This is a genomic window from Streptococcus sp. V919 (genome assembly GCF_054353475.1).
In genome coordinates this window covers 939,549-1,054,891 of the sequence record NZ_JBTHHY010000001.1, presented here as the reverse complement: position 1 = coordinate 1,054,891, position 115,343 = coordinate 939,549, and the positions used below count along the sequence as shown (strand labels likewise).

At 40.1% G+C, this 115,343-nt stretch carries 110 protein-coding genes, 1 other RNA gene, 1 pseudogene and 2 riboswitches (1 of these 114 only partly in view); of the genes and pseudogenes, 82 read left to right on the top strand and 30 right to left on the bottom strand.

The window, feature by feature from the left end; all coding sequences use genetic code 11:
* The first annotated feature begins 93 nt into the window (after nucleotides 1-93).
* Nucleotides 94-378: a co-chaperone GroES gene (groES, locus tag ACXYSK_RS05450; protein ID WP_458625324.1), complete on the top strand. Its 285-nt coding sequence runs from the start codon at nucleotides 94-96 to the stop codon at nucleotides 376-378.
* Between the two features lie 15 nt (nucleotides 379-393).
* The gene (gene groL / locus ACXYSK_RS05445) at nucleotides 394-2,013 is read left to right on the top strand and encodes a chaperonin GroEL (protein WP_458625323.1); all 1,620 of its coding nucleotides are present in this window, start codon (nucleotides 394-396) and stop codon (nucleotides 2,011-2,013) included.
* Between the two features lie 100 nt (nucleotides 2,014-2,113).
* Here the strand turns inward: groL and serS are convergent, their stop codons facing one another.
* From serS to ACXYSK_RS05430, 3 genes are all read right to left on the bottom strand, one after another.
* Nucleotides 2,114-3,388, bottom strand: coding sequence for a serine--tRNA ligase (gene serS, locus ACXYSK_RS05440; protein WP_441348541.1), 1,275 nt, complete (start codon nucleotides 3,386-3,388; stop codon nucleotides 2,114-2,116).
* A 213-nt stretch (nucleotides 3,389-3,601) separates the two neighbouring features.
* On the bottom strand, nucleotides 3,602-3,973 hold the full coding sequence (locus ACXYSK_RS05435; protein WP_458625322.1) for a DUF956 family protein: 372 nt from the start codon (nucleotides 3,971-3,973) through the stop codon (nucleotides 3,602-3,604).
* Nucleotides 3,974-3,975: 2 nt separating this feature from the next.
* Nucleotides 3,976-5,340 carry an aspartate kinase gene (locus ACXYSK_RS05430; protein WP_458625321.1) on the bottom strand — a complete coding sequence of 455 codons (1,365 nt, stop codon included), beginning with the start codon at nucleotides 5,338-5,340 and terminating at the stop codon, nucleotides 3,976-3,978.
* Between the two features lie 253 nt (nucleotides 5,341-5,593).
* Between ACXYSK_RS05430 and ACXYSK_RS05425 the strand changes: the two genes are divergently transcribed.
* The 13 genes from ACXYSK_RS05425 to ACXYSK_RS05365 all read left to right on the top strand — a co-directional run bounded on the left by ACXYSK_RS05425 (nucleotide 5,594) and on the right by ACXYSK_RS05365 (nucleotide 16,138).
* Nucleotides 5,594-6,379 (top strand): enoyl-CoA hydratase, encoded by a 786-nt coding sequence (locus ACXYSK_RS05425; RefSeq protein WP_458625320.1) that lies wholly within the window; start codon nucleotides 5,594-5,596, stop codon nucleotides 6,377-6,379.
* An 89-nt stretch (nucleotides 6,380-6,468) separates the two neighbouring features.
* Nucleotides 6,469-6,903, top strand: a complete 435-nt coding sequence (gene fabT / locus ACXYSK_RS05420) for a fatty acid biosynthesis transcriptional regulator FabT (protein WP_006150311.1) — start codon at nucleotides 6,469-6,471, stop codon at nucleotides 6,901-6,903.
* A complete protein-coding gene (locus ACXYSK_RS05415) occupies nucleotides 6,903-7,877 on the top strand; it encodes a beta-ketoacyl-ACP synthase III (RefSeq protein ID WP_458625319.1) in 975 nt (324 codons plus the stop codon). The genes fabT and ACXYSK_RS05415 overlap by 1 nt, the downstream gene beginning before the upstream one ends.
* A gap of 59 nt (nucleotides 7,878-7,936) precedes the next feature.
* The gene (locus ACXYSK_RS05410; protein ID WP_000257840.1) at nucleotides 7,937-8,161 is read left to right on the top strand and encodes an acyl carrier protein; all 225 of its coding nucleotides are present in this window, start codon (nucleotides 7,937-7,939) and stop codon (nucleotides 8,159-8,161) included.
* Between the two features lie 116 nt (nucleotides 8,162-8,277).
* The gene (fabK, locus tag ACXYSK_RS05405) at nucleotides 8,278-9,252 is read left to right on the top strand and encodes an enoyl-[acyl-carrier-protein] reductase FabK (protein WP_006150194.1); all 975 of its coding nucleotides are present in this window, start codon (nucleotides 8,278-8,280) and stop codon (nucleotides 9,250-9,252) included.
* Nucleotides 9,245-10,165: an ACP S-malonyltransferase gene (gene fabD / locus ACXYSK_RS05400; RefSeq protein WP_458625318.1), complete on the top strand. Its 921-nt coding sequence runs from the start codon at nucleotides 9,245-9,247 to the stop codon at nucleotides 10,163-10,165. The genes fabK and fabD overlap by 8 nt, the downstream gene beginning before the upstream one ends.
* A gap of 32 nt (nucleotides 10,166-10,197) precedes the next feature.
* Nucleotides 10,198-10,932, top strand: a complete 735-nt coding sequence (gene fabG / locus ACXYSK_RS05395; RefSeq protein ID WP_235083807.1) for a 3-oxoacyl-[acyl-carrier-protein] reductase — start codon at nucleotides 10,198-10,200, stop codon at nucleotides 10,930-10,932.
* A gap of 22 nt (nucleotides 10,933-10,954) precedes the next feature.
* Entirely contained in the window at nucleotides 10,955-12,190 is a 1,236-nt protein-coding gene (gene fabF / locus ACXYSK_RS05390) for a beta-ketoacyl-ACP synthase II (protein ID WP_006150427.1), read from the top strand.
* A gap of 2 nt (nucleotides 12,191-12,192) precedes the next feature.
* A complete protein-coding gene (gene accB / locus ACXYSK_RS05385) occupies nucleotides 12,193-12,675 on the top strand; it encodes an acetyl-CoA carboxylase biotin carboxyl carrier protein (RefSeq protein ID WP_235083809.1) in 483 nt (160 codons plus the stop codon).
* Nucleotides 12,672-13,094, top strand: coding sequence for a 3-hydroxyacyl-ACP dehydratase FabZ (gene fabZ, locus ACXYSK_RS05380; RefSeq protein ID WP_006145014.1), 423 nt, complete (start codon nucleotides 12,672-12,674; stop codon nucleotides 13,092-13,094). Before accB ends, fabZ begins: the two co-directional genes overlap by 4 nt.
* Before the next feature lie 11 nt (nucleotides 13,095-13,105).
* Nucleotides 13,106-14,473, top strand: coding sequence for an acetyl-CoA carboxylase biotin carboxylase subunit (gene accC / locus ACXYSK_RS05375; protein ID WP_458625317.1), 1,368 nt, complete (start codon nucleotides 13,106-13,108; stop codon nucleotides 14,471-14,473).
* A gap of 34 nt (nucleotides 14,474-14,507) precedes the next feature.
* On the top strand, nucleotides 14,508-15,371 hold the full coding sequence (accD, locus tag ACXYSK_RS05370) for an acetyl-CoA carboxylase, carboxyltransferase subunit beta (RefSeq protein ID WP_458625316.1): 864 nt from the start codon (nucleotides 14,508-14,510) through the stop codon (nucleotides 15,369-15,371).
* Complete coding sequence (locus ACXYSK_RS05365; protein WP_414254355.1) at nucleotides 15,371-16,138, top strand: acetyl-CoA carboxylase carboxyl transferase subunit alpha; 768 nt, start codon at nucleotides 15,371-15,373, stop codon at nucleotides 16,136-16,138. Before accD ends, ACXYSK_RS05365 begins: the two co-directional genes overlap by 1 nt.
* Before the next feature lie 117 nt (nucleotides 16,139-16,255).
* Here the strand turns inward: ACXYSK_RS05365 and nusB are convergent, their stop codons facing one another.
* The 9 genes from nusB to gatC form a co-directional block, all read right to left on the bottom strand.
* The gene (gene nusB, locus ACXYSK_RS05360) at nucleotides 16,256-16,678 is read right to left on the bottom strand and encodes a transcription antitermination factor NusB (protein ID WP_004251901.1); all 423 of its coding nucleotides are present in this window, start codon (nucleotides 16,676-16,678) and stop codon (nucleotides 16,256-16,258) included.
* Entirely contained in the window at nucleotides 16,671-17,060 is a 390-nt protein-coding gene (locus ACXYSK_RS05355; RefSeq protein ID WP_458625315.1) for an Asp23/Gls24 family envelope stress response protein, read from the bottom strand. The genes nusB and ACXYSK_RS05355 overlap by 8 nt, the downstream gene beginning before the upstream one ends.
* A gap of 21 nt (nucleotides 17,061-17,081) precedes the next feature.
* Complete coding sequence (gene efp / locus ACXYSK_RS05350) at nucleotides 17,082-17,642, bottom strand: elongation factor P (protein ID WP_006150235.1); 561 nt, start codon at nucleotides 17,640-17,642, stop codon at nucleotides 17,082-17,084.
* An 80-nt stretch (nucleotides 17,643-17,722) separates the two neighbouring features.
* Nucleotides 17,723-19,087: an SPFH domain-containing protein gene (locus tag ACXYSK_RS05345; protein WP_458625314.1), complete on the bottom strand. Its 1,365-nt coding sequence runs from the start codon at nucleotides 19,085-19,087 to the stop codon at nucleotides 17,723-17,725.
* Between the two features lie 9 nt (nucleotides 19,088-19,096).
* Complete coding sequence (locus tag ACXYSK_RS05340) at nucleotides 19,097-20,092, bottom strand: zinc-ribbon domain-containing transport protein (protein WP_006150150.1); 996 nt, start codon at nucleotides 20,090-20,092, stop codon at nucleotides 19,097-19,099.
* Nucleotides 20,093-20,142: 50 nt separating this feature from the next.
* Nucleotides 20,143-20,535 carry a hypothetical protein gene (locus tag ACXYSK_RS05335; RefSeq protein WP_006150318.1) on the bottom strand — a complete coding sequence of 131 codons (393 nt, stop codon included), beginning with the start codon at nucleotides 20,533-20,535 and terminating at the stop codon, nucleotides 20,143-20,145.
* 52 nt (nucleotides 20,536-20,587) lie between these two features.
* Nucleotides 20,588-22,033 (bottom strand): Asp-tRNA(Asn)/Glu-tRNA(Gln) amidotransferase subunit GatB, encoded by a 1,446-nt coding sequence (gatB, locus tag ACXYSK_RS05330; protein WP_458625313.1) that lies wholly within the window; start codon nucleotides 22,031-22,033, stop codon nucleotides 20,588-20,590.
* On the bottom strand, nucleotides 22,033-23,499 hold the full coding sequence (gene gatA / locus ACXYSK_RS05325; RefSeq protein ID WP_458625312.1) for an Asp-tRNA(Asn)/Glu-tRNA(Gln) amidotransferase subunit GatA: 1,467 nt from the start codon (nucleotides 23,497-23,499) through the stop codon (nucleotides 22,033-22,035). The genes gatB and gatA overlap by 1 nt, the downstream gene beginning before the upstream one ends.
* Complete coding sequence (gene gatC, locus ACXYSK_RS05320) at nucleotides 23,499-23,801, bottom strand: Asp-tRNA(Asn)/Glu-tRNA(Gln) amidotransferase subunit GatC (RefSeq protein WP_178895400.1); 303 nt, start codon at nucleotides 23,799-23,801, stop codon at nucleotides 23,499-23,501. Before gatC ends, gatA begins: the two co-directional genes overlap by 1 nt.
* Nucleotides 23,802-24,013: 212 nt before the next feature.
* On the opposite strand from gatC, the gene ACXYSK_RS05315 reads away from it, so the two are divergent.
* From ACXYSK_RS05315 to ACXYSK_RS05300, 4 genes are all read left to right on the top strand, one after another.
* Entirely contained in the window at nucleotides 24,014-24,688 is a 675-nt protein-coding gene (locus ACXYSK_RS05315) for a YwaF family protein (RefSeq protein WP_458625311.1), read from the top strand.
* Between the two features lie 34 nt (nucleotides 24,689-24,722).
* Nucleotides 24,723-25,415, top strand: a complete 693-nt coding sequence (locus tag ACXYSK_RS05310; RefSeq protein WP_458625310.1) for a YwaF family protein — start codon at nucleotides 24,723-24,725, stop codon at nucleotides 25,413-25,415.
* 229 nt (nucleotides 25,416-25,644) lie between these two features.
* Nucleotides 25,645-27,189, top strand: coding sequence for a peptide chain release factor 3 (locus tag ACXYSK_RS05305; RefSeq protein ID WP_458625309.1), 1,545 nt, complete (start codon nucleotides 25,645-25,647; stop codon nucleotides 27,187-27,189).
* 10 nt (nucleotides 27,190-27,199) lie between these two features.
* Nucleotides 27,200-27,334, top strand: a complete 135-nt coding sequence (locus ACXYSK_RS05300; protein ID WP_458625308.1) for a hypothetical protein — start codon at nucleotides 27,200-27,202, stop codon at nucleotides 27,332-27,334.
* 375 nt (nucleotides 27,335-27,709) lie between these two features.
* On the opposite strand, the gene ACXYSK_RS05295 is transcribed toward ACXYSK_RS05300, so the two are convergent.
* From ACXYSK_RS05295 to trkA, 3 genes are all read right to left on the bottom strand, one after another.
* Nucleotides 27,710-28,414 (bottom strand): CPBP family intramembrane glutamic endopeptidase, encoded by a 705-nt coding sequence (locus ACXYSK_RS05295; protein WP_303943494.1) that lies wholly within the window; start codon nucleotides 28,412-28,414, stop codon nucleotides 27,710-27,712.
* Nucleotides 28,415-29,268: 854 nt separating this feature from the next.
* Entirely contained in the window at nucleotides 29,269-30,708 is a 1,440-nt protein-coding gene (locus tag ACXYSK_RS05290; RefSeq protein ID WP_458625307.1) for a TrkH family potassium uptake protein, read from the bottom strand.
* A 3-nt stretch (nucleotides 30,709-30,711) separates the two neighbouring features.
* Nucleotides 30,712-32,061 (bottom strand): Trk system potassium transporter TrkA, encoded by a 1,350-nt coding sequence (gene trkA / locus ACXYSK_RS05285; protein WP_458625306.1) that lies wholly within the window; start codon nucleotides 32,059-32,061, stop codon nucleotides 30,712-30,714.
* Nucleotides 32,062-32,475: 414 nt separating this feature from the next.
* Between trkA and ACXYSK_RS05280 the strand changes: the two genes are divergently transcribed.
* From ACXYSK_RS05280 to ACXYSK_RS05220, 13 genes are all read left to right on the top strand, one after another.
* Nucleotides 32,476-32,979 carry a tRNA (cytidine(34)-2'-O)-methyltransferase gene (locus ACXYSK_RS05280; RefSeq protein ID WP_458625305.1) on the top strand — a complete coding sequence of 168 codons (504 nt, stop codon included), beginning with the start codon at nucleotides 32,476-32,478 and terminating at the stop codon, nucleotides 32,977-32,979.
* A gap of 54 nt (nucleotides 32,980-33,033) precedes the next feature.
* Nucleotides 33,034-33,251, top strand: a riboswitch (FMN riboswitch).
* Nucleotides 33,252-33,396: 145 nt separating this feature from the next.
* Nucleotides 33,397-33,960 carry an ECF transporter S component gene (locus ACXYSK_RS05275; protein WP_458625304.1) on the top strand — a complete coding sequence of 188 codons (564 nt, stop codon included), beginning with the start codon at nucleotides 33,397-33,399 and terminating at the stop codon, nucleotides 33,958-33,960.
* Nucleotides 33,950-34,600: a phosphatase PAP2 family protein gene (locus ACXYSK_RS05270; RefSeq protein WP_458625303.1), complete on the top strand. Its 651-nt coding sequence runs from the start codon at nucleotides 33,950-33,952 to the stop codon at nucleotides 34,598-34,600. Before ACXYSK_RS05275 ends, ACXYSK_RS05270 begins: the two co-directional genes overlap by 11 nt.
* Nucleotides 34,601-34,627: 27 nt before the next feature.
* On the top strand, nucleotides 34,628-35,047 hold the full coding sequence (locus ACXYSK_RS05265; protein ID WP_458625302.1) for a chromosome partitioning protein ParB: 420 nt from the start codon (nucleotides 34,628-34,630) through the stop codon (nucleotides 35,045-35,047).
* Nucleotides 35,022-35,507 (top strand): GNAT family N-acetyltransferase, encoded by a 486-nt coding sequence (locus tag ACXYSK_RS05260; protein WP_458625410.1) that lies wholly within the window; start codon nucleotides 35,022-35,024, stop codon nucleotides 35,505-35,507. The genes ACXYSK_RS05265 and ACXYSK_RS05260 overlap by 26 nt, the downstream gene beginning before the upstream one ends.
* 234 nt (nucleotides 35,508-35,741) lie before the next feature.
* Complete coding sequence (rplK, locus tag ACXYSK_RS05255; protein ID WP_458625301.1) at nucleotides 35,742-36,167, top strand: 50S ribosomal protein L11; 426 nt, start codon at nucleotides 35,742-35,744, stop codon at nucleotides 36,165-36,167.
* A gap of 97 nt (nucleotides 36,168-36,264) precedes the next feature.
* Nucleotides 36,265-36,954 (top strand): 50S ribosomal protein L1, encoded by a 690-nt coding sequence (rplA, locus tag ACXYSK_RS05250; RefSeq protein WP_458625300.1) that lies wholly within the window; start codon nucleotides 36,265-36,267, stop codon nucleotides 36,952-36,954.
* 206 nt (nucleotides 36,955-37,160) lie between these two features.
* Nucleotides 37,161-38,861, top strand: coding sequence for an acetolactate synthase large subunit (locus ACXYSK_RS05245; protein ID WP_458625299.1), 1,701 nt, complete (start codon nucleotides 37,161-37,163; stop codon nucleotides 38,859-38,861).
* Entirely contained in the window at nucleotides 38,854-39,330 is a 477-nt protein-coding gene (gene ilvN, locus ACXYSK_RS05240) for an acetolactate synthase small subunit (protein ID WP_006150351.1), read from the top strand. Before ACXYSK_RS05245 ends, ilvN begins: the two co-directional genes overlap by 8 nt.
* 65 nt (nucleotides 39,331-39,395) lie before the next feature.
* Complete coding sequence (ilvC, locus tag ACXYSK_RS05235) at nucleotides 39,396-40,418, top strand: ketol-acid reductoisomerase (RefSeq protein ID WP_441348523.1); 1,023 nt, start codon at nucleotides 39,396-39,398, stop codon at nucleotides 40,416-40,418.
* Between the two features lie 79 nt (nucleotides 40,419-40,497).
* A complete protein-coding gene (gene ilvA / locus ACXYSK_RS05230; RefSeq protein WP_458625298.1) occupies nucleotides 40,498-41,748 on the top strand; it encodes a threonine ammonia-lyase IlvA in 1,251 nt (416 codons plus the stop codon).
* Nucleotides 41,749-41,830: 82 nt separating this feature from the next.
* On the top strand, nucleotides 41,831-42,736 hold the full coding sequence (locus tag ACXYSK_RS05225) for an SPFH domain-containing protein (protein WP_458625297.1): 906 nt from the start codon (nucleotides 41,831-41,833) through the stop codon (nucleotides 42,734-42,736).
* Between the two features lie 105 nt (nucleotides 42,737-42,841).
* Nucleotides 42,842-43,057, top strand: coding sequence for a capsule biosynthesis transcriptional regulator (locus ACXYSK_RS05220; RefSeq protein WP_002893653.1), 216 nt, complete (start codon nucleotides 42,842-42,844; stop codon nucleotides 43,055-43,057).
* Nucleotides 43,058-43,141: 84 nt separating this feature from the next.
* On the opposite strand, the gene ACXYSK_RS05215 is transcribed toward ACXYSK_RS05220, so the two are convergent.
* Nucleotides 43,142-43,882, bottom strand: coding sequence for an amino acid ABC transporter ATP-binding protein (locus ACXYSK_RS05215; protein WP_235083828.1), 741 nt, complete (start codon nucleotides 43,880-43,882; stop codon nucleotides 43,142-43,144).
* A complete protein-coding gene (locus ACXYSK_RS05210) occupies nucleotides 43,882-45,447 on the bottom strand; it encodes an ABC transporter substrate-binding protein/permease (protein ID WP_458625296.1) in 1,566 nt (521 codons plus the stop codon). Before ACXYSK_RS05210 ends, ACXYSK_RS05215 begins: the two co-directional genes overlap by 1 nt.
* A 130-nt stretch (nucleotides 45,448-45,577) precedes the next feature.
* On the opposite strand from ACXYSK_RS05210, the gene ACXYSK_RS05205 reads away from it, so the two are divergent.
* Nucleotides 45,578-47,473 carry a DUF2207 family protein gene (locus ACXYSK_RS05205; RefSeq protein ID WP_458625295.1) on the top strand — a complete coding sequence of 632 codons (1,896 nt, stop codon included), beginning with the start codon at nucleotides 45,578-45,580 and terminating at the stop codon, nucleotides 47,471-47,473.
* A 61-nt stretch (nucleotides 47,474-47,534) separates the two neighbouring features.
* Nucleotides 47,535-48,380 (top strand): undecaprenyl-diphosphate phosphatase, encoded by an 846-nt coding sequence (locus ACXYSK_RS05200; RefSeq protein WP_458625294.1) that lies wholly within the window; start codon nucleotides 47,535-47,537, stop codon nucleotides 48,378-48,380.
* Between the two features lie 34 nt (nucleotides 48,381-48,414).
* Here ACXYSK_RS05200 and dinB read toward each other — a convergent pair whose 3' ends face one another.
* Complete coding sequence (dinB, locus tag ACXYSK_RS05195; protein WP_458625293.1) at nucleotides 48,415-49,476, bottom strand: DNA polymerase IV; 1,062 nt, start codon at nucleotides 49,474-49,476, stop codon at nucleotides 48,415-48,417.
* A 239-nt stretch (nucleotides 49,477-49,715) separates the two neighbouring features.
* On the opposite strand from dinB, the gene pflB reads away from it, so the two are divergent.
* Complete coding sequence (pflB, locus tag ACXYSK_RS05190; protein ID WP_006150108.1) at nucleotides 49,716-52,031, top strand: formate C-acetyltransferase; 2,316 nt, start codon at nucleotides 49,716-49,718, stop codon at nucleotides 52,029-52,031.
* Between the two features lie 401 nt (nucleotides 52,032-52,432).
* Nucleotides 52,433-54,535, top strand: coding sequence for an AAA family ATPase (locus tag ACXYSK_RS05185; protein ID WP_458625292.1), 2,103 nt, complete (start codon nucleotides 52,433-52,435; stop codon nucleotides 54,533-54,535).
* Between the two features lie 56 nt (nucleotides 54,536-54,591).
* Here ACXYSK_RS05185 and ACXYSK_RS05180 read toward each other — a convergent pair whose 3' ends face one another.
* Nucleotides 54,592-55,074 (bottom strand): S-ribosylhomocysteine lyase, encoded by a 483-nt coding sequence (locus ACXYSK_RS05180; RefSeq protein ID WP_004251981.1) that lies wholly within the window; start codon nucleotides 55,072-55,074, stop codon nucleotides 54,592-54,594.
* 205 nt (nucleotides 55,075-55,279) lie between these two features.
* Here ACXYSK_RS05180 and ACXYSK_RS05175 point away from each other — a divergent pair, with 205 nt between their 5' ends.
* Nucleotides 55,280-57,262 (top strand): peptide ABC transporter substrate-binding protein, encoded by a 1,983-nt coding sequence (locus tag ACXYSK_RS05175; RefSeq protein WP_458625291.1) that lies wholly within the window; start codon nucleotides 55,280-55,282, stop codon nucleotides 57,260-57,262.
* A 77-nt stretch (nucleotides 57,263-57,339) separates the two neighbouring features.
* Here ACXYSK_RS05175 and pbp1a read toward each other — a convergent pair whose 3' ends face one another.
* Together pbp1a and recU are read right to left on the bottom strand one after the other, a co-directional pair.
* Nucleotides 57,340-59,481, bottom strand: coding sequence for a penicillin-binding protein PBP1A (gene pbp1a / locus ACXYSK_RS05170; RefSeq protein WP_458625290.1), 2,142 nt, complete (start codon nucleotides 59,479-59,481; stop codon nucleotides 57,340-57,342).
* Complete coding sequence (gene recU / locus ACXYSK_RS05165) at nucleotides 59,478-60,074, bottom strand: Holliday junction resolvase RecU (protein WP_458625289.1); 597 nt, start codon at nucleotides 60,072-60,074, stop codon at nucleotides 59,478-59,480. Before recU ends, pbp1a begins: the two co-directional genes overlap by 4 nt.
* Nucleotides 60,075-60,141: 67 nt before the next feature.
* Between recU and ACXYSK_RS05160 the strand changes: the two genes are divergently transcribed.
* The 15 genes from ACXYSK_RS05160 to tig all read left to right on the top strand — a co-directional run bounded on the left by ACXYSK_RS05160 (nucleotide 60,142) and on the right by tig (nucleotide 74,196).
* Nucleotides 60,142-60,669, top strand: a complete 528-nt coding sequence (locus ACXYSK_RS05160; RefSeq protein ID WP_458625288.1) for a DUF1273 domain-containing protein — start codon at nucleotides 60,142-60,144, stop codon at nucleotides 60,667-60,669.
* A gap of 69 nt (nucleotides 60,670-60,738) precedes the next feature.
* Nucleotides 60,739-61,074 carry a cell division regulator GpsB gene (gene gpsB / locus ACXYSK_RS05155; RefSeq protein ID WP_006150353.1) on the top strand — a complete coding sequence of 112 codons (336 nt, stop codon included), beginning with the start codon at nucleotides 60,739-60,741 and terminating at the stop codon, nucleotides 61,072-61,074.
* A gap of 18 nt (nucleotides 61,075-61,092) precedes the next feature.
* Nucleotides 61,093-61,474, top strand: an RNA gene (gene rnpB, locus ACXYSK_RS05150) — RNase P RNA component class B.
* 82 nt (nucleotides 61,475-61,556) lie between these two features.
* A complete protein-coding gene (locus ACXYSK_RS05145) occupies nucleotides 61,557-62,735 on the top strand; it encodes a THUMP domain-containing class I SAM-dependent RNA methyltransferase (protein ID WP_458625287.1) in 1,179 nt (392 codons plus the stop codon).
* Nucleotides 62,728-64,167 carry a cell division site-positioning protein MapZ gene (mapZ, locus tag ACXYSK_RS05140; RefSeq protein ID WP_006150220.1) on the top strand — a complete coding sequence of 480 codons (1,440 nt, stop codon included), beginning with the start codon at nucleotides 62,728-62,730 and terminating at the stop codon, nucleotides 64,165-64,167. Before ACXYSK_RS05145 ends, mapZ begins: the two co-directional genes overlap by 8 nt.
* A gap of 76 nt (nucleotides 64,168-64,243) precedes the next feature.
* Nucleotides 64,244-65,668: an NADP-dependent phosphogluconate dehydrogenase gene (gene gndA, locus ACXYSK_RS05135; protein ID WP_458625286.1), complete on the top strand. Its 1,425-nt coding sequence runs from the start codon at nucleotides 64,244-64,246 to the stop codon at nucleotides 65,666-65,668.
* A gap of 11 nt (nucleotides 65,669-65,679) precedes the next feature.
* Complete coding sequence (locus tag ACXYSK_RS05130; protein WP_458625285.1) at nucleotides 65,680-66,369, top strand: response regulator transcription factor; 690 nt, start codon at nucleotides 65,680-65,682, stop codon at nucleotides 66,367-66,369.
* A gap of 206 nt (nucleotides 66,370-66,575) precedes the next feature.
* A complete protein-coding gene (gene mvk, locus ACXYSK_RS05125; protein WP_458625284.1) occupies nucleotides 66,576-67,454 on the top strand; it encodes a mevalonate kinase in 879 nt (292 codons plus the stop codon).
* The gene (mvaD, locus tag ACXYSK_RS05120; RefSeq protein ID WP_441348510.1) at nucleotides 67,436-68,389 is read left to right on the top strand and encodes a diphosphomevalonate decarboxylase; all 954 of its coding nucleotides are present in this window, start codon (nucleotides 67,436-67,438) and stop codon (nucleotides 68,387-68,389) included. The genes mvk and mvaD overlap by 19 nt, the downstream gene beginning before the upstream one ends.
* Complete coding sequence (locus tag ACXYSK_RS05115) at nucleotides 68,376-69,389, top strand: phosphomevalonate kinase (protein ID WP_458625283.1); 1,014 nt, start codon at nucleotides 68,376-68,378, stop codon at nucleotides 69,387-69,389. The genes mvaD and ACXYSK_RS05115 overlap by 14 nt, the downstream gene beginning before the upstream one ends.
* A complete protein-coding gene (gene fni, locus ACXYSK_RS05110) occupies nucleotides 69,367-70,368 on the top strand; it encodes a type 2 isopentenyl-diphosphate Delta-isomerase (RefSeq protein ID WP_458625282.1) in 1,002 nt (333 codons plus the stop codon). Before ACXYSK_RS05115 ends, fni begins: the two co-directional genes overlap by 23 nt.
* A 94-nt stretch (nucleotides 70,369-70,462) precedes the next feature.
* On the top strand, nucleotides 70,463-71,161 hold the full coding sequence (gene liaF, locus ACXYSK_RS05105; protein WP_458625281.1) for a cell wall-active antibiotics response protein LiaF: 699 nt from the start codon (nucleotides 70,463-70,465) through the stop codon (nucleotides 71,159-71,161).
* A complete protein-coding gene (locus ACXYSK_RS05100; RefSeq protein WP_458625280.1) occupies nucleotides 71,158-72,156 on the top strand; it encodes an envelope stress sensor histidine kinase LiaS in 999 nt (332 codons plus the stop codon). The genes liaF and ACXYSK_RS05100 overlap by 4 nt, the downstream gene beginning before the upstream one ends.
* 11 nt (nucleotides 72,157-72,167) lie before the next feature.
* Nucleotides 72,168-72,800 carry a response regulator gene (locus ACXYSK_RS05095; RefSeq protein WP_414254389.1) on the top strand — a complete coding sequence of 211 codons (633 nt, stop codon included), beginning with the start codon at nucleotides 72,168-72,170 and terminating at the stop codon, nucleotides 72,798-72,800.
* A gap of 112 nt (nucleotides 72,801-72,912) precedes the next feature.
* Nucleotides 72,913-74,196, top strand: coding sequence for a trigger factor (gene tig, locus ACXYSK_RS05090; RefSeq protein ID WP_235083854.1), 1,284 nt, complete (start codon nucleotides 72,913-72,915; stop codon nucleotides 74,194-74,196).
* 47 nt (nucleotides 74,197-74,243) lie between these two features.
* Here tig and recD2 read toward each other — a convergent pair whose 3' ends face one another.
* The 3 genes from recD2 to rnhC form a co-directional block, all read right to left on the bottom strand.
* Nucleotides 74,244-76,610 (bottom strand): SF1B family DNA helicase RecD2, encoded by a 2,367-nt coding sequence (gene recD2, locus ACXYSK_RS05085; RefSeq protein ID WP_458625279.1) that lies wholly within the window; start codon nucleotides 76,608-76,610, stop codon nucleotides 74,244-74,246.
* A gap of 90 nt (nucleotides 76,611-76,700) precedes the next feature.
* Nucleotides 76,701-77,315 (bottom strand): signal peptidase I, encoded by a 615-nt coding sequence (gene lepB / locus ACXYSK_RS05080; RefSeq protein WP_458625278.1) that lies wholly within the window; start codon nucleotides 77,313-77,315, stop codon nucleotides 76,701-76,703.
* A gap of 3 nt (nucleotides 77,316-77,318) precedes the next feature.
* Entirely contained in the window at nucleotides 77,319-78,200 is an 882-nt protein-coding gene (gene rnhC, locus ACXYSK_RS05075) for a ribonuclease HIII (RefSeq protein WP_458625277.1), read from the bottom strand.
* 86 nt (nucleotides 78,201-78,286) lie between these two features.
* Between rnhC and zapA the strand changes: the two genes are divergently transcribed.
* The 7 genes from zapA (at nucleotide 78,287) to ACXYSK_RS05040 (ending at nucleotide 85,844) form a co-directional block, all read left to right on the top strand.
* Nucleotides 78,287-78,589 (top strand): cell division protein ZapA, encoded by a 303-nt coding sequence (gene zapA, locus ACXYSK_RS05070; protein WP_314943483.1) that lies wholly within the window; start codon nucleotides 78,287-78,289, stop codon nucleotides 78,587-78,589.
* A complete protein-coding gene (locus ACXYSK_RS05065; protein ID WP_458625276.1) occupies nucleotides 78,586-79,134 on the top strand; it encodes a CvpA family protein in 549 nt (182 codons plus the stop codon). The genes zapA and ACXYSK_RS05065 overlap by 4 nt, the downstream gene beginning before the upstream one ends.
* A 109-nt stretch (nucleotides 79,135-79,243) precedes the next feature.
* The gene (locus ACXYSK_RS05060) at nucleotides 79,244-81,580 is read left to right on the top strand and encodes an endonuclease MutS2 (protein WP_458625275.1); all 2,337 of its coding nucleotides are present in this window, start codon (nucleotides 79,244-79,246) and stop codon (nucleotides 81,578-81,580) included.
* Between the two features lie 146 nt (nucleotides 81,581-81,726).
* Nucleotides 81,727-81,815: riboswitch (glycine riboswitch) on the top strand.
* 91 nt (nucleotides 81,816-81,906) lie between these two features.
* A complete protein-coding gene (locus ACXYSK_RS05055; protein ID WP_458625274.1) occupies nucleotides 81,907-83,229 on the top strand; it encodes an alanine/glycine:cation symporter family protein in 1,323 nt (440 codons plus the stop codon).
* 130 nt (nucleotides 83,230-83,359) lie between these two features.
* On the top strand, nucleotides 83,360-83,908 hold the full coding sequence (locus ACXYSK_RS05050; RefSeq protein WP_458625273.1) for a carboxymuconolactone decarboxylase family protein: 549 nt from the start codon (nucleotides 83,360-83,362) through the stop codon (nucleotides 83,906-83,908).
* A 103-nt stretch (nucleotides 83,909-84,011) separates the two neighbouring features.
* Nucleotides 84,012-84,908, top strand: a complete 897-nt coding sequence (locus ACXYSK_RS05045) for a TDT family transporter (RefSeq protein ID WP_458625272.1) — start codon at nucleotides 84,012-84,014, stop codon at nucleotides 84,906-84,908.
* Between the two features lie 102 nt (nucleotides 84,909-85,010).
* The gene (locus tag ACXYSK_RS05040) at nucleotides 85,011-85,844 is read left to right on the top strand and encodes a metallophosphoesterase family protein (RefSeq protein WP_458625271.1); all 834 of its coding nucleotides are present in this window, start codon (nucleotides 85,011-85,013) and stop codon (nucleotides 85,842-85,844) included.
* A gap of 63 nt (nucleotides 85,845-85,907) precedes the next feature.
* Here the strand turns inward: ACXYSK_RS05040 and ACXYSK_RS05035 are convergent.
* Nucleotides 85,908-86,132, bottom strand: a pseudogene (locus ACXYSK_RS05035) (amino acid ABC transporter substrate-binding protein); the annotation flags it as partial.
* Nucleotides 86,133-86,269: 137 nt separating this feature from the next.
* On the opposite strand from ACXYSK_RS05035, the gene ACXYSK_RS05030 reads away from it, so the two are divergent.
* The 6 genes from ACXYSK_RS05030 to brnQ all read left to right on the top strand — a co-directional run bounded on the left by ACXYSK_RS05030 (nucleotide 86,270) and on the right by brnQ (nucleotide 91,397).
* Nucleotides 86,270-86,770, top strand: coding sequence for a hypothetical protein (locus tag ACXYSK_RS05030; RefSeq protein WP_458625270.1), 501 nt, complete (start codon nucleotides 86,270-86,272; stop codon nucleotides 86,768-86,770).
* Nucleotides 86,771-86,972: 202 nt separating this feature from the next.
* On the top strand, nucleotides 86,973-87,578 hold the full coding sequence (locus tag ACXYSK_RS05025; protein WP_235083860.1) for a nitroreductase family protein: 606 nt from the start codon (nucleotides 86,973-86,975) through the stop codon (nucleotides 87,576-87,578).
* A 9-nt stretch (nucleotides 87,579-87,587) separates the two neighbouring features.
* Complete coding sequence (gene pepV, locus ACXYSK_RS05020; protein ID WP_458625269.1) at nucleotides 87,588-88,988, top strand: dipeptidase PepV; 1,401 nt, start codon at nucleotides 87,588-87,590, stop codon at nucleotides 88,986-88,988.
* Nucleotides 88,989-89,040: 52 nt separating this feature from the next.
* Nucleotides 89,041-89,631 carry a uracil-DNA glycosylase family protein gene (locus ACXYSK_RS05015; RefSeq protein ID WP_458625268.1) on the top strand — a complete coding sequence of 197 codons (591 nt, stop codon included), beginning with the start codon at nucleotides 89,041-89,043 and terminating at the stop codon, nucleotides 89,629-89,631.
* On the top strand, nucleotides 89,628-89,909 hold the full coding sequence (locus tag ACXYSK_RS05010) for a rhodanese-like domain-containing protein (protein ID WP_458625267.1): 282 nt from the start codon (nucleotides 89,628-89,630) through the stop codon (nucleotides 89,907-89,909). The genes ACXYSK_RS05015 and ACXYSK_RS05010 overlap by 4 nt, the downstream gene beginning before the upstream one ends.
* Before the next feature lie 162 nt (nucleotides 89,910-90,071).
* A complete protein-coding gene (gene brnQ / locus ACXYSK_RS05005; protein WP_458625266.1) occupies nucleotides 90,072-91,397 on the top strand; it encodes a branched-chain amino acid transport system II carrier protein in 1,326 nt (441 codons plus the stop codon).
* Between the two features lie 48 nt (nucleotides 91,398-91,445).
* Here brnQ and ACXYSK_RS05000 read toward each other — a convergent pair whose 3' ends face one another.
* Nucleotides 91,446-91,982 (bottom strand): DUF1307 domain-containing protein, encoded by a 537-nt coding sequence (locus ACXYSK_RS05000; RefSeq protein ID WP_458625265.1) that lies wholly within the window; start codon nucleotides 91,980-91,982, stop codon nucleotides 91,446-91,448.
* Between the two features lie 132 nt (nucleotides 91,983-92,114).
* Here ACXYSK_RS05000 and ACXYSK_RS04995 point away from each other — a divergent pair, with 132 nt between their 5' ends.
* The 11 genes from ACXYSK_RS04995 to ACXYSK_RS04945 all read left to right on the top strand — a co-directional run bounded on the left by ACXYSK_RS04995 (nucleotide 92,115) and on the right by ACXYSK_RS04945 (nucleotide 105,420).
* Nucleotides 92,115-93,152 carry a M42 family metallopeptidase gene (locus tag ACXYSK_RS04995; RefSeq protein WP_235083866.1) on the top strand — a complete coding sequence of 346 codons (1,038 nt, stop codon included), beginning with the start codon at nucleotides 92,115-92,117 and terminating at the stop codon, nucleotides 93,150-93,152.
* Nucleotide 93,153: 1 nt separating this feature from the next.
* Entirely contained in the window at nucleotides 93,154-93,615 is a 462-nt protein-coding gene (locus ACXYSK_RS04990) for an HIT family protein (RefSeq protein ID WP_441348499.1), read from the top strand.
* An 11-nt stretch (nucleotides 93,616-93,626) separates the two neighbouring features.
* Nucleotides 93,627-94,343 carry an LD-carboxypeptidase LdcB/DacB gene (ldcB, locus tag ACXYSK_RS04985; RefSeq protein ID WP_303943459.1) on the top strand — a complete coding sequence of 239 codons (717 nt, stop codon included), beginning with the start codon at nucleotides 93,627-93,629 and terminating at the stop codon, nucleotides 94,341-94,343.
* A 277-nt stretch (nucleotides 94,344-94,620) separates the two neighbouring features.
* On the top strand, nucleotides 94,621-95,667 hold the full coding sequence (gene pheS / locus ACXYSK_RS04980) for a phenylalanine--tRNA ligase subunit alpha (protein ID WP_458625264.1): 1,047 nt from the start codon (nucleotides 94,621-94,623) through the stop codon (nucleotides 95,665-95,667).
* A gap of 130 nt (nucleotides 95,668-95,797) precedes the next feature.
* On the top strand, nucleotides 95,798-98,203 hold the full coding sequence (pheT, locus tag ACXYSK_RS04975; RefSeq protein ID WP_458625263.1) for a phenylalanine--tRNA ligase subunit beta: 2,406 nt from the start codon (nucleotides 95,798-95,800) through the stop codon (nucleotides 98,201-98,203).
* Nucleotides 98,204-98,398: 195 nt separating this feature from the next.
* Complete coding sequence (locus ACXYSK_RS04970; protein WP_458625262.1) at nucleotides 98,399-99,292, top strand: ABC transporter ATP-binding protein; 894 nt, start codon at nucleotides 98,399-98,401, stop codon at nucleotides 99,290-99,292.
* Nucleotides 99,289-100,488: an ABC transporter permease gene (locus tag ACXYSK_RS04965; protein ID WP_458625261.1), complete on the top strand. Its 1,200-nt coding sequence runs from the start codon at nucleotides 99,289-99,291 to the stop codon at nucleotides 100,486-100,488. The genes ACXYSK_RS04970 and ACXYSK_RS04965 overlap by 4 nt, the downstream gene beginning before the upstream one ends.
* Nucleotides 100,489-100,665: 177 nt before the next feature.
* Nucleotides 100,666-101,241: a DNA-directed RNA polymerase subunit delta gene (gene rpoE / locus ACXYSK_RS04960; RefSeq protein ID WP_006150244.1), complete on the top strand. Its 576-nt coding sequence runs from the start codon at nucleotides 100,666-100,668 to the stop codon at nucleotides 101,239-101,241.
* A 280-nt stretch (nucleotides 101,242-101,521) separates the two neighbouring features.
* On the top strand, nucleotides 101,522-103,129 hold the full coding sequence (locus ACXYSK_RS04955) for a CTP synthase (RefSeq protein ID WP_303943455.1): 1,608 nt from the start codon (nucleotides 101,522-101,524) through the stop codon (nucleotides 103,127-103,129).
* 96 nt (nucleotides 103,130-103,225) lie between these two features.
* Nucleotides 103,226-104,173, top strand: coding sequence for a class I SAM-dependent methyltransferase (locus ACXYSK_RS04950; protein WP_458625260.1), 948 nt, complete (start codon nucleotides 103,226-103,228; stop codon nucleotides 104,171-104,173).
* A gap of 56 nt (nucleotides 104,174-104,229) precedes the next feature.
* Entirely contained in the window at nucleotides 104,230-105,420 is a 1,191-nt protein-coding gene (locus tag ACXYSK_RS04945; protein ID WP_458625259.1) for an acetate kinase, read from the top strand.
* A gap of 63 nt (nucleotides 105,421-105,483) precedes the next feature.
* Here the strand turns inward: ACXYSK_RS04945 and birA are convergent, their stop codons facing one another.
* Complete coding sequence (gene birA, locus ACXYSK_RS04940; RefSeq protein ID WP_458625258.1) at nucleotides 105,484-106,416, bottom strand: bifunctional biotin--[acetyl-CoA-carboxylase] ligase/biotin operon repressor BirA; 933 nt, start codon at nucleotides 106,414-106,416, stop codon at nucleotides 105,484-105,486.
* Nucleotides 106,417-106,630: 214 nt separating this feature from the next.
* Between birA and ACXYSK_RS04935 the strand changes: the two genes are divergently transcribed.
* Nucleotides 106,631-107,821: an O-antigen ligase family protein gene (locus ACXYSK_RS04935; protein ID WP_458625257.1), complete on the top strand. Its 1,191-nt coding sequence runs from the start codon at nucleotides 106,631-106,633 to the stop codon at nucleotides 107,819-107,821.
* Nucleotides 107,822-107,875: 54 nt separating this feature from the next.
* On the opposite strand, the gene ACXYSK_RS04930 is transcribed toward ACXYSK_RS04935, so the two are convergent.
* Nucleotides 107,876-108,424, bottom strand: coding sequence for an NADPH-dependent FMN reductase (locus tag ACXYSK_RS04930; RefSeq protein WP_303943450.1), 549 nt, complete (start codon nucleotides 108,422-108,424; stop codon nucleotides 107,876-107,878).
* Nucleotides 108,425-108,686: 262 nt separating this feature from the next.
* Between ACXYSK_RS04930 and ACXYSK_RS04925 the strand changes: the two genes are divergently transcribed.
* The 5 genes from ACXYSK_RS04925 (at nucleotide 108,687) to ACXYSK_RS04905 (ending at nucleotide 114,103) form a co-directional block, all read left to right on the top strand.
* On the top strand, nucleotides 108,687-109,175 hold the full coding sequence (locus tag ACXYSK_RS04925) for a cell wall elongation regulator TseB-like domain-containing protein (RefSeq protein ID WP_458625256.1): 489 nt from the start codon (nucleotides 108,687-108,689) through the stop codon (nucleotides 109,173-109,175).
* Entirely contained in the window at nucleotides 109,172-110,350 is a 1,179-nt protein-coding gene (locus tag ACXYSK_RS04920) for a pyridoxal phosphate-dependent aminotransferase (protein WP_458625255.1), read from the top strand. Before ACXYSK_RS04925 ends, ACXYSK_RS04920 begins: the two co-directional genes overlap by 4 nt.
* 150 nt (nucleotides 110,351-110,500) lie before the next feature.
* Nucleotides 110,501-111,844 carry an asparagine--tRNA ligase gene (asnS, locus tag ACXYSK_RS04915; protein ID WP_441348619.1) on the top strand — a complete coding sequence of 448 codons (1,344 nt, stop codon included), beginning with the start codon at nucleotides 110,501-110,503 and terminating at the stop codon, nucleotides 111,842-111,844.
* 224 nt (nucleotides 111,845-112,068) lie between these two features.
* On the top strand, nucleotides 112,069-113,268 hold the full coding sequence (locus ACXYSK_RS04910; RefSeq protein ID WP_458625254.1) for an MFS transporter: 1,200 nt from the start codon (nucleotides 112,069-112,071) through the stop codon (nucleotides 113,266-113,268).
* A gap of 67 nt (nucleotides 113,269-113,335) precedes the next feature.
* The gene (locus ACXYSK_RS04905; protein ID WP_458625253.1) at nucleotides 113,336-114,103 is read left to right on the top strand and encodes an epoxyqueuosine reductase QueH; all 768 of its coding nucleotides are present in this window, start codon (nucleotides 113,336-113,338) and stop codon (nucleotides 114,101-114,103) included.
* Nucleotides 114,104-114,179: 76 nt separating this feature from the next.
* On the opposite strand, the gene ntdP is transcribed toward ACXYSK_RS04905, so the two are convergent.
* Both ntdP and recX read right to left on the bottom strand, forming a co-directional pair.
* A complete protein-coding gene (gene ntdP, locus ACXYSK_RS04900; protein WP_004252157.1) occupies nucleotides 114,180-114,713 on the bottom strand; it encodes a nucleoside tri-diphosphate phosphatase in 534 nt (177 codons plus the stop codon).
* Between the two features lie 88 nt (nucleotides 114,714-114,801).
* On the bottom strand, nucleotides 114,802-115,343 hold the 3' portion of the coding sequence (gene recX, locus ACXYSK_RS04895; RefSeq protein ID WP_458625252.1) for a recombination regulator RecX. Its footprint extends 235 nt past the window's final position; the window shows 542 of its 777 coding nt (coding positions 236-777); the start codon falls outside the window, past its right edge — the gene reads right to left on this strand; the stop codon is at nucleotides 114,802-114,804.

The window sequence follows — 115,343 nt, the reverse complement described above, 5'->3', positions numbered from 1 at the left end:
GACTATTTTTGACCAAGTGATACAATAGAACTATGGTTTAGCACTCGTGTATAAAGAGTGCTAAAAATATGATTGGATTATGGAGGAAAGCAGATGTTGAAACCATTAGGAGACCGCGTGGTCTTGAAAATTGAAGAAAAAGAACAAACTGTTGGAGGCTTTGTCCTTGCAGGTTCAGCCCAAGAAAAAACAAAAACAGCTAAAGTTGTAGCTACTGGACAAGGTGTTCGTACCTTGAGTGGTGAACTTGTTGCTCCAAGTGTAAAAGTTGGAGATCAAGTTTTAGTTGAAGCTCATGCAGGTATTGATGTCAAAGATGGTGATGAAAAATATATCATCGTGGGTGAAGCTAATATTTTAGCAATCGTTGAAGAATAATAGGAGGAAGTAAGTATGTCAAAAGAAATTAAATTTTCATCTGATGCACGTTCAGCAATGGTACGTGGGGTTGATATCCTAGCTGATACAGTTAAAGTAACCTTAGGCCCTAAAGGACGTAATGTCGTTCTTGAAAAATCATTTGGTTCACCATTGATTACCAATGACGGGGTGACAATCGCTAAAGAAATTGAACTAGAAGACCATTTTGAAAATATGGGTGCCAAATTGGTATCAGAAGTAGCTTCTAAAACTAACGATATTGCTGGTGACGGGACAACTACTGCAACTGTCTTGACCCAAGCCATCGTTCGTGAAGGAATCAAAAATGTTACGGCTGGCGCAAACCCAATCGGTATCCGTCGTGGGATTGAAACTGCGGTTGCTGCAGCTGTTGAAGCCTTGAAGAACAATGCCATTCCAGTATCAAGCAAGGAAGCAATCGCACAAGTAGCTGCCGTATCCTCTCGCTCTGAAAAAGTTGGTGAGTACATCTCTGAAGCCATGGAAAAAGTTGGCAAAGATGGAGTTATCACTATTGAAGAATCACGTGGTATGGAAACAGAGCTAGAAGTTGTAGAAGGAATGCAGTTTGATCGTGGTTATCTATCACAGTACATGGTCACTGACAATGAAAAAATGGTTGCAGACCTTGAAAATCCATACATTTTAATCACTGACAAGAAAATCTCAAATATCCAAGAAATCTTGCCACTTCTAGAAAGCATTCTTCAAAGTAGCCGTCCACTCTTGATTATTGCAGATGATGTTGACGGTGAAGCCCTCCCAACGCTTGTCTTGAACAAGATTCGAGGAACTTTCAACGTAGTTGCTGTTAAAGCGCCTGGATTTGGGGACCGTCGTAAGGCTATGTTGGAAGATATCGCTATCTTGACAGGCGGAACTGTTATCACAGAAGATCTTGGTCTTGAATTGAAAGATGCTACTATTGAAGCGCTTGGTCAAGCAGCGAGAGTGACTGTAGATAAAGATAGTACTGTTATTGTAGAAGGTGCGGGAAATCCTGAAGCAATTGCTAACCGTGTCGCTGTTATCAAATCACAAATTGAAACAACAACTTCAGAATTCGACCGTGAAAAACTCCAAGAACGCTTGGCCAAATTGTCAGGTGGGGTAGCAGTTATCAAGGTTGGTGCTGCAACTGAAACTGAGTTGAAAGAAATGAAACTCCGCATCGAAGACGCCCTTAATGCGACTCGTGCAGCTGTTGAAGAAGGTATCGTTGCAGGTGGTGGTACTGCCCTTGTTAATGTTATCTCAGCTGTCGCTGCCTTGGAATTAGAAGGCGATGAAGCAACAGGTCGCAATATTGTTCTTCGTGCCTTGGAAGAGCCTGTACGTCAAATTGCCCACAACGCAGGTTATGAAGGTTCAATTGTTATTGATCGTTTGAAAAATGCAGAGCTTGGGACTGGCTTCAACGCTGCAACAGGTGAATGGGTCAATATGATTGAAGCGGGAATCATTGATCCTGTTAAGGTAAGCCGTTCAGCCCTTCAGAACGCAGCTTCAGTAGCAAGTCTCATCTTGACTACCGAAGCAGTTGTAGCTAACAAACCAGAACCAGTAGCCCCAGCTCCAGCAATGGATCCATCTATGATGGGTGGTTACTAAGAAATATAAAAAAACAGGTAGAAATCTTTATTTCTACCTGTTTTTCTTTCTTGTAAATTCTAAAGAGGAAGTTCAGCTTCCTCTTTTTGCATTCAATTAGTTATGGTTTGATAACTTCAGCTCCACCCATGTATGGACGAAGAACTTCTGGAATGGTCACAGAACCATCTTCATTTTGATAGTTTTCAAGAATAGCAGCAACGGTACGTCCAACAGCAAGTCCAGAACCGTTCAAAGTGTGAAGGAGTTTCACTTTTCCATCTGCTTCATCACGGTAACGGATTTGGGCACGACGAGCTTGGAAATCTTCTGTATTTGAACAGCTTGAGATTTCACGATAAGTATTTTGTGCAGGAATCCACACTTCCAAGTCGTAAGTTTTTGCTGCTGAGAAGCCCATATCTCCTGTAGAGAGAGCTACCACACGGTATGGAAGGTTGAGTTTTTGAAGGATGTTTTCAGCGTTAGCTGTCATCTTTTCCAATTCTTCGTATGATTCTTCAGGTTTAGCAAATTTCACCATTTCAACCTTGTGGAATTGGTGCAAACGGATCAAACCGCGAGTATCGCGACCAGCTGAACCAGCTTCAGAACGGAAAGATGGACTCATCGCGGTAAAGTAGATTGGCAAGTCTTTTCCGTCAAGAATTTCATCACGGTAGTAGTTGGTCAGAGGAACCTCAGCTGTAGGAATGAGGACATAGTTTGTGTCTTTCAATTCAAACGTATCTTCCTTGAATTTTGGATATTGACCAGTACCAAACATAGAATCATGGTTGACCATGTAAGGTGTGATAACTTCAGTGTAACCTTCTTTTCCGTGCTCATCCAACATAAAGTTGTAGATAGCACGTTCCAAACGAGCTCCAAGTCCTTTATAGAAGAGGAAACGAGCTCCAGTGACTTTTCCACCACGTTCCCAGTCAAGAATACCAAGGTCTTCTCCAAGATCCCAGTGAGCTTTTGGTTCAAAGCCAAACTCGCGAGGAGTTCCCCAACGGCGAACTTCTACGTTATCGTCTTCGTCAGCACCGATAGGAACACTATCAGCAGGGATGTTGGGAAGAGTTGTGGTAAATTCTGTCAATTTCGCATCGATCTCTGCCAATTCTGCATCCAGAGCTTTGACCTCGGCAGAGAGAGCTTGCATGGCAGCAATTTTATCGTCTGCATTTTCTTTGTTGCGTTTAGCTTGAGCAATCTCAGCAGAAACTGTATTACGTTCCGCTTTAAGCGTTTCAACCTTGACCAAGATATCACGACGTTTTGTATCGATCTCTTTCATCTCGTTCAAGATAGCAGCGTCTACACCACGTGTAGCGAGTTTTTTAGCGACAGCATCAAAGTCTGTACGTATTCGTTTAATATCTAGCATATAAACTCCTTTATGAAAAAAGCACACCTGACAAAGCGTTGGAGTGGCAGGGCCACGGTTCCATCCAACTTCACAGGTGTGCACTTGATTATGTATTTAGTTTGCAACAACGGTAGAATTTCACTTAAGTTTTCTATCTGCTCACAGCACCCGCAGACTTTCTGAAAGATCAACTTAACCTACTTATCCGTTTCTATGATTATACTAAAGTTTCTATTTTTTTGCAAATAGATTTTTAATTTTACGTCCAATGATTTGAAGTAAGGTAGGTAGCTTAACAACCTTGTCATTGCCTAGCTTTTCACGAGCAATTTTAAGGATTTTTCCAGAGTCTTTTGAGGCAAAGAGGAATTTTCCTTGGTCTGTAAAGACTTCAAAATGACGACTGACCTTACGTCCCGAGACGTTGGCTCCGATTTGATTAACGCTAGACCATGGGATTTGAATATAATCCTCGACATTTCGGTCTGCGTAAAATTCTAGTGCTTGATCTCCAACAAGGAATTTTCCGACCTTTCCTGAAATGGAAAGATAGGAAGTTCCAGTTGTTTGTAGGTCAATGACTTTGTTGAGAGATTGTGCCATGTTTAGTCTTCCTTACTTTCACCGAAAAATGCTTGGTAGAGAGCCTTGATGGCAGCTTTTTCTTGGTCTTTTTGAACAACGAACATGATAGAAACTTCGCTAGACCCTTGGGACATCATTTGGATGTTGATATTATTTTCAGACAAGGCGCGAGTAGCAGTAGCAGTTACCCCGATATGACGCTTCATCTTTTCACCAACAATCATAATGATAGAGAGGTCGTGTTCAATTTCAGCATGATCGACTTCTGCTTTTTGCACAAGTTGACGAAGGATTTCTTCTTCTTTAATAGGTGTCAATTCACGTGAACGCAAAATGACAGAAAGGTCATCGATACCAGTCGGCATATGTTCCCAACCGATATTTAAGTCTTCAAGAATTTGAAGTACCTTGCGACCAAAACCAATTTCGCGGTTCATAAGGTACTTAGACATATTGATGCTGACAAAGCCAGAGTCACCAGCAATTCCCACTACTGGGAATTTATCACTGCTATGTTGTAGTACGATACGAGTTCCTGGATGGTCAGGGTTATTGGTGTTCTTGATAACCAAAGGAATTTTCCCGCGGTAGGCTGGCAAGAGAGCTTCGTCATGGAGCACAGAAAATCCAGCATAAGCCAATTCGCGCATTTCACGGTAAGTCAATTCAGGGATTGAGTGTGGTTTGTGAATAATACCAGGGTGAGCCGCAAAAATCCCATTAACATCAGTAAAGTTCTCGTAAAGGTCTGCTTTGACACCGGCAGCAATGATAGAACCTGTGATATCAGATCCTCCACGGGAGAAGGTACAGATTTGGTTTTCTTTTGTGACACCGAAGAATCCAGGAATAACAAGGACTTCTGTGCCGTTATTGAGTTCCTCGATTTTATCATAGCTTGAAGGAATGATACGAGCGTTACCAGGTTCGCTTGTTACAACAATACCGGCTTCTCGTGGATGAACATAGCGTGCATCTAATCCATTTTGGTTGAAGTAAGCTGCGATTAGTTTAGCGTTATTATTTTCCCCTGCAGCGAGGAAAGTATCGTAAAGAAATTCGTTGTTTTCAATTGGAAGAGTAGCGAGTGCTCGGATACTTTTAGAGATTCGTTCTAAAACAGCTGGTTTAAGTCCTAGTTCGCTAACCATTGCAGCGTAACGGTCGATAATCCAGTTTTGACTAGTACTGATATCGTTTCCTGCCACATAGTCACGATAATATTTAATCAAAGCATCTGTAACCTTGGTATCTTCAGCATCACGCTTTCCTGGTGCAGATACAACTACAAAACGACGTTCAGGATCACTTTTTACAATGTCTAAAACCTTTTTCAACTGGCTTGCAGAGGCAAGTGAACTTCCTCCAAATTTTACAACTTTCATAAGAACTCCTAAGATAGTATTTTATACGATTATAGCAGAAAGGAGGTCTTTTTTCAATCTGCAATAGGAAAGCCAGCTTCTTGTAAGAGGTCTGGACATGATTATATCAACCAAACTATTTTAAAGATAGAAAATATATTTACAAAATCGGCTGATACACTTTTTATCGATTTTTGCTTGTGAAAATAGAAATAAAAAGATATACTTTGAAGATAAAATAATTTAATCAGCTTTTTAAATTAAAGGAGTAGCTATGAATCATATTATCTTTCAAATTCAAGACGATTTAGCAACAATTACTTTAAATCGTCCCGAAGTGGCAAATGGTTTCCATATTCCTATGTGTGAAGAAATTTTAGAAGCACTGGAATTGGCTGAAAAAGACGATTCCGTTTCATTTATTCTTATCAATGCAGCAGGAAAGGTATTTTCTGTCGGTGGAGACTTGGTTGAGATGAAACGTGCTGTCGATGAGGATGATATTGCTTCACTTGCACGAATTGCTGAATTGGTTAATACAATTTCTTATAAGATTAAACAGATTCCTAAGCCAGTCATCATGGAAGTTGACGGAGCAGTTGCTGGAGCCACAGCAAATATGGCCTTAGCAGTTGATTTCTGTATTGCATCTGACAAAGCTAAATTCATCCAGGCTTTTGTAGGTGTGGGCTTAGCTCCTGATGCAGGTGGCTTATTCTTGCTTACACGATCTCTAGGTGCAACTCGAGCAACTCAATTAGCAATGACAGGCGAAGCCTTTACCGCTGAAAAAGCCTTTGAAGCAGGAGCTTTGTATCGCCTATGCACTAGTGAACAATTAGAAAAAACTAGAGAACAATTGTTGAAGAAGTTGAGACGCGGTTCTTCAAATTCCTATGCTGCGATTAAGAAACTTGTTTGGGAAAGTGAGTTTAAACAGTGGCATGAATACGCTAAACTTGAATTAGAATTGCAAGAATCACTATCCTACACAGAAGATTTTAAAGAAGGTGTACGTGCACATTCTGAGAGAAGACGTCCAAAATTTGTCGGGAAATAAAAAATGCTTGCACAATTCTTTGAAGTTTGATATACTTTTCTAGTCAAATGTTTTGATTATAAAACTTTTTTTGTAAGGAGGGAAGAGAAATGGACTACCAACAAGTCAATGACTATTTAACATCAATTTTTAACAACGTCCTAGTGATCGAGGAAGTAAGTTTGCGAGGTAGTCGTTTCAAAGATATCTCTATCAAAGAAATGCATACGATTGATGTTATCGGTAAGTATCCAGAAGTGACTCCTAGTCAAGTTTCCAAAGAGTTGATGGTAACACTAGGGACTGTGACAACGAGCTTAAACAATCTGGAGCGAAAAGGATACATCGAACGGATTCGTTCAGATCAGGATCGTCGTGTAGTACATCTACATTTGACAAAGAAAGGTCGCCTTGTACATCGTCTCCATAAACGTTTCCATAAGGCCATGGTCGAAAGAATTATCGAAGGAATGAGCCCTGAGGAAATGGATGTTATGGGTAGAGGGTTGACTAATCTTTATCACTTTTTGGAGGATTTGAAATAATGGCTTTTGCAAAAATAAGCCAGGTCGCTCATTATGCTCCAGAGCAGATTGTCACAAACGAGGACTTGGCTCAGGTCATGGATACGAGTGATGAATGGATTTCAAGTCGGACAGGGATTAAAGAACGTCATATTTCTAAGACAGAATCAACAGGAGATTTAGCGACAGAGGTTGCAAGGCAACTTCTAGAGAAGGCAGGGATTTCTGCTGAAGAGCTAGATTTCATTATTCTGGCTACTATGACACCTGACTCGATGATGCCTTCAACAGCTGCTCGTGTTCAGGCCAAAATCGGCGCTCATAAGGCTTTTGCTTATGATTTAACAGCCGCTTGTAGTGGATTTGTCTTCGCCTTATCAACTGCAGAAAAGTTCATTTCTTCAGGAACATATCGAAAAGGTCTTGTTATCGGTAGTGAGACCATGTCAAAATCTTTGGACTGGTCTGACCGCTCAACAGCTGTCTTGTTTGGAGATGGAGCTGGCGGAGTGCTACTTGAGGCAAGTGATCAAGAACATTTCTTAGCAGAAAGTCTCAATAGCGATGGTTCTCGTGGTGAGTGTCTCACCTATGGAAAGACAGGATTGATTTCACCATTTTCGATTCAAGAAGAACCAGATGTTTTCTTAAAAATGGATGGGAGAGCAGTTTTTGACTTTGCAATTCGAGACGTGGCTAAATCTATTAAACAGACCATCGAAAAAAGTCCAATATCAGCAGATGAACTCGATTATCTCTTGCTTCATCAAGCTAATATTCGTATTTTGGAAAAGATGGCTAGAAAAATCGGTGTCGATCGTGACAAACTTCCTGCTAATATGATGAAGTATGGAAATACCAGTGCGGCAAGTATCCCGATTTTACTTTCTGAGTGTGTAGAAGAAGGGCTCATCAATTTAGATGGTAGCCAAAAAATTCTCTTGTCAGGTTTCGGTGGAGGTTTGACATGGGGCACACTTATTGTTACAATTTAGGTAATCATGTGGTGATCACATTGTTATAAAAAAAACTATTTATTTTAAAGGAGTCTATCATGGCAGTATTTGAAAAAGTACAAGAAATTATCGTTGAAGAACTTGGAAAAGATGCATCAGAAGTAACACTTGAATCTACTTTTGATGATTTGGATGCAGATTCATTGGACTTGTTCCAAGTAATCTCAGAAATCGAAGACGCTTTTGATATCCAAATCGAAGCTGAAGACAACTTGAAAACAGTTGGCGACTTGGTTGCTTACGTTGAAGAGCAAACAAAATAATTAGAATAAATAAAGAAGGAGTAGGGGAGACCCGCTCCCTCTTGTTTAGGTAATAGTTTGATCGTCAAATTATAATAAGGTCGAACTATTACGTAAGCAAGACTTATGGAGGCAATATGAAAACACGTATCACTGAACTATTAAATATTAAATATCCTATCTTCCAAGGTGGAATGGCCTGGGTGGCAGATGGCGATTTGGCTGGAGCTGTTTCAAAAGCTGGTGGTCTCGGAATCATTGGTGGAGGAAACGCACCTAAAGAAGTTGTTAAAGCTAATATCGATAAGATTAAATCTTTAACAGATAAACCTTTTGGTGTCAACATCATGCTCTTATCTCCATTTGTAGATGATATTGTTGACCTCGTTATTGAAGAAGGGGTTAAGGTAGTCACAACTGGTGCAGGAAATCCAAGCAAATACATGGAGCGATTCCATGATGCTGGAATTACCGTTATTCCTGTAGTTCCTAGTGTTGCATTGGCGAAACGCATGGAAAAAATCGGTGCAGATGCCGTCATTGCTGAAGGTATGGAAGCCGGCGGACATATTGGTAAATTAACAACCATGACCTTGGTACGTCAAGTTGCAGCGGCAGTCTCAATTCCTGTAATTGCTGCAGGTGGTATTGCAGACGGCGAGGGAGCTGCAGCTGGATTTATGCTTGGTGCAGAAGCTGTTCAAGTGGGAACTCGTTTTGTAGTTGCTAAAGAATCTAATGCTCATCCAAACTATAAAGCTAAAATTTTAAAAGCCCGAGATATTGATACAACGATTTCAGCACAACATTTTGGACACGCAGTTCGTGCCATCAAAAACCAATTGACTCGTGATTTCGAGCAAGCTGAAAAAGATGCCTTTAAACAAGAAAATCCAGATTTGGAAATTTTTGAGCAAATGGGTGCTGGAGCCTTAGCTAAGGCTGTTGTCCATGGTGATGTGGATGGCGGTTCAGTAATGGCCGGCCAGATTGCAGGTTTGGTTTCTAAAGAAGAAACTGTTGAAGAAATCTTAAAAGATATCTACTACGGTGCAGCTGAAAAGATTCAATCAGAAGCTGCTCGTTGGGCAGGAGTTACAAGAAATGACTAAAACAGCCTTTCTATTTGCAGGTCAAGGAGCTCAATACCTAGGAATGGGTCGCGAGCTCTATGACCAATATGCTATCGTCAAGGAAACAATCGATCAAGCTAGCCAAGTCTTGGGTTATGATCTCCGTGATTTGATTGACAATGATGAAGCAAAGTTAAATCAGACTCGCTACACACAACCAGCTATTTTGGCTACTTCAGTTGCGATTTACCGACTTCTAGAGGAAAAAGGTTACCAGCCTGATATGGTGGCAGGTTTGTCGCTTGGAGAATATTCAGCCCTTGTAGCTAGTGGCGCTTTGAATTTTGAGGATGCAGTGGCACTAGTTGCTAAGCGTGGATCTTATATGGAAGAAGCGGCACCTGCTGGGTCTGGTAAAATGGTAGCCGTACTCAATACTCCAGTTGAAGTTATTGAACAAGCTTGTCAAGATGCTTCTCAATTTGGCGTTGTGACTCCAGCTAACTACAATACTCCAAGCCAGATTGTTATCGGTGGTGAGGTAGCTGCAGTAGATTGTGCAGTTGAACTTTTGCAGGAAGCGGGAGCAAAACGCTTGATTCCTCTAAATGTTTCTGGACCTTTCCATACAGCTTTATTGGAGCCTGCAAGTCAAAAATTAGCACAAGCCCTGACAGCAGTTGAATTTTCTGATTTTGCTTGTCCTCTTGTTGGTAATACAGAAGCAAAGGTCATGGAAAAAGAACGAATTGCAGAACTCTTGACTCGTCAAGTTAAGGAACCTGTTCGTTTTTATGAGAGCATTGCAGTCATGAAAGAAGCGGGAGTCACTTGTTTTATCGAGATTGGTCCTGGAAAAGTCTTGTCAGGATTCGTCAAAAAGATTGATAAAACTGCTCAACTTGCAAATGTTGAAGATCAAGCAAGTTTACAAGCACTCTTAGAAAATTAGATCAAAATAGTAGAAGTTCTGAAAGGAGAAAAATGAAACTAGAACAGAAAAATGTCTTTATTACAGGCTCAAGTCGAGGAATTGGTCTCGCCATTGCTCATAAATTTGCCAGCTTGGGAGCCAACGTTGTCTTGAATAGTCGTGGTGAAATCTCCGAGGAGCTTCTAAACGAGTTTAAACCATATGGTGTGAAGGTACTTGCTATTTCTGGTGATGTCTCAGACTTCACAGATGCAAAACGCATGGTGGATCAAGCGATTGAAGAACTAGGTTCAGTTGATGTCCTAGTGAATAATGCTGGGATTACTCAAGACACCCTCATGCTGAAGATGACAGAAGAAGATTTTGAGAAGGTCTTGAAAATCAATTTGACAGGTGCCTTCAATATGACACAAGCTGTTTTGAAACAGATGATAAAAGCACGTGAAGGTGCCATTATCAACATGTCGAGTGTTGTCGGTTTGATGGGAAATATCGGTCAAGCAAACTACGCTGCTTCTAAAGCTGGTCTGATTGGATTTACTAAATCAGTAGCACGTGAAGTTGCCAATCGAAATGTTCGCGTCAATGCCATTGCTCCAGGAATGATCGAATCAGACATGACTGCGGTTCTATCTGATAAGGTGAAAGATGCTATGTTAGCACAAATTCCGATGAAACAATTTGGCCAAGCTGAGCAAGTCGCAGAGGTCACAGCCTTTCTTGCAAGTCAAGATTATCTAACGGGACAAGTCATTGCAATTGATGGTGGACTAACCATGCAATAAGAGTTAAAATAGAGGTATGAAAATGAAACTAAATCGAGTAGTAGTAACAGGTTATGGATTAACATCTCCAATCGGGAACACACCAGAAGAATTTTGGAACAATCTAAAAGATGGAAACATTGGAATTGGTGAAATCACTAAGTTTGATCACAGCGCTTTTGATGTTCATAATGCAGCAGAAATTAACGATTTTCCGTTTGACAAATACTTTGTAAAAAAGGATACCAATCGTTTCGATGATTATTCTTTATATGCCTTGTATGCAGCTCAAGAAGCGGTGAACAATGCAAATCTTGACGTAGAAGCGCTTGATAAAGATCGCTTTGGTGTCATTGTTGCATCAGGTATCGGTGGAATCAGAGAAATCGAAGATCAAGTCCTTCGACTTCACGAAAAAGGACCAAAACGTGTAAAACCATTGACACTTCCAAAAGCCTTGCCAAATATGGCAGCAGGAAATGTTGCTATGCGCTTTGGTGCAAATGGTATCTGTAAATCTATCAATACAGCTTGTGCTTCATCAAATGATGCTATCGGAGATGCCTTCCGTTCTATCAAGTTTGGTTTCCAAGATATCATGTTGGTTGGTGGTTCAGAATCATCTATTACTCCATTTGCGATTGCAGGTTTCCAAGCCTTAACAGCTCTTTCAACAACAGAAGATCCAACTCGTGCTTCTATTCCATTTGACAAAGACCGTAATGGATTTGTCATGGGTGAAGGATCAGGTATGTTGGTTCTTGAAAGCTTAGAGCACGCAGAAAAACGTGGAGCAACTATCCTTGCCGAAGTTGTTGGTTATGGTAACACTTGTGATGCTTACCACATGACTTCACCACATCCAGAAGGTCAAGGGGCTATTAAAGCTATCAAACTTGCCTTGGATGAAGCTGAGATTACACCAGACCAAGTAGCCTATGTCAATGCCCACGGTACATCAACTCCAGCTAATGAAAAAGGAGAAAGTGGAGCGATTGTAGCGGTTCTTGGTAAGGAAGTACCTGTATCTTCAACCAAGTCATTTACAGGACACTTGCTCGGTGCGGCAGGTGCAGTTGAAGCCATTGCAACAATTGAAGCAATTCGTAACAACTATGTTCCAATGACAGCTGGAACAACAGAATTATCAGACTACATTGAAGCAAACGTAATTTATGGGCAAGGAGTGGAACGTGAAATTCCTTATGCTATCTCAAATACCTTTGGATTTGGTGGACATAATGCAGTTCTTGCTTTCAAACGTTGGGAGAATAAGTAAAGATGAATTTAAATGAAATCAAAGACTTGATGGCACAATTTGACCAGTCAAGCTTGAAAGAATTTTCTTATAAAAATGGAACGGATGAGTTGGTCTTCAGTAAGAATGAAGCAAAACTTGTTGCAGAAACAAGTCCAACACCTCAACCTGTGGTTCCAGCAACTACACCTACAGTTGCACCACAAGTTCCAACTACAACGCCAGCTGCAGAAGCAGCTTCAGAATCAAGTGTTACTGAGTCTGTAGCTGAAGGAGACCTTGTAGAAAGTCCACTTGTCGGAGTTGCTTACTTGGCTGCCGGACCTGATAAACCTAATTTTGTTTCAGTTGGTGATACTGTTAAAAAAGGCCAAACCTTGGTCATCATCGAAGCTATGAAGGTCATGAACGAAATTCCAGCACCTAAAGATGGTGTCGTAACAGAAATTCTTGTTGCCAATGAAGAAATGGTTGAGTTCGGGAAAGGCTTGGTACGTATCAAATGATTGATATTCAAGGAATTAAAGAAGCTTTGCCCCACCGCTATCCGATGCTCTTAGTGGATCGTGTCTTGGAAGTCAGTGAAGATACAATCGTTGCTATTAAAAATGTAACGATTAATGAACCTTTCTTCAACGGACACTTTCCAGCCTATCCTGTAATGCCAGGTGTCTTGATCATGGAAGCTTTGGCACAAACAGCAGGTGTCTTGGAATTATCAAAACCTGAAAACAAAGGGAAGCTTGTTTTCTATGCTGGTATGGACAAAGTGAAATTTAAGAAACAAGTTGTTCCTGGTGATCAGCTTGTCATGACAGCAACTTTTGTCAAGCGTCGTGGCACAATCGCCGTAGTAGAAGCGAAGGCAGAAGTAGATGGTAAGCTTGCAGCAAGCGGTACTCTAACCTTTGCTATTGGAAACTAGGGAGGTTTTCCATGTTTCGTAAGATTTTAATTGCCAATCGTGGTGAAATCGCTGTTCGTATTATTCGTGCGGCACGAGAATTAGGAATTGCAACAGTCGCTGTCTATTCGACTGCTGACAAGGAAGCTCTCCACACGCTTTTGGCTGATGAGGCTATCTGTATCGGCCCTGGGAAGGCTACAGAATCTTATCTGAACATCAATGCCATCCTATCAGCTGCAGTCTTGACTGAAGCTGAAGCTATTCACCCTGGATTTGGTTTTTTAAGTGAAAATTCCAAATTTGCAACCATGTGTGAAGAAGTTGGGATCAAATTTATCGGACCATCAGCCCGTGTCATGGATGTCATGGGAGATAAAATTAACGCCCTTGCTCAAATGATTAAGGCAAACGTGCCTGTCATTCCAGGATCAGATGGAGAGGTCCATACAGCAGAAGAGGCTCTTGCTATTGCTGAAAAAATTGGTTATCCAGTTATGTTGAAAGCTTCAGCTGGAGGTGGTGGAAAAGGGATTCGTAAGGTTGAAAAAGCAGAAGATCTTGTGTCAGCCTTTGAAACAGCCTCTAGTGAAGCCAAAGCCAACTTTGGTAATGGAGCTATGTACCTTGAGCGTGTGATTTATCCTGCTCGCCATATTGAAGTACAGATTCTTGCTGACCAAATGGGACATGTTATTCACCTTGGTGAGCGTGACTGTTCGCTTCAACGGAATAACCAAAAGGTTTTAGAAGAAAGTCCTTCGATTGCTATTGGAAAAACCCTTCGTAATGAAATTGGTGCTGCGGCAGTTCGTGCAGCGGAGTCTGTAGGCTACGAAAATGCTGGTACGATTGAATTCCTACTAGATGAAGCAAGTGGCAAATTCTACTTTATGGAGATGAATACGCGTGTCCAAGTGGAACACCCGGTAACCGAATTTGTTTCAGGTGTAGATATTGTCAAGGAACAAATCCGTATCGCAGCGGGTCAATCATTGACTTTGAAACAAGAAGACATTGTTCTAAAAGGACATGCCATTGAGTGCCGTATCAATGCAGAAAACCCAGCCTTTAATTTTGCACCAAGCCCAGGGAAGATTACCAATCTTTATCTACCAAGTGGTGGTGTGGGCTTGCGTGTTGACTCTGCAGTTTATCCTGGTTATAGCATTCCGCCATACTATGATAGTATGATTGCTAAAATTATTGTTCATGGTGAAAATCGATTTGATGCACTTATGAAAATGCAACGAGCTCTTTATGAACTCGAAATTGAAGGGGTTGTCACCAATGCTGATTTTCAGCTCGATTTGATTTCTGATCGTCGAGTGATAGCAGGAGACTACGATACTTCATTCTTGATGGAAACTTTCTTACCACACTATCAAGAAAAAGAATAATATAAAAAGAGTATGAGACTGAAAAGGGGGATGTATGGCTCTATTTAGTAAAAAAGATAAATATATACGAATTAATCCCAATCGTTCACTTAGAGAAAAGCCCCAAGCTAAACCTGAGGTTCCAGACGAACTCTTCTCAAAATGTCCAGGTTGTAAACACACCATTTACCAAAAAGATTTAGGGAGTGAGCGTATTTGTCCTCACTGTGGCTATACCTTCCGTATCTCAGCACAAGAGCGTCTTTCTTTAACCATTGATATGGGAAGCTTCTTAGAGATGTTTACAGGAATTGAGACGCAGGATCCATTGGAATTTCCAGGCTACCAGAAAAAATTAGCCTCTATGCGTGAAAAAACAGGGCTTGATGAGGCTGTTGTTATAGGAACTGCTTTGATCAAGGGGGAAAAGGTAGCCCTCGGAATCATGGACTCCAACTTTATCATGGCGTCTATGGGAACGGTCGTTGGTGAGAAAATCACTCGCTTGTTCGAATACGCGACAGCTGAAAAATTACCAGTCGTCCTGTTTACAGCATCTGGTGGAGCACGTATGCAAGAAGGAATCATGAGTTTGATGCAGATGGCTAAAATCTCTGCAGCAGTTAAACGTCATTCTAATGCAGGTCTCTTTTACCTAACAATCCTTACTGATCCAACAACTGGTGGTGTTACAGCTTCCTTTGCTATGGAGGGTGATATCATCTTGGCAGAGCCTCAAAGTTTGGTAGGATTTGCTGGACGCCGTGTCATTGAAAATACCGTAAGGGAAGATTTGCCAGAGGATTTCCAGAAGGCAGAGTTTTTGTTAGAACATGGCTTTGTGGATGCGATTGTTAAACGGAGAGAATTGCCAGATATGATTGCTCGATTAGTAAGGTTACATAAGGGGGATTGTTGATGAATATTGCAAAAATCGTCAGAGAAGCACGTGAACAAACCCGCTTAACTGCCTTGGACTTCGCAACAGGAATATTTGATGACTTTGTAGAGCTCCATGGTGATCGCTCTTTCCGAGATGATGGTGCTGTTATTGGTGGTATCGGTTGGTTGGGAGACCAAGCAGTAACTGTTGTTGGAATTCAAAAAGGTAAAAGCTTACAAGATAATCTTAACCGTAACTTTGGACAACCTCATCCTGAAGGTTATCGAAAAGCCCTTCGCTTGATGAAGCAGGCTGAAAAATTTGGCCGTCCTGTTGTAACCTTTATCAACACTGCAGGTGCCTATCCTGGTGTTGGAGCAGAGGAGCGTGGTCAAGGTGAAGCTATTGCTCGTAACCTTATGGAGATGAGCGACCTCAAGGTGCCGATTATTGCCATTATTATCGGTGAAGGTGGTTCTGGTGGAGCCCTAGCTCTAGCAGTAGCAGACCGTGTTTGGATGTTAGAAAACTCGATCTATGCAGTTCTCAGTCCTGAAGGCTTTGCTTCTATTCTTTGGAAGGATGGCAGTCGTGCCATGGAAGCTGCAGAGTTGATGAAAATTACTTCTTTCGAATTGCTAGATATGAAGATTGTAGATAAGGTTATTTCTGAGGTGGGCCTATCAAGTAAAGATCTGATCAAGCAAGTCAAAGAACAACTCCGAGCAGAACTTGATGAACTTGGTAAACTGCCACTAGATCAACTCATTGAAGATCGTTACCAACGCTTTAGAAAATATTAAAAACATAAAAAAGCTAGAACTATTATAAGTTCTAGCTTTTTTGTTAACCTGGACTCCAAGTTTCGATGGAAGTGTAGTAAAAAAGTGTTTGATAATAGTCAAACACTTTTTCTATAGTTAGTTTTCTTCAGTTACAAACTGGCTGAGCAGTCCGTTGATGAAACGGGCTGATTTTTGATCTGAAAAGCTTTTTGCAAGTTCAATAGCTTCGTTCACAGCTACGAGTTGAGGAGTATCAAATGAAGTGATTTCGAAAACTCCCAAACGCAATAAATTCTTTTCAACTAAGGTTAAACGTTCAATCGTCCAACCAGACTTTAAATGCTGAGTGATTTGTTTGTCTAGTTCCTCTTTTTGAGCTTGAACACCAGATACAAGATCGATTAGGAAGCTAGGGAGTTTTACCTCGTCGTCTTCTCGATCATGAGTATAAGCGAAGCGACAAGCTGTTTCAATATCAGAACCATATTCAAGACTCATCAGTGCTTGGAAGGCACATTTTCGTAGTTCGCGTCTAGATTCTAATAATGGACTAGTCATTGAGGAAGTCCTCATCAAACAAATCTTTTAATGCTGGTTTTGGTGTCTTATCTGGTGCAATACCAGCAACGTGAATATTCACAGCATTGAGTTCAACATCAGCCATATTACGAACGGCATCTTTTACAGCTTTTTGAATAGCCATTGCAACCTTAGGAACCTTGACACCATACTCAAGATAGAGATAGATATCAGCTGTTAGCTCTTCTTCAGATTCTTTTAGATAGACACCACGGCCGAGTGAAAGTTTTGAAAGGGTGTCAGATACTGATTTGTTTGAAAAAGAGTGGACACCATCAACTTTAACTGTAGCGATTGCAATGATTTTTTCAAGTACACGTGGGGCGATAACGATTTCGCCTAATTGTTCTTCAATTCCCATAGAATGACCTCTTTCTAGAGATTAGGCACGAGAAACGTAAGTTCCTTCTGCAGTGTTGATAACGAGTTTTTGTCCTGCTTCGATGAAGTCTGGAACGTTAACGACAAGTCCAGTTTCCATTGTAGCTGGTTTACCAGAACCTGTAACAGTAGCACCTTTAATAGATGGTTGTGTTTCAGCAACTGTCAATTCAACAGTTGTAGGTACTGTTACACCGATGACTTCAGTTCCGTAAAATTGAATTTTAACTTCAGAATTTTCAAGGATGTAAAGCAATTCGTTTTCAACATTTACAACAGGAATTTCGTATTGGTCGTAAGTTTCAGTGTTCATGAAATAAGCTGTTTCATCCATTTTGTACAAGTATTGTGCTGGTACAGTTTCAATAATCGCTTGTTCAAATTTTTCCTCTGGACGGTAGCTAGTTTCAAATGTTGAACCAGTACGGACATCACGCAATTTCATACGCATGATAGTGTTTCCTTTACCTGGTTTGTGGTGGCTAGCTTCCAAAACGCGGATTAATTTTCCGTCAGCTGTTTCAAAGGTCATACCAGCCTTTAATTTACTTGCTTCGATCATGTTTTTACCTCTTTAATAAAATAGTTTACTCTTTATTGTATCATAATAGCCCAGAATTCTCAAATGTCAGAGAAGAAGAACTAGTTGACGGGTACAATATCCCCATTTTCATTTCTGGTTACCAAGACATACTTACCATCTACTTCGATGTAAAAGTTTTTATTTGCAGTTTGTTCTGAATTGGTTGATTGTTCAGGTTTAGTGGTTTCTTCTGCAGGACTTGTTACTTCTTGATGAGTAGGTTCCACTGAGTTACTTGCTTGTTCGGGGCTAATAGTCTGTTCAGGATTAACAGATTGTACTGGGCTAGCAACTTGTTCAGGATTTGCAGTTTGTACCGGAGTAAATGCTTGGTTTGGATCAGCGGGTTGTACTGGGGGAACGGTTTGATTTGGGCTAGTAGGTTGAGCTTGTTGGGTGAGTTGGCCACCGAGAGTTTGACCGAGATTCATACCCATAAACATGTTCATACCATTGCCATTACCTTCGTTATTGGCTGCCGCAATGAGAGCTTCGTTACGAGCACGACGTTCTTCAATTTCGATGGTATTGTATTTCATAGCAACGAGTTCGCTATCAAGTTTACGAACAAGTTCCAAGCTTTCTTGGTCGTAGCTCAAATCCTCAAGAAGGATATTGGTTGCTTCAATACCGTAAAGACCAGTCCATACCTTGTTAACTTCTTGTTTAGCGATTTCATTAAAAGTATCTTGATTAGCATTTAGGCTATAGATATCAACTCGGTACTCATTAGTAAATTTGGAAATTGCGATAGCAATTTTAGGAGAGATATTTTGTCGAAGAGTTCCTTGAGCAATATCTTGGAGTGTAAATGGTTTATGTTCTTCAATTTGTTGACTGATCGAGCTAACGTAGAAAAGGACTGGATCAGAAATCTTGATATCAAACAAACCATAGAAACGGATATTGAGCAATTGTTGGTAACGTTCACTGAAGTATTCTACAGCGTTTTGGGTACCAAATTTATTACCCGCAATCGGTTGGATACGGACAAAGATGATTTCTTGTTGAGTTACGACTTGACCAGCGAATGAGAAGCGGTGCTTGAAGTTTTCCCAAGTTCCTCTTATTCCGCCTTTTTCTAGAAGCCAAGCGTTGTCGCCAGAGCGCCATTCATGGCTACCAGCTTCTAAAACATCACCAAGGAAAGTACCGTTATTTACAAGGATAGCAACATACCCTTGTGGCACAATTACGACAGAGCCATCTGTTAAAAGTCCTGTATGTTGATTACTTTGTCTAGAAACTCCGTCAGGGTCTTTTGTAAGAAGAGTTCCTTTAACAGCTAATGCATCTGATGATACGTGGTCTGGAAGCACAACGGCTTCCTTAAATTTACTGTCATTAAGACTATTAATTCCAGCAGATTTGGCAACATCAACAACTCCCTTAATTTGCTCTTTGGCCATACGAATAAATCCCATAATTTCCTCCTAATTATATAATTCGTCTTCATCCACAACGTCATAGGTGTCAAGAACCCATTGGTTTGGACTACGGGTGATATCAGATCCGCAATAGTCACATTTGCTGATTGCTGATATTTTCAGTGGAGCGCCACAGTTTGGACAGCGGTCGCTAACGGCTTCATCTTGAACAGAACTTTCAGTTTGACTGCCATGTTTGCGGATGAAGTTCATTTGATAAACTGTAAATAGATCTTTTTGAGGGTCTCCCTCAATAACCTTACGAGTCTTATCTTCGATGACATAATCTCTCAAGGTAGATGATAAGATAACCACTAAAGTATCGTTTCCATCTGGATTACTATTAAAATCTTTGATTCGAACATTTTCAACACAAACTCGTTCTAAGACATTGGTTGTTTGGGATTGGATATGTTCTTCTAGTTGAGAACTGTGTTGAGAATAGAGACTGGCGCTTTCAAGAGAACGCACCAAGTTCCAATCTTTCTTAGTCCAGGCTGCCTGTAACTGGATGTAGACTTCTTTAACCCATGAAGTGAAAGCAGAGGCATCAAAGTTTGGATCGTAATATCTGAGTCGGTCGATAGCTTGGTTATTATTTTCAACTCTACGATGGCTAATTGGCTCTGGTTCGTAGCTAGTAGTATGTCTTCTATACGGTGTTTCAGATGGAGTATTTTGGTCGTTAAGGTACTTGATGAGCATGAAGAGTAGGAAAGCCCCGACACCAAACATGATAAGAATAGTCATCCCGGTACCTAAAGATCCACCTGAACTTGAGTAACTACCGCCAGAACGATAGCTGCTTCTAGAAGAAGAGCTACCACTTGAACGACTAGAACTACTACTTCGTGAACTGCTGCGACTAGAACTACTACTTCGTGAACTGCTACGGCTAGAGCTACCACTTCGAGAATGTCCAACACCCGCATCGATTGATTGAAGAGGTGTCACAAATAGAAGAAGCAAGAAGGTAGCGATAAGAGTATATAACTTTTTCATATGTCTCCTAACTATGTGAGTACAAAAATAGTTTTTGCTAAATTTTATGTCTATAAGGAGTTTTGGAGTTTTATTGTTTTATTTTCAATAAACCACCCTATAATCCAACCAAATACGAGTAAATAATTCTCGATAGCACCAATCGCATTAACAGGAGAATGATATTCAATAAAATTTAACAAATGATTTGTTCCTATTCCTATACCACCAATAATAAGGGCAAGAAGGGCAATTCTCAGGTAAAACCAATCGTACTTAATATTAACGGCAAGAATAATAATTAAGACAGCTAGATTCCAAATTCCAATTTCTCTTTGCCATCCTGCAGAAATACCGTAACCAGAATGCTCTCCCATATAGGATGGGAGAAAGATTTGTAGAATAGAAGCACCCAACATTGCGATAATAACTAAAATAAATAGTACTCGTAAAAATTTGTTCATTTATTCTCCTTATTCTATTTTTTTGTAGAAAAGGCTATTAACGAAAGTATATTTACTCGTTCTCTTTCAACTTAGCCAATTCTTGGGCAAGTAGTTTAAGAGCAACTTGTGGATTTGCTTGGCCCTTGGTCGCTTTCATGAGGAATCCTGTGAAGGCCTTGTCAGCGTTACGTTTTCCTGACTTGAAGTCGGCAACAGCAACTTCGTTATCAGCAAAGACTTGATGGATGATTGGAATCAAGATATCTGGATCTGAGATCTGAACCAAACCGGCTTTTTCAACGTATTCACGAGCGCCACCGCCATTTTTAGCAAGGTGAACGAAAACTTTCTTAGCAATCTTAGATGAAATAGTTCCATCTTCGATGATGGCAATCATTTCTACCAAGTTTTCTGGAGTCAACTCGATTTGTTCCAGTGTCTTACCTTCAGCATTCAAGAACTGAGCGACTTCACCTTGGAGCCAGTTAGAGACTTGCTTAGCGTCAGCGCCAAGGGCAACAGCTTTCTCAAAGAAGTCAGAAGTGACTTTATTGGCAGTCAACTGACTAGCATCGTAGTCTGATAGGCCAAGGTCAGATACGTAGCGAGCACGGCGTTCTTTTGGAAACTCTGGCAACTCAGTGCGCATTTCCTCAATCCACTCATCTGAGATTTCAAAGAGTGGTAGGTCTGGTTCTGGGAAGTAGCGGTAGTCTGCAGCACCTTCTTTAACACGCATGAGGATGGTTGCTTTGTTCGCTTCATCGTAACGACGTGTTTCTTGGCGAATTTGACCACCAGAGCGAAGAATTTCAGCCTGACGTTGCACTTCGTATTCAAGACCCTTGCGGACATTTGAGAAGGAGTTGAGGTTTTTCAACTCAGTCTTGGTACCGAATTTCTCTTGACCATAAGGACGAAGGGAGATGTTGGCATCCACACGCATAGAACCTTCTTCCATCTTAACGTCGGAAATACCAGCATATTGGATCACTTCCTTGAGGGCTGTTAGATAAGCGTAAGCTTCTTCAGGAGAACGCATGTCGGCTTCAGATACAATCTCAATCAATGGCACTCCTTGACGGTTGAGGTCGACATAAGAGAAACCATCTGTTCCGTGAGTGTTCTTACCGGCATCTTCTTCCAAGTGGGCACGTTCGATACCGATTTTCTTAGTTGTACCGTCCTCAAGTTCTACTTCAATCCAACCGTTGTAACCGATTGGCTCATCAAATTGAGAAATTTGGTAGGCTTTTGGATTATCAGGGTAGAAATAGTTCTTGCGGTCAAAGTGCATCTTTTTGTGGATATCCATGTTGAGGGCAAGAGCGGCCTTGATACCGGCATCAACAACACCTTTATTGAGAACAGGTAGTACCCCAGGAAAAGACCAGTCAATCACGTTTGTATTGGCATTTTGGTCATTTCCAAAGTGGGCAGAAGTAGGTGAGAAGATTTTTGAATTGGTGTTGAGCTCTACGTGGACTTCAAGTCCAATGACTGTTTCAAAGTTCATTAGTTATCACCTCCAAAAATCACGGGTTGTTGTTTGTGGTAGTCTGTTGTTGCTTCAAAAGCAGCAGCAGCTTGGTAAATGGTCTCTTCAGAGTATTTTGGACCAATCAATTGCAAACCTACTGGTAGACCTTGAGCAAATCCTGCAGGAATTGAAATCCCTGGGAGACCTGCCAAGTTGACTGGAATGGTCAAGAGGTCCGCCAAGTACATGGCAACTGGATCGTGGTTGAGCGAATCCAAGTCAAAGGCCACACTTGGAGCTGTTGGACCAAGGATGAGGTCATAATCTGCAAATACTTTTTCGAAATCTTGGATAATAAGGGTACGAACTTGACCAGCTTTCTTGTAGTAGGCATCGTAGTAACCTGATGAAAGACTGAAAGTACCAAGCATGATACGACGTTTGACCTCATCACCAAATCCTTGGCTACGAGTGTTAACGTAAATCTCATCCAAGTTCTTAGCATCTTCAGCACGGAAACCATAGCGGATACCGTCAAATCGTTGCAAGTTTGATGAAGCTTCAGATGAAGCAATGATGTAGTAAACTGCAACACCGTATTTAGAGTGTGGAAGGCTAACTTCTTCTACAACTGCACCTAGTTTTTCAAAGTGTTTGGCTGCGTTGAGGATGGTTTCTTTAACTTCTGGATCAATCCCTTCACCAAGGTATTCCTTAGGAAGGGCAATCTTCATTCCCTTGATGTCTTGGTCGATTTTTGAAGTAAAGTCAGCAATGCGGACAGGAGCAGAAGTAGAGTCTTTGGCATCTTCGCTAGCAATCGCATTGAGCAATAGGGCGTTTTCCTTAACGGTTGGAGCAAAAGGACCAATCTGGTCTAGCGAGCTACCAAAGGCAATCAGACCAAAACGTGAAACTGTTCCGTAGGTTGGTTTGAGACCAACGATCCCGTTAAAGGCAGCCGGTTGGCGGATAGAACCACCAGTATCAGACCCAAGTGACAAGCGGACTTGTCCTGAAGCTACAGAAGCAGCAGAACCGCTAGATGAACCACCGGGAACCTTGCTGTGGTCCCAAGCATTTTTAGTTGCACCGTAGTATGATGTTTCACCAGAACCACCCATGGCAAACTCGTCCATATTAGTTTTTCCGACAACAATCATGCCCTTAGATTTTGCATTGGCAACTGCTGTTGCATCAAAGATTGGCTCGTAGTTATAAAGCATTTTTGACGCTGCAGTTGTCAGAATGCCGTCTGTAGAGATATTATCCTTAACAGCTAGTGGAATTCCTGAAAGGACATTGTCAGCATCGATTCCAGCCTCGTCAATAGCTTTAGCTTGAGCAAGGGCTTGGTCTTCAGCAATCGTAACGAAGGCATTGATTGCCTTTTCACGCGCTTTGATATCTTCAAGAGTCGCTTGGGTTAGTTCCGTTGCAGAAATTTCCTTAGAGACAAGGAGGTTGTGCAACTCTTCAATCGTTTTATTGTTAAAAGTCATTAGGCATCTCCTCCGTCATCTAGGATAGCTGGTACCTTGATATAGTAGTTTTCTTTTTCAGGTACATTTTTAAACAAGCGGTCACGGTCAGTTCCTTTTTCAGCAACATCCGGTCGCAATACGGTCTTACGATCAGCCATGGTAGTCGTTGGTTCAACACCAGTTGTATCAACTTCACTGAGCAACTCAACCATATCAACAATTTTAGACAAGGTTGTCGCAAACTCAGCTGTTTCATTTTCAGTGAATTTTAATTTAGAAAGATTGGCAACGTGAGTCACCTCTTCTTGCGTAATTTTCATCTTTTATCCTTTCGTGAAATGATGATTCTTTATCTGTTCTATTTTACCATATTTTCCTATAAATAAGGCAAGTCAAACTGAAAAGAAATAGAAATTGAAAAATACTTTTTAATTCGATATAATTGAGGAAACTAGAAGAAAGAACAACAGTCGTACTTAGTTGGTAAAAAGAATGTATCATTAACCCAACTAGAACACGTTAAGGATGGCACATGAAGCTTTGGGAGTTACTTTTTACCAGTAAAAAGACAGTCCCTCCTCATTTGGGAGCATTCTACTTTTTACTACCTACTTCTTTGGTAATCATAGCTTTTTTATCGATTCGCTATGCAAGCTCTAAACGTTACCGAGAATTTTGGTATTGGGGACAATTGATTCAGTTGCTCATTATCAACGCTTGGTATATTGCTGCACGCCTGCCCCTATCTGAGGCTCTCCCTTTTTACCATAGTCGCATGGCTATGTGGATTATTCTTTTTGCCCCTAATAAGACCTTTTTCAAGCAATATTTTGCCTTAGTGGGAGTTTTTGGTTCTATCATGGCCTTGGTTTATCCAGTCTTTTATCCTTTTCCCTTCCCTCATGTTTCGTCTGTGAACAATGTTTTCGGACATTGGGCCCTCTTGGCTAACTGCTTGATTTATCTTGTTAGATATTATAAAGTTGAAAAAGGGGATACTTGGAAAATATGCCAGATGACTTTTGGGCTCAATGCCATTATCTTTCTAGCCAACCTCTTGACAGGAGGAAATTATGGCTTTATGAGTAACCCCCCTGTGATTGGGGATCATGGCGCTTTGGTTAACTATCTCATAGTGACCAGTATGATGATAGGAGTTATCATACTCATCAATCAACTTGTTAAATACAAACATAAGAAAAGTTAATGTACAACTGAATTCGTTGCCTTAAGGAGATTTTATGCATCATTTTATCACAAGAACCCAAACCACACCGCCTCCCATTTCCATTTTTTGGTATGGAGTTATGATAGGCCTTCTTGCTTTGTCTATTTATGCTTCTCTTACTTACTACAAAAATCCCAAATTTGTTCGATTGTTTAAGTGGATTCAAATAGCGCAACTGCTAGCTCTTTATACTTGGTATATTGGTTTTAGCATTCCATTTTCAAATAGTCTGCCTCTTTACCATTGTCGTTTAGCTATGTTCGCGGTTGTCTTCCTACCAGACAGATGGAAAACCAAGCAGTATTTTGCCCTTATGGGAGCTAGTGGAGCAGTATTTGCCTTGGGCTACCCTGTTTTCGACCCCTATGATTTTCCACATATTACCAGCTTTTCTTTCTTGATTGGTCATTATGCCCTTTTGGTTAATTCCTTGGTTTATCTCATGAATCACTACGATAAGACCTTGCTGAAAAAGTATCGCATCATCGCTTACACTTTTGTTCTTAATCTTTTTCTAGTCGGAGTTAATCATGTAACGGGTGGGAATTACGGGCTTTTGAATACCACGCCTTTTATCCCAGATGCTCCTATTTGGATCAAGTATCTTTTGGTTTCAATCATTCTTTCTTCAGCCTTGGTGCTCTTTGATATCTTGTTTAAGAAACGCTGGCAAAAGAAAATGGCTTTAGAATCAGCTCTTTCGTAAAACCAATGTAAGTTAAAAAAATACAGATTCGATTGTAAAGCATAAATTGAGACATCCATTATTTAAAAGCAAGTCTAGTATATAGGCCTGCTTTTTCTGATATCAGCAATTGAAAAACTCCCTAAAATCCGATATAATGGAGTGTTGAAAGGAATTTAAGAGTCCAATGTAACAAAGAGTGATTATATATTGAAATCTTTGAAAATAAAAAGAAAAAGAAAGAGAAGTTATGAGTATTCAAGAAGAAATTAAAAGACGCCGTACCTTTGCCATTATCTCCCACCCGGACGCGGGGAAAACGACGATTACAGAGCAGTTGCTCTACTTTGGGGGAGAAATTCGAGAAGCTGGTACCGTAAAAGGGAAGAAAACAGGAAACTTTGCTAAATCCGACTGGATGGATATCGAGAAACAACGTGGGATTTCGGTAACCTCATCTGTCATGCAGTTTGACTACGATGGAAAACGGGTCAATATCCTAGATACACCAGGGCACGAGGACTTCTCAGAAGATACTTACCGTACCTTGATGGCGGTAGACGCTGCCGTCATGGTTGTGGACTCAGCCAAGGGTATCGAGGCCCAAACCAAGAAATTGTTTGAGGTTGTCAAACACCGTGGTATTCCAGTCTTCACTTTTATGAATAAGCTGGACCGTGACGGTCGAGAGCCGCTGGACCTCTTGCAAGAATTGGAAGAAGTATTGGGCATTGCAAGTTATCCAATGAACTGGCCAATCGGGATGGGGAAAGCCTTTGAAGGACTCTATGACCTTTATAACCAACGCTTGGAACTCTACAAAGGGGATGAACGCTTTGCCAGTCTAGAAGATGGAGACAAGCTCTTTGCTAGCAACCCATTCTACGAACAAGTGAAAGAGGATATCGAACTCTTGCAAGAAGCTGGAAATGAATTTTCAGAAGAAGCTATTTTAGCTGGTGGATTAACTCCAGTATTCTTCGGTTCAGCTCTTACTAACTTTGGGGTACAGACTTTCCTTGAGAATTTCCTCAAATTTGCTCCGGAGCCACATGGCCACAAGAAAACAGACGGTGAACTTGTCGATCCTTATGATAAGGATTTCTCAGGCTTTGTCTTTAAAATCCAAGCCAACATGGATCCTCGTCACCGTGACCGCATCGCCTTTGTCCGTATCGTCTCTGGTGAATTCGAGCGTGGTATGAGTGTTAATCTCCCTCGTACCGGTAAGAGTGCTAAACTATCAAATGTTACTCAGTTTATGGCGGAAAGCCGTGAGAATGTCACCAATGCTGTAGCGGGAGATATTATCGGAGTTTATGATACTGGTACTTATCAGGTTGGAGATACCTTGACAGTTGGTAAAAACAAGTTCGAATTTGAACCACTGCCAACCTTTACACCTGAAATTTTCATGAAAGTTTCTGCTAAGAACGTCATGAAGCAAAAATCCTTCCACAAGGGAATCGAGCAATTAGTACAAGAAGGAGCTATTCAGCTCTATACCAACTACCAAACAGGTGAATACATGCTAGGTGCCGTTGGTCAATTGCAGTTTGAAGTTTTCAAACACCGGATGGAAAATGAGTATAATGCAGAAGTCGTTATGAGCCCAATGGGTAAAAAGACCGTTCGCTGGATCAAACCAGAAGACTTAGATGAGCGCATGTCTTCAAGTCGAAATATCTTGGCGAAGGATCGCTTTGACCAGCCTGTCTTCCTCTTTGAAAACGACTTTGCCCTCCGCTGGTTTGCGGACAAGTATCCAGATGTGGAGTTGGAAGAAAAGATGTAAATCGTTACAAATGACTAGCAACACAAAGTTGCTGTCATTTGACGGTAACCGCTATGGCGGTTTACCTAAACGCTTCACTAGGCAAAACCCACGAATGGTATCGATTCGTGGGTTTTATCGTCGTAACAGAAAGGAAGTGGACTAGCTAACTTCCTTACTAACTCGTTGGCGAAAAATAATAGTTTTCGCTTCTTCGTGTCGTAACATTTAGGAGTGGTCTAACTGACTACCTCACTAACTTCGTTTTACAAATAGAATCGATTTGTAAAACTAAGTGTCGTAATCTAATAAACGGCAACCACTATAGCAGTTTACCTAAACGATTCACTAGGCAAAACCCACGAATAGTATTGATTCGTGGGTTTTACCGTCGTAACAGAAAGAAAGTGGTCTAGCTTACTGTCGCTATCTCCGTGTTGCAACTTCTCACACCTAATTCGTGTTTCGATCTTAAATAGACAAAAAAGACTAGAAATTAAATAGATTTCTAGTCTTTTTATTAGTAGTGGTACACCTTCAGTTAGTGAATAACATCTATACCAACAACCTTGATAAGAATTGTCAGAAGGATAAGCATGAGTATGCTCATTCCATTAATTACTAAATGGAGGAAAATAGACATTTCTAGACGTTTGGTGCGATATGCAGTCCAAGTTAGGACGGCAGACATCCAGCCGTAGATCAAGAAAGAAGGTGGATTTGTTGGGATATGGGCCATTGTAAAGAGGAGCCAACCAAAAATGTAACCAATTTTTTCATATCCTTCAAAAAGTTTAGTAGGTATAATACCACGGCAGATAATTTCCTCGCAAATAGGAGCTACCAAGACAACTACGAAAAAGCTTGAAATGATGGAAGTTTCTGACATGAGGCTATTAATAGTTTCTTGATTTGAAGTAGTTGTTTGATTTAGAAGTCTTAGCCAAATTCCACCAACCATATTTACAGCGATAATGGCTGCATAGCTGAGTGCGATTCGAGGGGCATCATTAATGCTAAAGAGTTTCGATTTTAGATTTAAGAGTTTGCTTTTGTGAGCACCATATAAAAAGAGTGTAACAACAGTAGTAGAGACAATCCCTACTATTAAAGATGCCCAAATAGATTCCAGTTGAGTTCTTTGTAGCAATACCCAAGTCAAAATAGGAACTTGAGATAGAAACATTGCTACAAAAAAGATTCCTAACCAAAGCAGTCTTTTACGATAATCTTTAAAAAAATTCATCCAAATATCTCCTAAAAAATTTATTTCATTATAGCATACTTTGGATAGGAATTCTATAAACTACCAAAACATGAGTGTAGAGACAATTAGTAAGATATTTCGTATTAAATGACTGTAGAAGGATAAATCGTGTCTTAATTTTTTGGGGAATAAAAAGCTGAGAAAGCTAACTCCTAATAGGATATAAAAGCTGACAGAAAGTATAGTTCTAGGATTATGCAGAAAAAATAAACTAAAGATCATTAGACTAATTAGTTTTCTTGTCTTATTATGAGTTGGTAAGTTCTTCCATTTCTTGAGCGGTAAAAAAGTTGCAATATCTATTCCAAGCAAGAAAAAGAAAGAGACAAGCATCAAATCCACCACTTCTTTTTGAAGTAGAGTGCCACTACTAGGATTGTCAAATAGGATAAGAGTGACTCCCGCAACATTAATGACAATTATAGTACTATATAATAAAAAGAAAGAACGGCTGCAATTTCGTAGCTGATTGTTGACAGGATCATGGCCCGAAAGATAGTGGATAAAAGTACACATAGCAGCTAGTGCCAGTAATAATAGTAACAAGTAAAAGTATGATTGTTTGAGAGTTAGAGAAATTCCAGGCCAAAATACACAGCTGCAGAGTCCAAGATAGGCTACGGATCCCAATAAGAGAAACTGGATTGATTTTCTAATTTTTTCCATAAATAAACCCCTACGTTTTTTAAAAATTATAACGAAATGGATTCACAAAAAATCAACTTTTTCCCAAGTGTTCGTTTTTGTCTCTCAACTGTCTTTTTCTATTTTTAGATAAAAAAACACACCCTGCAGCTATTTCGTGCAAGATGTGATTTTTGTTAATAAAATTTCTAACGTTTAGACCAGGTTCGTTTCATAAAGAGTAATATGATAGGATAAATTTCAAGACGTCCTGCAATCATTGCAAAGGATAGGAGGAGTTTTGAGAATGGACTAAATATTGAAAAACTTGAAGTCGTTCCTAGAATTGGACCGATATTGTTAAAACAACTGAAAACAGCACTCGTAACAACCATTAAATTGTTAGTATCTAAACTGACGATGAAGATTAAACTTAGTAGAATCATGATGTAAACTACAAAATACTTCAAAATCTTGTGTTGGGTATCCTTGTCGATGACCGTTTTATTAACATGAAGAGTTAAGACACGGTGAGGGGATATAGTAGACAAGAATTGGTTTTTTGCAATTTTAGCGAGGATGACTCCACGGATAACCTTGAGACCCCCAGCAGTAGATCCAGCAGAACCACCAATTGCCATTAACATTAGTAAGATGTATTGAGAAAACAAAGGCCAGTTCGTGATGTCTCCATAACCAAAACCAGTAGTGGTAATGATATTAGAAACTTGGAAGAAGGCCATCTCAAAACTTTGTGAAACGCCACTATAAAGGTGCAGTGTGTTGAGTGTGATTAAGCCGGTAGATATAGCAACAATCAAGAGATAAGCTCGAAGTTCCTCATCGAAAAAGAATTCCTTAAATCGACGAAGCATGAGATAGTAGTAGAGGTTGAAATTGACACCGAACATCAAAACCCCAATACTTGTCAAATAAGTGATGAGAGAACTATGATAGTGGGCAATACCATCGTTATAAACAGTGAATCCCCCAGTTCCAGCTGTTCCCATTGCGATAACAAAGCTATCGTAGAGTGGCATCCCTGCAATATAATAAATAACTACAAAGATGGCGAACATAGCTAAGTAGAGGATGTAGAGGATTTGGGCTGTATTTTTTAGTTTAGACACAACCTTACCAAATACTGGTCCTGGGACCTCAGCCTTCATAACCTCTAAGTGACTGTTTTTTGCATTGTCCATAATAGCGAGGGCGAAAACTAGCACCCCCATCCCTCCAATGAGATGGGTAAAACTCCGCCAAAATAGAAGTGAACGGCTTAAGACCGATACGTCATTTAGGATGGTTGCACCCGTTGTTGTGAAACCAGAACTAACTTCGAAGAAGGCATCTATCATATTGGGGATTTGTCCTGAAAAGACAAAGGGAAGGGCGCCAAAGAAAGACCAGAGAATCCAACATAGAGCAACGATCAAGACCCCTTCTTTTGCATAAATTCGTTGTTTTTTTGGCTTGCTGATGATACCAAGAAGACCCAGGACGACAAGAATACCAATGGTAGAGAAAAGAGCTGTAAACACTTGACTAGATTCTCGATAGTAAAGAGCGATACTGACTGGTACCAAGAGAAGGGCAGCCTCGATTAAGAGTAGCTTTGCAAGAAGAAAGCGTACCATACTTCTATTCATAGCTTACCTCTCTAACAAATCATAAATCTTGGTGATGTTTGATAGCAAAGTGATGACCACTAGCTTATCACCGACTTGGAGCGTATCTTCTCCAGTTGGGAAGATTGTTTTTCCGTTCCGAATAATGGCGGCAATCAAGACATCTTTTTTGAGCTTCAATTGAGACAAGGGTTTGCCAGTCATCTTGTTTGCTTCCTTAATTAGGAACTGAAGGGTTTCTACCTGGCCATTTGCAAGGTGGTGCATAGCTTGAAGGTCAGAATATTGCGCATTTACACGACCGTGAATAAAGTGCATGATAGTATCAACAGCGATTGTCTTAGGCGTGATGATGCTTGAGAAATCCGTCGCGTGGATAATTTCCAAGAGACTAGTACGGTTAACTTTGGTAATGTTTTTTTGAACACCAATACTATCCAAGAACATAGATGTAATGATGTTTTCCTCGTCGACTCCAGTCAAAGTAGCAACAGCATCGTAGTTTTGGGCACTTTCTTCTAAGAGAATATCTTTAGTTGTTCCATCCCCTTGAACGATATAGAGTTTAGGGAATTTTTCACTAAAGAAGGCAGCTCTTTCTTGGTTGACCTCTATCACTTTCGTATCGATTCGACTATCTTTTAAAATACCTAGTAGGTAGTATGCAATCTTACCAGCCCCAATGATGAGCAAGCTCTTGACGACTCTGGACTTGAGATAGTTGTGGAAGAGCATCATATCGACACGATGTCCTGTTACAAAGATGCGGTCTTTATCTTGTAAAATAACATCGCCACTAGGAATCATCAGTTTATGATCGCGTTCAATAGCACAGACGATAACGTTACCGAACTTTTTACGAAAATCAGCAATGGACATCTGACAAATATTGCTATCTTCTCGAACGACGAATTCCATTAGGCTAACCAAGCCACCCACGAAACGTTCAACGGATAGAGCGTTTGGGAAGTCAATGATGTTTGCGATAGCACGAGCAGCTAAGAGTTCTGGGTTAACAATCAGTGAAAATCCGAGAATATTTTTTTCTTTAAAGTAAGGATTAGAATATTCAGGATTTCGAACACGAACGATGGTTTCTTTGGCCCCCATTTTTTTAGCGAGAACGGCTGAAACCATGTTAACTTCATCATACTGCGTCATGGCGATGAAAATATCACAGTCTTGAACATTGGCTGCCTCTAACATAGCAAAGTCAGCACCGTTTCCTGCGATACCGATAATATCAAAGCGACTTGTCATGTAATTTAAAACAGTTTCGTTCTGTTCAATCAAGACAACGTCATGGTTGTCAGCAACAAGCGAACGACAAAGGGCAGAACCGACTTTTCCCCCTCCAACAAGAATAATTTTCATAGTTATATAACCTACTTTTTCATTATGTCTCTATCATACCTTTTTTTCGGAAAAAATGCACTCAACAACCGATTTCTTGCCCCTTTTGAAGAATCAGATTGGCACCCAAAGTAAAATCCGTATTCTATTAGGGATGAGTTCCTATTTTCCAGATTCTAAATACAAGCCAATCCCATGATATAATTGGTTTGATGAACCTTATTTAACTTTTGTAAATATGTTTGTAAAAAAATGAAAAAAATCAAGTCATTTCTATTGACAATCAGGCTGAAAGTGATATACTAAAAAAGTAGTTTCGCTGATTTACTTCAAACCTGTTGTGAGGTAAGTTAACGACGCCTTAACCACGCTGTTTGCTGAGCTTGACTCCGGGCAGTGTGGCTATTTTTTTGCACTAGTGAGAGGAAGCAAGGCATGACCAATCATATTGTATTGTTTGAACCACAAATTCCACAAAATACGGGAAATATTGCACGTACCTGTGCAGCGACGAATGCGCCCCTTCATATTATCAAACCTATGGGCTTTCCTATTGACGATCGTAAAATGAAGCGAGCTGGGCTTGACTATTGGGACAAACTTGATATTTATTTCTATGATAGTCTAGATGAATTTATGGGAAAAATGAATGGACAACTCTACTTGATTTCCAAGTTTGCAGAAAAGGTCTATTCAGATGCTGATTTTACTATTGAAGGAAATCATTATTTTCTCTTTGGTCGTGAAGATAAGGGCTTGCCTGAGGCATTTATGCGTGAACATCCAGAAAAGGCACTTCGAATACCTATGAATGATGAACATGTCCGCAGTCTCAATGTTTCGAATACTGTTTGTATGATCGTATACGAAGCTCTACGTCAACAGAATTTTGCTGGCTTGGACTTGGTTCATATCTATGAGACGGACAAGTTGAAATAATCATGAAAACGAATACTTAATGCTTGCACTTGCAAGCGTTTTTTGTTATGATAAAAGGGTCTTCAGGGCTGGGTGTAATTCCCGACCGGCGGTGACTTTAACTAGCTATTTCGGCTTACTCGTCGTTGTCTTGTCTCGATATACTTTAGTATTATCTTCGACTGCAACGCCTAGATTAATCCCAAATATCTTAGTTAAAGAAGTCCGCGAGCGCAAGCTGATGTGGTGTGATTCCACAACCGACAGTATAGTCTGGATGGGAGAAGACGAAAGAATAATTTTATCTATTCCACTTAAATATATAGGAAGTTCTTTTGGTGTTTTTGACCAATAGATTGTTTTTGATATAGTGAGTTGATAGATAGAGTGGGACTTTCCAACTTCTTCTGATTTTATAGAAAATTGGAGGAACCTGTTATGACAAAAACACGTCGACTTTCGACCATTGCAATTTTATCAGCACTTTCATTTGTGTTGATGTACTTTGACTTTCCACTCTTGCCTGCGGCGTCCTTTTTGAGGATTGAGTTCAGCATCTTACCGGTTTTGGTAGGGTTAATAGTACTCGATTTACCCGCAGCTTTTGTGATAATTTTACTTCGTTCCTTGCTTAAGTTGATTTTAAATAATCAAGGAGTCAGCACCTATATCGGTTTGCCGATGAATATTGTGGCTTTAGGAGTTTTTGTTCTTGCATTTGGTTTGATTTGGAAAAAAGATCGGACGCCAATTCGTTTTGCTCTAGCTTCTCTTTCTGGTACGATTGGTTTGACCTTGGCTATGCTAGTTCTTAACTATGTTTATGCTGTCCCATTATATGCTAAATTTGCTAATTTTGATATTGAGAAAATACTAGGACTAAGCAACTATCTGTTGACAATGGTTTTACCTTTTAACTTAATTGAGGGTATTATCTTTGCACTAGCATTTTGGTTGATTTATGTCTTCCTAAAAGTAACTTTAAAACGTTATGAAAGATAAACAAACATATTTAACAAAGGGCTCTTTTGCCCTTTTACTATTTGTAATTCTGGGTTATGTCGTTAAGTTTTATCCAGAACAATTGATACCATTTGATTCGTCTATCCAGACAGCAATCCGTGGAGATTTACCAGCTATATTGACAACTATCTTTCGTGGGATTACTCGCCTGATTGACTTGCCAATCGTTATTTCTTGGGCAATTCTATTGACTGCAATCTTTTATCTAAAAAAGTGGAAGTCCGAAAGTCTTTTAGTAGCTGGCAATCTTAGCTTGGCTGGAATTTTAATTGTGTCCTTAAAACACCTCTATCAACGTCCCCGACCAGATATTTTACATTTAGTGGAGGAGAAAGGATTTTCTTTCCCAAGTGGGCATTCACTGGCGGTGACCTTACTCATTGGTTCCTTGATTATTATCCTAGGTCAGAGAGTGAAAAACACTACTATAAAGCTAGCTTTGCAAGGACTATTAGGACTTTATTTGATCAGTGTCCTTGTTTCCAGAGTCTATCTGGGAGTTCATTATCCATCAGATGTTCTTGCTAGTCTTTGTGTTGGCCTAGGAGTTCTATTCATTGAATTTCCATTTTATGACAAACTCCGTTTCCAATGGCGCTTTAAAGGAAAGCAGAAGTAGGCAACAAATTCTCTTGAGGAGAAAGAAATGAAAGTCAATATAAGAGATCTTCATCCGACTCAACTATACTTATCAGAAAAGAAGTTGCTAGATATTCAGATGCTTTATCAGTCAGTAGAACTAATTAATGTTGATCCAATTAGCGTTCTTGCATTTGGAGATTGTTTGTTGATTACTGATGGGCATCACAGGGCTTATCAGGCTTTATTGGCAGGTCGGGATACGATTTCTGCTGAGTTTGATAAAGATGGTGGTGATGAACTATATCATCTTTATGCGCAAGCTTGTGAGGAAAGAAAGATTTACTCTATTTTAGATCTAAAAAATCGTATCTTACCTCAAGATGAGTATGAAGCAAAATGGTATAACTGGTGTGATGGTTTTAATCAAGCAGCGGAGCTAGTATTAGGAGTAGAAAATGATGACAAAAATCATTCAGATAGATGATTCTTTACGCCTAGTTCCCTATTTTTTAGCAGATCATCATGATGCAGCTTTGGGCTGGTATCAAGATGTGGATTTGGTAGAACTTGTAGACGGCATTAGAATACCCTATAGTTTGGAAAAATTAAATACCATGTATTCCTATTTAGAGAGTAACGGGGATTTGTTCTGGATTGAGTTTCGAGAAAAGGGGGAGTGGTTTCCAAGTGGTGATGTCACCTTATCTCAGGAGAATCTTCCTATTGTGATTGGCAATCCAACTTATCAGCATCAAGGACTTGGACGCAAAGTTTTGAAGGCTTTGATTGATCTAGCTCGTCAAAGGGGATGGACAGAATTGAAAGTTCAAGAAATCTACACTTTTAATCCTATCTCTAGAAGATGTTTTGAGTCTCTTGGATTTGTGGAAAGTAGAAGGACTGAAAGTGGGGTTGGCTTTCTCTTAAAACTGAACACTAACTAGGCTAAATTATTTTTAAAAATCGATCAAAAATAGAGCGGTTTTTTTAATTTATAGTTTGCAATACTTTTAAAATCGAAATGATAGGCAAATTCAGTTATAAAATTTCTCTAAAAATAGAATTTTTCTCTTGCATTTTGGATAGATTAGTGTATAATAGTAGGGTATGTGTAAAACATACTTGTGGGAGGTAAAAATCTCTAAATTACCGCCAAAACCACAAAGGAGGATTTAAAAATGGCTAAAAAAGTCGAAAAACTTGTAAAATTGCAAATCCCTGCTGGTAAAGCTACACCAGCTCCACCAGTTGGACCTGCTCTTGGTCAAGCTGGTATCAACATCATGGGATTCACAAAAGAGTTCAACGCTCGTACAGCTGACCAAGCTGGTATGATCATTCCAGTTGTTATCTCAGTATACGAAGACAAATCATTTACTTTCGTTACAAAAACACCACCAGCTGCTGTTCTTTTGAAAAAAGCTGCAGGTGTTGAAAAAGGATCAGGTACACCTAACAAAACTAAAGTTGCTACAGTTACTCGTGCACAAATACAAGAAATTGCAGAAACTAAGATGCCAGATTTGAACGCAGCAAACATCGAGTCTGCAATGCGTATGATTGAAGGTACTGCTCGTTCTATGGGATTCACTGTTGTTGACTAATCAATAACGTCCCCAATATAACCCGCAAGACTTCATCATTTCGAGAAGTGACGTGGGAGATGAAAATCGATTGAACCACTTACAAGGAGAATAGAAAATGGCTAAAAAAAGCAAACAACTTCGTGCTGCACTTGAGAAAATCGACAGCACAAAAGCATACAGCGTAGAAGAAGCTGTAGCACTTGCAAAAGAAACTAACTTTGCAAAATTTGACGCAACTGTAGAAGTTGCATACAACTTGAACATCGACGTTAAAAAAGCTGACCAACAAATCCGTGGAGCAATGGTATTGCCAAACGGTACTGGTAAAACTTCACGCGTTCTTGTTTTCGCACGTGGTGCTAAAGCAGAAGAAGCGAAAGCTGCTGGAGCAGACTTCGTAGGTGAAGATGACCTTGTTGCTAAAATCAACGACGGTTGGTTGGACTTCGACGTAGTTATCGCTACACCTGATATGATGGCTCTTGTTGGACGTCTTGGACGTGTCCTTGGACCACGTAACTTGATGCCAAACCCTAAAACTGGTACTGTAACAATGGATGTTGCGAAAGCAGTTGAAGAGTCTAAAGGTGGTAAAATTACTTACCGTGCTGACCGTGCAGGTAACGTTCAAGCAATCATCGGTAAAGTATCATTTGAAGCTGAAAAATTGATTGAAAACTTCAAAGCTTTCAACGAAACAATTCAAAAAGCTAAACCAGCTACAGCTAAAGGTACTTACGTAACAAACTTGACTATCACAACTACTCAAGGTGTTGGTATCAAGGTTGATGTAAACTCACTTTAATTAGTAATTTGTAAAAAGGTTGAAGACGATAAGTCTCAACTTTTTTTTCTATGAAAATGTTAAAAACACGGATAAACTTTGGAATCGATTTGATATTGTAAAGCATCTAGATAGAAAATTCAGAAAATTTCTTCTTTTGTCTTGAAAATTTTTGAAAAAATGGTATTATAGAAACAAGTCATTTTAAGAGAACAGAAAGGGGAACAATGGAGAAAATCATTTTAGATTCACCAAAGTCGGGATCAGAACTTGTTTTGGAAACACTCCGTGATTTAGGAATTGATACGATTTTTGGTTATCCAGGCGGAGCCGTATTGCCTTTGTATGATGCTATTTATAATTTTAAAGGCATTCGTCATATTTTAGGTCGCCATGAACAAGGATGTCTTCATGAAGCTGAAGGTTATGCTAAGTCAACAGGAAAGCTTGGTGTTGCAGTCGTCACAAGTGGACCGGGAGCTACAAATGCCATTACGGGTATTGCAGATGCTATGAGCGACAGTGTTCCTCTTTTGGTTTTCACAGGACAAGTGGCAAGAGCGGGTATCGGTAAAGACGCTTTCCAAGAGGCGGATATTGTCGGTATTACCATGCCAATTACCAAGTACAATTATCAGGTTCGTGAAACAGCCGATATTCCACGTGTGATTACAGAGGCGGTGCATATTGCGACAACAGGTCGTCCAGGACCAGTTGTGATTGATTTACCAAAAGATGTTTCTGCGCTTGAGACTGATTTCATCTACTCACCAGAAGTAATCTTACCAAGTTATCAACCAACCGTTGAGCCAAATGATATGCAAATCAAGAAAATCTTGAAGCAGTTATCTAAAGCTAAAAAACCAGTATTACTTGCTGGTGGTGGTATTAGTTACGCAGAGGCTGCCACAGAGTTGATTGAATTTGCAGAACGGTATCAAATTCCGGTTGTAACCAGTCTTTTGGGACAAGGTACAATTGCAACTAGCCACCCACTGTTTTTGGGGATGGGTGGAATGCATGGTTCCTTTGCAGCTAACATTGCCATGACAGAAGCAGATTTTATGATTTCTATTGGTTGTCGTTTTGATGACCGCTTGACTGGAAATCCTAAGACTTTTGCTAAGAAGGCTAAAGTAGCGCATATTGATATTGATCCTGCAGAGATTGGTAAGATTATCGCAGTCGATATTCCAGTTGTTGGTGATGCTAAAAAAGCCTTACAACAATTACTTGCAGAACCAGTTGTTAATAACAATACTGAAAAATGGATTGAAAAGGTCACAAAAGATAAAAATCGTGTTCGATCTTATGATAAGAAAGAACGGGTCGTCCAACCGCAAGCAGTCATTGAACGCATCGGTGAGTTGACCAAGGGGGATGCCATTGTTGTAACAGACGTTGGCCAACACCAAATGTGGACAGCTCAATACTATCCTTACCAAAATGAGCGCCAATTGGTAACCTCAGGTGGTCTAGGAACGATGGGATTCGGAGTTCCTGCAGCCATCGGAGCAAAAATTGCTAATCCAGATAAAGAGGTCGTCCTCTTTGTCGGTGACGGTGGTTTCCAGATGACCAACCAAGAATTGGCAATCTTAAATATCTATAAGATTCCAATCAAAGTCATCATGCTCAATAACCACTCGCTCGGGATGGTTCGTCAATGGCAAGAAGCCTTCTATGAAGGACGAACATCAGAGTCGGTCTTTGATAGCCTTCCTGATTTCCAATTAATGGCGCAGGCTTACGGGATTAAAAATTATAAATTTGACAATCCTGAAACCTTAGAGAAGGATTTGGAAGTCATCAAAGAGGATGTACCAATGTTTATCGAAGTAGATATTTCTCGTAAAGAGCATGTCTTACCGATGGTACCAGCTGGTAAGAGTAATCATGAGATGTTGGGGGTGAAGTTTAATGCGTAGAATGTTAACAGCCAAACTTCAAAACCGTTCAGGCGTTCTCAATCGCTTTACAGGAGTCTTGTCGAGACGTCAAGTTAATATCGAAAGTATTTCTGTGGGTGCAACGGAGAATCCTAATGTATCACGAATTACTATTATCATTGATGTCGCATCGAATGATGAAGTAGAGCAAATTATCAAACAACTTAACCGTCAGGTCGATGTTATCCGTGTTCGCGATATCACTGATAAACCTCACCTAGAGCGAGAAGTTATCTTGGTTAAGATTGCTGCACCAGCTGAGAAGCGAGCAGAAATTTTGGCAATCATTCAACCTTTCCGTGCAACTGTGGTCGATGTGGCTCCGAGCTCCATTACTGTTCAGATGACTGGGAATGCAGAAAAGAGTGAAGCTTTGATTCGTGTCATTCGACCATACGGTATCAAGAATATTGCTCGTACGGGTGCAACTGGATTTACCCGTGATTAAAAATCCAATCTAAATTTGTTAATTTAGCCTATCAGGCAATAAAAATAGAAATGAGAGAAAAAATTATGGCAGTTCAAATGGAATACGAAAAAGATGTAAAAGTAGCAGCACTTGACGGTAAAAAAATCGCCGTTATCGGTTATGGTTCACAAGGACATGCGCATGCTCAAAATTTGCGTGATTCAGGTCACGATGTGATTATCGGCGTTCGTCCAGGTAAATCATTTGATAAAGCTAAAGAAGATGGTTTTGATACTTACACAGTAGCAGAAGCAACTAAATTGGCTGATGTTATCATGATTTTGGCTCCAGACGAAATTCAACAAGAATTGTACGAGGCAGAAATCGCTCCAAACTTGGAAGCTGGAAATGCAGTTGGTTTTGCACATGGTTTCAACATCCACTTCGAATTCATCAAAGTTCCTGCAGATGTTGATGTCTTCATGTGTGCTCCTAAAGGACCAGGACACTTGGTACGTCGTACTTACGAAGAAGGATTTGGTGTTCCAGCGCTTTACGCCGTATACCAAGATGCTACAGGAAATGCTAAAGACATCGCTATGGACTGGTGTAAAGGTGTTGGTGCAGCGCGTGTAGGTCTTCTTGAAACAACATACAAAGAAGAAACTGAAGAAGATTTGTTTGGTGAACAAGCAGTTCTTTGCGGTGGTTTGACTGCCCTTATCGAAGCTGGTTTTGAAGTCTTGACTGAAGCTGGATACGCTCCAGAATTGGCTTACTTCGAAGTGCTTCACGAAATGAAATTGATCGTTGACTTGATCTACGAAGGTGGATTCAAGAAAATGCGTCAATCAATCTCTAACACAGCTGAATACGGTGACTACGTTTCAGGTCCACGTGTGATCACTGAACAAGTCAAAGAAAACATGAAAGCCGTTCTTGCTGATATCCAAAATGGTAAATTTGCCAACGACTTTGTGAACGACTACAAAGCTGGTCGTCCAAAATTGACTGCTTACCGTGAACAAGCTGCTAACCTTGAAATTGAAAAGGTTGGTGCAGAATTGCGTAAAGCAATGCCATTTGTTGGTAAAAACGACGATGACGCATTCAAAATCTACAACTAATTTTTGAGAATAAAGATAGAAGGCGAGTTGGGGGTACCTAACCCGCTTTTTATCTTGAAAACGAATTAAGGAGAAGATTATGCTTAGTGCAAAAGATGTGGTAAAAGCCCATAAAGTATTGAGTGGTGTAGTAGTCAATACACCGTTAGAATATGATCATTACTTATCAGAGAAATACGGAGCTAAAATTTATCTCAAGAAAGAAAATGCTCAACGTGTTCGGTCATTTAAGATTCGTGGTGCTTATTATGCGATTTCTCAATTGACCAAGGAAGAACGTGAACGTGGTGTAGTGTGTGCTTCAGCGGGAAATCACGCCCAAGGAGTTGCTTACACATGTAATGAGATGAAGATTCCTGCAACAATCTTTATGCCAATTACAACACCTCAACAGAAAATTGGTCAGGTTCGTTTCTTTGGTGGTGATTTTGTAACTATCAAATTGGTAGGAGATACCTTTGATGCGTCAGCCAAGGCAGCTCAAGAGTTTACAGTCGCTGAAAATCGTACCTTTATCGATCCTTTCGATGATCCTTATGTTCAAGCGGGGCAAGGAACTGTTGCCTACGAGATTTTAGAAGAAGCACGCAAAGAATCCATTGATTTTGATACTGTTTTGGTACCTGTAGGAGGTGGAGGTCTTATTTCTGGTGTTTCTACCTATATTAAAGAAACAAATCCAGAAATTGAAGTCATTGGTGTTGAGGCTGAAGGGGCTCGTTCTATGAAGGCGGCGTTTGAAGCTGGAGGACCAGTCAAACTCAAGGAAATTGATAAGTTTGCGGATGGGATTGCTGTGCAAAAGGTAGGACAGTTGACCTATGAGGCAACTCGTAAAAATGTTCAGACTCTTATTGGTGTGGATGAAGGTTTGATTTCTGAGACCCTAATTGATCTCTATTCTAAACAAGGTATCGTAGCAGAACCTGCGGGTGCTGCTAGTGTTGCAGCCCTAGAAGTATTGTCTGATTATATAAAAGGAAAAACTATTTGTTGTATCATTTCTGGAGGAAATAATGACATCAACCGTATGCCAGAGATGGAAGAACGTGCCTTGATCTATGATGGCATCAAGCATTACTTTGTAGTGAATTTCCCACAACGCCCAGGTGCTCTTCGAGAGTTTGTAAATGATATCTTGGGACCGAATGATGATATCACACGTTTTGAATACATCAAACGTGCTAGCAAGGGAACTGGACCTGTTTTGATTGGTGTAGCTCTAGCAGATAAGCACGATTATGCAGGTTTGACTCATCGAATGGAAAAATTCGACCCGTCTTATATTAACTTAAATGGGAACGAAACCCTATATAATATGCTTGTTTAATATCCTATAAAATTTTTATCATATTATTTGCCTAACCTATATGCGAGTGCTATAATGTAAGTGAAGAAAGGGGGAGATTCCCATGGTTTTACCAGTTTTACCAGTTATACTTGTTCTATTAATTCTAATGCTTATTGTGGGAGTTACTATAGTAAGTTCTGTTTATGTCGTTCGTCAACAATCTGTTGCCATTATCGAACGATTTGGTAAATATCAAAAGTTAAGTAATAGTGGTATTCATCTGCGAGCACCATTTGGCATTGACAAAATTGCAGCTCGTGTACAGCTACGCCTTTTACAAAGTGAAATCGTGGTTGAAACCAAAACCCAAGATAACGTTTTTGTGACCATGAATGTCGCAACTCAATACCGTGTAAATGAGCAAAACGTTACAGATGCTTACTATAAATTGATGAGACCGGAAGCTCAAATTAAATCTTATATTGAAGATGCATTACGCTCATCTGTTCCTAGATTAACTTTGGATGAATTGTTTGAGAAAAAAGATGAAATTGCATTAGAAGTTCAAAAACAAGTAGCGGAAGAAATGTCAACGTATGGGTATATTATCGTTAAGACGCTCATTACCAAAGTTGAGCCGGATGCAGAAGTCAAACAATCGATGAACGAAATCAATGCAGCTCAACGTAAGAGAGTGGCCGCTCAAGAATTGGCTGAAGCAGACAAAATAAAGATCGTTACAGCGGCAGAAGCTGAGGCAGAAAAAGATCGTCTTCATGGTGTGGGGATCGCAGAGCAGCGGAAAGCAATTGTTGATGGACTTGCTGATTCTATTAAAGAGTTAAAAGGAGCTAATGTCGAATTAACTGAAGAACAAATTATGTCAATCCTATTAACCAATCAGTATTTAGACACATTGAATAATTTTGCAGACAAACAAGGAAATAATACTATATTCTTGCCAGCAAATCCTAATGGAGTTGAAGATATACGGACCCATATATTATCGGCTTTAAAAGCCAAATAATTGTGTTCTGAGCGCTTTAATTCAGTGTATGTATGCGTTTTTATTGACAAATACTATAAAAACATATAGAATGAAATAGCGCAAAGAAAAAAATAGGAGAATAACATGGCTAAGTCTAACTTTGAAAAAGTAGAATCAGTTGTTAGCTGGGTTCGTGATAAAAAAATCACAGGGTATCGTATTTCTAAGGAAACAAATGCACGTGAAATGTCTATCATTGCTTTAGCTCAAGGACGTGCAAAAGTTAAAAACATTTCCTTTGAAACAGCCCTTGGCTTAATTGATTTCTACGACAAAAATCATGAAAAATTTGAAGATTAGTCTTTGGATATAGGCAGGTTCGAAAAGAACCTGCCTTTTCATTTTAGGAAATATAAAAAGACTGCAGGTTGCAGTCTTTTTTGATTATCCAAGATAGCGTTGTAAAAATTCTTTGGTGCGTTCTTCTTTAGGATTGGTAAATAGCTCTTCAGGTTTGCCTTCTTCTGCAATAACCCCCTTATCCATAAAGATAACACGGTTTGATACATCGCGAGCAAATTCCATTTCGTGGGTTACAACGATCATAGTCAAGCCTTCTTGAGCTAGTTCTTGCATGATTTTGAGAACTTCACCGACCATTTCAGGGTCGAGGGCTGATGTAGGCTCGTCAAAGAGAATGGCATCAGGATTCATAGAAAGAGCACGAGCAATAGCCACACGTTGCTTTTGACCACCAGAAAGTTGCTTTGGTTTGGCTTGCCAGAAACGTTCTCCCATACCAACCTTTTCAAGGTTTTCTTTTGCAATTTTCTCTGCCTCTGAGTGGTCACGTTTGAGAACAGTTGTCTGTGCCACAATCGTATTTTCGAGAACATTGAGATTTTCAAAAAGATTAAAGGACTGGAAAACCATACCTAGTTTTTCACGGTAGTGAGTAAGGTTATATCCTTTTTCAAGGACGTTTTCACCGTGATAAAGGATTTCACCTTCAGTTGGAGTTTCGAGAAGGTTGATAGAACGTAGGAAGGTTGATTTACCACTACCGGAACTTCCGATGATAGAAATCACTTCTCCTTTATGAATAGTGAGGGAGATGTCTTTTAGGACCTCGTTTTGTCCATAGGATTTTTTGAGGTGTTTGATTTCAAGAATGGGTTGATTCATTATTTCAAATCCTCCGTTTGCATTTGGTTAGCACCTGTTGTGTAGGTATCCATATCCATACGTTTTTCAATGTAACGGAGAATACGCGTTACTGTAAAGGTAAGGACAAAGTAAATAACTGCGATGATGGTAAAGGTTTGGAAGTATTGGTAGGTTTGTGTTGCTACTGTATTTCCTGAGAAGTAAAGTTCTACAACAGAGATAACATTCAATACAGAAGTATCCTTGATGTTGATGACGAACTCATTACCAGTTGCTGGTAGAATATTTCGAACAACTTGAGGCAAAACAATCTTACGCATGGTTTGATTATGAGTCATACCAAGTGCAGTTGCCGCTTCGAATTGTCCCTTATCAACAGCCAGAATACCACCACGGACGATTTCTGTCATGTAGGCACCCGTATTGATAGAAACGATAAAGATAGCAGCCAGTGTTCGGTCTAGGTTGATACCAAAGGCTTGTGCAGTACCATAGTAGATAACCATGGCTTGTACAATCATAGGAGTACCACGGAAAATTTCAATATAGACGTTGAGAATCCAGCCAATTAGATTTTGGATTACGTAGATAAATTGATTTTCAGATTGAGGTGCAGTACGGAAGACACCGATAGCAAGACCAATGATGAGACCGACGATAGTACCGATAATGGAAATGAGAAGAGTAATACCTGCACCACGCAAGAGTTGTTGCCAGTTCTCAGATAGAATTTTAGCAACTTGGCCAAAGAAATTACTGTTGCTTTCTTCAGTTGTTGTAGATTCGGCAGGTTGCTCTTTGATCATACGATCCATTAGCGCAACTTGTTCTTCTTTAGAAATGGTTTCAATGCTAGCGTTGATTTGACTGATACGTTCGTCGTCTTTACGTAAACCGATAGCGATAGATGTATCTTCCTCCCCAGTTTTAAAGCCAGGTTCAGGTTGAATCATTTTAAACTTAGCGTTTGCTGACTCGGCAGTTAAGGCTTCTGGACGTTCAGAGACATAGGCATCGATGACCCCAGCTTCAAGAGCTTGTCGCATTTGCGCAAAATCACCCATAGCAGTTTCTTTCTTAGCACCTGAGATTTGTGAAATCAAGTCATAAAGGTAAACACCTTGTTGAGAAGTGATTTTTGCTCCGCTAAAATCCTCTAGTGATTTAGCATTAGCATAGGCAGAATCCTTCTTGACCAAAAGTACTGGTTCGCTAGTGTAGTAGCTGCTTGAGAAGGCAATTTCTTGTTTTCGTTCAGCAGTTGGGCTCATACCTGCAATAATCATATCGATTTTACCAGAGGTAAGGGCTGGAACGAGTCCTTCCCATTTAGTTTTTACAACCAAAGGTTCTTTGCCGAGGTCCTTAGCAATCTTTTTAGCTATTTGGACATCATACCCGTTGGCATATTGATTGGTTCCATCGATTTTGACAGCACCGTTACTGTCATCATCCTGAGTCCAGTTAAAAGGTGCGTAAGCCGCCTCCATTCCGATGCGTAAATATTCATCGGCTTGGACCTGGCTAACTAGTCCTAGAGTAAGGGCTAGGCTAGCAAGGATAGATAAGCATAATTTTTTCATGTTTTCTCCTATTTCTAGTCTAAAAATAGCTCCCTCTATTGTATCTAAAAATGGTGAGATTTTCAATACAAGTAAACCTTTACTTGTAAAAAATGATATAATAGTGAAAAAACTTGGAAGGCAGTGTAAGATGAAAAAGAAATGGCTATTGGCTTTGATATTTACCTGTTTCCTTTTTGTACCGCGCTTGGTTTTTGCTGTAGACTTTGATATTTTATCCTATAAGGGAGATTTGAATATTCATGCAGATAATACAGCAGTTTTCAAAGAAACAATTACCTACCATTTTAAAGATGATTTTAATGGTCAATTGATTGGTCTCGGTAAAGCAGGGAAAATGCCAAAAGGATTTGATATAGATGATGACCCAACTGTCCTTGTATCTAAAAATGGGCAAATCATTCAGGATGTTCTCTCATATACTAAGGAAGAAGAGGATGGCTACAAGGTCTTCGTTCTTAATCCAGGAAATGCAGGAGATACTGTTCGGGTAACCGTTACCTGGCAACTGTCAAATATTCTCTTTTTGTATAACGATATCGCGGAGCTAAATTGGCAACCACTGACAGATAGTTCAGGAGATATCAAAGATTTAGAATTTCGAGTAACTTCAGATAGTCCTGCAGAGAAACTCTTTTTCCATACTGGCAAACTCCTAAACGAGGGAAGTGTCGAAAAAATCAATGATATCTACTGGGTTAAGATGAAGGATCTTCCTAAAAAACGTCAGATTGAACTTCATGCATATTGGCCGAGAGAAGCTTTCTCAAGTGCTCCGAGTCAAGAGTTGAATGAAGATGATTTAAGTAACTTCAAAAGAGTTGAAGTAGAAATAAAAGCCAATAAAGTGCAGGCGAATGTCATGATAAAATGGATTTTCCCAACTTTCTTTATGGCTTTATTGCTACTTACTATCATGTATTATCGAACATTTCGTAAACAGATAAGTCTCCAAAAAGTATATCCAAAGAATCATCGACTCTACGAACCCCCAATGGACTTACCTCCAATGGTTTTGGCAGAAGCCGTTTATTCAACCTCCTTAGAGGAAGTTAGTCCCCTAAATAAGCATAAGTTTGGTAAGTTCACCTTTGAACAACTAATCCAGGCAACCTTGTTGGACTTAGTTGATCGCGGGCATTTATCCATTTTTCAGGGTGAAGAGGAACCGTGGATAAAAATTATTAGTGAAAAAGGCTTGTCTAATTTTGAAAAAGAATGCTTGCGCATGACTCTTTCAACTAAGAAAGAAATTGCTTTATCTGACCTTTTCCTTGAATATAAAGTTTCTTCAACTTTGTTCCATGGTGCTAAGGAAGCTGATGAGAAACATATTCGCGAATTCGGGTTGCACCTCAAACGTTCCTTCGAGAGACGACTTCAACGTATGCAAAGTTGTGTTCGAGACAAGGTGAAAATTTTACGACTTCCGAGCTACTATCGTCCTTTGACGGATACAGAAAATAATCTTGTGAAGAAAATGAAATTCTGTTCGGCTGTAACAGGACTTATCGGCCTTCTCATTTTCTACTATAGTCTAAGAACCTGTGGTTATTTCTCAATTCCTTTACTTTCCCTCGGTTTACTGGGGTTACTTGCTAGTGCCTTAGTTCATTTTGCGACACGAGGGCCATCTCGTGATGGTGTCTTAAATGAAGAAGGAGCAGAAGCATTTTATCTCTGGACAAGTTTTGAAAATATGCTTCGGGATATTGCCCATTTAGAGAAGGCTGAACTAGAGAGTATTGTTGTTTGGAATCGCCTTTTGGTCTATGCAACTCTATATGGATGTGCCAAGAAAGTGAACAAAATCATGAAGCTCCATAACATACAGCTTATAAATGCAGATATGAATCTTTATGTATATTGTGGATGGGATACCAACTTTCATGCATCAACCTCTCATATAAACCATTATGCAGCAATCGCCAATACAGCAAGTACTTTTTCTGTATCATCCGGAAGTGGTAGCTCTGGTGGAGGTTTCTCGGGCGGTGGTGGCGGAGGAAGTATTGGTGCTTTCTAAAGAAAACTAAACACAGCCTTTAAAAGTATGATATAATGGAGGATAGAAAAAGGAGTTATCTATGTATTTTTTTGAAATTTTAAAGTCTATCTTTTTTGGTATTGTTGAAGGAATCACGGAATGGTTGCCGATTTCGAGTACTGGTCACTTGATTTTGGCAGAAGAGTTTATCCAGTATAAAGATCAAAATGAAGCCTTTATGTCTATGTTTAACGTCGTCATTCAACTGGGTGCTATCCTAGCCGTTATGGTTATCTACTTTAACAAACTTAATCCTTTCAAACCAGGCAAGGATAAAGTCGAAGTTCGTAGAACTTGGCAATTATGGTCTAAAGTATTTGTTGCGACACTCCCTCTTCTTCTAGTCTTTAAGTTTGATGATTGGTTTGATACTCACTTCCATAATATGGTATCAGTAGCCATTATGTTGATTGTTTATGGGGTTGCTTTCATTTATCTTGAAAAACGCAACAAAGCACAAGCAATCGAGCCAACAGTAACTGAGCTAGATAAGTTGCCTTATAAAACAGCCCTCTATATCGGACTTTTCCAAGTCTTGGCCCTTTTACCAGGAACTAGCCGTTCAGGTGCCACTATCGTCGGTGGTTTGTTAAATGGAACCAGTCGTTCGGTGGTAACTGAGTTTACCTTCTATCTAGGGATTCCTGTTATGTTTGGAGCTAGTGCCTTGAAGATTTTTAAATTCATCAAGGCAGGAGAAGTTTTGAGTTTTGGTCAATTTTTCTTGCTCTTAGTAGCCATGGTAGTCGCTTTTGCAGTCAGCATGGTTGCCATTCGTTTCTTGACCAGCTATGTTAAAAAACACGACTTCACAGTTTTCGGTAAATACCGTATTGTCCTTGGTAGTGTCTTGTTACTTTATAGCTTTGTTCGATTATTTGTATAAGAAAAAACCTTGAGGGAAGATTCCTTCAAGGTTTTTAAAATCCAGTCACTGTGACTCCCAATAAACGGACGCCTTTATCCTTATCACTGAGTGTTTCGTAGAGTTGAATAATGCATTGAGCGATTTGGTCTGAATCTTGTGTTTGCTGATCTAGGGTTTTTCGCTTAGTCAAAGTAGAAAAGTCAGCGTAGCGAATTTTTAAGATGACAATCTTACCACTTTTTTCATATTTTTGAAGACTAAGAGCGACTTTTTGCGAAAGCAGAGTTAGCTCTTTTTTGATATCTCCTTCCAGACTAAGAATCTTACTATAGGTTTTTTCTTTACCAATAGACTTACGAACACGGTCAGATTTAACGGGAGAATTATCAATCCCACGAGCCTTTCGATAAAGGTCAAATCCAAGTCGTCCAAAACGATCGATAAGCGTAATTTCAGAGATTTCTATGAGATCAGCTCCTGTGAATACATCCATTTGATGCAATTTATCAACAGTTTTCTTGCCAACGCCGTGGAATTTAGCAATATCCATTTGTTTGAGGAAGTTTTCGGCTTCTTCAGGGAGAATAACCGTCAAACCACGAGGTTTTTGATAGTCACTAGCCATTTTAGCTAAAAACTTATTATAAGATACACCGGCAGAAGCGGTCAGATGGAGTTCTTGCCAAATATCCTGCTGAATTAAGCGAGCAATCTTAACTGCAGATTTGATACCGAGTTTGTTTTCAGTTACGTCTAGATAGGCTTCATCGATACTCATAGGCTCAATTTTATCTGTATATCGTTTGAAAATAGCTCGTATCTGTTGACCGACAGCAGTATATTTTTCGTAGTTTCCAGAAATGAAAACGGCTTGCGGACAACGCTCATAGGCCTCTTTGGAACTCATAGCTGAGTGGATGCCAAAGGCTCTCGCTTCATAACTACAAGTCGAAACAACTCCGCGACCTCCTGTTTTTCTTGGGTCGCTACCAATAACAACGGGTTTCCCTTTAAGCTTAGGATTGTCTCTAATTTCTACCGCAGCAAAAAAAGCATCCATGTCAATATGGATGATTTTACGAGATAAATCATTCATCAGTGGAAATATCAGCATGTGATGACCTTTCTTTGGTAGAATTACTAGCTATATTATAACCTTTTTCAGAAAAAATAGAAAATAGGTAAATCTTTTTTCAAAACTATAATACAGTTATTGCGAAAACAACAACTGTATTATAAAAGAAAGTGGGGAAAATTACTTATTTTAGTTGTTGAAATCGTTTACTGTGTGGTATACTGAATACATGAATGTAACAGATGACTGTTACTAGAAAGATAAAAGAGGACATTAACATGGTTGTTAAGACAGTTGTTGAAGCACAGGACATTTTTGACAAAGCCTGGGAAGGCTTTAAAGGTGTTGACTGGAAAGAAAAAGCAAGTGTATCACGCTTTGTACAAGCTAACTACACACCTTATGATGGAGATGAAAGCTTCCTTGCAGGACCAACAGAGCGTTCACTTCACATCAAAAAAATCGTAGAAGAAACTAAAGCACACTACGAAGAAACTCGTTTCCCAATGGATACTCGTCCAACTTCTATTGCTGATATTCCAGCTGGATTTATCGACAAAGAAAACGAATTGATCTTCGGTATCCAAAACGATGAACTCTTCAAATTGAATTTCATGCCAAAAGGTGGTATCCGTATGGCTGAAACTACTTTGAGAGAAAACGGTTATGAGCCAGATCCAGCTGTTCACGAAATTTTCACTAAATACGTTACAACAGTAAACGATGGTATCTTCCGTGCATATACTTCTAACATTCTTCGTGCTCGTCACGCCCACACTGTAACTGGTCTTCCAGACTCATACTCACGTGGACGTATCATTGGTGTGTACGCACGTCTTGCTCTTTATGGAGCTGACTTCTTGATGCAAGAAAAATTGAATGATTGGAATGCTATCAAAGAAATCGATGAAGAGACAATCCGTCTTCGTGAAGAAATCAACCTTCAATACAAAGCATTACAAGAAGTTGTTCGTTTAGGTGACCTTTACGGAGTTGATGTTCGTAAACCAGCGATGAACGTTAAAGAAGCTATCCAATGGGTAAACATTGCCTTCATGGCTGTCTGCCGCGTTATCAACGGTGCAGCTACATCTCTAGGTCGTGTGCCAATCGTCTTGGATATCTTTGCTGAACGTGACCTTGCTCGTGGTACATTTACTGAATCAGAAATCCAAGAGTTTGTTGACGATTTCGTTATGAAACTTCGTACAGTTAAATTCGGTCGTACAAAAGCTTATGACCAATTGTACTCAGGTGACCCAACCTTCATCACAACTTCTATGGCTGGTATGGGTAACGACGGTCGTCACCGTGTTACTAAGATGGACTACCGTTTCTTGAACACTCTTGACAACATCGGTAACTCTCCAGAACCAAACTTGACAGTTCTTTGGACTGACAAATTGCCTTACAACTTCCGTCGCTACTGTATGCACATGAGCCACAAGCACTCTTCTATCCAATACGAAGGTGTTACAACAATGGCTAAAGATGGATACGGTGAAATGAGCTGTATCTCATGTTGTGTGTCTCCACTTGACCCAGAAAACGAAGAACAACGTCACAACATCCAGTACTTCGGTGCTCGCGTTAACGTTCTTAAAGCTCTTCTTACTGGTTTGAACGGTGGTTATGACGATGTTCATAAAGACTACAAAGTATTTGATATCGAACCAATCCGTGACGAAGTTCTTGAATTCGAATCAGTTAAAGCTAACTTCGAAAAATCTCTTGACTGGTTGACTGACACTTATGTAGATGCATTGAACATTATCCACTACATGACTGACAAGTACAACTACGAAGCTGTTCAAATGGCCTTCTTGCCAACTAAACAACGTGCTAACATGGGATTCGGTATCTGTGGATTCGCCAACACTGTTGATACATTGTCAGCTATCAAGTATGCTACAGTTAAACCAATCCGTGACGAAAATGGCTACATCTACGATTATGAAACAATCGGTGAATACCCACGTTGGGGTGAAGATGACCCACGTTCAAACGAATTGGCAGAATGGTTGATCGAAGCTTACACAACTCGTCTACGTAGCCACAAACTTTACAAAGACGCAGAAGCTACAGTATCACTTTTGACAATCACATCTAACGTTGCTTACTCTAAACAAACTGGTAACTCACCAGTCCACAAAGGTGTATACCTCAACGAAGATGGTTCTGTGAACTTGTCTAAACTTGAATTCTTCTCACCAGGTGCTAACCCATCTAACAAAGCTAAAGGTGGATGGTTGCAAAACTTGAACTCACTTGCTAGTCTTGACTTTGGTTATGCAGCTGATGGTATCTCATTGACAACTCAAGTTTCACCTCGCGCTCTTGGTAAAACTCGTGACGAACAAGTTGATAACTTGGTAACAATCCTTGATGGTTACTTCGAAAACGGTGGACAACACGTTAACTTGAACGTTATGGACTTGAACGATGTTTACGAAAAGATCATGTCAGGTGAAGACGTAATCGTTCGTATCTCTGGATACTGTGTAAACACTAAATACCTCACTCCAGAACAAAAAACTGAATTGACACAACGTGTCTTCCACGAAGTTCTTTCAATGGATGATGCATTGAGCTAAGATTCATAAATAGTAAATAAAAACCAGTCATTTTGACTGGTTTTTTGGTATAAAAAAATTTTTAAAAAAAATTAGTCAATTTTGGTCAAATCTCTTGACTAATACTGACCAAAGTGATATACTAAGAACATAAGGATGAGAAAATCCTTAGAAAACCATGATTTTAAGGTGATTTTGTAATTTATCTTAAGATTAAAGTATGGGTAAAACCTAGAAAGAGGTGCAACCTATGTTTACCATTAGTATTTTAGAAAATCCAATTACAAAATCTGTATTGGATAAAGAGAAACCTGAAATTATACGTAGAGTAGCAAATTGCTAGTCTAAAATTTTTAAAACAAAGGTCAGAGAAAGTCAAATTAATTTGACTAACTAATTTTGAATTTAACGAGGTATGAAATATGAATAACAACTTTAATAACTTTAACAACATGGATGATTTGTTTAACCAATTGATGGGTGGTATGCGTGGATACAGTTCTGAAAATCGTCGTTATTTGATTAACGGTCGTGAAGTAACACCTGAAGAATTCGCGATTTACCGTCAAACAGGTCAACTTCCTAGCGAAGGAAGTGATCAAGCTCAGTACGTTCAAGGGAAAGGTATGAAACAAGACGGTATTCTTGCTAAACTTGGACGTAATTTAACTGCTGAAGCTCGTGAAGGGAAGCTAGATCCGGTTATTGGACGTAACAAGGAAATTCAAGAAACTTCTGAAATTCTTTCTCGTCGTACAAAAAACAATCCAGTTCTTGTCGGTGATGCTGGTGTTGGTAAAACTGCTGTAGTAGAAGGCCTTGCACAAGCTATTGTGAATGGTGATGTTCCAGCAGCAATCAAGAACAAAGAAATCATTTCAATTGATATTTCTGGACTTGAAGCTGGTACTCAATACCGTGGTAGCTTTGAAGAAAATATTCAAAACTTGGTAAACGAAGTCAAGGAAGCTGGGAATATTATCCTCTTCTTCGACGAAATTCACCAAATCCTTGGCGCAGGTAGCACAGGGGATGGTCAAGGATCTAAAGGACTTGCTGATATCTTGAAACCAGCTCTTTCACGTGGGGAATTGACAGTGATTGGTGCAACAACTCAAGATGAATATCGTAATACAATCTTGAAAAACGCTGCTCTTGCTCGTCGTTTCAACGAAGTAAAAGTTAATGCACCATCTGCTGAAGATACTTTCAAAATTCTCCAAGGGATCCGTGATCTTTATCAACAACACCACAATGTTATCTTGCCAGATGAAGTATTGAAAGCGGCTGTTGATTACTCTGTTCAATATATTCCACAACGTAGCTTGCCAGATAAGGCTATCGACTTGGTCGATGTGACAGCTGCTCACTTGGCAGCACAACACCCAGTGACAGATGTACATGCTGTGGAACATGAAATTGAAGAAGAAAAAGCTAAACAAGAAGCTGCAGCTGCTAAAGAAGATTATGAAGCAGCTTTAAATGCAAAAGTTCGTATCGAAGAACTTGAAAAGCAAATTGCTAACCATACAGAAGATCACAAGGTTACAGCGACTGTAAATGACGTAGCTGAGTCTGTAGAACGTATGACAGGTATTCCTGTTTCACAAATGGGTGCAACTGATATTGAACGTTTGAAAGATATGGGCCACCGTTTGCAAACTAAGGTTATCGGTCAAGACAAGGCTGTTGAAGCCGTTGCCAAAGCGATTCGTCGGAACCGTGCAGGTTTTGATGAAGGAAATCGCCCAATCGGTAGCTTCCTCTTTGTAGGACCTACTGGTGTTGGTAAAACAGAATTGGCTAAACAATTGGCACTTGATATGTTCGGTACTAAAGATGCCATCATTCGTTTGGACATGTCAGAATACAGCGATCGTACAGCCGTTTCTAAATTGATTGGTACAACAGCTGGTTATGTTGGTTATGATGACAACAACAATACTTTGACAGAACGTGTTCGCCGTAACCCATACTCAATCGTCCTTCTCGACGAAATTGAAAAGGCTGACCCTCAAGTTATCACTCTTCTTCTTCAAGTATTGGATGATGGTCGTTTGACAGATGGTCAAGGTAACACTGTAAACTTCAAGAATACGGTGATTATAGCAACTTCAAATGCAGGCTTTGGCTATGAAGCCAACTTGACAGAAGATGCGGATAAACCAGAATTGATGGATCGTTTGAAACCTTACTTCCGTCCAGAATTCCTCAATCGTTTCAATGCTGTTATTGAATTCTCACATTTGAGTAAGGAAGATCTTTCTAAGATTGTTGATTTGATGTTGATTGATGTCAATAAGACTCTTTCTAAGAAAGAAATCGACTTGGCAGTGAGCGATGCAGCCAAAGAATACATGACTGAAGAAGGTTATGATGAAGTGATGGGTGTTCGTCCACTCCGTCGAGTAGTTGAACAACAAATCCGTGACAAAGTAACAGACTTCCATTTGGATAATCTTGATGCTAAAAACCTTGAAGCTGACATGGAAGATGGTGTCTTGGTCATTCGTGAAAAAGCCTAAATCAAAAATTTGAAAATAAAAAGGAAACAGTTGAAAAGCTGGTTCCTTTTTTATTGTTAAATAACGTGACGTTCAAAGGCATCGTCTGAGATTCCTTGTTGGAGAATCAATTTTGCCCATTCCTTAGCAGAAAAGAGGCTGTGATCCTTGTAGTTTCCGCAAGATTCAATAGTTGTTCCTGGGACATCTTCCCAAGTTGTTGTTTCAGCGATTTCCTTCAGTGAATCCTTGATGACAGCTGCGATTTCAGCGCTAGAATGACGTCCCCACATAATCATATGGAACCCTGTACGACAACCAAATGGTGAACAATCGATCATACCGTCGATGCGAGTACGGATTAGCTTAGCCAAGAGGTGCTCAATAGTATGAAGTCCAGCAGTAGGGATAGAGTCCTCATTTGGTTGAACCAAGCGGATATCAAAGTTAGAAATGATATCTCCTTTCGGTCCAGTCTCTTCTCCGATCAAGCGGACATAAGGAGCTTTTACAATCGTATGATCTAGTTCAAAACTTTCAACAATAACTTCTTTTGACATGGTATTTCCTTTCAACTTTCTTCTTTCATTATATCATAAAGCTATAGTTGATAAATGTCAATGATAGAAATTTTCCTAAAAAGATTTTCATATTAAAACTATAGGAAGAAAAAATTTTCAAATCAATTTGAAAAATTCTGAAAATTGTATTGACACTTGGCGAAAAAGGGACTATAATGTATAAAAAGTCAAAAAGGAGTTTATTATGAAATTTTCAAAAGTAATGGCCCTAGCAGGAGTGACTCTGTTAGCGTCAGGTGTTTTGGCAGCTTGTTCAGGTTCAGGCTCTAGTGCAAAAGGTGAGAAAACTTTTTCTTACGTTTATGAAACAGATCCAGACAGCCTCAACTATTTGACAACAGGTAAGGCTGCGGTTGCTAATATCACAAGTAATGTGGTTGACGGTTTGATGGAGAATGACCGTTACGGAAACTTTGTGCCATCTATGGCAGAAGACTGGTCTGTATCTCAAGACGGTTTGACTTACACTTATACAATCCGTAAAGATGCTAAGTGGTACACTTCTGAAGGTGAAGAGTATGCGCCTGTGAAAGCTCAAGACTTTGTAACAGGTCTTAAATATGCAGCTGATAATAAGTCAGAGGCCCTTTATCTTGTTCAAGAATCCATTAAAGGTCTTGACGCTTATGTCAAAGGTGAAGTAAAAGACTTCTCAGAAGTTGGAATCAAGGCAATTGATGATCAAACTGTTCAATACACTTTGAATAAACCAGAAAGCTTCTGGAACTCTAAGACAACCATGGGTATTCTTGCACCAGTCAATGAAGAATTCCTTACTTCTAAAGGAAGTGACTTTGCCAAAGCAACTGATCCAAGCAGTATTCTTTACAACGGTCCTTTCTTGTTGAAATCATTGGTAGCAAAATCTTCAGTAGAATTTGAAAAGAATCCAAACTACTGGGATAAGGACAATGTTCATATTGATAAAGTAAAACTATCATTCTGGGATGGTCAAGATACAGGCAAACTTGCAGACACCTTTAAGGATGGCGGCTTCTCAATGGCTCGTCTCTTCCCGACAAGTGCAGGATATCCTGAACTTGAAAAAGAGTTTAAGGATAACATCGTTTATACACCACAAGATTCTGCTACTTTCTTAGTTGGGACAAATATTGACCGTCAGTCTTACAAGTACACTTCTAAGACTACAGATGAGCAAAAGACATCAACTAAGAAAGCTCTCCTAAACAAAGACTTCCGTCAAGCTATCGCCTTTGGTTTTGATAGAACAGCCTATGCTTCTCAAGTAAACGGAGAAAGCGGAGCAAGCAAACTTCTTCGTAATTTGTTCGTACCACCAACATTTGTTCAAGCTGATGGTAAAAACTTTGGTGAGTTAGTTAAGGAAAAATTGGTAACCTATGGTGATGAGTGGAAAGATGTTAATCTAGATGATACTCAAGATGGCCTTTACAATCCTGAAAAAGCGAAAGCAGAATTTGCTAAAGCTAAGACAGCTCTCCAAGCAGAGGGCGTTCAATTCCCAATTCATTTGGATATGCCAGTTGACCAAACTAATACTACAAAAGTTCAACGTGTTCAGTCATTGAAACAATCACTTGAAGCAACATTAGGAACTGACAATGTCGTTGTTGATATTCAACAACTTCAAAAAGATGAAGTCTTAAATGTTACCTACTTTGCTGAAACAGCTGCTGGAGAAGATTGGGATCTCTCAGATAACGTTGGATGGTCTCCAGACTACATTGACCCATCTACTTACCTTGATATCATCAAACCATCTGTTGGTGAAAACACGAAGACTTATCTAGGATTTGATGCTGGTACAAACAACGCTGCTGCCAAACAAGTTGGTTTGGAAGATTATGAAAAGATGGTTGTTGAAGCCGGAAACGAAAACACTGATGTTTCAAAACGTTATGATAAATATGCTGCTGCCCAAGCGTGGTTGACAGATAGCGCTTTGATTATTCCAACAACTTCTCAAACTGGACGTCCAATGTTGTCTAAGATGGTACCATATACTCTTCCATTTGCATACTCAGGTAACAAGGGTATGAGTGAAGCCCTCTTGTACAAGTACCTTGAACTTCAAGATAAACCAGTAACTGCTGATGAATATCAAAAAGCTCAAGATAAATGGAAGAAAGAAAAAGAAGAATCTAATAAAAAAGCGCAAGAAGATCTTGCAAACCATGTAAAATAAAAGAAGATGGAGTTAGTGATTAACTCCATCTTTTGGTAAATAAAAACCTAGGAAGATGTTTCCTAGGTTTTTATTGATTATTGTTGTCCTTGAGAATTTTGATTTTGTTGAGGGTTTTGATTTGTATTTGTATTTGGAGCAGTTGGATTCTGAGCGGTATTTGGGCTAGTAGTTTCAGCTACTGAAGTTTGATTTTCAGTTGTTGAGCTGGAAGCTGTTGTTGAGGATTGTTGAGTTGTTTGGGGAATCCAGTTGCTACGTGCCCCATTCTTAAAGACGTAATCACCGCTTCTATAAAGTCCTTCTGGCATGGTCCAATCACCAGGGTGATCATTTTCAGCGAGATACTCCATCATTGAACGATAGATGCTACCAGCAACTCTAAATCCGTCACCAACAATTGGTGTCAATCGGTTGGAGTAACCAGTCCATACTGCCATTGAGTATTTACGTGTATAGCCGACGAACATTTCATCAGGAGCGACATACTGATCGGTTTTAATATGGTTTTCAATCTCTTCATCAGTATAGTTTGATGTACCAGTCTTACCTGCTTGTGGAAGCCATGAAATATAAGCATCTCGACCTATACCAGAGTATAATACTGTTTTCATCATTTCTGTCATCATATAGGCAGTTGTTTCTTTCATAGCGCGAGTACCTTGATCAGAGAACTCTTTTGAACTACCGTCACTGAAGACAATTTTATTGATGTACATTGGTTTATAATAGATACCACCGTTAGCGAAAGCAGCATAGGCAGCAGCCATTTTCTCACTACTTGCACCGTACTGTTTACCTGATTCGGTCGTATTACTTGAAATTGCGTTTGCGTATACCATGGTTGGATAATCAATGCCTAAACCATTTAGGAAACCTTTTGCTTTATCGAGTCCAACTCTATCGAGAGTTTCAACGGCTGGTACGTTACGAGATTGTTGGATAGCAGTTTGAAGGGTAATATTACCATAATACCCCCTATCCCAGTTATAAACAGGAATGTTAGTGCCTGGATAGTTGTACGGAACATCCTTCAGCATGTAGGCAGTAGAGTCATAAATGCCATATTCTAATGCAGGGGCATAGTCTGTGATTGGTTTCATGGTAGAACCCCAGTCACGGTTGGTTTCAACGGCTTGGTTAATACCAAAAGATACGTTGCTGGCTTGGTGGCGAGAGCCGAGTTGAGCAATAACCTTACCATTTGATACATCAATAATAGTAGAAGCTGCTTGGATTTCATCATCTGGATAGTTTACATATTCATCCGTGTTGTATACATCCCAAAGTCGTTTTTGAACGTCTTGGTCTACGTTAGTGTAGACATCCATTCCAGTAGTTAAAAGGTTGTAGCCTGTCTCTGTTTCAACTTGTTCAATCACTTCTTTGAGGTAATTGTCTAAGTATGGAGGATAGGAGTTGCTTCCTCTAAGACTTTGTAAACCATCAGTGATAGGTGTATTTATAGCCGTTTCATATTGTTCAGCTGTTAAATAGCCTTGCTTTTGCATCTCTGATAGGACTAGATTACGACGTTCTGTTGCTTCTTCTGGATGAGAATAAGGATCGTATTGGTTAGGTGCCTGTGGCATTCCGGCTAGAAGAGCAAGTTGTGGAATTGATAGGTCTTTTAAATCTTTACCATAGTAACTTTGAGCTGCAGTTTGCATTCCATAGTTACCATTTGACATGTATACTTTATTGATGTAATATGTCAAAATTTCCTGTTTGGTCGCAGTTCTTTCTAACTGAATAGCTAGCCAAGCTTCTTGGGCCTTACGTGCGATTGTTTGGTCTGATGATGAAGTTGAAAAGTAAGTTAATTTTATCAACTGTTGCGTCAAGGTTGAACCACCTTGGAGGCCACCTCTACTAGTTAAGTTTCGCAGGAAAGCTCCAGCTATTCGAATGCTATCGATTCCTCTGTGATTAAAGAAGCGATGATCTTCAATTGATACTATTGCATTTACAAGTTCAATAGGAATGTCACTGCTTTGAGCATTAACACGACGCTCTGCTCCTAAGTCAGCAACCAATTCGTTTTTACTGTCGTAAATTTTACTTGAAGTTGTTGCGACAAGTTTGCTTTCAGAAAGTTCTGGTGCTTTAGATACATAGTAGAAGAAGACACTTCCACCAATCAATATTGCAGCAATAAAAGCTACTAAAAATCCAATTCCTAGATATTTAGCAATGCGCCAGAAAAAATGTTTATTCATATTGTTTTACCACCTAGTAAATGTTGTTTGACGATATCGAGGTATGGTATTTGAGGAAAGGCTTGTTGTTCAATTACAAAACCGTGCTCTCGAATATAATCAAGCGGCATTGATTTTTTCCCCATATCCTGACGATAAAAACGGATGAGGTCAATTGCCGGTAATAAATACGTTTCCTGATAAGAAGAAAAATGGATTAAGACGAAGCAAATTCCTTTTTGTTCAAGGACCTGTTCCATATGCTGAATCTGATGAGAATGAAAGTTCTTCATCGGAAAAGCTCTTTTTTGTTTAGTTTCCTTGGCTTCGAAATCGATATAAAATCCTTCATAAACACCCGAGTAGTCAGTTGTTGATGCCTGTCTAAAATAGGCTTCGACAATTTTAGCACGACTCCGCTGAGGATAGTCGACTCGTACAATTTGAATCGGGGTTGGCTTTTTATGAATGACTGCCATTCCATGTGAGAGATAGTAGTCGTTCGTAGCGTTGATCATCTTTTCAAAACTCATTCCCCGATTTGCGAAATTTTTAGTTTGAGGTAGGGAAGTTTTGCTTGATTTAGATGCAAGTTTATGTGGATAGTTGACCATAATCCTCCTTATTGGTACAATAACATCACTCTATTATACCACAAAGGTCTTTAGAAAGGGTGAAAAAATGCATACAGCCTTGGTTTTGGGATACTCAGCTTTTGATTTGGGATTATTTAATGAAAAGGATATCCGTTTAAAAATCATCAAAAAAGCTATCCGTAGAGATTTGGAAAGATTAGCTGAAGAAGGCTTGAAATGGCTCGTTTTTACGGGTTCTCTTGGTTTTGAACATTGGGTTTTAGAAGTCGCCAAGGAAATGAAAGAAGACTATGGATTTCAACTAGCGACTATTTTTGACTTTGAGACACATGGTTCGAATTGGAATGAAGCTAATCAGATCAAATTGAGTGATTTTAAACAGGTCGATTTTGTCAAATATGCCTATCCAACTTATGAGCACAAAGGCCAATTGAGAGATTATCAGATTTTTTTACTCGAAAATACGGATGGAGCCTATATTTTTTACGATGAAGATAACGAAACAAAACTGAGATTTTTTTACGAATTGATGAAAAAGAAAGACAACTATATTACAAAAATATTAACATTTGAGGATTTAAATGAAGTGGCCGAAAATTTTTCTGAAAATTGAGGCTTTGACCTTGCTTTTTGTTTGCCTTTTTTTATATAATAATACTAGTAACTGAGAATGGAGAGAGACATGGCAAGTATTATTTTTACAGCAAAGGATATTTTTGAGCAGGATTTCGGAAGAGAAGTACGTGGATACAGTAAAGCAGAGGTAGATGAATTCTTAGATGACGTTATCAAGGACTATGAAACCTATGCAGCGTTGGTTAAATCACTACGTTTGGAAGTCGCAGAATTGAAAGAGCAATTGGCGAACAAACCTCAGGCGGCACCTGTATCTGTAACGTCTGAACCTGCTGAGCTTGGAAGTACTACTTCTATGACTAATTTTGATATCCTGAAACGCTTGAATCGTCTTGAAAAAGAAGTATTTGGCAAACAAATCGTAGAAAATTCTGATTTCTAAGAATTATACAGTTGTGCAATTTTTGGATAATCGCGTGGAGAGTTTATCTTTTCATGAGGAAAGTCCATGCTAGCACAGGCTGTGATGCCTGTAGTGTTTGTGCTAGGCGAAACCATAAGCCTAGGGACGAGAAATCGTTACGGCGAGTGAATAGACTAAGTTTTCGGATATGTTTTAGTAGCTCTGAAAGTGCCACAGTGACGAAGTCTCTCTGGAAACAGAGAGAGTGGAACGCGGTAAACCCCTCAAGCTAGCAACCCAAATTTTGGTCGGGGCATGGAGTGCACGGAAACGAACGTAGTACTCTGACTGCTAGCAGCTTCTAGCTGTTAGTGGTAGACAGATGATTATCGAAAGAAGTGGTCCTAGTCGCTTCTGGAACAAAACATGGCTTATAGAAAATTGCATATAGGTTGGGGCTGAGAAATTTTCTCAACCTCATTTTTTAAAGGTGAACAAGAGAAAGGTCTTTAAAGACTGACATGAAACAAACATTTAACTTAATAGCGACTGCTGCAGCAGGCTTAGAGGCTGTTGTAGGTCGTGAAGTGCGTGCACTTGGCTATGATTGTCAAGTTGAGAATGGTCGCGTTCGCTTTGAAGGGGATGTAAAGACAATTATCGAAACTAATTTGTGGCTACGAGCTACAGATAGGATCAAGATTGTTGTTGGGACTTTTCCCGCAAAAACATTTGAAGAGCTTTTTCAAGGAGTTTTTGCCTTAGATTGGGAAAACTATCTTCCACTCGGAGCACGTTTCCCAATCTCTAAGGCTAAGTGTGTCAAATCAAAACTTCATAACGAACCTAGTGTCCAGGCTATTTCTAAAAAGGCAGTTGTCAAGAAATTGCAGAAACATTATGCTCGACCAGAAGGTGTTCCGCTGATGGAAAATGGTCCAGAGTTTAAAATAGAGGTTTCAATTCTTAAAGATGTTACGACTATCATGATTGACACAAGTGGCTCTAGTCTTTTCAAACGAGGTTATCGTACTGAAAAAGGTGGTGCTCCTATTAAAGAGAACATGGCAGCAGCAATTCTGCAATTATCAAACTGGTATCCTGATAAACCCTTGATTGATCCGACCTGCGGTTCAGGAACCTTCTGTATTGAGGCAGCTATGATTGCTCGTAATATGGCGCCAGGCTTACGCCGTTCCTTTGCTTTCGAGGATTGGAACTGGGTTAGCGACCGGTTGATTCAGGAAGTCCGCACAGAGGCAAGCAAAAAAATCAATCGAGAGATTGAGCTAGATATCATGGGTTGTGATATTGATGGACGCATGGTAGAAATTGCCAAGGCTAATGCCCAGGCAGCAGGAGTTTCTATGGACATCCTCTTTAAACAGATGCGAGTGCAGGATTTGCGAACGGACAAGATCAATGGAGTTATTATTTCGAATCCACCGTATGGAGAACGCTTGTCAGATGATGCAGGAGTAACCAAGCTCTATGCTGAGATGGGAGAAGTATTTGCCCCCCTTAAAACATGGAGTAAATTTATCCTGACTAGTGATGAAGCTTTTGAAAGTAAATATGGTAGTCAGGCAGATAAAAAACGGAAACTCTATAACGGTACCTTGAAAGTTGATTTATATCAATATTTTGGTCAACGAGTGAAAAGACAAGATGTCAAATTAGAAAGGAATGCAAATGAGTAAGAAAAGACGTAACCACCATCATAAGGGTGAGCAAGAATCTAAATTTGAATTTGAAGAAGCGAAAGATTTAACGGTTGGTCAGGCCATTCGTAAGAACGAAGAAGTTGAGGCAGGTGTAACTCCAGAAGATACGGTCTTGGACAAATATATTAAACAACATCGTGAAGAAATCGAAGCTGATAAGTTTGAAAATTTACAAACAAAAAAAGACCAGCCTGCTCAAAGCTTGGATGATATGATTCAGGAAGTGAGAGAAACGACTGAAAAAGAAAATACATCAAGTTCAGAAGGGGAAACAATTGCAGATGCAGTAGCTGCAGAGACCACGGAGATTGTAGCTCAAGAAGTTGATGCTGAAGAAACAAAAGTTCTCGAGCAACCTTTTAAAAACGAATTGGATGCTGTTGAAATGGCTGAAGTTGCTAATTCGCAAGCTGCAGTAGTTGATGAAGAAACTGACGAACAACTGCAACCCTTGTCTCGTTCTGATCAGCCTATTGAGAAGCCAAAAAGTAAGAAAAAATTGGCAATCCTGTCAGTCATTATTTTAGTCTTCCTCTTAATTTTGGGAGGTTCATATTACGTTTATCGCCAAATTTCTCGTTCTTCTCAAGAAATTCAAACGAAAGCGGCAGATTCAGGTCTGGTAAGTAATCAGTCAGTTTTGGAACAATTTAATACTCTCTACGATACATTCTATACCGATGAAAACAAAACGGCTCTTAAAAATAGCCAGTTTAGTCAACTGAATCAATTGAAGGAGCTTCTGGATAAACTTGAGGGAGCGAGAGAATATACTCTTGCCAAATCAAAATATGATAGCTTGGAAACTCAGATAAAAGCAATTCAAGAAGTTAATTCTCAATTTGAAACTCCAGCTATTACAGATGGTGTCTTGGATACAAACGCAAAAATCAAAGCAGACGCGAAATTTACAGATATCAAAACTGGAAATACAGAAATTGATAAATTGCTAGATAAAGCAATCAGTCTTGGTAAGAGTCAACTAGCAAGTACGACGACAGATTCGACAACAGCAGCGAGCCAGGAAGTGTCAAGTCCAACTACAGAAAGCAGTCCCTCTACTTCAATAAGCGATTCTTCTGCATCTACTAATGGTGGCTTATCGAGTGAAGGCGTTAATTTGCAAAGAGGTGTGAGCCGAGTACCGTACAATCAATCAGCTGTTAATGACAGCAGTAACCCTGCTTGGACATTTGCAGATGGTGTCCTTGAAAGAATTCTTGAGACATCACGTGCGCGTGGATACATCACTGGAAACAAATATATCTTGGAACGTGTGAATATTGTTAATGGCAATGGTTACTACAATCTTTATAAACCAGATGGAACTTATCTCTTTACCCTTAACTGTAAGACAGGTTACTTTGTAGGGAATGGTTCTGGCCATGCTGATGATTTAGACTACTAGTCAAATTGTTATAAAATTCTTTCTTTTCACAGATAAACATGATAAAATAAAACATATTGAATAAGAGGAGTGTCACATGACAAAAGCTAACTTTGGTGTTGTTGGTATGGCCGTAATGGGTCGTAACCTTGCCCTTAATATCGAATCTCGTGGTTATACAGTTGCTATTTATAACCGTAGTAAAGAAAAAACTGAAGATGTGATTGCTTGCCATCCTGATAAAAACTTTGTGCCAAGCTATGATATCGAAAGCTTCGTAAACTCTATTGAAAAACCACGTCGTATTATGCTTATGGTTCAAGCAGGACCTGGTACAGATGCAACAATCCAAGCCCTTCTTCCACACTTGGATAAAGGTGATATCTTGATCGATGGAGGGAATACTTTCTATAAAGATACTATTCGTCGTAATGAAGAATTGGCGAACTCAGGTATCAACTTTATCGGTACAGGTGTTTCTGGTGGTGAAAAAGGTGCCCTTGAAGGTCCTTCTATCATGCCTGGGGGACAAAAAGAAGCTTATGACTTGGTAGCAGATGTTCTTGAAGAAATCTCTGCTAAAGCACCAGAAGATGGAAAACCATGTGTAACATACATCGGTCCTGATGGAGCTGGTCACTACGTGAAAATGGTCCACAATGGTATCGAGTACGGTGATATGCAATTGATCGCAGAAAGCTACGATCTTATGCAACACTTGCTTGGTCTTTCAGCAGAAGATATGGCTGAAATCTTCTCTGAGTGGAACAAGGGTGAATTGGACAGCTACTTGATTGAAATCACAGCTGATATCTTGAGCCGTAAAGATGATGAAGGTCATGAAGGACCAATTGTAGACTATATCCTTGATGCTGCAGGTAACAAGGGAACTGGTAAATGGACTAGCCAATCAGCACTTGACCTTGGTGTGCCATTGTCTCTTATCACTGAGTCAGTATTTGCGCGTTACATCTCTACTTACAAAGAAGAACGTGTTCATGCTAGTAAGGTTCTTCCAAAACCAGCTGCTTTCAAATTTGAGGGTGACAAGGCTGAGTTGATCGAAAAAATCCGCCAAGCTCTTTACTTCTCAAAAATCATTTCTTATGCACAAGGTTTTGCGCAATTGCGTGTAGCTTCTAAAGAGAATAACTGGAACTTACCATTTGCTGACATCGCTTCTATCTGGCGCGATGGATGTATCATCCGTTCTCGTTTCTTGCAAAAGATCACAGATGCATACAACCGTGATGCAGATCTTCCTAACCTTCTTTTGGATGAGTACTTCTTAGATGTCACTGCTAAGTACCAACAATCAGTTCGTGATATCGTAGCTCTTGCTGTTCAAGCTGGTGTACCAGTACCAACATTCTCAGCAGCCATTACTTACTTTGATAGCTACCGTTCAGCTGATCTTCCAGCGAACTTGATCCAGGCACAACGTGACTACTTTGGTGCCCACACTTACCAACGTAAGGATAAAGAAGGAACATTCCACTACTCTTGGTATGACGAAAAATAAGTAGGTCAGCCATGGGGAAACGGATTTTATTACTTGAGAAAGAAAGAAATCTAGCTCATTTTTTAAGTCTGGAACTCCAAAAAGAGCAATACCGAGTTGATCAGGTAGAAGAGGGGCAAAAAGCCCTTTCCATGGCTCTTCAGACAGACTATGACTTGATTTTACTGAATGCTCATCTAGGGGATATGACAGCCCAGGATTTTGCAGAACAGTTGAGTCGGACCAAGCCAGCCTCGGTTATCATGATTTTGGATCATCGAGAAGAATTGCAAGACCAACTTGAAACAATCCAGCGTTTCGCTGTTTCGTATATCTATAAACCAGTCATTATCGATGATTTGGTCAGTCGTATTGCAGCGATTTTCCGAGGTCGGGACTTCATTGATCAACATTGTAGTCAGATGAAGGTTCCTACATCCTATCGCAATCTGCGTATGGATTTAGAAAACCACACTGTCTATCGTGGCGATGAGATGATCGCTTTGACTCGGCGTGAGTATGATCTTTTAGCAACCCTTATGGGCAGCAAAAAGGTCTTAACTCGTGAGCAGTTGCTGGAAAGTGTTTGGAAGTATGAAAGTGCGACCGAAACCAATATTGTGGATGTTTATATCCGTTATTTACGTAGCAAGCTTGACGTAAAAGGTCAAAAGAGCTACATCAAAACTGTGCGTGGTGTTGGGTATACCATGCAAGAGTAGAAAAAGTAGTTGCAGTTATGTAACTGCTTTTTTAATATCTAAACAAGTTCAAACCGTTTTTTAAGTTAATCATTAAATATATTTCTTGCTCGGTGAAACTGAAAGGAAACAATCGCTTTTTTTGTGAAAATATAATAAAATAGAAAGGAATAAAGTTCTAAAATTTTATCTAGAAACAGACGCTTTTCGTCTGATAGTAGGATTAAATGACAAAAGAAGTTGGTGTCGGTCAGGCACATAGTAAAATTATTTTAATCGGAGAGCATGCAGTGGTTTATGGCTACCCAGCCATTTCTTTGCCTCTTTTAGAGGTTGAAGTGACTTGTCGAGTGGTACCAGCGGCGACACCATGGCGTCTGTTTGAAGAGGACACCTTGTCTATGGCTGTTTATGCGTCTCTCGAGTATTTAAATATCAAAGATGCTTGCATCCGTTGTCAAATCGACTCGGCTATTCCTGAAAAACGTGGGATGGGATCTTCAGCAGCCATAAGTATTGCAGCCATTCGTGCAGTATTTGATTATTACCAGGCAGAACTTCCGCATGATGTTTTAGAGATTTTGGTCAATCGGGCGGAGATGATTGCCCATATGAATCCTAGTGGTTTAGATGCTAAGACTTGTCTTAGTGACCAACCTATCCGTTTTATCAAGAATGTTGGTTTTGAAGAATTAGCTATGGATTTGTCAGCTTATCTGATCATTGCAGATACTGGAGTTTATGGAAATACTCGTGAAGCTATCCAAGTCGTAGAGAACAAAGGTAAGGAAGCTCTGCCTTTCTTGCATGCATTAGGAGAATTAACCCAAGAAGCAGAAGAAGCAATAAAAACAAAAGATGCCGTGAAGCTAGGAGAAATTCTAACCAAAGCTCATGGAAATTTAAAAGAAATTGGAGTTAGTAGCCCTGAGGCAGATGCCTTGGTTGAAACTGCCCTTGAACATGGTGCCCTAGGTGCCAAGATGAGTGGTGGTGGTCTAGGAGGTTGCATCATTGCTTTGGTTGCTAATGTAAGCCAAGCGCAAGAACTAGCAGAAAGATTAGAAGAGAAAGGAGCTGTTCAGACATGGATCGAAAGCCTGTAACAGTACGTTCCTATGCCAATATTGCTATTATCAAATATTGGGGTAAGAAAAAAGAAAAAGAGATGGTTCCCGCGACTAGCAGTATCTCTCTGACTTTAGAAAATATGTATACGGAGACGACACTTTCACCTTTGCCAGCAGATGCAAGCTCGGATGCTTTCTACATCAATGGTCAGTTGCAAAACGAAGCTGAGCATGTCAAAATGAGTAAAATCATTGACCGCTACCGTCCTGAAGGGGCAGGTTTTGTTCGTATCGATACCAAGAACAATATGCCAACAGCAGCGGGTCTTTCTTCAAGTTCCAGTGGTTTGTCTGCCCTGGTAAAAGCTTGTAATGCCTATTTCCAATTAGGACTAAATCGTAAAGAATTGGCTTTGGAAGCTAAGTTTGCATCGGGCTCTTCATCTCGTAGTTTTTATGGTCCCTTAGCAGCTTGGGACAAGGATAGTGGAGAGATTTATCCAGTTGAAACTGACTTGAAACTCTCTATGATTATGTTGGTCTTGGAAGACCAGAAAAAACCAATCTCTAGTCGAGATGGCATGAAACTCTGTGTGGAAACTTCGACAACTTTTGAGGAGTGGATTCGTCAGTCTGAACAAGATTACAAGGATATGTTGATCTACCTCAAGGAAAATGATTTTGAGAAGGTTGGAGCTTTAACAGAAAAGAACGCTCTTGCAATGCATGCTACGACAAAAACTGCAAATCCGCCGTTCTCTTATCTGACAGATGCGAGTTATGAGGCTATGGATTTCGTTCGTCAGCTTAGAGAACAAGGAGAATCTTGTTACTTCACCATGGATGCGGGGCCTAATGTCAAGGTTCTTTGTTTAGAAAAAGACTTGGAACATCTATCAGAACTTTTAGGTCAACGCTATCGCTTAATCGTTTCAAAGACAAAGGATTTGAGCCAAGATGACGATTGTTAAAACTTGTGGGAAGCTCTACTGGGCTGGTGAGTATGCCATTTTAGAACCAGGGCAGTTGGCACTAATAAAAGCTATTCCCATCTATATGACAGCTGAGATTGAGTCCTCAGAAGTTTATCGACTCTACTCGGATATGTTTACTTATAGTGTAGATATGCGCCCAGATTCTTCCTATGCCTTGATCCAAGAAACAGCTGCCTTGGTGGAGGACTATCTGACTGCCCAAGGAGTTGACTTGCAGCCTTTTTCCCTAGATATTCGTGGGAAAATGGAACGTGAAGGCAAGAAGTTTGGTCTGGGTTCTAGTGGTAGTGTCGTTGTCTTGGTTATCAAGTCCATGCTTGCTCTCTATGAAATACCAGCTGAAAGAGACCTCTTGTTTAAACTAGCGAGTGCTGTACTTCTCAAACGTGGAGACAATGGCTCTATGGGAGACATCGCCTGTATCGTTTCAGAAGCCCTGGTACTCTATCAGTCATTTGATCGGGAGAAAGTGGCACAATGGCTAGAAAAGGAAGACTTGCCAACTGTATTAGCACGTGATTGGGGCTTTTCTATTAGGAGTGTTGAACCGGCCTTGGACTTTGATTTTCTGGTAGGTTGGACCAAGGAAGTAGCGGTGTCTAGTCACATGGTTAAGCAAATCAAGAACAATATGAATGCTAGTTTTTTGCGGGCTTCAAAAGAAACTGTAAGCTCTTTTGTGCAGGCTTTGCATGAAGGCCAAGAAGAAAAGATTATGGAGCTACTAGAACAAGCTAGTCAACTCTTAGAAAACTTGAGTTCAGATATTTACACCCCTTCTCTCAGACAATTAAAAAATGCCAGTCATGACTTGAAAGCTGTTGCTAAAAGTAGTGGCGCCGGTGGTGGAGATTGCGGTATTGCCCTTAGTTTTGACCAAGACTCGACCACATTACTGAAAAAACGCTGGGCTGATCTAGGGATTGAGCTCTTATATCAAGAAAGGATAGGACATGACGACGAACCGGAAGGATGAGCACATCCGCTATGCCCTTGAACAAAAAAGTTCTTACAATAGTTTTGATGAGGTGGAGTTAATCCACTCCTCACTACCCTTATATGACTTAGATGAGATTGATCTTTCGACAGAATTTGCAGGGCGAAAATGGGGTTTTCCTTTTTATATTAACGCCATGACAGGTGGGAGTGACAGGGGCAGAGAAATCAATCAAAAATTGGCTCAGGTGGCAGAGGCCTGTGGAATTTTATTTGTGACAGGTTCTTACAGTGCTGCTCTTAAGGATCCATCGGACGAGTCTTTCTCTGTCAAGTCAAATCACCCTGACCTTCTTTTCGGAACCAATATTGGCTTGGATAAACCTGTTGAACTGGGGCTACAAACGGTCCAAGAGATGAATCCTCTTCTCTTGCAAGTCCATGTTAATGTTATGCAGGAATTGCTCATGCCCGAAGGTGAGCGTCAATTTAGATTGTGGCAAAATAATCTGAAAGATTATGTTGAGCAAATCTCTGTTCCCCTTGTCTTAAAAGAAGTCGGCTTTGGCATGGATGTGAAGACCATTGCTAAGGCGTACGAGATGGGGATACGTACGGTTGATTTGTCTGGCCGTGGGGGAACTAGTTTTGCCTATATCGAAAATCGTCGTAGCGGTCAACGGGACTACCTCAATGATTGGGGGCAATCGACCATGCAGGCTCTTATCAATGCCCAAGACTGGAAAGATAAGATGGAGCTTCTGGTAAGCGGAGGTGTTCGCAATCCACTAGACATCATCAAATGCTTGGTCTTTGGAGCCAAGGCGGTTGGACTCTCACGCACCATGTTAGAGCTGGTTGAGAATTACTCAGTTGATGTCGTTATTTCCATTGTTGAAGGTTGGAAGGAAGACCTACGCTTGATTATGTGTGCCCTTAATTGTGCAAGGATTGAGGATTTGCAAGAGGTCGACTATCTCCTTTATGGAAAATTAAAAGAAGCAAAAGATCAACTATAAGGAGGTCGGGATTTTGGTCCCGGTCTTTTTATCATTCCTCAGACTGATGTGACATTTTGGTTTTGTGATACAATAAAATAGAGAGGACGGTTACATGAGAAAATTTCAAATTTTTCTATTTATTGAAGCTTGTTTATTGACAGGAGCTCTGATTATGATGGTATCAGAGCATTTTTCCCGTTTTCTGCTGATCTTGCTCTTGTTTTTACTGCTGATTCGATACTATACTGGAAGACAGGGTAATAACTTCATATTAGTGGCAGTGAGCATCCTATTTTTCTTTATCATCATGCTCAATCCCTTTGTCATTCTAGCTGTTTTTGTGGCTCTGATTTACAGCCTATTCTTACTTTATCCTATGATGAACCAAGAAAAAGAAGATACCAATCTGATTTTTGAAGAAGTAGTGACGGTAAAGAGGGAGAAAAATCGCTGGTTTGGGAACCTTCATCACTTCTCAAGCTACCAGACTTGCCACTTTGATGATATCAATCTTTTTCGTCTTATGGGAAAAGATACCATTCATCTAGAGCACGTGATTTTGAGCAATCATGATAATGTCATCATCTTGAGAAAATTAATAGGCACAACCAGAATTATTGTACCAGTGGATGTGGAAGTCAGCCTTAGTGTTAATTCTTTGTATGGAGATTTAACCTTCTTTGATCAACCTAAACGTGCTTTACGCAATGAACAATTCCACCAAGAAACCAGAGATTATCTCAAGAGTCCAAAGAGTGTTAAGATTCTTTTGACAACTATGGTTGGAGATGTTGAGGTGGTGCGCGGATGAAAAAACAGCCCTATATTTTAATTGGTCTCACTTCATTCCTCTTTGTCGCCTTTCTATTTCGAAGCATTTTTAAGGTTCTGGATTTAGAGTGGAGCTCTCTTTTTCAGGACCTAGAAAAGACAGAAAAAATCGTGTTTCTGGCTTTGATGTTTAGTTTTGCCCTAGCCTTTTTGTTTGTCCTATTCTGGACAATGGTTGATGAAATTTCTAAAAGAAGAATACAAGCCAATCTCAAACGTCTGCTAGCTGGTAAAGATATTAAAAGCCTTGGAGATGCAGATTTAGACGCAAGTTTTAGAAACTTGTCAGGAAAGCTTGGTTTGTTGACAGAAGCTATCCAAAAAGCAGACAATCAGACCTTGGTCATGGAAGAAGAAATTGTTGAAAAGGAGCGCAAGCGAATCGCGCGTGACTTACATGATACGGTTAGTCAAGAAATTTTTGCTGCCCATATGATTTTATCAGGTCTTAGTCAGCAAGCTTCCAAATTAGACAGAGTGAAGATGCAGACACAACTTCAGAGTGTCACAGCTATTTTGGAAACTGCTCAAAGAGATTTGCGTATTCTACTCTTGCATTTGCGTCCTATTGAACTGGATCAAAAGAGTTTGGTGGAGGGGATTCAGATACTCCTTAAAGAACTAGAAGAAAAAAGTGATCTAAAGGTAAGCTTTAAATATCAGATAACTGCATTACCTAAAAAGATTGAAGAGCATATTTTCCGTATTGTCCAAGAATTGATTAGTAATACCCTTCGGCATGCGCAGGCCTCTTGTCTGGATGTATACCTTTATCAAACTGAAACTGAATTGCAGTTGAAGGTGACAGACGATGGTCGTGGTTTTCAAATAGATGATGGAGATGAACTGAGTTATGGTTTACGGAATATCAAAGAACGAGTGGAAGATATGGCTGGGACTATACAATTATTAACAGCGCCCAAGCAAGGGTTAGCTGTTGATATCCGTATTCCTTTGCTTGATTTGGATAAATAAGAGGAAGTAAGATGAAACTATTATTGGTAGATGACCACCAAATGGTACGTCTGGGTTTAAAAAGTTATTTTGAATTACAAGATGATGTAGAGGTTGTGGGAGAAGCAACTAATGGTGCGGAAGGAATTTCCATGGCTTTGGAGCTTCGTCCTGATGTGATTGTCATGGATATTGTCATGCCTGAAGTCAACGGGATTGATGCGACACTTGCTATTCTCAAAGAATGGCCAGAGGCTAAAATCTTGATCGTGACCTCTTACCTAGACAATGAAAAAATTATGCCGGTCTTGAATGCTGGAGCTAGGGGCTATATGCTCAAGACTTCGAGTGCAGATGAGTTGCTACACGCAGTTCGTAAGGTAGCAGCCGGTGAATTTGCTATTGAACAAGAGGTGAGCAAGAAGGTAGAATACCACCGTAATCACGTCGAACTACACGAGGACTTGACAGCTCGTGAACGGGATGTCCTTCAACTAATAGCTAAGGGCTATGAAAATCAGCGTATAGCTGATGAATTGTTTATCTCCCTCAAGACTGTTAAAACTCATGTTTCAAACATACTTGCTAAACTTCAGGTTAGTGACCGTACACAGGTAGCTGTTTATGCCTTTCAGCACCACTTGGTAGGCCCTGACGAATTTTAGAGAAGTTTGAAAGCAACTTAAGCATGGAGGAAAAGCGCATCCATTACTTGAAAAAATTCGCTACTATATGGTATAATGGACTGTATTAAAAATTTTAAGGAGAAATGACAGAATGTCTGTATCATTTGAAAACAAAGAAACAAACCGTGGTGTCTTGACTTTCACTATCTCTCAAGACCAAATCAAACCAGAATTGGACCGTGTATTTAACTCAGTAAAGAAAACTCTTAATGTTCCTGGTTTCCGTAAAGGTCACCTTCCACGTCCTATCTTCGACCAAAAATTTGGTGAAGAAGCACTTTACCAAGATGCAATGAACGCTCTTTTGCCAGATGCTTATGAAGCAGCTGTAAAAGAAGCTGGACTTGAAGTAGTTGCTCAACCAAAAATTGACGTAACTTCTATGGAAAAAGGTCAAGACTGGGTTATCACTGCAGAAGTTGTTACAAAACCTGAAGTTAAATTGGGTGAATACAAAAACCTTGAAGTATCAGTTGATGTAGATAAAGAAGTAACTGACGCTGATGTAGATGCACGTATCGAACGTGAACGCAACAACTTGGCAGAATTGGTAATCAAAGATGGTGCTGCTGAAGACGGTGACACTGTTGTTATCGACTTCGTTGGTTCTATCGACGGTGTTGAATTTGATGGTGGAAAAGGTGAAAACTTCTCACTTGGACTTGGTTCAGGACAATTCATCCCTGGATTTGAAGACCAATTGGTTGGACACTCAGCTGGTGAAACTGTTGACGTTATCGTAACATTCCCAGAAGACTACCAAGCAGAAGACCTTGCAGGTAAAGAAGCTAAATTCGTAACAACTATTCACGAAGTTAAAGCTAAAGAAGTTCCAGCACTTGATGATGAACTTGCAAAAGACATCGACGAAGAAGTTGAAACTCTTGACGAATTGAAAGAAAAATACCGCAAAGAATTGGCTGCTGCTAAAGAAGAAGCATACAAAGATGCCGTTGAAGGTGCAGCAATCGATAAAGCTGTAGAAAATGCTGAAATCGTTGAGCTTCCAGAAGAAATGATCCACGAAGAAGTTCACCGTTCAGTAAATGAATTCCTTGGCAACTTGCAACGTCAAGGTATCAACCCTGATATGTACTTCCAAATCACTGGAACTACTCAAGAAGACCTTCACAAACAATACGAAGCAGAAGCTGAGTCACGTACGAAGACTAACCTTGTTATCGAAGCAGTTGCGAAAGCTGAAGGATTTGACGCTACTGAAGAAGAAATCCAAAAAGAAATCGAGCAATTGGCTGCAGACTACAACATGGAAGTTGCTCAAGTACAAAGCTTGCTTTCAGCTGATATGTTGAAACACGATATCACAATCAAAAAAGCTGTTGAATTGATCACAAGCACTGCAACAGTAAAATAATCTGAAAAGATAAAAAGCCCACCGGATTCGGTGGGCTTTCTTGTGCTTTATTTTCCGAAAAATTCTTGAAGGTCATCCTGGCTAATTCCAATCATAGCTGGGATACTATACCAGTTGTCCTCGGTTAGAATGTAGGATTGCTGAGAATCAGTCTGATTAGAGGTTTCAAGAATAGGCTCATTTACTTCTTCAGAGCTTTTAGTTAAGTCGCTGAAACGTTCAATCAGATAGGTCTTGCGAGCTGTCCCGATGTGCTTGGTTGCATAGTCAAAGGCCTGAAGTTCACCAAGTAGGATGAGTTTGCTTTTGGCGCGAGTGATAGCAGTGTAGATGAGATTTCGCTCCAGCATGCGCTTGCTAGCACTGGTAATTGGCAGAATCACAACTGGAAACTCACTCCCCTGTGACTTATGGATACTCATAGCATAGGCCAGACGAATCTTGTACCATTCATTTCGAGGATAGGAAACCTCGTTGCCATCAAAATCGATCATGATTTCATCTTGTTTGGATTCAGTGTATTTTCCAGGAATCAGGTCTGTAATATAGCCTAAATCTCCATTAAAGATATTGATTTCAGCATCGTTGACTAGATGAATGACCTTATCGCCTGTGCGATAATGAAACTGACTTGCTTCAAAACTAATTTGTCCCTTTTGAAGAGGATTGAGCAGTTCTTGCATGAGTTGATTGATGGCATCAATCCCTGCTGTACCACGGTACATAGGAGCTAGAACTTGGATATCACGAGCAGAAATGCCACTTCTGATAGCAGCATCTAGGATTTTTTCAATGGTCGCAGGGATATGGTTACTAGCGATTTCAAAGTAGGAACGGTCTGCTTTTTTCTGAGTGAAATCTGCAGGTAAAATTCCCTGACGAATCTGACTAGCAAGGGTGACGATGGTTGATTCTTCGCTCTGACGGTAGATTCTTTCCAAGCGTGTTTGAGGAATGCTTGGAATTTGGAGTAAGTCAGCCAGGACTTGACCAGGGCTAACCGATGGCAGCTGGTCACTATCTCCGACAATGAGAATTTTACTGTTAGAGGAGATATTGGAGAAGAGTTGATTGGCTAGCCAGGTATCCACCATAGAGAACTCGTCTACAATGATAAAATCAGCATCTAGATAATCCTCCAAATGACTGGTATCGTCGTCTCCAGTCATCCCCAAGTGGCGGTGAATCGTTGCACTAGGCAAGCCTGTCAGTTCATTCATGCGACGTGCTGCACGACCGGTTGGAGCAGCAAGGAGAATCGGTAGACTACTTTTTTTCCGAAGGTCGAGCCCCTCTAATAGGGCATAAACACCAATAATCCCATTGATAACAGTGGTCTTACCTGTACCAGGTCCACCTGTCAGGATAAAGACCTTGTTTTGGATAGCGTCGCAGATAGCCTGCTTTTGAATGGCATCGTATTGGATGCCTAATTCCTTCTCAACAGTTGCGATATGCTCCTGGATAGTTTTTATTTCGTGTTTATTGAGGTCTTCTTTTTCAAGAATATGAATGAGGTGATTGTGAATTCCTTCTTCAGCGAAAAAGAGACTGTTGTCAAAGATTTTCGTATCAACCTGCTGAACTTTTTCTTCTTCAATGAGATTGGATAATTCTTGTGCAAGTTGACTGGGTTCTAATTCCACAGGTCGTGAGGATTCAAGTAGGGTTAGAGTCTTTTCTAATAGATCTCTGGCTTCAACATAAGTATTTCCACTTTCCATACATGCATTTAAAAGGCTATGAACAAGGCCAGCTCGAAAGCGTTCAGGTGCCTGACTTTCAATCCCCAATTCCTGCGCCAATTGGTCAGCGATGGTAAAGCCCAAACCCTTGATATCTTCTACCAACTGATAAGGATAATTTTCAACGATATCGATGGTTTCCTCTTTATAGGTATCCTGAATTTGAATAGCTAATTTATTAGGAATCCCGTAGTTTGCAAGCTTGGCCAAAACCATTTCTGTCCCGTAGTTGAGGCGAAGTGTAGAAACGAAGGCCTCACGACTTTTAGAAGATAGTCCTGAGATGGTTTCGAGTTTCTCAGGATGCTTCAGGATTTCATCAATGGTATTGTCTCCATAGAGTTCCACAATCTTTTGGGCAGTTTTGAGCCCAATCCCTTTGAAATGGCTACTTGAGAAATATTTGACCAAGCCCTTACTAGTTGGTTTTGCTCTTTCGTAACGGGTGATTTGGAGTTGTTCTCCGTATTTGGAGTGTTGGACAATTTGTCCCCAAAAAGTGTATTCTTCTCCCTCGATGACATCAGCCATGGTCCCTGTAACAATGATCTCGAAATCATCAAAGTCCTCAGCATTGGTGTCTTCGATATCTAGGAGGAGAATACGATAAAAATTACTGACATTTTCAAAAATAATACGTTCAATCGTACCTGTAAAATAGACTTCCATATAATTCCTTTACATTCATGAATGAAAATCATATCATTCAAAATAGAATGAGAAGAGGCTGAGATTAGTATTCTCGGCCTCTTAGTGATATTAGACTGTTCCGATACGTTTGAGTGGCCAGAAACGGAATTTTGCCTCTCCAATGATATCTTTTGCTTTAAAAGTACCAACATGTCGGCTATCACTAGATACCAGACGGTCATCACCAAGTAGGAGGTATTGCCCCTCTGGAACAGTGAAGGTGAAGCTAGTGTTGTAATTTACATCTAAGGTGAATGCTTGAGCTTTTTCAGCAAGACTTCTGAAGTACTCGCCTTTTTTCCCATCCCAACTATCTCCAGTATAAGTGCTTTGGAGTTTATCTTCTTTAAAGCGTTTGAGATACTCTGCTAGATAAGGTTCATCGGTTTCTTGTCCATTGATATAAAGCTTATCATTTTCATAACGAATAGTATCACCGGGTAATCCGATTACCCGTTTCACAATATCTTTATTTCCCTCATCTTCATGAGCAACCACAATATCAAAACGATTGATTGGGAGATGTTTAACCACAAAGAGGATTTCTCCATCTGCTAGAGTAGGGTCCATTGAGTGTCCTTCTACACGCACATTACTCCAGAGAAAGAGACGGCTGAGCCCTACTAGTGTGATAAGTAGGAAGATAACTCCCCACTCTTTTAAAAACGATTTTAAATATTTCATAATTTACCTTTCTAGCATTTTTTTTGCTTTTTCAGTATTTTTAAAGTGTAGTTTGGCGCAGAAGTTGAGTCCCTGCATACCATAAGCACGAAGGATTTGACTAGCTACCTTATCAGAAGCGGTCCCTGCCCCACTAGGAAGTTTGTAGCCTAACTCTCGGCCTAGATTTTCAAGATTTTCTAGGAAGAGGTCACGCGCGATGATGGAGCTAACTGCTACAGCCAAGTATTTGCTTTCAGCTTTTTCCTCAAGTGTAACTGGATTTGAGAAATGATTGGCTTCATTTTTTAAGTACTTCTCATAGTTTTGAGCACTCGTAAAGGCATCAATAACAATCTTTTCTGGCTGGACTCCCTTTTGAAGGAGGAGAAAAATTGCTTGATTATGGAGAGCCACTTTGACAGAAACAGCATTGTAGCGCTCTCCAATGACTTCGTTATACTTACTTGGTGAAAGAAGCAAGGCTTGATGCTGGATCTTTTCCTTAAGAAGGGGAGCAATCTGACGAATTTTTCGGTCTGTCAGTGTTTTGGAATCCCCTACACCGAGTTTTCGTAAAAAATCATGCTGGTCAGGAGTCACAAAGGATGCTACAACAGCTAGACCACCGAAGTAGGAACCATTTCCGACCTCATCTGTTCCGATCAAAGGGAAATCTTGCCCGCTAGTAACTTGTGCTACTTGATACCCAAAAAAGCTGGCATAGTTTTCAGCGGCTTCACCTTGCAAGAGAACTTTCCCAGATGTATAGATGGAAACACTGGCTTGGGGAAGTTTGAAAAAGTAGCGAATATAAGAATTTTTACTAGGAGCGAGAGCTTGCTCATGCTTTTGAACAAAAACTTGAATTTCCTTTTCACTCGGTGTTAATGTGATACTTGCCATAGTCTCTATTGTACCATAAAAGCAGTAGAATTGGTTAAAACTGACAAACTTAGTGAAATTTGGTATAATATCGTGAGGTGAATTTTATGGCAAATTTAAATCGATTCAAGTTTACATTTGGGAAAAAAACATTAACGCTGACAACTGAACATGACAATCTTTTCATGGAGGAGATTGCGAAAGTTGCAACGGAAAAATATGAAGCAATCAAAGAACAAATGCCTGAAGCTGATGATGAAACAGTAGCTATACTTTTAGCGGTCAACTGCTTATCAACCCAGCTAAGCCGTGAGATCGAGTTTGATGATAAGGAGCAAGAGTTAGAATCACTCCGTTATAAAGTAGTTGCGGCTAAACAAGAACAGAGCAAGATTGAGGACTCTCTATGATTTCCATCCTACTCTTAATAATCCTTGCTTGGGGCTTTTATATTGGCTATCGCAGAGGAATCGTATTACAAGCATTTTATCTTGTGGCGACGATTGTTTCCGCTTATTTAGCAAGCAAGTCTTACCAGTCTTTAGGACAGAAGTTCAACTTGTTAATCCCTTATGCCAATCCCCAGGAAGGACAGGGAACTTTCTTTTTCCCATCCAATCAACTTTTCCAATTGGATAAGGTTTTTTATGCGGGTATCGGTTTCCTCTTGGCCTTTACAGTCTTTTATTGCATCAGTCGTTTGCTTGGTCTTTTTGTAAACCTGGTGCCAACTAAGATACTTGATGGGAAATACTACCGTATCGGTGCGGGTGTGCTATCAGTCGGTGTGACCTTGTTTGTCCTCCAGATGATGCTAACGATTCTCGCGACTGTGCCATTACAAATTGTTCAAAATTCACTTGAAAATAGCTTTGTAGCTAGACATATCATCCAAAGCATTCCATTCACAACCAGTTTGATTAAGCAGCTTTGGGTTACCAAATTAATCGGATAAAAAGGGCGGGAACTATTCCTAGCCTTTTGTTTACAATTTCAAAAGTAAGAGATTGATTTAAAAACTTGAAAATGACAAAAAGCCATAACTTTTTTACTAAGGAAATGAAATGAATACAAAAATACTAGAAACGTTAGAATTTAACAAGGTCAAAGCTCTATTTGAACCCCATCTTTTGACGGAGCAGGGACTAGAGCAGTTAAAAGAACTTACTCCAACGGATAAAGGTGACAAGATAAAACAAGCTTTTGCAGAGATGCAGGAGATGCAGGAGCTTTTTGTGGAGCATCCTCACTTCAGCATTTCAGCAACAAAAGATATTGCTGCAACCTGCAAACGTTTGGAGATGGGGGCTGACCTTAATATCGAGGAAATTCTCCTTCTCAAACGTGTCATATTTGCCAGTCGTGAATTGAAAAACTTCTATGACAATCTTGAAAATGTACGCTTGGATCACCTAGCAAATTGGTTTGAGAAACTTCATGATTTCCCACATCTGCAAGGTAACCTTCAAGCCGTCAATGAAGCAGGATTTATTGAGAATTTTGCCAGTGAAGAACTCGCACGAATCCGCCGGAAAATCCATGACAGTGAGAGCCAAGTTCGTGATGTCTTGCAAGACCTTCTCAAGCAGAAGGCGCAGATGTTGACAGAAGGGATTGTCGCTAGTAGAAATGGTCGCCAAGTTCTTCCAGTTAAAAATACCTATCGGAACAAGATTGCTGGGGTCGTTCACGATATTTCTGCCAGTGGGAACACAGTTTATATTGAACCTCGTGAAGTAGTTAAGCTAAGCGAGGAAATTGCTAGTCTTCGTGCAGATGAACGCTATGAGATGATGCGTATCCTTCAAGAACTCTCTGAACGAGTAAGACCGCATTCGGCTGAAATTGCCAATGATGCCTGGATTATTGGACGTTTGGATTTGATTCGCGCCAAGGTACGTTTTATCCAAGAAACCGGAGCAGTAGTACCTCAAGTCTCTGAGGAACAGGAAATCCAACTCCTCCATGTTTGCCATCCTTTGGTTAAGAATGCTGTCGCAAATGATGTGCACTTTGGGAAGGATTTGACAGCTATCGTCATCACCGGTCCTAATACGGGTGGTAAGACCATCATGCTGAAGACCTTAGGATTGACGCAAGTCATGGCTCAGTCTGGACTGCCAATTTTAGCTGACAAAGGTAGTCGTGTTGGGATTTTCGAGGAGATTTTTGCAGATATCGGAGATGAACAATCCATCGAGCAAAGTCTCTCAACCTTCTCAAGTCATATGACCAATATCGTAGATATTCTTGGTAAAGTTAACCAAAACTCGCTCTTGTTACTAGATGAGCTTGGAGCAGGTACAGATCCCCAAGAAGGGGCTGCTCTTGCCATGTCTATCTTAGAAGACTTGCGTTTGCGTCAGGTTAAGACCATGGCAACCACTCACTATCCTGAACTCAAGGCCTACGGGATTGAAACAGCCTATGTTCAGAATGCCAGCATGGAGTTTGACACAGCTAGCTTGCGCCCAACTTATCGCTTTATGCAAGGAGTTCCAGGTCGAAGTAATGCCTTTGAGATTGCCAAACGTCTAGGATTGTCGGATGTCATTGTAGGTGACGCTAGTAAGCAAATTAACCAAAACAATGATGTCAATCGTATCATTGAGCAGTTGGAAGAGCAGACACTCGAAAGCCACAAACGTCTTGAGAATATTCGCCAAGTCGAGCAAGAGAACCTCAAGATGAATCGTGCGCTTAAAAAACTCTACAACGAGCTTAATCGTGAGAAGGAAACAGAACTCAATAAGGCGCGTGAACAAGCTGCAGAGATTGTTGAATTGGCACTCTCTGAGAGTGACGATATCTTAAAAAATCTTCACAGTAAATCTCAACTGAAACCACATGAAATTATCGAAGCCAAGGCTAAGCTCAAGAAGTTAGCACCTGAAAAAGTTGACCTTTCTAAAAATAAGGTCCTCCAAAAAGCCAAGAAAAAACGAGCTCCAAAAGTTGGAGATGACATCATCGTTTTAAGCTATGGTCAACGGGGTACCTTGACCAATCAACTCAAGGATGGTCGTTGGGAGGCTCAGGTTGGCTTGATTAAGATGACGCTTGAAGAAAAAGAATTTGACTTGGTTCAAGCTCAGCAAGAAGCACCAGTCAAGAAAAAACAAGTCAACGTTGTCAAACTTGCAGGTGGGAAAGGTCCACAGGCTCGACTAGACCTTCGTGGCAAACGCTACGAGGAAGCCATGGAAGCCTTAGACGCTTTTATCGATCAAGCCCTGCTCAACAACATGGCTCAAGTAGATATCATCCATGGTATCGGTACAGGAGTCATTCGTGAAGGTGTAACTAAGTACCTCCAAAGAAACAAGCAGGTCAAGAGCTTTGGCTATGCACCACAAAATGCAGGTGGAAGTGGAGCTACTATCGTAACCTTTAAGGGTTAGAGTAAGGATAGTTGAAAACATCAATAAAACTTTCTGAAAACAATTGACAAGAGTTGCTTTTTCTTGTAAAATAAGTAAAAATTAAATACAACACCGAATGAAGTTTAATAGAAGTGGAAATTCCTTTAACTTCCATGACTGTAAATGGACGGAACTCTGGAGAGACCGTAAAGGCACCGAAGGGGCAAGGCAGGCAACTGCTCAAACTCTCAGGTAAAAGGACAGAGCAATGATAGAGCGCTTTTTGGCATTTATCGATGCATTCCAGAGTACATGTTAGTAAACATGTGCTCTTTCTTTTGGGGTTGAATATATAGGAGAATGGTATGTTAAGTTTGCTAAAAGAGCTGGATGCTCTAGTATGGGGACCACCCCTTTTGATCTTATTGGTTGGTACAGGAATATATTTAACTCTTCGTTTAGGACTTTTACAGATTTTGCGTCTTCCTAAGGCATTTCAACTTATTTTTACTAAGGATAAGGGGCATGGGGATGTATCGAGTTTCGCGGCCTTGTGCACAGCCCTCGCAGCAACTGTTGGTACAGGAAACATCATCGGGGTGGCAACAGCTATCAAGGTCGGTGGCCCAGGGGCCCTCTTTTGGATGTGGATGGCTGCTTTCTTTGGAATGGCAACCAAGTTTGCTGAAGGATTACTTGCTATCAAATACCGGACCAAGGATGACCATGGAGCTGTTGCGGGAGGACCGATGCACTATATTCTTCTGGGGATGGGAGAAAAATGGCGCCCTCTTGCTATCTTCTTTGCTATAGCTGGAGTATTGGTTGCACTTTTGGGAATCGGTACTTTTACCCAGGTGAATTCCATTACAGAATCCGTTCAAAATACAGCTAGTATTGATCCGGCAATTACTGCGATTGTTTTATCTATTTTTGTAGGGATCGCGGTCTTTGGTGGACTCAAGTCCATTTCTAAGGTATCAACTACAGTTGTTCCTTTTATGACCATTATCTATATATTGGGAACCTTGACAGTCATTTTCTTTAATATAGATAAAGTACCGGCAACACTTTCATTGGTTTTTACATCAGCTTTCAGCCCAGTAGCTGCAGTGGGAGGATTTGCAGGAGCTAGTGTTCGGATGGCTATCCAAAATGGTGTGGCGCGTGGGGTTTTCTCAAATGAGTCTGGATTGGGATCAGCTCCGATTGCGGCCGCAGCAGCTAAGACAAATGAACCGGTGGAGCAAGGTTTGATTTCCATGACAGGAACCTTTATTGATACCTTAATTATCTGTACTTTGACTGGTCTGACAATCTTGGTGACTGGAGTTTGGAATGGTAATTTAGACGGGGTTGCCCTTACTCAGTCCGCTTTCTCAACAGTCTTTTCATATTTTGGTCCAGCTCTTTTAACAATTTTCTTGGTGCTTTTTGCCTTTACAACGATTTTGGGCTGGAATTATTATGGAGAGCGTTGCTTTGAGTTTCTATTTGGTGTTCGCTTTATCTGGCTTTATCGAGTGGTCTTTGTTGCCATGGTCTTACTAGGAGGATTCATCGAGTTGGATATGGTCTGGGTCATTGCGGATATCGTCAATGCCCTCATGGCTCTACCAAACTTGATTGCTATCTTGGCCTTATCACCAGTCGTTATCGCTGAGACCAAGAAGTATTTTGCTAAATAAGCTAATCACACATTATGTGTGATTTTTTATTTTCATAAAGAAATCCTATCAAGACAATTAAAAATATATATTATCCAAGAGAGAAATTCTGTGATAGACTAAGTGTCAAGAAAATGAAAAGAGGTCCCTTATGACAACATTTACCATCCATACAGTAGAATCAGCACCAGCAGAAGTCAAAGATGTTCTTGAAACGGTTCAAAAAGATAATAATGGCTACATTCCCAACCTCATCGGACTTTTGGCAAATGCTCCAACAGCTTTAGAAACTTATCGTACTGTAGGTGCTATTAACCGTCGCAATAGTTTAACACCCGTAGAGCACGAAGTAGTCCAAATCACAGCAGCTGTAACCAACGGTTGTGCCTTCTGTGTGGCTGGACATACAGCCTTTTCTATCAAGCAAATCCAGATGAATGATGATCTTCTCCAAGCCCTTCGTAATCGCACTCCGATTGAGGCAGATCCTAAGTTAGATACCCTTGCCAAATTTACCTTGGCAGTCATTAATACCAAAGGACGCGTAGGTGATGAAGCACTCGGAGAGTTTTTGGAAGCTGGCTACACGCAAGAAAATGCCTTAGATGTCGTTCTTGGTGTGAGTTTGGCGACCCTCTGCAACTATGATAATAACTTAGCTAACACGCCGATTAACCCAGAGTTGCAACCTTATGCCTAAACCATAAAAAGAATGGAGTCTGAGAGGTTCGGACTCCATTTTTGTATGCTTTTTTAATGGTTTTTATGATATACTGATAATAACATTATTATTGGAGATTCACATGAAAAAACTTCCCTTAGCTTTTTCAGGTTGTTTATTGGGCTTAGCTGGTGCAGGCAATCTCATCTTGGATACTTTTCCGCTATTGTCCCACGTCTTTAGTTTGTCAGGATTGATTCTATGGATCTATTTTCTAGTAAGTCACCTCAGTCATTGGCAAGAAAGTAAGCAAGAGTTGAAGAAAGCCCCTCTTTTATCAGGTATGGCGACCTTTCCAATGGCAGGGATGATTTTATCGACCTATTTACTACGGACTCTACCAGTTAACTTGAACTTCATTGCGCAGGTTCTCTGGTGGTTTGCCTTTCTACTGGATGCAGGCTTAATCATCTACTTTACTATCAATTACGTACAAGCTAAACCAAGGACGAGCGCAACGCCAAGTTGGACGGTTCTTTATGTGGGAATCGCAGTGGCAAGCTTGACCTACCCAGTAGTGGGGATAGTGGGGATTGCCTATGGAGCTTGGATTTTTGGCTTTATCTTAACCCTTATCCTTTATCCTCTCATTTATCAAGATTTGAAAAGAAATCCATTGCCACTAGCTTTGCTGGGACAAGAAGGAATCTATTGTGCTCCATTTTCTCTACTGTTGGCAGCACTGGTTCGGATAGGAGGTCCAGACCTTCCTAGCTGGATTTTGCTAGTCATGGTCCTTGCATCGCAGGCTTTCTTTTTCTTTGTCCTTAGTCGCTTGCCAAGAATTTTAAAACAGGGCTTCCAACCAGCCTTTTCAGCCCTAACTTTCCCAACCATTATCACAGCAACTTCACTGAAAATGGCCCAGGGCATCCTACAGTTTCCAGCTCTTAACCTCCTCGTTTGGTTAGAAACGATCATTTGTTTAACAATCCTTGTCTACGTATTAGTAGAATATGTAAGATATTTAAGAAACTAAAAGACCCCCTAGCACGGAGAAGTGAGATGAAGAAAGGTGCAGACCTATAACGGTGTAAGGGATAGATAGAATAAATAAATACTAATAAAGAGAGTGTGTAAAATGAACCATAAGATTGCAATTTTATCAGACATTCATGGCAACACGACAGCCTTAGCTGGAGTGCTTGAGGACGCTAAAAATTTGGGAGCGACTGAATATTGGCTTCTGGGAGATATTTTTCTTCCTGGACCGGGAGCAAATGACTTGGTGGCTCTTTTGAAAGACCTTCCCATTACAGCATCTGTTCGAGGAAACTGGGATGATTGTGTGTTAGAGGCTTTAGATGGGCAATATGGTTTAGAGGATCCCCAAGAAATCCAACTTATGCGATTGACCCGATATCTGATGGAGCGTCTAAACCCAGAGCATATTGATTGGTTGAGAAATCTACCTATGGTAGCCAAGAAAGAAGTAGAAGGCTTGCGCTTTTCTCTTTCACATAATTTACCTGAGAAAAATTATGGTGGTGATTTGCTGGTTGAAAATGATACCGAAAAATTTGACCAGTTACTTGATGAAACTACTGATGTAGCCGTCTATGGTCATGTTCACAAGCAGTTGCTTCGCTATGGTAGTCAAGGTCAACAAATCATCAATCCAGGTTCGATTGGTATGCCTTATTTTAATTGGGAAGGGCTGAAAAATCACCGAGCCCAGTATGCCTTGCTTGAAGTTGAAAATGGTGAAATGGTCAATATCCAATTTCGTAAGGTTGCTTATGATTATGAAGCAGAGCTAGAATCAGCTAAGGCCAAAGGTCTTCCTTTTATCGAAATGTATGAAGAATTACGACGTGAGGACAACTATCAAGGCCATAATAGAGATTTGTTAGCTAGTTTAATTGAAAAGCATGGATATGTCGAGGATGTCAAGAATTATTTTGATTTTTTGTAAAAGGTGCTTTAACGAACAAATACTAAATAAAACGATTGGATTAGCCAATCGTTTTAATATATCTTATTGTAATTGAGATTGATCTGGTAAGTAAGAACCACCGAGGTAGGTCTTGCTGAGTTTCTCAAGGGTTCCATCTTGGTAGAGTTCTTTGAGGATCTTGTCGAATTGCTCTTTAAATTCTTTTTGGTCACTTGAGAAGATGATGTAGTTGTTTGGATTGTCGTTGCTTTCCAAGTCAACTACGTTCAAGTCTAAACCTCGGTCTTGGATAATCTTTTGAACATTTTCGATAAATTTAATATAGATTTTAAAAATAGTGAACTCAATGAGCTTTTTAGCTTCAATAATTCGGTAAATGTTTGACAATAAAATTATTTTATTTTAAAATATAGGTATCATAAAACTATTTAAAGGAGATAGTCATGAAAAAACTTCTTACTGCTGGCCTTGTGCTCTTATCAGTTGCAACTTTAGCAGCTTGTGGAAATAAATCTTCTGATTCTGCAAGTAAAGTTTCAAGCACGACTGAACAAACATCAGCTTCATCACAAACAGATAACTCAAAGACAAACACATCTGAAGTTACTCTTCTAACAGATGAAGAAATTGACAACGCTAAAACAATTGGAGATATGAAAACTCTTTTTGGTAAGTTGATTGACGGCTATAAGAAATATGTTGAAGAAATCGGTAACAAAGTTCCTGAGGCTCAAAAAGATGCTTATAAACAACAAGTGGAGCCTGCTCTTAACTCACTAGAAACTTCAAGAAAGGCATTTAATGATGGCTTGTCAAGCGCAGGTTCTGACGATACAGAAATTCCTGCAGAAGCACGTAATGTCTTTCTCCAACAGTTGAAGACTGCACGTGATGGCATGAAACAAGCGATTGAATCTGCAAGTAAAATTGTTTCAGCGCAATAATATGAGCAAAGTAGGCGAGTAATCGTCTACTTTTTCTTATGCAGAAAGTCTCTATTATGAATGTAGTGCTAGTTAGGCGGTTGAAAAGCTTGTGATTTTTACTTAAGAGATGGGATAAAGATCTCTACTTATGAAAAAACTCTGCAAGCTCTTTCAGAATGTGGTAAAATGGAAGCAGTAGAAATAGAAAAGGAACTTGCTTATGAAATTTCTTGAGTTAAATAAAAAACGTCATGCGACTAAGCATTTTATTGATAAACCTGTCGATCCGAAGGATGTTCGTACAGCTATTGAAATCGCAACCTTGGCACCAAGTGCCCACAACAGCCAGCCTTGGAAATTCGTCGTGGTTCGTAAGAAAAATGCTGAATTAGCAAAATTGGCTTACGGTGCAAACTATGAGCAAGTAGCATCTGCACCTGTAACGATTGCCTTGTTTACAGATACAGACTTAGCTAAACGTGCTCGCAAGATTGCCCGTACTGGTGGTGCCAACAATTTCTCAGAAGAGCAACTTCAGTACTTCTTGAAAAATCTTCCAGCTGAGTTTGAGCGTTACAGCGATCAACAAGTTAGTGACTACTTGGCTCTTAATGCAGGACTAGTAGCTATGAACTTGGTCCTTGCACTGACTGACCAGGGAATTGGTTCAAACATTATCCTTGGTTTTGACAAATCAAAAGCCAATGAAGTCTTGGAAATCGAAGAACGTTTCCGTCCAGAACTTTTGATCACAGTTGGTTACACAGATGAGAAGTTAGAACCAAGCTACCGCTTGCCAGTAGATGAAATTATCGAGAAGAGATAGGGAGAAAAAATGACAGTTATTGATTTTACAGCAGAAGTAGAAAAACGCAAAGAAGACCTCTTGGCTGACTTGTTTAGCCTTTTAGAAATCAACTCAGAACGTGATGATAGCAAGGCAGATGCGCAACATCCATTTGGACCTGGTCCAGTAAAAGCCTTGGAGAAATTCCTTGAAATCGCAGACCGTGACGGATACTCAACAAAAAATGTCGACAACTATGCCGGACATTTCGAGTTTGGTGAAGGAGAAGAAGTTCTCGGAATCTTTGCCCACATGGACGTAGTGCCAGCAGGTAGTGGTTGGGACACTGACCCTTACACTCCAACTATCAAAGATGGTCGTCTTTATGCGCGTGGTGCTTCTGATGACAAGGGACCAACTACAGCATGTTACTATGGTTTGAAAATCATCAAAGAATTGGGACTTCCAACTTCTAAGAAAGTTCGTTTCATCGTCGGAACTGACGAAGAGTCAGGTTGGGCAGATATGGACTACTACTTTGAGCATGTAGGACTTGCAAAACCAGACTTTGGCTTCTCTCCAGATGCTGAATTCCCTATCATCAATGGTGAAAAAGGAAATATCACAGAATACCTTCACTTTGCTGGTGAAAATACTGGTGCAGCACGTCTTCACAGCTTTACAGGTGGTTTGCGTGAAAACATGGTACCTGAATCAGCAACTGCAGTCGTTTCAGGTGACTTAGCTGACTTGCAAGGGAAACTAGACGCCTTTGTTGCAGAGCACAAACTCAGAGGAGAAATTCAAGAAGAAAACGGTCAGTACAAGGTGACTGTAATTGGTAAATCAGCTCATGGTGCTATGCCTGCTTCAGGTGTCAATGGTGCGACTTATCTCGCTCTCTTCCTCAGCCAATTTGCTTTTGAAGGACCTGCAAAAGACTACATCGATATTGCTGGTAAGATTCTCTTGAATGACCACGAAGGCAAGAATTTGAAGGTTGCTCATGTAGATGAAAAAATGGGTGCCCTTTCTATGAATGCGGGTGTCTTCCGCTTTGATGAAACAAGTGCTGACAATACTATTGCCCTCAATTTCCGTTATCCAAAAGGAACAAGCCCAGAGCAAATCAAGTCAGTTCTTGAAAGCTTGCCTGTTGCTTCAGTTAGCCTTTCTGAGCATGGTCACACTCCTCACTATGTGCCAATGGAAGATCCACTTGTTCAAACCTTGTTGAATGTTTACGAAAAACAAACAGGTCTTCAAGGTCACGAACAAGTCATCGGTGGAGGAACATTTGGACGTCTATTAGAGCGTGGTGTAGCCTACGGTGCTATGTTCCCAGATTCTATCGATACTATGCACCAGGCTAATGAATTTATCGCCTTGGACGATCTTTTCCGTGCAGCAGCCATCTACGCTGAAGCTATCTATGAATTGATCAAATAATGATCTAGAAGTCTGAGATTTTATGCTTGGACTTCTTTTTGGAGGGAAACAGATGTCTCAAATCGAAAAAATCAAGCAAGCCATCATGGCGGATCCACAGAATGCCAGCTATACTGAGCAAGGCATCGAGCCACTATTTGCAGCACCAAAAACAGCTCGTATCAATATCATTGGGCAAGCTCCTGGACTCAAAACTCAAGAAGCAGGACTTTACTGGAAGGATAAAAGTGGTGACCGCTTGCGAGAGTGGCTAGGTGTGGATGAAGATACGTTTTATAATTCAGGTTACTTTGCAGTCATGCCTATGGATTTCTACTTTCCAGGACATGGGAAATCGGGTGACCTACCACCTCGTCCAGGTTTTGCAGAAAAATGGCACCCAAAACTTTTGAAGGAGTTGCCAGATATTCAATTAACCCTCTTGATTGGCCAGTATGCTCAGGCTTATTATCTGCATGAAAAGGTCAGTGGTAAGGTAACGGATCGTGTGCATCGCTTTAAGGATTATTTGCCTGATTATTTCCCTTTGGTGCATCCGTCACCACGCAACCAAATCTGGATGAAAAAAAATCCTTGGTTTGAAGAAGAAGTTCTACCTGATTTGAAGACTATAGTCAAAAAGATTCTTGGAGAAACAAAATGAAAGAAATTACTTTTAACGATTTTTACCAGCTTTATCAGAAAGAGTCACTTTCTGTGCTGGATGTGAGAGAAGTAGAGGAATTTGAGGCTCTTCATTTAGAAGGTGCTCGTAATTTCCCTCTCAGTCAACTGGCTGATACTTATAAACAACTGGAAAAAGACCAACTTTACTACGTGATTTGTAAATCAGGAATGCGTTCAGCACGCGCTTGTCAATTTTTAGCAGAACAAGGCTATGAGGTTACAAATGTCCAAGGTGGCATGGATGCCTTAGAATAAGAAAAACTCCCTTTGAGACTGAAATAGAAAAGGTCTCGAAGGGAATTATTTTGCTCTAAAATTCCGAAAATTGAAAACATTTTAGAATTATTTCGAGATAGCCTTTTCATGCCTTTAAACATGTTATACTAAGAAAGTATTTTAATTTTATAAGGAGAGTTTATGACTAAAAAAGGTGCTTTAACAGGATTACTTCTGTTTGGAATATTTTTTGGAGCAGGTAACTTGATTTTCCCTCCAACTCTAGGCGCACAGTCTGGAGAAAACTTCCTTCCTGCCATTGCAGGATTTGTATTTTCAGGTGTTGGGATTGCCGTCCTAACTTTGATTATTGGGACCCTTAATCCTAAGGGTTATATCTATGAGATTTCTAAGAAAATTTCTCCATGGTTTGCGACGATTTATCTTGCAGCTTTGTACTTGTCGATTGGTCCATTCTTTGCCATTCCACGTACAGCAACAACATCGTTTGAAGTCGGTATTAGTCCCCTTCTAGCTGAAGCAGATAAGGGTTTAGATTTGATTATCTTTACCATTCTCTACTTTGTTGCAGCCTATTTAATCGCCCTTAATCCTTCAAAGATTTTGGATCGTATTGGACGAATCTTGACTCCAGTATTTGCGATTTTGATTGTTGTTCTGGTTATCCTTGGGGCCTTTAAATATGGTGGGAACGCACCGCAAGCAGCATCAGGTGCCTATCAAACTTCGGCCTTTGGTGCAGGCTTCCTTGAGGGATACAATACACTTGATGCGCTTGCTTCTGTTGCCTTTAGTGTTATCGCTGTTCAAACCTTGAAACAGCTTGGATTTTCAAGTAAGAAAGAATACATTTCAACTATTTGGGTTGTTGGAATCGTTGTGACTCTTGGATTTAGTGCTCTCTATATCGGGTTAGGATTCTTAGGCAATCATTTCCCAGTAACTGCTGAAGCAATGCAAGGAGGAACTCCAGGAGTTTATATCTTGTCACAAGCAACACAAGAAATATTTGGTTCGATAGCGCAATTTTTCCTTGCAGTCATGGTAACTGTGACTTGTTTCACAACGACTGTAGGCTTGATTGTATCAACAGCTGAATTCTTCAACGACCGCTTCCCACAAATCAGCTACAAGGTTTATGCGACTGTCTTTACCTTGATTGGTTTTGCTATCGCAAACCTTGGATTGAGTGCTATTATCAAATACTCAGTTCCAGTACTAGTTGTCTTGTATCCAATCACGATTGCTATTGTCATGATTGTGATTGTTAACAAATTTATCGCCCTTTCTAAACCAGGTATGCAGTTGACTGTTGGACTTGTCACTGCCATTGCTATTGCCAGTGTTTTAGGATCTACATTTAAGATTGACTTTCTTGCAAATATCGTTAACGCGCTACCATTCGCGGATGCCTCTCTACCATGGTTAGTGCCAGCAATTGTTGGAATCTTACTTTCTCTCGTTCTTCCAAATAAACAAGAAAGTGAAGCCTTTGAAATGGAATAATAAAAAACCTTGGCATTAGCCGAGGTTTTTTATTATTGAAAATGACAATTAGTTAGTTTTTTCAGTATATCCAAGATCTTTTAACATTTTCTCAGAGGCGCTAAAGCTAACACTGTCACCAATACCAGAGTATTCATCTGGTAAGGCTTTTTTAAGTTCGTCAAGACTTGCAACTGTGAAGTCAATTTCAGTATGTTGAACGACTTTTCCGTCTTTAATCTCAATGCTATGGGTAACACCTTTAAGACCTTCATAACCTTTATAAGCTTCTTCAACGGATGTTTTGAGTTTTTCTGCAGTAGTACCGATAGCTTCTGGGTCATAGACGTTATGACCTGAATGTTTCAATACGTTATCTCCATCTACAGTATAGGTTAAAGTAGAATTAAGATCACTATGAGTATCATTTACAAAGGTCACTGTTTTTACTTCAGATTTCTTTTCTGTAGTTTCAGCCTCAGTAGTTTTTACTTCACTTGTCTCTGCTTTTGAAGAGTTAGAAGCTGTTGATGATTGTTTAGAACATCCCAACAAGAATGCCAACGGTAAGGCTAAGAGAAGCGTCATTTTGAAATATTTGTTCATATTTTTTCCTTTCATCATAAGAACTACTTTTATTTCACCATAATTTCCTTTCGTTATCAAAGTATTTCAGTTTTTCCTTTTTACACATACTAAAATGGGAAAAGTGATATAATGGTAGCAAGAGGTGAAGAAATGAATCAAACTGTAGAATATATTAAAGAACTAACTGCTATCGCGTCGCCAACAGGTTTTACGCGTGAAATTACCAATTATTTGGTTGAGACGCTTGAAAAGCTTGGATATCAACCTGTCCGTACTGCTAAAGGTGGTGTCAATGTAACAATCAAAGGTCAAAACGACGAACAACAGCGTTATGTGACTGCCCATGTAGATACTTTGGGAGCTATCGTTCGTGCTATTAAACCAGACGGTCGCCTCAAAATGGACCGTATTGGAGGCTATCCTTGGAATATGATTGAAGGTGAAAACTGTACGGTCCATGTGGCTAGTACAGGAAAAACAGTTTCAGGTACGATTTTGATCCACCAAACTTCTTGCCATGTATACAAGGATGCGGGGACAGCTGAACGTACGCAGGACAATATGGAAGTACGTTTGGACGAAAAAGTAACCAATGATAAGGAAACACGCACACTCGGTATCGAAGTTGGAGATTTTATCAGCTTTGACCCTCGAACAATCGTAACTGATACAGGCTTTATCAAGTCTCGTCATTTGGATGACAAGGTGAGTGCAGCTATTCTCCTCAATCTCCTTAAAGTCTATAAAGAAGAAGGGATTGAGCTTCCAGTTACTACTCATTTTGCCTTTTCAGTCTTTGAAGAAGTGGGGCATGGGGCTAACTCAAGTATTCCAAGTCAAGTTGTCGAATATCTAGCAGTAGATATGGGAGCAATGGGAGATGACCAACAGACAGATGAGTACACAGTGTCTATCTGTGTCAAAGATGCTTCAGGTCCTTATCACTACGAGTTCCGCCAACACTTGGTAGCTCTAGCAAAAGAGCAAGACATTCCATTTAAACTAGATATCTATCCATTTTACGGTTCGGATGCTTCTGCAGCTATGTCAGCTGGAGCAGAAGTCAAACACGCTCTTCTTGGTGCAGGTATTGAGTCTAGTCACTCTTACGAGCGGACTCATGTTGATTCTGTAGTGGCTACTGAGCGTATGGTAGATGCTTATCTTAAGAGTGACTTGGTAAACTAAAATGTGCTTGATTTGTGATCGAATTGAATTGATTAAGGCAGGGGAAAATCCCTACTTTGTAAAAGAACTGGAAACAGGCTATGTTGTCATCGGAGACCACCAGTATTTTGAAGGCTACACTCTTTTTCTAGTCAAGGAACATGTCACAGAATTACATCATCTACATCCAACTGTCAAACTCCGCTTTTTAGAGGAAATGAGTCTGGTTCAGGAAGCTGTCTCTAAGGCTTTTTCTGCTGAAAAGATGAATGTAGAGTTGTTGGGAAATGGAGACGCTCATGTTCACTGGCATATTTTTCCAAGACGAGCTGGTGATATGAAGGGACACGGACTTAATGGGCGTGGTCCAGTCTGGTGGGTTCCTTGGGAAGAAATGGCAGCAGAAGATTGCCAAGTGCAACCAAAACAATTACAAAACTTAATCCAATTGTTATCTGTTGAATTGGATAAAGTTATCATATGAGAGGATAAACCATGAAAAAAAGATATCTTGTCTTGTCAAGCTTATTAGCCTTGACATTGGCAGCTTGTTCACAAGAAAAAACAGAGACTTCTGACGCAAAAACTTCTTCAGAGCAATCGACTGTACAAGAAGGAACTGTTGGTAGCAAGTCTCAGGAAGCTAGCCAAAAGAAGGCAGAAGTAGTAGACAAAGGAGATCACTACAGTATTCAAGGTAAGTATGATGAGATTGTTGTAGCTAACAAGCATTATCCTATGTCCAAAGATTATAATCCTGGAGAAAATCCTACCGCAAAGGCAGAACTGTTAAAACTTATTGCAGCAATGCAGCAAGCAGGATTCCCGATTAGCGACCACTATAGTGGATTTAGAAGTTATGAAACTCAGGTTAAACTGTATCAGGATTATGTCAACCAAGATGGCAAGGCTGAGGCTGACCGCTATTCTGCAAGACCTGGCTATAGTGAACACCAAACTGGGCTTGCCTTTGACCTAATAGGAACAAATGGAAACTTAGTGACAGAAGAAAAGGCTGCTCAATGGCTTTTAGACCACGCCGCAGACTATGGCTTTGTCGTTCGTTACCTCAAAGGTAAGGAAAAAGAGACAGGTTATATGGCTGAGGAATGGCACCTTCGCTATGTTGGTAAAGAAGCCAAAGAAATTGCTGCAAGTGGCCTCAGTTTGGAAGAGTATTACGGCTTTGAAGGTGGAGACTATGTTGATTAGGCGCAAAATACCTTGCAAGAATGCTTGAAATTTGATAAAATATTTAGTAATTAAATAGGAATCTGCAAGACTAGTATCTCAGGGGAAGTATATCAGGGAGGAGAGCCGTGACTGAAAGCTCTCTATATGAAAACTGGGTGAATTCACTTGCGCAGGGATTCAGAAATAAAGGTCTGACTTGTCAGATGAAAACGGATGGTACCGCGTGTCAACGCTCCGAGTGGAGTTTTTGGCATGTGGTTTTCTTTTTTTCTGATAATCGACTGATGGAGGAATTATGTCAACTATTGAAGAACAATTAAAAGTGCTTCGTGAAGAAACGCTAGCTAGCTTGAAGCAGATTACTGCTGAAAATGAAAAAGAGATGCAAGAATTGCGTGTCTCAGTCCTTGGGAAAAAAGGGTCACTGACTGAAATCCTTAAAGGGATGAAAGACGTTTCTGCAGAAATGCGTCCTGTTATCGGAAAACACGTAAATGAGGCTCGTGACGTCCTAACAGCTGCCTTTGAAGAAACAGCTAAGCTCTTGGAAGAAAAGAAGGTTGCAGCTCAACTAGCAAGTGAGAGCATCGATGTGACGCTTCCAGGTCGTCCAGTTGCGACTGGTCACCGTCACGTTCTCACACAAACTAGTGAAGAAATCGAAGATATCTTCATCGGTATGGGTTACCAAGTCGTGGATGGATTTGAAGTAGAACAAGACTACTACAACTTCGAGCGTATGAACCTTCCAAAAGACCACCCAGCCCGTGATATGCAGGATACTTTCTACATCACAGAAGAAATCTTGCTCCGTACCCACACGTCTCCAGTTCAGGCGCGTGCGATGGACGCCCATGATTTTTCTAAAGGTCCTTTGAAGATGATCTCACCAGGACGTGTATTCCGTCGTGATACAGACGATGCGACCCACAGTCACCAATTCCACCAAATCGAAGGCTTGGTTGTTGGGAAAAACATCTCTATGGCTGACCTTCAAGGAACTCTTCAGTTGATTGTCCACAAAATGTTTGGTGAAGAGCGCCAGATTCGTCTGCGTCCATCATATTTCCCATTCACAGAGCCTTCTGTTGAGGTTGACGTTTCATGCTTCAAGTGTGGTGGAGATGGCTGTAACGTATGTAAAAAAACAGGTTGGATCGAGATTATGGGTGCCGGAATGGTTCACCCACGTGTCCTTGAGATGAGTGGTATCGATGCAACTGTATACTCTGGTTTTGCCTTTGGTCTTGGTCAAGAGCGTGTCGCTATGCTTCGTTACGGAATCAACGATATCCGTGGATTCTACCAAGGCGATGTCCGCTTCTCAGAACAGTTTAAATAAGATTGAAACCTGAAACACAGTCCTATACTGTACTAATCATCTTCTCTCAATGAGAAATGGTGAGGACTGCCTCAAAGAAAAAGAAAGGAATTGAAAAGGTCTCTCTTACTGGGATCTTACAATCAGAATTATGTTAGTATCTTATAAATGGTTAAAAGAATTGGTGGACATTGATGTGCCATCACAAGAGTTGGCTGAAAAAATGTCAACCACAGGAATCGAAGTAGAAGGTGTGGAATCACCTGCTGCTGGTCTCTCAAAAATTGTCGTCGGAGAAGTCTTGTCTTGTGAAGATGTGCCAGAAACACACTTGCATGTCTGCCAAGTCAATGTGGGTGAAGAAGAAGCCCGTCAAATCGTCTGTGGAGCACCAAATGTGCGTGCAGGCATCAAGGTCATGGTGGCTCTTCCAGGTGCTCGTATTGCTGACAACTACAAGATCAAAAAAGGAAAAATCCGTGGCTTAGAGTCACTCGGGATGATCTGTTCCCTTGGTGAGTTGGGCATTTCTGACTCCGTTGTACCAAAGGAATTTGCAGATGGGATCCAAATCTTGCCTCAAGATGCTGTTCCAGGAGATGAAGTCTTCTCTTACCTAGACTTGGATGATGAAATTATCGAGCTTTCTATCACTCCAAACCGTGCAGACGCTCTTTCTATGCGTGGGGTAGCGTACGAAGTAGCAGCGATTTATGACAAGGCAGTTAACTTTAAAGAATTTGCTCTTTCAGAAACAGACCAAGCTACAGCCGATGCTCTTTCTGTCAGCATTGACACAGACAAGTCTCCATACTATGCAGCCCGTATCTTGGACAATGTGACCATCGCACCAAGTCCACAATGGTTGCAAAACCTCCTCATGAATGAAGGCATCCGTCCAATCAATAACGTGGTGGACGTGACCAACTATATCCTTCTTTACTTTGGTCAGCCGATGCATGCCTTTGACTTGGATACCTTTGAAGGCAGCGAAATCCGTGTGCGTGAAGCGCGTGAAGGTGAAACATTGGTAACCTTGGACGGTGAAGAACGTGAGTTGGAATCAAATGACTTAGTCATCACTGTTGCTGATAAACCAGTAGCCCTTGCAGGTGTTATGGGTGGTCAAGCTACAGAAATCTCTGAAAACTCTAGTCGTGTTGTCCTTGAAGCAGCTGTCTTCAATGGCAAATCAATCCGTAAGACTAGTGGTCGTCTTAACCTTCGTTCTGAATCATCTTCTCGTTTTGAAAAAGGCATCAACGTGGCAACTGTCAATGAAGCCCTTGATGCAGCAGCGAGCATGATTGCAGAGCTTGCAGGTGCAACTGTGCGTAAGGGTATTGTTTCAGCAGGTCAGCTTGATACTTCAGATGTAGAAGTTTCTTCCACTCTTGCAGACGTCAACCGTGTCCTCGGTACAGAGCTTTCCTACGCCGATGTAGAAGATGTCTTCCGTCGCCTTGGATTTGGAATTTCTGGAAATGCTGATCGCTTTACTGTCAGCGTCCCTCGTCGCCGTTGGGATATCACCATTGAAGCTGATCTCTTTGAAGAAATCGCACGTATCTATGGCTATGACCGCTTGCCAACCAGTCTTCCAAAAGACGATGGTACAGCTGGTGAATTGACTGCGACACAAAAACTCCGTCGTCAAGTTCGGACTATTGCTGAGGGAGCAGGATTAACTGAAATCATTACTTATGCTCTGACAACTCCTGAAAAGGCAGTTGAATTTACGATTCAGCCAAGCAACTTAACAGAGCTCATGTGGCCAATGACCGTGGACCGTTCAGTTCTCCGTCAAAATATGGTTTCAGGTATTTTGGATACAGTTGCCTACAATGTAGCACGTAAGAATAAAAACTTGGCTCTTTATGAGATTGGAAAAGTCTTTGAGCAAACTGGTAATCCAAAAGAAGAATTGCCAAACGAAATCAACAGTTTCGCCTTTGCTTTGACTGGTTTAGTCGCTGAAAAAGACTTCCAAACAGCAGCAGTTCCTGTTGACTTCTTCTATGCTAAGGGAATCCTTGAAGCACTCTTTACTCGCCTAGGACTGGAAGTGACTTATACAGCAACCTCTGAAATTACTAGTCTTCACCCAGGACGTACAGCCTTGATCTCACTCGGTGACCAAGTTCTTGGTTTCCTCGGTCAAGTACACCCTGTTACGGCTAAGGCTTACGACATTCCAGAAACTTATGTAGTGGAGCTTAACCTTTCTGCTATTGAAGCATCTCTTCAACCAGCTACTCCATTTGTGGAAATTACTAAGTTCCCAGCAGTCAGCCGTGATATTGCTCTTCTTCTAAAGGCAGAAGTGACTCATCAAGATGTGGTAGACGCCATCAAAGCTGCTGGCGTGAAGCGTTTGACTGATATCAAACTCTTCGATGTCTTCTCTGGCGAAAAACTAGGACTTGGTATGAAGTCAATGGCTTATAGCTTGACCTTCCAAAATCCAGAAGATAGCTTGACTGATGAAGAAGTCGCACGCTACATGGAAAAAATCCAAGCTTCTCTCGAAGAAAAAGTGAATGCAGAAGTGCGTTAAGAACCTTCAATCCATCCCTTGGGATGGATTTTTTTATCTTGGTAAATGCATGGTATTGGAAAGATAAATAAATGTGAATTTTATTATTTTTGTATAAAAAATTCCAAGCGAATTCTACCAATAAAAATGTACATAAATCCTTGTAATGTTTATTAAAAAGAGTATAATGAGGATAAGATTCGTAGGAGGTAGATTATGTTAGAAATCCGCAATCTTGAAAAAAGTTTTGGACCTAAACAAGTTTTGTTTGGTGTAGATTGTCAAGCACGGTCAGGACGTATTTTGGGTCTAGTTGGGAAAAATGGAGCTGGGAAAACAACTATTTTCCACAGTATTTTGAAATTTTTAGAATATCAGGGCGAGATTCAGTTTGATGGCCAGGAAATCCGTCAGGAAACCTATGCTCGGATTGGCTATCTACCCGAAGAACGTAGTCTCATGCCTAAGCTGACAGTCCTTGAACAAGTGCGTTATTTGGCAACATTAAAAGGCATGGATGCAAAAGAGGTCAAAGAAAAACTCCCTCAATGGATGGAAAAACTGGAAGTTAAGGGAAAACTGACAGACAAAATTAAGAGCCTCTCAAAAGGGAATCAACAAAAGATTCAGCTGATCATTACTTTAATGCATGAACCAGATTTGATTATTCTCGATGAACCCTTTAGTGGTTTAGATCCAGTTAATACCGAGTTGCTCAAGCAGGTTATCCTCAAAGAAAAAGAACGTGGAGCGACCATTATCTTTTCTGACCACGTCATGACCAATGTCGAAGAGCTGTGTGATGATATCCTGATGATTCGTGATGGTCGTGTCGTCTTGCATGGACCAGTCCAAGATGTCCGTAATCAATACGGCAAAACTCGTCTCTTTGTTGCAAGTGAAAAGAGTCAGGAAGAGTTGGAAAAACTCCCACATGTCACTCATGCTAGCTTGACCAAGCAGGGGATTTGGAAGCTTATTCTAGATGACGAAAATGCTGGACAGGAGCTCTTTGCTATCTTGACTCAAGGACACTATATTGCGACCTTTGACCAGCAAGCTCCGACAATCGATGAAATCTTTAAACTAGAATCAGGGGTGGAAGTATGAGAAATATGTTGGTTGTAATCAAAGAAACCTATCTACGTCATGTCAAATCCTGGAGTTTCTTCTTTATGGTAATCTCACCATTTCTCTTTATCGGCTTGTCTGGAGGAATTGGGTATCTCCAAGGTTCTTCTCTAGCTCAAAATAATAAAGTGGCAGTAGTTAGTTCGGTGCCTGCTGTAACAGAGGGGCTCAAGTCGACCAATGGCATTAACTTTGACTATAAGGATGAAGCAAGTGCGCAAGAAGCTATCAAGGATGAGAAAATAAAAGGTTATCTGACCATTGATCAAGAAGATAGTGTACTTAAGGTGGTCTATCATGGAGAGACTTCACTAGAGAGTGGCATTAAATTAGCTGTGACTGCTAAGTTGAATGAACTTCAATCCCAACTCAACCGTTCAGAAGCAAATTTGTCTCAGGAACAGGAAAAACGTTTGGCGCAAACAATTCAATTCACAGAGCAGATAGATGAAGCCAAGGAAAATAAAAAGATGGTTCAGACCTTTGCGGCTGCAGGACTAGGTTTGTTTCTTTATATGATTTTGATTACCTATGCTAGTGTCACTGCTCAAGAGGTAGCTAGTGAAAAAGGAACAAAAATTATGGAAGTGGTCTTCTCAAGTATTCGTGCTAGCCATTATTTCTACGCACGGATGATTGCTTTACTTCTTGTCATTTTGACCCATATTGGCATTTATGTCATTGGAGGACTTGTAGCAATCTTATTCTTTAAAGATATGCCCTTATTAGCAAATTCAGGTATTTTAAACCACTTAGGAGAAGCCTTTTCAGTCAATACCTTATTGTTTGTCTTAGTCAGTCTCTTTATGTATGTGGTTTTGGCTGCCTTTCTAGGTTCGATGGTTTCTCGGCCTGAAGACTCTGGTAAAGCCTTGTCGCCTTTGATGCTTTTAATTATGGTAGGATTTATTGGAGTAACTTCCTTAGGAACATCTGGAGATAATTTGGTTTTGAGGATTGGCTCATATATCCCATTTATCTCAACTTTCTTTATGCCTTTTAGAGCTATTAATGGCTATGCAAGTAGTTTAGAAGCATGGATTTCGCTTGCTATAACAGTCATTTTTGCAGTAACTGCAACAGTCTTTATCGGCCGTATGTATGCTAGCTTAGTTCTTCAAACAGATGACTTAGGCATCTGGAAAACCTTTAAACGAGCTTTGAGCTATAAATAAAGTAGTGGACCTGAGAGTGTATCTCCCAGGTCTTTCAATTAGCTGAAATATTTCACATTAATTTCTTCTAAACCTTTGACTAATAACGAAAATTATCGTACAATAAAGAGTACATGATAAAATGAGACCAGAGTTTATATGCTCTGGCGTTAGTAGTAAAAAATGAGGAGAAACGCTTTGGAATTAGAAGTATTTGCTGGGCAAGAAAAAAGTGAACTATCTATGATTGAGGTGGCTCGTGCCATCTTGGAACTCCGTGGTCGCGATCACGAAATGCATTTTAGCGATTTGGTTAATGAAATCCAAAACTATCTTGGTACCTCTAATAGCGATATTCGTGAAGCACTACCTTTGTTCTATACAGAATTGAACTTTGACGGTAGTTTTATCTCACTTGGAGATAACAAATGGGGTCTTCGTTCATGGTATGGAGTAGATGAAATTGATGAAGAAATCATTGCTCTTGAGGAAAGTGACGATGAAGAAGTAGCACCTAAAGCTAAGAAAAAACGCGTTAATGCCTTTATGGACGGAGATGCTGATGCCATTGATTATGGCGCAGATGATCCAGAAGATGAAGATGCCTACGAAGAAGATCCAGCTCTTTCTTATGATGATGAAAATCCAGATGATGAGAAGAACGAAGTAGAAGCATACGACGCTGAAATCAACGAAATTGCACCAGATGATCTTGGAGAAGATGTCGATCTTAATGAAGAAGATGACGAAGATTCTGAGGACGAAGAAGAATAATACAAAAAAGCAAGGGAAATTTCCTTGTTTTTTTAATGATTATTCATACTTGAAGGTAAGATACTAAAATCTGATAGTCAATTTGATTTGACAAATGAGTCGAATTGAGGTAAGATATTGTTCGGGCACCTCTTTTAGAGGTCGGAGCTCCCTAGTTATTAGGGAGCTATTTTTGTTTTTCCGGGAACTTTTATCCTGGATTGTGGTTATTGATGAAGGTCTTGTTTTCTATCTCCCCTACTAGTGAGCAGGACCTTGAGCATTTTAGAAAGAGGAATCTATGTCTACGAAATATATTTTTGTAACTGGTGGAGTGGTGTCGTCTATTGGGAAAGGTATCGTTGCAGCGAGCCTTGGACGTCTTTTAAAAAACCGTGGTTTGAAGGTGACCATTCAAAAATTTGACCCTTATATCAATATAGACCCAGGGACCATGAGCCCATATCAGCATGGGGAAGTCTTTGTAACTGATGATGGGGCTGAGACAGATTTGGACTTGGGTCACTATGAACGTTTCATCGATATCAATCTTAACAAATACTCAAACGTGACAACTGGTAAAATCTACAGCGAAGTTCTTCGTAAGGAACGTCGTGGAGAGTATTTGGGTGCAACTGTCCAAGTTATTCCTCATATCACAGATGCCTTGAAAGAAAAAATCAAGCGTGCTGCTTTAACGACAGACTCTGATGTTATTATTACAGAGGTTGGGGGAACTGTCGGTGATATCGAGTCCCTTCCATTCTTAGAAGCTCTTCGTCAGATGAAGGCAGATGTGGGTGCAGATAATGTCATGTATATCCACACAACCTTGCTTCCTTACCTCAAGGCAGCTGGTGAAATGAAAACCAAACCAACTCAACACTCTGTCAAAGAATTGCGTGGTTTGGGAATCCAGCCTAATATGCTGGTTATCCGCACTGAAAAGCCAGCTGGACAAGGGATTAAAAATAAACTAGCCCAGTTCTGTGATGTGGCACCAGAAGCAGTTATTGAGTCCTTGGACGTGGATCATCTTTACCAAATCCCACTTAATCTGCAAGCACAAGGCATGGATCAAATTGTCTGCGACCATTTGAAGATTGATGCACCTGCAGCAGATATGACAGAATGGTCAGCTATGGTTGATAAGGTTATGAACCTCAAAAAACAAGTCAAGATTGCACTTGTTGGTAAATATGTCGAGTTACAGGATGCCTACATCTCCGTTGTTGAAGCCTTAAAACACTCTGGTTATGCCAATGATGCAGAAGTGAAGATTGATTGGGTCAATGCCAATGACGTGACAGCTGAAATTGTGGCAGAACTCCTATCGGATGCTGACGGGATCATTGTGCCAGGTGGTTTTGGTCAACGTGGAACAGAAGGTAAGATTGAAGCGATTCGCTATGCACGTGAAAATGATGTACCAATGCTTGGAGTCTGCTTGGGTATGCAGTTGACCTGTATCGAGTTTGCACGTAATGTCTTAGGACTTGAAGGAGCTAATTCAGCAGAGTTAAATCCTGATACCAAATATCCTATCATCGATATCATGCGTGATCAGATTGATGTTGAGGACATGGGGGGAACCCTTCGTTTGGGCCTTTATCCTTCTAAGCTAAAACGTGGTACTAAGGCAGCAGCAGCTTATCATAACAAAGAGGTGGTGCAACGCCGTCACCGTCACCGTTATGAGTTTAACAATGCCTTCCGTGAACAGTTTGAAGGAGCAGGATTTGTCTTCTCAGGTGTTTCACCAGACAATCGCTTGGTAGAAATTGTTGAAATCCCAGAAAACAAATTTTTTGTGGCTTGCCAGTACCATCCAGAGCTTTCAAGTCGCCCAAACCGTCCAGAAGAACTCTACACTGCTTTTGTGACAGCTGCAGTTGAAAATCGTAAATAGTAGAATAAACCTTTGAGAGTCAACTCAGAGGTTTTTATTTGATTTCAGTATCATGAAAATCTGGAAAATCAGCTCTGAATTTGGTAAGATAAGATTATGGATTTTGAAAAAATTGAACAAGCATATACCTATTTATTAGAAAATGTCCAAATCATTCAAAACGATTTGGCGACAAGCTTTTATGATGCCTTGATTGAACAAAATGGGATCTATCTCGATGGTCAAACCAATCTGGAGCAAGTCAAAAAAAATAACCAGGCCTTAAAACGCTTAGCGCTTCGAAAAGAGGAGTGGTTACGGACCTATCAATTTTTGCTAATGAAGGCAGCGCAAACAGAACCTCTTCAAGCCAACCACCAGTTCACACCGGATGCCATTGGTCACTTGATGATTTTTATCATAGAACAGCTTTGTCCTACTGAAGATCTAAGTCTGTTAGAGTTAGGTTCTGGAATGGGAATTCTGGGATCTAGCTTCTTGACATCTATGAACAAAAAGGTTGATTACTTTGGAATAGAGCTAGATGATCTCTTGATTGATTTGGCAGCAAGCATGGCTGAAGTTATGGATCTACAAATGGGCTTTGTCCAAGGAGATGCAGTGCGTCCACAAGTATTAAAAGAAAGTGATATCATTGTAAGTGACCTGCCTGTCGGTTACTATCCAGATAATCAGACAGCCTCGCGATATCAAGTGGCAGCCAAGGGCGAACATACCTATGCGCATCATCTGTTAATGGAACAATCGCTCAAGTATCTTAAAACAGGTGGTTATGCGATTTTTCTAGCTCCAACGGACCTCTTGACGAGCCCTCAGAGTGAACTTTTAAAATCATGGCTGACTGAAAAAGCCCAACTAGTAGCAATCATAGCTTTACCAGAGGATCTCTTTGCACACGGAGCTCAGTCTAAAACAATTTTTGTTCTACAGAAGAAGACGGGAGAAGGGATTGAACCATTTGTTTATCCACTTACGAGTCTTCGTGACCCTGAAATTTTGATGGAATTTAAGGAAAAGTTTCAAATTTGGAGTCAATATTCATGAAATTTGAACTGAGATTTGATATAATAGTTGAAAACGCTTAAAAAAGGGGAAAAATTATGTCTAAAACAATTGCAATTAATGCCGGTAGCTCAAGTTTGAAATGGCAACTGTATCAAATGCCAGAAGAACAGGTTCTTGCTAAAGGTTTAATTGAACGCATTGGTTTGAAAGATTCTATCTCAACAGTTAAATTCGATGGTCGTGCTGAAAAAGAAATCACTGATATTGAAAATCATACTGTTGCTGTTAAAATTTTGCTTGATGACTTGATTCGTTTTGATATTATCAAATCTTACGATGAAATCACAGGAGTTGGGCACCGTGTTGTTGCTGGTGGTGAAGTCTTTACAGACTCTGTAGTAGTAGAAGGTGACGTATTGGCTCAAATCGAAGAGTTGGGTCTACTTGCACCACTACATACTCCAGCTAACGTAGCTGGAATTCGCGCCTTCAAGGAATTGTTACCAAACGTAACTAGTGTTGCTGTTTTTGATACATCTTTCCACTCAACTATGCCTGAGAAAGCTTACCGCTACCCACTGCCAACTAAATATTACACAGAAAATAAAGTTCGTAAATATGGTGCTCACGGAACTAGCCACCAATTCGTAGCTCAAGAAGCAGCAAAACTGTTGGGACGTCCACTTGAAGAATTAAAATTAATTACATGTCATATCGGTAATGGTGCTTCTATTACTGCGGTTAAGGGTGGAAAATCTGTTGATACATCTATGGGATTCACTCCACTTGCAGGTGTGATGATGGGAACAAGAACTGGTGATATTGATCCAGCTATTATTCCTTACCTTATGGAACATACAAATGATTTTAATACACCAGAAGATATGATTAATGTTTTGAACCGTGAGTCAGGTTTACAAGGTATTTTTGGTAAATCTAGTGACATGCGTGATGTAGAAGCTGGCGTTGAAGCAGGTGATCCTGATGCAACCTTGGCTCTTGAAATGTACGTTGACCGTATCCAAAAACATATTGGACAATATTTGGCAGTCCTAAACGGAGCTGATGCTATCATCTTTACGGCTGGTGTTGGTGAAAATGCAGCTGATGTACGTGAAAAAGTTATCACTGGTATTTCTTGGTTCGGTTGTGATGTAGATCCAGAGAAAAATGTTTTTGGTGTAACTGGAGACATCTCTACAGATGCTGCAAAAATTCGTGTCCTTGTCATCCCAACTGATGAAGAACTTGTTATTGCGCGTGATGTTGAACGTTTGAAAAAATAAACGATAAGAAAATCGACCTTCTCAATAGAGAGGTCGATTTTTTATATTGTTGACGAGTATTTACTATTTGGTAAGCGAAACTTCACCGCTATTGAGCCAGATTTTTTCACCAGTGGCTAATTCTATCTGCAGTTGGCCCTGATCCGAAATGTCACAGGCTTTTCCTGTGATTATTTCCTGATCCTTCTTGAAGGAAATTTCTTTTCCTAAAACGATGGAGCGTTTTTTATAGAGATAAAGTAGCTCATCTGCATCTGTTTCGTAGAAACATTTCCAAATTTCAGCAATCAGTTCATTGCGAGTGATAGGACTGTTCTGAGAGAAGAGACTTCCAGCTTTCCCTTGTAGATTTTTGGGAAAGTCAGCGATAGAAAAGTTAATCCCAACACCAATAATAACATCTGTAACAAGTCCGGTTTCGATAGAAGTAATGGCTTCAGTTAGGATACCGGCTATTTTTTTCTGATTTAGATAAAGATCATTTACCCACTTGATGTCTAAATCAATCAAGCTCAAATTTTTAACAGCCTTATAAATAGCAGCTGCAGTCAAGAGTGTGTAAGCTGGTAAATCTAGATAAGAAAGATTAGGTTTTAGGTGGAGGGACATATAGATTCCCCCCTTGTCTGGAGAGTAGTAGGGACGCTGAAATCGACCACGGCCCATCGTTTGGCTAGTTGAGAGGTAGAGTGTATCTCCTTTGACACCAGCTTCCATGGCCTCCTTGGCATCAGTCTGGGTCGATTTGGTGATAGGTTTAAATTGAACAGTGATAGGGCTGTTGTTTTCGATTTCTTGAGGTAAGATAAGGTCTCCACGAAGAAGTTTGTAGCCACGGTTTTTGATGCTGTCAATTTCTAAACCTTCCTGTTGGAGACGCTGAATCGCTTTCCAAACAGAAGTTCGAGAGAGGTTTAATACTTCAGCGATTTTTTCTCCACTTACATAATCGGATTCACTAGCTAATATTTTATAGACTTCTTGGTAAGATTTCATGGTAGAGCCTTTCCGGGAAAATTAATTTAATTGTACCATAATTTTACAAAAGATAGACTACTTTTATGAGAGGAATCCTCGTTTCTTATAAAGTTTTACCAAGTTTTAGTTAAGATGATATAGACAAAGTGGTTTTCAAATTCTTTGAAAAATGGTAAAATGTTTTAATAGTTTATATATCTGTGCATTATAGCGCAGAGAGAAAGGATCTGTTGTGAAATCAATAGGTATCATTGAAAAATTGAAAGGCTTCTCTAAGCAGGAACTAGTCTTGCTAGCAGTTATTCTAAGTATTTTCTTGCCTTTTTATATTTTCATCATCATCTTTATCGCTTATTTAATAGGTCTGATATTTACAGGAGAAATGAAGGGGATTCTAAAACGACTCTCTAACCATGCTATTCTTCTTTTATTTATTGGCTATAGTGGTGTCATCTCTCTTCTGGCTCAAAATGTCATGGGGATGGTTGCTACTCTGGGAATGTTCCTCTTTGCGATTTTCTTTTACTATTACCAGGCTCATCTAACTCCTAAATTTTTTAGACTAGTATTACAAGGGATTTTATCGCTTAGTGTGCTAGCCTCGGTTTTCGCAGCTTTGGAGCATTTTCAAATTGTTAAGAAATTTGATTATACCTTCTTATCACCAAAGATGCAGGTTTGGCATCAGAATCGGGCTGAAGTAGCCTTCTTTAATCCTAACTATTATGGGATTATCTGTTGTTTCTGTATCATGATTGGATTTTACTTAATTAGTACAACTAAATTGAGATGGTTGAGAATCTTCTCAGTGATTGCAATCTTTGCGAATTTATTCGGGCTCAACTTTACTCAAAATAGAACGGCATTTCCAGCTATCATATTTGGTGCGATTATTTATCTTTTCACTACCATTAAAAACTGGCGTGCTTTCTGGTTAAGTATTGGAGTCTTTGGTATCGGCTTGGCCTTTCTCTTCTCTAGTGATTTAGGAGTTCGGATGGGAACACTTGATTCATCTATGGAAGAACGTGTGTCTATCTGGAATGCGGGTATGACCTTATTCAAACAAAACCCCTTCTGGGGAGAAGGCCCGCTAACATACATGCATGCTTATCCTCGTATTTTTGCACCTTATCATGAACATGCGCATAGTATCTATATCGATACAATATTGAGTTACGGTGTAGTAGGGACTGTCTTGTTAGGGATTGCTTCTTCAGATCCAATCCGAAAATTAATTGATATGAGTCAAGTACCAAGTAAACGACCGATTCTTGGACTCTATCTTTCATTTTTAACAGTGGTTGCTGTGCATGGAATTTTTGACTTGGCCCTCTTCTGGGTTCAGTCTTCATTTATCTTCCTTCTAGTGATGTGTAGTCTACCACTCAAACATAGTATGATTGCAGAACTTGTTGATTAACAAAAAAAGATAGTAGAAATAACATTTTCTACTATCTTTTTCCTTTTGTTGCAATTATTGAATAGCTTGAAGCAAGTCCTCTGCTTGTTGTTTCAAAGAAGCAGCAATGCTGTCTTCGAGAACTAATTTACCATCTTCCCAAGCAGAATCGTTGACACGAGCTGCAGTGAAACCACCAACAACTTGTGTACGGATGAATGGCAAGAGGTCTTTGTAAATCGCAAAGAGCTGATCATGACCTGCATTCGCAACTGAAGATACTGTAACAATCTTATCTTGAAGTGCAGATGCTCCACGGGTATCAGACAAGTCGATGGCACGTGAAAGCCAGTCAAGCAAGTTTTTCACTGTTCCAGGAATTGAGAAGTTGTAGACTGGAGAGAAAATCCAGATGGCATCAGCAGCTAAAACAGCTTCACGAGCAGCCGCAACAGATGGAAGAGTTGGAACTTCAAGTTCTTGGTTGAAGAGAGGAATGGCTGAGTAGTCAAGGTAGCTTACCTCAGCTTTTCCAGCAAGAGCTTTTTCAGCTTCTAGGGCCATTTGGTGGTTAAAAGAACCTTCACGAAGTGAACCAACGATAAATAATACTTTTTTAGACATAGGGTGTCTCCTTTAAATTTTAATCAGAGTTTTATCTGTTGTTACAATATATGTTACAACAAATGATAATCATTTGCAAATCATTTGCTCACAAATTAAAAATCAATGAATTGTAAGATTAAATTTCTAAATGACGCATGCAGCTAAGCCTGTGGAATCAATGGTTGGTGCTTTAGTTTGAAAGTCTAACAACATCTGGGATATCAAGAAGCCCTCCCTTTATTCACTTGTAATTCACTTGGATAGATGGTAAAATAGACGAGTGAAAAAGAGACAAAAAAAAGAAAAAAATTCCCTATTATTTCAGTATACTATTGGGCTAACCTTGCTGGCTCTAGTTGTGACTTCTTCCTTTCTCTATTTGGTATGGCTTAGTATGAAACCTTATCAAACTGCAAAAGTCGAAGGGGAAAGACTTGCTAAGCAGTATGCGAATCTAGAAACGGTTAACCAGGTTGATATTTTTAATGGTTTAGAAAGCTATTACAGTGTTCTTGGTCAAGATAAGAATCAGAAACCCATTGCTGTTTTAATAGAAAAAAGCAACAACAATATTTATGTTTACCAACTAGAAAATGGAACTTCTCAAGAAAAAGCAGAAGCAGTTGTCAAAGAAAAAGGAGCAACTGAGATCGACAAGATTACTTTCGGACGGTACGCTAATAAACCTGTCTGGGAAATCAAGTCTGGAGGAGACTATTATCTAGTAGATTTTGAATCTGGTACCCTAATCGAAAAGGAGAAGCTATGAAACTATCCAAGCGTGTATTAGAAATGGAAGAAAGTGTCACTCTGGCTAGTGATGCAAGAGCAAAGAAGTTAAAGGCTGAAGGAAAAGATGTTCTTTTCTTAACTTTAGGTCAGCCCGATTTTCATACTCCTGAAAATATTCAAGACGCTGCTGTTGCAGCCACTCGAGATGGGCGTGCTTCTTTCTATACGGTAGCGTCGGGTTTGCCTGAGTTAAAAGCAGCAGTCAATACCTATTTTGAACGTTATTATGGCTATTCTGTGGCAGCAAATGAAGTCACTTTTGCTACAGGTGCCAAGTTCTCCCTTTATACTTTCTTTATGGCTGTGGTCAATCCAGGCGATGAGGTCATTATTCCAACACCATACTGGGTCAGCTATGGTGACCAGGTGAAAATGGCTGGTGGTGTTCCAGTCTTTGTTCAAGCCAAGGAAGACAATCACTTTAAAGTAACTGTAGAGCAATTAGAAGCAGCTCGAACAGATAAGACCAAAGTCTTGGTACTAAACTCACCCTCTAATCCGACTGGGATGATTTATTCTCGTGAGGAACTCTTAGCCATCGGAAACTGGGCAGTTGAACACGATGTTCTCATTCTTGCAGACGATATTTATGGTCGTTTGGTCTATAACGGGAATGAGTTCGTCCCAATCTCAAGTCTGTCAGAAGCTATTCGTAAGCAAACCATTGTCATCAATGGAGTGTCTAAGGCCTATGCTATGACAGGATGGCGTGTTGGTTATGCAGTGGGTGATCCAGAAATTATTGCTGCCATGAGTAAATTGACTGGTCAAACAACTTCTAACCTAACTGCTGTATCTCAATACGCAACAATCGAGGCCTTAACTGGACCGCAAGACTCTGTAGAAACCATGCGCCAAGCTTTTGAAGAACGTTTGAATACCATCTATCCTCTCTTGTGCCAAGTCCCTGGATTTGAGGTTGTCAAACCGCAAGGAGCTTTCTACCTCTTCCCAAATGTTAAAAAGGCAATGGAGATGAAAGGTTATAACGATGTAACAGCATTTACAACGGCTATTCTTGAGGAAGTTGGTCTGGCCTTGATTACAGGAGCCGGATTTGGAGCACCAGAAAATGTTCGTCTCAGCTACGCAACAGACTTGGAAACTCTAAAAGAAGCCATTCGTCGTTTGCACCAATTTATGGAAAAATAAGAAGCTTAACCTCCGTCTTAATAACGGAGGTTTTTATTTTTAAAAACTTATGAATTTCTGTCAAACTAGCTAGCTATCAGGCATTATTTGTGGTACAATAGTGAGTAATAATGTCTTTGGACAAGTTAAACGAATAAAGGAAGATAAATGATGACAAAACGTGTAACAATTATCGAAGTAAAAGACTACGTTGGTCAAGAAGTGACTATCGGTGCTTGGGTTGCTAACAAGTCAGGAAAAGGGAAAATTGCCTTCTTGCAATTGCGTGATGGAACAGCCTTTTTCCAAGGTGTAGCTTTCAAACCAAACTTTATCGAAAAATTTGGAGAAGAAGTGGGGCTTGAAAAATTTGACACCATCAAACGTCTTAGCCAAGAAACATCTGTTTTCGTGACAGGGATTGTTAAAGAAGATGAGCGTTCTAAATTTGGGTATGAATTGGATATTACAGACATCGAAGTTATCGGTGAATCTCAAGATTATCCAATTACTCCAAAAGAACACGGAACAGACTTCTTGATGGACAACCGTCACTTGTGGTTACGTTCACGCAAACAAGTTGCCGTTATGCAAATCCGTAATGCTATCATCTATGCAACTTATGAGTTCTTTGATAAAAATGGCTTCATGAAGTTTGATAGCCCAATTCTTTCAGGAAATGCAGCGGAAGATTCAACTGAATTGTTTGAAACGGACTACTTTGGAACACCAGCCTACTTGAGCCAATCTGGTCAGCTTTATCTTGAAGCGGGTGCTATGGCACTTGGTCGCGTCTTCGACTTTGGTCCAGTATTCCGTGCTGAAAAGTCTAAGACTCGTCGTCACTTGACTGAGTTCTGGATGATGGATGCAGAGTATTCATACTTGACACATGATGAGTCACTTGACTTGCAAGAAGCTTATGTCAAAGCTCTTCTTCAAGGTGTTTTGGACCGTGCTCCTCAAGCCTTAGAAACCTTGGACCGTGATACAGACCTCTTGAAACGCTACATTGCTGAGCCATTCAAACGCATCACTTACGATCAAGCCATTGATCTCTTGCAAGAGCATGAAAATGATACAGATGCTGACTACGAACATCTCGAGCACGGTGATGACTTTGGTTCACCACACGAAACTTGGATTTCAAATCACTTTGGTGTACCAACCTTCGTAATCAACTATCCAGCAGACATCAAGGCCTTCTACATGAAGCCAGTCCCTGGTAATCCAGATCGCGTACTTTGTGCAGACTTGCTTGCTCCAGAAGGTTATGGAGAAATCATCGGTGGCTCTATGCGTGAGGAAGACTACGATGCCCTTGTTGCGAAGATGGAATCACTTGGTATGGATCGTACAGAGTACGAATTCTACCTTGACCTTCGTAAATATGGTACAGTACCACACGGTGGATTTGGTATCGGTATCGAGCGTATGGTAACTTTTGCAGCTGGGACAAAACACATCCGTGAAGCAATTCCATTCCCACGTATGTTGCACCGTATCAAACCTTAATAACTATAAAAACGCCAATTGGCGTTTTTATACTCTTCGAAAATCAAATTCAAACTACGTCAGCTTCACCTTGCCGTACTCAAGTACAGCCTGCGGCTAGCTTCCTAGTTTGCTCTTTGATTTTCATTGAGTATTACTTTAAATGAAAGAGGTGGAGAAAATGTAGGCAAATCTAGGTAAGTCTTTTAGAAACAATCATATTACTTATTGAAAGAGAGAAAACAATGTTTAAAAGAACTTACAAACGCAACATTCCACTCCTAGCAGGACTGGAATTTACATCTTATTTTGGGATTACCAGTTTTTGGATTTTATTTTTCATTCAGAATGGCCTTTCCTTGCTTCAAATCGGTCTCTTAGAGAGTATCTTTCATGGGACAAGTCTCTTATGTGAAATCCCATCTGGTATGTTAGCCGATCGATTTAGCTACAAGACCAATCTCTATTTGGCTCGCTTGGCCAGTATTGTATCCTCTATCTTGATTTTACTTGGTCAGGGGAATTTTTGGATTTATGCTCTTGCCATGATGGTTAGTGCTTGGTCCTATAATTTTGACTCGGGAACCAGCACCGCTTTCTTATATGATTCTGCGGTAGAAGCGGGTCAAAAGGACCGATATCTTCAGATTTCGAGCTTTTTGTCTGGTGTGGCAGAAGTCACCCGAACCCTAGGTACAGTTGTGGCAGGCTTCTTTATTCACGGAGCATTGGCTTGGACCTATCTAATTGCTATTGGATTATCATTTCTTTCTATCATTTTGATTTATTTTATGAAAGAACCAATGGCTAAGAGAGAAAAAAATGAAGTCTTAACCTTTAAAACGATTGTCCTGCAAGTTCGAAAAGAATGGCATGAAAAACCAGTACTCTTTTATTGGATGATGACTTATCAGCTAGTCGGAACACTCATGTGTATGTTTTACTTTTACTATCAGCAGAAAATAAGTGACTTAGCTGGATGGCAGGTATCGCTGGTCATGCTGATTGGTAGTGGCTTAAATCTTATAGCAGTTTATGTAGCTAGTCAAATCGGAAAAAAATGGAATAGCAATCGAGTTTTTCCGACTCTTGTTGCACTAACGGGCTTGGCCTTACTATTGGTATTTTTTGGAACTCCCTTTGCTTTTCTTCTCGTATATCTTTTGACCGATACACTCTATGCAGTTTATCAACCGATCTATTTCAATGACTTACAAGGTTATTTACCGTCCAGTGTTAGAGCAACAATGCTTAGTATCAATTCTATGCTCTTTAGTCTTTCCATGATTGTCATTTTCCCACTGACAGGTTGGTTGATTGATCGTTGGGGTCTTGTAGCTGTCTTTTTAGTTCTAGGCCTTATCTTACTATTAACCTATCCTATCTTAAGAATTTGTCTAAAAAGGATGGGCAAGCTATTAAATCAGGACTTAAAAACTGAATAAAGCACGAAACCTTATTTGCCCAAAGAAAGATCCTGTGGTACAATAGCAAGAAGAAAAGGAGAAGAGCATGATTGATGTAGAAGAAATTCTAAGCAAGATGAATCCCAATCAAAAGATCAACTATGACCGTGTTATGCAAAAAATGGTTCAAGTTTGGGAAAAAAATGAAGAAAGACCAACTATTCTCATGCATGTCTGTTGTGCTCCGTGTAGCACCTACACATTAGAGTATTTAACTAAGTATGCGGATGTGACCATTTATTTTGCAAACTCAAATATTCATCCCAAAGCTGAGTATCACAAGCGTGCATATGTGACCAAAAAGTTTGTCAGTGATTTTAATGAACGAACTGGCAACAAGGTCCAATATCTAGAAGCTCCCTATGAACCAAACGAATATCGTAAACTGGTTCGAGGTTTGGAAGAAGAACCTGAAGGTGGGGACCGGTGCAAGGTTTGTTTTGACTATCGCTTGGATAAGACAGCGCAAGTGGCTATGGAATTAGGATTTGACTACTTTGGCTCAGCCCTAACCATCAGCCCTCACAAAAATTCACAAACAATTAACAGTATTGGGATTGATGTGCAGAAAATCTACACCACCCATTATCTTCCGAGTGATTTTAAGAAAAATCAAGGTTATAAGCGCTCTGTAGAAATGTGTGAAGAGTATGATATCTATCGTCAATGTTACTGTGGTTGTGTCTATGCAGCTCAAGCCCAGAATATAGACTTGGTGCAGGTCAAGAAGGATGCAACAGCCTTTATGGTAGATAAGGATATCGAAAAAGACTATTCGCATATCAAATTTACTGTTACGAAGTTAGATATTTAAAGGAAAACCTGCCTCAAGGCAGGTTTTTTGCTTATAAAAAACGAGGTCAGGATTTTGTTCCTGACCTCTGACAACTTTACCGATTCTTTAGTTCTACGTAGCGTTTGTACCAAATGTTGACATAGGCTTCTGAGAAGGGGCCTCGTTCATTGTTGATCCAGTCAACAAGAATCTTAACATGCTCTTTCAAAATATAGTCTAAATCATCAGGATAATTCATCTTACGCTTATGACGTTCATACTCTTCGACGTCCAAGAGGCGTTTCTCACCATCTGTAAAAACTTTAACATCTAAATCATAGTCGATGTATTTTAAAGCTTCTTCGTCTAGATAATAAGGGCTAGCCATGTTGCAGTAGTAGGAAATCCCATTATCGCGGATCATGGCGATGATATTAAACCAATATTTTTTGTGAAAGTAAACAATAGCCGGTTCTCGAGTCACCCAACGACGACCGTCACTTTCGGTAACAAGTGTGTGGTCGTTGACGCCGATAATAGCGTTCTCTGTTGTTTTTAGTACCATGGTGTCTCTCCAAGTACGGTGGAGACTCCCATCATGCTTATAACTTTGAATTGTAATAAAGTCGCCTTCTTTTGGAAGTTTCATAACTAACCAACTTTCTACAATTTATAAGTTTATCGTTTACTATTGTATCACATTTTTGTTTAAAGTTCTTAGTTTTTCCATGAAAAAATTAAAGATATTCTCTGAGAGCGCTGGCTATATCCGAAAAATCGTAGCCTTTTCTTGCTAAAACTTGTGTCAAACGTTGTTTCAGTTCGTATCCTTCATACTTTCGTGAATATTTCCGATATTGCTTGTCCAACTCTTTAAAAATTAGTTCCTGAACAGTTTCTTCTTCGACTTGGCTATCTAGTTGGTCAAAGGCTGTTTTGGCTTCTGTGTAGGAAAATCCTTTATTGGTTAGACCTTGGATAATCTTATCTTGTAGAGCGCGGGCAGGTAATTTACCCTGATATTTTTTCAGTAGTTTTTCGGCTGTGCGCTCTGCGACTTCCGCCATATCAAATTCTTGTAAGACTTCTTGGATGATGGATTTGGCAACTCCCTTTTGAGAAATCTTCTGCATCAGCATATAGCTTCCCTTATCTCCTGAAAGCTGATTAGAGTTGATAATAGCATAGGCATACTGTCGGTCATTTATCCAGTTGTCATCTTTTAGAGATTGGATGACTTTGGGTATGATGTTCTCATCGATTTCATGTTTACTTAGAT

Coding starts and splice junctions, on each gene's coding strand:
- ilvA (WP_458625298.1), top strand. CDS start 40,498: ATGCTTAGTGCAAAAGATGTGGTAAAAGCCCATAAAGTATTGAGTGGT.
- ACXYSK_RS04905 (WP_458625253.1), top strand. CDS start 113,336: ATGATTGATGTAGAAGAAATTCTAAGCAAGATGAATCCCAATCAAAAG.
- ACXYSK_RS04910 (WP_458625254.1), top strand. CDS start 112,069: ATGTTTAAAAGAACTTACAAACGCAACATTCCACTCCTAGCAGGACTG.
- ntdP (WP_004252157.1), bottom strand. CDS start 114,713: ATGAAACTTCCAAAAGAAGGCGACTTTATTACAATTCAAAGTTATAAG.
- ACXYSK_RS05280 (WP_458625305.1), top strand. CDS start 32,476: ATGACCAATCATATTGTATTGTTTGAACCACAAATTCCACAAAATACG.
- ACXYSK_RS05310 (WP_458625310.1), top strand. CDS start 24,723: ATGCATCATTTTATCACAAGAACCCAAACCACACCGCCTCCCATTTCC.
- ACXYSK_RS05045 (WP_458625272.1), top strand. CDS start 84,012: ATGAAAAAACTTCCCTTAGCTTTTTCAGGTTGTTTATTGGGCTTAGCT.
- ACXYSK_RS05300 (WP_458625308.1), top strand. CDS start 27,200: ATGACTAGCAACACAAAGTTGCTGTCATTTGACGGTAACCGCTATGGC.
- ACXYSK_RS05060 (WP_458625275.1), top strand. CDS start 79,244: ATGAATACAAAAATACTAGAAACGTTAGAATTTAACAAGGTCAAAGCT.
- ACXYSK_RS05000 (WP_458625265.1), bottom strand. CDS start 91,982: ATGAACAAATATTTCAAAATGACGCTTCTCTTAGCCTTACCGTTGGCA.
- pepV (WP_458625269.1), top strand. CDS start 87,588: ATGACAGTTATTGATTTTACAGCAGAAGTAGAAAAACGCAAAGAAGAC.
- ACXYSK_RS05345 (WP_458625314.1), bottom strand. CDS start 19,087: ATGGGATTTATTCGTATGGCCAAAGAGCAAATTAAGGGAGTTGTTGAT.
- ACXYSK_RS05145 (WP_458625287.1), top strand. CDS start 61,557: ATGAAACAAACATTTAACTTAATAGCGACTGCTGCAGCAGGCTTAGAG.
- ACXYSK_RS05225 (WP_458625297.1), top strand. CDS start 41,831: ATGGTTTTACCAGTTTTACCAGTTATACTTGTTCTATTAATTCTAATG.
- ldcB (WP_303943459.1), top strand. CDS start 93,627: ATGAAAAAAAGATATCTTGTCTTGTCAAGCTTATTAGCCTTGACATTG.
- ACXYSK_RS05340 (WP_006150150.1), bottom strand. CDS start 20,092: ATGAAAAAGTTATATACTCTTATCGCTACCTTCTTGCTTCTTCTATTT.
- ACXYSK_RS05040 (WP_458625271.1), top strand. CDS start 85,011: ATGAACCATAAGATTGCAATTTTATCAGACATTCATGGCAACACGACA.
- ACXYSK_RS05295 (WP_303943494.1), bottom strand. CDS start 28,414: ATGAATTTTTTTAAAGATTATCGTAAAAGACTGCTTTGGTTAGGAATC.
- ACXYSK_RS05365 (WP_414254355.1), top strand. CDS start 15,371: ATGAATATTGCAAAAATCGTCAGAGAAGCACGTGAACAAACCCGCTTA.
- ACXYSK_RS05430 (WP_458625321.1), bottom strand. CDS start 5,340: ATGAAAGTTGTAAAATTTGGAGGAAGTTCACTTGCCTCTGCAAGCCAG.
- rplA (WP_458625300.1), top strand. CDS start 36,265: ATGGCTAAAAAAAGCAAACAACTTCGTGCTGCACTTGAGAAAATCGAC.
- mvk (WP_458625284.1), top strand. CDS start 66,576: ATGACAAAAGAAGTTGGTGTCGGTCAGGCACATAGTAAAATTATTTTA.
- ACXYSK_RS05270 (WP_458625303.1), top strand. CDS start 33,950: ATGAAAGATAAACAAACATATTTAACAAAGGGCTCTTTTGCCCTTTTA.
- recU (WP_458625289.1), bottom strand. CDS start 60,074: ATGGTCAACTATCCACATAAACTTGCATCTAAATCAAGCAAAACTTCC.
- ACXYSK_RS05435 (WP_458625322.1), bottom strand. CDS start 3,973: ATGGCACAATCTCTCAACAAAGTCATTGACCTACAAACAACTGGAACT.
- ACXYSK_RS05245 (WP_458625299.1), top strand. CDS start 37,161: ATGGAGAAAATCATTTTAGATTCACCAAAGTCGGGATCAGAACTTGTT.
- fabZ (WP_006145014.1), top strand. CDS start 12,672: ATGATTGATATTCAAGGAATTAAAGAAGCTTTGCCCCACCGCTATCCG.
- ACXYSK_RS05425 (WP_458625320.1), top strand. CDS start 5,594: ATGAATCATATTATCTTTCAAATTCAAGACGATTTAGCAACAATTACT.
- fabD (WP_458625318.1), top strand. CDS start 9,245: ATGACTAAAACAGCCTTTCTATTTGCAGGTCAAGGAGCTCAATACCTA.
- ACXYSK_RS05205 (WP_458625295.1), top strand. CDS start 45,578: ATGAAAAAGAAATGGCTATTGGCTTTGATATTTACCTGTTTCCTTTTT.
- groL (WP_458625323.1), top strand. CDS start 394: ATGTCAAAAGAAATTAAATTTTCATCTGATGCACGTTCAGCAATGGTA.
- serS (WP_441348541.1), bottom strand. CDS start 3,388: ATGCTAGATATTAAACGAATACGTACAGACTTTGATGCTGTCGCTAAA.
- ACXYSK_RS04965 (WP_458625261.1), top strand. CDS start 99,289: ATGAGAAATATGTTGGTTGTAATCAAAGAAACCTATCTACGTCATGTC.
- fni (WP_458625282.1), top strand. CDS start 69,367: ATGACGACGAACCGGAAGGATGAGCACATCCGCTATGCCCTTGAACAA.
- dinB (WP_458625293.1), bottom strand. CDS start 49,476: ATGCTGATATTTCCACTGATGAATGATTTATCTCGTAAAATCATCCAT.
- accC (WP_458625317.1), top strand. CDS start 13,106: ATGTTTCGTAAGATTTTAATTGCCAATCGTGGTGAAATCGCTGTTCGT.
- zapA (WP_314943483.1), top strand. CDS start 78,287: ATGGCAAATTTAAATCGATTCAAGTTTACATTTGGGAAAAAAACATTA.
- ACXYSK_RS05130 (WP_458625285.1), top strand. CDS start 65,680: ATGGGGAAACGGATTTTATTACTTGAGAAAGAAAGAAATCTAGCTCAT.
- ACXYSK_RS05160 (WP_458625288.1), top strand. CDS start 60,142: ATGCATACAGCCTTGGTTTTGGGATACTCAGCTTTTGATTTGGGATTA.
- groES (WP_458625324.1), top strand. CDS start 94: ATGTTGAAACCATTAGGAGACCGCGTGGTCTTGAAAATTGAAGAAAAA.
- ACXYSK_RS05055 (WP_458625274.1), top strand. CDS start 81,907: ATGTTAAGTTTGCTAAAAGAGCTGGATGCTCTAGTATGGGGACCACCC.
- ACXYSK_RS05275 (WP_458625304.1), top strand. CDS start 33,397: ATGACAAAAACACGTCGACTTTCGACCATTGCAATTTTATCAGCACTT.
- lepB (WP_458625278.1), bottom strand. CDS start 77,315: ATGAAATATTTAAAATCGTTTTTAAAAGAGTGGGGAGTTATCTTCCTA.
- ACXYSK_RS05065 (WP_458625276.1), top strand. CDS start 78,586: ATGATTTCCATCCTACTCTTAATAATCCTTGCTTGGGGCTTTTATATT.
- recD2 (WP_458625279.1), bottom strand. CDS start 76,610: ATGGAAGTCTATTTTACAGGTACGATTGAACGTATTATTTTTGAAAAT.
- ACXYSK_RS05265 (WP_458625302.1), top strand. CDS start 34,628: ATGAAAGTCAATATAAGAGATCTTCATCCGACTCAACTATACTTATCA.
- ACXYSK_RS05260 (WP_458625410.1), top strand. CDS start 35,022: ATGACAAAAATCATTCAGATAGATGATTCTTTACGCCTAGTTCCCTAT.
- mapZ (WP_006150220.1), top strand. CDS start 62,728: ATGAGTAAGAAAAGACGTAACCACCATCATAAGGGTGAGCAAGAATCT.
- ACXYSK_RS05355 (WP_458625315.1), bottom strand. CDS start 17,060: ATGGGAATTGAAGAACAATTAGGCGAAATCGTTATCGCCCCACGTGTA.
- ACXYSK_RS05210 (WP_458625296.1), bottom strand. CDS start 45,447: ATGAAAAAATTATGCTTATCTATCCTTGCTAGCCTAGCCCTTACTCTA.
- ACXYSK_RS05185 (WP_458625292.1), top strand. CDS start 52,433: ATGAATAACAACTTTAATAACTTTAACAACATGGATGATTTGTTTAAC.
- efp (WP_006150235.1), bottom strand. CDS start 17,642: ATGATCGAAGCAAGTAAATTAAAGGCTGGTATGACCTTTGAAACAGCT.
- pheS (WP_458625264.1), top strand. CDS start 94,621: ATGTCAACTATTGAAGAACAATTAAAAGTGCTTCGTGAAGAAACGCTA.
- fabF (WP_006150427.1), top strand. CDS start 10,955: ATGAAACTAAATCGAGTAGTAGTAACAGGTTATGGATTAACATCTCCA.
- ACXYSK_RS05220 (WP_002893653.1), top strand. CDS start 42,842: ATGGCTAAGTCTAACTTTGAAAAAGTAGAATCAGTTGTTAGCTGGGTT.
- ACXYSK_RS04945 (WP_458625259.1), top strand. CDS start 104,230: ATGTCTAAAACAATTGCAATTAATGCCGGTAGCTCAAGTTTGAAATGG.
- ACXYSK_RS05215 (WP_235083828.1), bottom strand. CDS start 43,882: ATGAATCAACCCATTCTTGAAATCAAACACCTCAAAAAATCCTATGGA.
- ACXYSK_RS04930 (WP_303943450.1), bottom strand. CDS start 108,424: ATGTCTAAAAAAGTATTATTTATCGTTGGTTCACTTCGTGAAGGTTCT.
- gatC (WP_178895400.1), bottom strand. CDS start 23,801: ATGAAAATTACGCAAGAAGAGGTGACTCACGTTGCCAATCTTTCTAAA.
- pheT (WP_458625263.1), top strand. CDS start 95,798: ATGTTAGTATCTTATAAATGGTTAAAAGAATTGGTGGACATTGATGTG.
- fabT (WP_006150311.1), top strand. CDS start 6,469: ATGGACTACCAACAAGTCAATGACTATTTAACATCAATTTTTAACAAC.
- tig (WP_235083854.1), top strand. CDS start 72,913: ATGTCTGTATCATTTGAAAACAAAGAAACAAACCGTGGTGTCTTGACT.
- gndA (WP_458625286.1), top strand. CDS start 64,244: ATGACAAAAGCTAACTTTGGTGTTGTTGGTATGGCCGTAATGGGTCGT.
- ACXYSK_RS04920 (WP_458625255.1), top strand. CDS start 109,172: ATGAAACTATCCAAGCGTGTATTAGAAATGGAAGAAAGTGTCACTCTG.
- ACXYSK_RS05200 (WP_458625294.1), top strand. CDS start 47,535: ATGTATTTTTTTGAAATTTTAAAGTCTATCTTTTTTGGTATTGTTGAA.
- ACXYSK_RS05290 (WP_458625307.1), bottom strand. CDS start 30,708: ATGAATAGAAGTATGGTACGCTTTCTTCTTGCAAAGCTACTCTTAATC.
- trkA (WP_458625306.1), bottom strand. CDS start 32,061: ATGAAAATTATTCTTGTTGGAGGGGGAAAAGTCGGTTCTGCCCTTTGT.
- ACXYSK_RS04950 (WP_458625260.1), top strand. CDS start 103,226: ATGGATTTTGAAAAAATTGAACAAGCATATACCTATTTATTAGAAAAT.
- ACXYSK_RS05015 (WP_458625268.1), top strand. CDS start 89,041: ATGTCTCAAATCGAAAAAATCAAGCAAGCCATCATGGCGGATCCACAG.
- gpsB (WP_006150353.1), top strand. CDS start 60,739: ATGGCAAGTATTATTTTTACAGCAAAGGATATTTTTGAGCAGGATTTC.
- ACXYSK_RS05415 (WP_458625319.1), top strand. CDS start 6,903: ATGGCTTTTGCAAAAATAAGCCAGGTCGCTCATTATGCTCCAGAGCAG.
- liaF (WP_458625281.1), top strand. CDS start 70,463: ATGAGAAAATTTCAAATTTTTCTATTTATTGAAGCTTGTTTATTGACA.
- fabK (WP_006150194.1), top strand. CDS start 8,278: ATGAAAACACGTATCACTGAACTATTAAATATTAAATATCCTATCTTC.
- ACXYSK_RS04995 (WP_235083866.1), top strand. CDS start 92,115: ATGAATCAAACTGTAGAATATATTAAAGAACTAACTGCTATCGCGTCG.
- gatB (WP_458625313.1), bottom strand. CDS start 22,033: ATGAACTTTGAAACAGTCATTGGACTTGAAGTCCACGTAGAGCTCAAC.
- mvaD (WP_441348510.1), top strand. CDS start 67,436: ATGGATCGAAAGCCTGTAACAGTACGTTCCTATGCCAATATTGCTATT.
- ilvC (WP_441348523.1), top strand. CDS start 39,396: ATGGCAGTTCAAATGGAATACGAAAAAGATGTAAAAGTAGCAGCACTT.
- brnQ (WP_458625266.1), top strand. CDS start 90,072: ATGACTAAAAAAGGTGCTTTAACAGGATTACTTCTGTTTGGAATATTT.
- gatA (WP_458625312.1), bottom strand. CDS start 23,499: ATGACTTTTAACAATAAAACGATTGAAGAGTTGCACAACCTCCTTGTC.
- pbp1a (WP_458625290.1), bottom strand. CDS start 59,481: ATGAATAAACATTTTTTCTGGCGCATTGCTAAATATCTAGGAATTGGA.
- ACXYSK_RS04955 (WP_303943455.1), top strand. CDS start 101,522: ATGTCTACGAAATATATTTTTGTAACTGGTGGAGTGGTGTCGTCTATT.
- ACXYSK_RS05410 (WP_000257840.1), top strand. CDS start 7,937: ATGGCAGTATTTGAAAAAGTACAAGAAATTATCGTTGAAGAACTTGGA.
- asnS (WP_441348619.1), top strand. CDS start 110,501: ATGACAAAACGTGTAACAATTATCGAAGTAAAAGACTACGTTGGTCAA.
- birA (WP_458625258.1), bottom strand. CDS start 106,416: ATGAAATCTTACCAAGAAGTCTATAAAATATTAGCTAGTGAATCCGAT.
- ACXYSK_RS05010 (WP_458625267.1), top strand. CDS start 89,628: ATGAAAGAAATTACTTTTAACGATTTTTACCAGCTTTATCAGAAAGAG.
- fabG (WP_235083807.1), top strand. CDS start 10,198: ATGAAACTAGAACAGAAAAATGTCTTTATTACAGGCTCAAGTCGAGGA.
- ACXYSK_RS05115 (WP_458625283.1), top strand. CDS start 68,376: ATGACGATTGTTAAAACTTGTGGGAAGCTCTACTGGGCTGGTGAGTAT.
- nusB (WP_004251901.1), bottom strand. CDS start 16,678: ATGACTAGTCCATTATTAGAATCTAGACGCGAACTACGAAAATGTGCC.
- ACXYSK_RS05315 (WP_458625311.1), top strand. CDS start 24,014: ATGAAGCTTTGGGAGTTACTTTTTACCAGTAAAAAGACAGTCCCTCCT.
- ilvN (WP_006150351.1), top strand. CDS start 38,854: ATGCGTAGAATGTTAACAGCCAAACTTCAAAACCGTTCAGGCGTTCTC.
- ACXYSK_RS05050 (WP_458625273.1), top strand. CDS start 83,360: ATGACAACATTTACCATCCATACAGTAGAATCAGCACCAGCAGAAGTC.
- ACXYSK_RS05335 (WP_006150318.1), bottom strand. CDS start 20,535: ATGAACAAATTTTTACGAGTACTATTTATTTTAGTTATTATCGCAATG.
- pflB (WP_006150108.1), top strand. CDS start 49,716: ATGGTTGTTAAGACAGTTGTTGAAGCACAGGACATTTTTGACAAAGCC.
- ACXYSK_RS04990 (WP_441348499.1), top strand. CDS start 93,154: ATGTGCTTGATTTGTGATCGAATTGAATTGATTAAGGCAGGGGAAAAT.
- ACXYSK_RS05095 (WP_414254389.1), top strand. CDS start 72,168: ATGAAACTATTATTGGTAGATGACCACCAAATGGTACGTCTGGGTTTA.
- ACXYSK_RS05025 (WP_235083860.1), top strand. CDS start 86,973: ATGAAATTTCTTGAGTTAAATAAAAAACGTCATGCGACTAAGCATTTT.
- ACXYSK_RS05030 (WP_458625270.1), top strand. CDS start 86,270: ATGAAAAAACTTCTTACTGCTGGCCTTGTGCTCTTATCAGTTGCAACT.
- ACXYSK_RS04970 (WP_458625262.1), top strand. CDS start 98,399: ATGTTAGAAATCCGCAATCTTGAAAAAAGTTTTGGACCTAAACAAGTT.
- ACXYSK_RS05100 (WP_458625280.1), top strand. CDS start 71,158: ATGAAAAAACAGCCCTATATTTTAATTGGTCTCACTTCATTCCTCTTT.
- rnhC (WP_458625277.1), bottom strand. CDS start 78,200: ATGGCAAGTATCACATTAACACCGAGTGAAAAGGAAATTCAAGTTTTT.
- accD (WP_458625316.1), top strand. CDS start 14,508: ATGGCTCTATTTAGTAAAAAAGATAAATATATACGAATTAATCCCAAT.
- ACXYSK_RS05175 (WP_458625291.1), top strand. CDS start 55,280: ATGAAATTTTCAAAAGTAATGGCCCTAGCAGGAGTGACTCTGTTAGCG.
- ACXYSK_RS05180 (WP_004251981.1), bottom strand. CDS start 55,074: ATGTCAAAAGAAGTTATTGTTGAAAGTTTTGAACTAGATCATACGATT.
- accB (WP_235083809.1), top strand. CDS start 12,193: ATGAATTTAAATGAAATCAAAGACTTGATGGCACAATTTGACCAGTCA.
- rplK (WP_458625301.1), top strand. CDS start 35,742: ATGGCTAAAAAAGTCGAAAAACTTGTAAAATTGCAAATCCCTGCTGGT.
- ACXYSK_RS05305 (WP_458625309.1), top strand. CDS start 25,645: ATGAGTATTCAAGAAGAAATTAAAAGACGCCGTACCTTTGCCATTATC.